Origin of the sequence: Vibrio sp. OY15 (genome assembly GCF_000742455.1) — a bacterium.
In the GTDB taxonomy this organism is placed as follows: domain Bacteria; phylum Pseudomonadota; class Gammaproteobacteria; order Enterobacterales; family Vibrionaceae; genus Vibrio; species Vibrio alginolyticus.
The window spans coordinates 287,583-402,925 of the sequence record NZ_JPIL01000006.1 but is presented as its reverse complement, the minus strand read 5'-3'; the positions used below and the strand labels follow the sequence as shown (position 1 = coordinate 402,925).

The 115,343-nt window shown below is 44.0% G+C and carries 99 protein-coding genes and 1 tRNA gene (2 of these 100 cut by a window edge); 48 read left to right on the top strand and 52 right to left on the bottom strand.

Annotation, left to right across the window (positions count from 1 at the left end; translation table 11 throughout):
• Positions 1 to 52, bottom strand: the start of a protein-coding gene (zapE, locus tag IJ23_RS09025) for a cell division protein ZapE (protein WP_005387411.1). The gene continues 1,052 nt to the left of window position 1, outside the view; 52 of the gene's 1,104 nt are visible here — the first part of the coding sequence; it begins with the start codon at positions 50 to 52; its stop codon lies off the left edge, out of view.
• 195 nt (positions 53 to 247) lie between these two features.
• Here zapE and zapG point away from each other — a divergent pair, with 195 nt between their 5' ends.
• From zapG to degS, 3 genes are all read left to right on the top strand, one after another.
• Complete coding sequence (gene zapG / locus IJ23_RS09020) at positions 248 to 691, top strand: Z-ring associated protein ZapG (protein ID WP_005379861.1); 444 nt, start codon at positions 248 to 250, stop codon at positions 689 to 691.
• Between the two features lie 200 nt (positions 692 to 891).
• Positions 892 to 2,259 carry a Do family serine endopeptidase gene (locus IJ23_RS09015; protein WP_033906086.1) on the top strand — a complete coding sequence of 456 codons (1,368 nt, stop codon included), beginning with the start codon at positions 892 to 894 and terminating at the stop codon, positions 2,257 to 2,259.
• 190 nt (positions 2,260 to 2,449) lie between these two features.
• On the top strand, positions 2,450 to 3,514 hold the full coding sequence (gene degS, locus IJ23_RS09010) for an outer membrane-stress sensor serine endopeptidase DegS (protein ID WP_017633606.1): 1,065 nt from the start codon (positions 2,450 to 2,452) through the stop codon (positions 3,512 to 3,514).
• 37 nt (positions 3,515 to 3,551) lie between these two features.
• Here degS and parC read toward each other — a convergent pair whose 3' ends face one another.
• The 6 genes from parC to nudF all read right to left on the bottom strand — a co-directional run bounded on the left by parC (position 3,552) and on the right by nudF (position 10,564).
• Positions 3,552 to 5,837: a DNA topoisomerase IV subunit A gene (gene parC, locus IJ23_RS09005; protein ID WP_017633605.1), complete on the bottom strand. Its 2,286-nt coding sequence runs from the start codon at positions 5,835 to 5,837 to the stop codon at positions 3,552 to 3,554.
• A gap of 3 nt (positions 5,838 to 5,840) precedes the next feature.
• Positions 5,841 to 7,721 (bottom strand): DNA topoisomerase IV subunit B, encoded by a 1,881-nt coding sequence (gene parE, locus IJ23_RS09000; RefSeq protein WP_005387417.1) that lies wholly within the window; start codon positions 7,719 to 7,721, stop codon positions 5,841 to 5,843.
• Between the two features lie 249 nt (positions 7,722 to 7,970).
• Positions 7,971 to 8,555 (bottom strand): esterase YqiA, encoded by a 585-nt coding sequence (gene yqiA, locus IJ23_RS08995; RefSeq protein ID WP_033906085.1) that lies wholly within the window; start codon positions 8,553 to 8,555, stop codon positions 7,971 to 7,973.
• Positions 8,556 to 8,602: 47 nt separating this feature from the next.
• Entirely contained in the window at positions 8,603 to 9,409 is an 807-nt protein-coding gene (cpdA, locus tag IJ23_RS08990; protein ID WP_005387419.1) for a 3',5'-cyclic-AMP phosphodiesterase, read from the bottom strand.
• Between the two features lie 61 nt (positions 9,410 to 9,470).
• Positions 9,471 to 9,914 (bottom strand): DUF1249 family protein, encoded by a 444-nt coding sequence (locus IJ23_RS08985; protein ID WP_005379879.1) that lies wholly within the window; start codon positions 9,912 to 9,914, stop codon positions 9,471 to 9,473.
• Positions 9,914 to 10,564 carry an ADP-ribose diphosphatase gene (gene nudF / locus IJ23_RS08980; RefSeq protein WP_005379881.1) on the bottom strand — a complete coding sequence of 217 codons (651 nt, stop codon included), beginning with the start codon at positions 10,562 to 10,564 and terminating at the stop codon, positions 9,914 to 9,916. The genes IJ23_RS08985 and nudF overlap by 1 nt, the downstream gene beginning before the upstream one ends.
• 229 nt (positions 10,565 to 10,793) lie before the next feature.
• Between nudF and tolC the strand changes: the two genes are divergently transcribed.
• Complete coding sequence (gene tolC / locus IJ23_RS08975) at positions 10,794 to 12,122, top strand: outer membrane channel protein TolC (RefSeq protein ID WP_005379884.1); 1,329 nt, start codon at positions 10,794 to 10,796, stop codon at positions 12,120 to 12,122.
• 178 nt (positions 12,123 to 12,300) lie between these two features.
• Here tolC and hldE read toward each other — a convergent pair whose 3' ends face one another.
• The 3 genes from hldE to IJ23_RS08960 all read right to left on the bottom strand — a co-directional run bounded on the left by hldE (position 12,301) and on the right by IJ23_RS08960 (position 18,012).
• Entirely contained in the window at positions 12,301 to 13,731 is a 1,431-nt protein-coding gene (hldE, locus tag IJ23_RS08970) for a bifunctional D-glycero-beta-D-manno-heptose-7-phosphate kinase/D-glycero-beta-D-manno-heptose 1-phosphate adenylyltransferase HldE (RefSeq protein WP_017633601.1), read from the bottom strand.
• A gap of 67 nt (positions 13,732 to 13,798) precedes the next feature.
• On the bottom strand, positions 13,799 to 16,642 hold the full coding sequence (gene glnE, locus IJ23_RS08965; protein ID WP_033906084.1) for a bifunctional [glutamate--ammonia ligase]-adenylyl-L-tyrosine phosphorylase/[glutamate--ammonia-ligase] adenylyltransferase: 2,844 nt from the start codon (positions 16,640 to 16,642) through the stop codon (positions 13,799 to 13,801).
• A 113-nt stretch (positions 16,643 to 16,755) separates the two neighbouring features.
• Positions 16,756 to 18,012, bottom strand: a complete 1,257-nt coding sequence (locus tag IJ23_RS08960; RefSeq protein ID WP_005379890.1) for a methyl-accepting chemotaxis protein — start codon at positions 18,010 to 18,012, stop codon at positions 16,756 to 16,758.
• Positions 18,013 to 18,117: 105 nt separating this feature from the next.
• Between IJ23_RS08960 and IJ23_RS08955 the strand changes: the two genes are divergently transcribed.
• Positions 18,118 to 18,891 (top strand): potassium channel family protein, encoded by a 774-nt coding sequence (locus IJ23_RS08955; RefSeq protein WP_025768395.1) that lies wholly within the window; start codon positions 18,118 to 18,120, stop codon positions 18,889 to 18,891.
• A gap of 41 nt (positions 18,892 to 18,932) precedes the next feature.
• On the opposite strand, the gene IJ23_RS08950 is transcribed toward IJ23_RS08955, so the two are convergent.
• The gene (locus IJ23_RS08950; RefSeq protein ID WP_005379894.1) at positions 18,933 to 20,465 is read right to left on the bottom strand and encodes a CYTH and CHAD domain-containing protein; all 1,533 of its coding nucleotides are present in this window, start codon (positions 20,463 to 20,465) and stop codon (positions 18,933 to 18,935) included.
• Between the two features lie 212 nt (positions 20,466 to 20,677).
• On the opposite strand from IJ23_RS08950, the gene IJ23_RS08945 reads away from it, so the two are divergent.
• From IJ23_RS08945 to IJ23_RS08935, 3 genes are all read left to right on the top strand, one after another.
• Positions 20,678 to 21,358, top strand: a complete 681-nt coding sequence (locus IJ23_RS08945; RefSeq protein ID WP_005379896.1) for a TIGR00153 family protein — start codon at positions 20,678 to 20,680, stop codon at positions 21,356 to 21,358.
• Positions 21,359 to 21,489: 131 nt separating this feature from the next.
• Positions 21,490 to 22,749: an inorganic phosphate transporter gene (locus IJ23_RS08940; RefSeq protein ID WP_005379898.1), complete on the top strand. Its 1,260-nt coding sequence runs from the start codon at positions 21,490 to 21,492 to the stop codon at positions 22,747 to 22,749.
• Between the two features lie 178 nt (positions 22,750 to 22,927).
• Positions 22,928 to 23,539, top strand: a complete 612-nt coding sequence (locus IJ23_RS08935) for a TIGR04211 family SH3 domain-containing protein (protein ID WP_005379900.1) — start codon at positions 22,928 to 22,930, stop codon at positions 23,537 to 23,539.
• Between the two features lie 88 nt (positions 23,540 to 23,627).
• Here IJ23_RS08935 and ggt read toward each other — a convergent pair whose 3' ends face one another.
• From ggt to IJ23_RS08920, 3 genes are all read right to left on the bottom strand, one after another.
• Positions 23,628 to 25,358, bottom strand: coding sequence for a gamma-glutamyltransferase (gene ggt / locus IJ23_RS08930; protein WP_033906083.1), 1,731 nt, complete (start codon positions 25,356 to 25,358; stop codon positions 23,628 to 23,630).
• A gap of 273 nt (positions 25,359 to 25,631) precedes the next feature.
• Entirely contained in the window at positions 25,632 to 26,318 is a 687-nt protein-coding gene (locus tag IJ23_RS08925) for a general secretion pathway protein GspB (RefSeq protein ID WP_005387437.1), read from the bottom strand.
• Entirely contained in the window at positions 26,318 to 27,934 is a 1,617-nt protein-coding gene (locus tag IJ23_RS08920) for an ExeA family protein (protein WP_033906082.1), read from the bottom strand. The genes IJ23_RS08925 and IJ23_RS08920 overlap by 1 nt, the downstream gene beginning before the upstream one ends.
• 137 nt (positions 27,935 to 28,071) lie before the next feature.
• Between IJ23_RS08920 and IJ23_RS08915 the strand changes: the two genes are divergently transcribed.
• Positions 28,072 to 29,292, top strand: a complete 1,221-nt coding sequence (locus IJ23_RS08915; protein ID WP_033906081.1) for a multifunctional CCA addition/repair protein — start codon at positions 28,072 to 28,074, stop codon at positions 29,290 to 29,292.
• Positions 29,293 to 29,344: 52 nt separating this feature from the next.
• Here IJ23_RS08915 and IJ23_RS08910 read toward each other — a convergent pair whose 3' ends face one another.
• Genes IJ23_RS08910 through folB form a run of 3 tightly spaced genes read right to left on the bottom strand, consistent with a single transcriptional unit; the run spans position 29,345 to position 31,001 of the window.
• Entirely contained in the window at positions 29,345 to 30,148 is an 804-nt protein-coding gene (locus tag IJ23_RS08910; RefSeq protein WP_033906080.1) for an undecaprenyl-diphosphate phosphatase, read from the bottom strand.
• 14 nt (positions 30,149 to 30,162) lie between these two features.
• A complete protein-coding gene (gene folK, locus IJ23_RS08905; protein WP_005387457.1) occupies positions 30,163 to 30,645 on the bottom strand; it encodes a 2-amino-4-hydroxy-6-hydroxymethyldihydropteridine diphosphokinase in 483 nt (160 codons plus the stop codon).
• A complete protein-coding gene (folB, locus tag IJ23_RS08900; protein WP_005379859.1) occupies positions 30,642 to 31,001 on the bottom strand; it encodes a bifunctional dihydroneopterin aldolase/7,8-dihydroneopterin epimerase in 360 nt (119 codons plus the stop codon). Before folB ends, folK begins: the two co-directional genes overlap by 4 nt.
• Before the next feature lie 250 nt (positions 31,002 to 31,251).
• On the opposite strand from folB, the gene plsY reads away from it, so the two are divergent.
• Positions 31,252 to 31,863, top strand: a complete 612-nt coding sequence (gene plsY / locus IJ23_RS08895) for a glycerol-3-phosphate 1-O-acyltransferase PlsY (protein WP_005379857.1) — start codon at positions 31,252 to 31,254, stop codon at positions 31,861 to 31,863.
• 34 nt (positions 31,864 to 31,897) lie between these two features.
• Here plsY and IJ23_RS08890 read toward each other — a convergent pair whose 3' ends face one another.
• Both IJ23_RS08890 and tsaD read right to left on the bottom strand, forming a co-directional pair.
• Positions 31,898 to 32,713 carry an alpha/beta fold hydrolase gene (locus IJ23_RS08890; RefSeq protein WP_005379855.1) on the bottom strand — a complete coding sequence of 272 codons (816 nt, stop codon included), beginning with the start codon at positions 32,711 to 32,713 and terminating at the stop codon, positions 31,898 to 31,900.
• 176 nt (positions 32,714 to 32,889) lie between these two features.
• On the bottom strand, positions 32,890 to 33,906 hold the full coding sequence (gene tsaD, locus IJ23_RS08885; protein ID WP_005379854.1) for a tRNA (adenosine(37)-N6)-threonylcarbamoyltransferase complex transferase subunit TsaD: 1,017 nt from the start codon (positions 33,904 to 33,906) through the stop codon (positions 32,890 to 32,892).
• Positions 33,907 to 34,136: 230 nt separating this feature from the next.
• On the opposite strand from tsaD, the gene rpsU reads away from it, so the two are divergent.
• The 8 genes from rpsU to IJ23_RS08845 all read left to right on the top strand — a co-directional run bounded on the left by rpsU (position 34,137) and on the right by IJ23_RS08845 (position 41,819).
• Positions 34,137 to 34,352: a 30S ribosomal protein S21 gene (gene rpsU, locus IJ23_RS08880; RefSeq protein WP_001145625.1), complete on the top strand. Its 216-nt coding sequence runs from the start codon at positions 34,137 to 34,139 to the stop codon at positions 34,350 to 34,352.
• A gap of 27 nt (positions 34,353 to 34,379) precedes the next feature.
• Entirely contained in the window at positions 34,380 to 34,823 is a 444-nt protein-coding gene (locus IJ23_RS08875) for a GatB/YqeY domain-containing protein (RefSeq protein WP_005379720.1), read from the top strand.
• A gap of 149 nt (positions 34,824 to 34,972) precedes the next feature.
• The gene (dnaG, locus tag IJ23_RS08870; protein WP_005379719.1) at positions 34,973 to 36,739 is read left to right on the top strand and encodes a DNA primase; all 1,767 of its coding nucleotides are present in this window, start codon (positions 34,973 to 34,975) and stop codon (positions 36,737 to 36,739) included.
• 99 nt (positions 36,740 to 36,838) lie between these two features.
• The gene (rpoD, locus tag IJ23_RS08865) at positions 36,839 to 38,701 is read left to right on the top strand and encodes an RNA polymerase sigma factor RpoD (RefSeq protein WP_005395986.1); all 1,863 of its coding nucleotides are present in this window, start codon (positions 36,839 to 36,841) and stop codon (positions 38,699 to 38,701) included.
• A 155-nt stretch (positions 38,702 to 38,856) separates the two neighbouring features.
• A tRNA-Ile gene (locus IJ23_RS08860) sits at positions 38,857 to 38,932 on the top strand.
• A 98-nt stretch (positions 38,933 to 39,030) separates the two neighbouring features.
• Positions 39,031 to 40,122, top strand: coding sequence for an integrase (locus IJ23_RS08855; RefSeq protein WP_033906079.1), 1,092 nt, complete (start codon positions 39,031 to 39,033; stop codon positions 40,120 to 40,122).
• A gap of 375 nt (positions 40,123 to 40,497) precedes the next feature.
• A complete protein-coding gene (locus IJ23_RS08850) occupies positions 40,498 to 41,232 on the top strand; it encodes an AHH domain-containing protein (RefSeq protein ID WP_050550077.1) in 735 nt (244 codons plus the stop codon).
• Positions 41,229 to 41,819, top strand: a complete 591-nt coding sequence (locus IJ23_RS08845; protein ID WP_033906078.1) for a hypothetical protein — start codon at positions 41,229 to 41,231, stop codon at positions 41,817 to 41,819. Before IJ23_RS08850 ends, IJ23_RS08845 begins: the two co-directional genes overlap by 4 nt.
• A 669-nt stretch (positions 41,820 to 42,488) precedes the next feature.
• Here IJ23_RS08845 and IJ23_RS08840 read toward each other — a convergent pair.
• Both IJ23_RS08840 and IJ23_RS23750 read right to left on the bottom strand, forming a co-directional pair.
• A complete protein-coding gene (locus IJ23_RS08840; protein ID WP_033906077.1) occupies positions 42,489 to 43,868 on the bottom strand; it encodes a DUF3427 domain-containing protein in 1,380 nt (459 codons plus the stop codon).
• Positions 43,869 to 44,160: 292 nt separating this feature from the next.
• On the bottom strand, positions 44,161 to 44,598 hold the full coding sequence (locus IJ23_RS23750; protein ID WP_050550076.1) for a hypothetical protein: 438 nt from the start codon (positions 44,596 to 44,598) through the stop codon (positions 44,161 to 44,163).
• A gap of 788 nt (positions 44,599 to 45,386) precedes the next feature.
• Here IJ23_RS23750 and IJ23_RS08830 point away from each other — a divergent pair.
• The 10 genes from IJ23_RS08830 (at position 45,387) to IJ23_RS08785 (ending at position 53,877) form a co-directional block, all read left to right on the top strand.
• On the top strand, positions 45,387 to 45,626 hold the full coding sequence (locus IJ23_RS08830) for a hypothetical protein (RefSeq protein ID WP_033906076.1): 240 nt from the start codon (positions 45,387 to 45,389) through the stop codon (positions 45,624 to 45,626).
• 1 nt (position 45,627) lies between these two features.
• The gene (locus IJ23_RS08825) at positions 45,628 to 45,972 is read left to right on the top strand and encodes a TraK family protein (protein WP_033906075.1); all 345 of its coding nucleotides are present in this window, start codon (positions 45,628 to 45,630) and stop codon (positions 45,970 to 45,972) included.
• A 323-nt stretch (positions 45,973 to 46,295) separates the two neighbouring features.
• Entirely contained in the window at positions 46,296 to 46,661 is a 366-nt protein-coding gene (gene traJ, locus IJ23_RS08820; protein WP_025525815.1) for a conjugal transfer transcriptional regulator TraJ, read from the top strand.
• 2 nt (positions 46,662 to 46,663) lie between these two features.
• Complete coding sequence (gene traI, locus IJ23_RS08815; RefSeq protein ID WP_033906074.1) at positions 46,664 to 48,427, top strand: TraI/MobA(P) family conjugative relaxase; 1,764 nt, start codon at positions 46,664 to 46,666, stop codon at positions 48,425 to 48,427.
• A gap of 31 nt (positions 48,428 to 48,458) precedes the next feature.
• The gene (gene trbJ, locus IJ23_RS08810; protein WP_033906073.1) at positions 48,459 to 49,235 is read left to right on the top strand and encodes a P-type conjugative transfer protein TrbJ; all 777 of its coding nucleotides are present in this window, start codon (positions 48,459 to 48,461) and stop codon (positions 49,233 to 49,235) included.
• A gap of 178 nt (positions 49,236 to 49,413) precedes the next feature.
• On the top strand, positions 49,414 to 50,670 hold the full coding sequence (trbL, locus tag IJ23_RS08805) for a P-type conjugative transfer protein TrbL (protein WP_033906072.1): 1,257 nt from the start codon (positions 49,414 to 49,416) through the stop codon (positions 50,668 to 50,670).
• Positions 50,671 to 50,688: 18 nt separating this feature from the next.
• A complete protein-coding gene (locus IJ23_RS08800) occupies positions 50,689 to 50,943 on the top strand; it encodes a hypothetical protein (RefSeq protein WP_031841650.1) in 255 nt (84 codons plus the stop codon).
• A 158-nt stretch (positions 50,944 to 51,101) separates the two neighbouring features.
• On the top strand, positions 51,102 to 51,821 hold the full coding sequence (locus IJ23_RS08795) for a hypothetical protein (protein WP_050550075.1): 720 nt from the start codon (positions 51,102 to 51,104) through the stop codon (positions 51,819 to 51,821).
• 848 nt (positions 51,822 to 52,669) lie between these two features.
• A complete protein-coding gene (locus IJ23_RS08790) occupies positions 52,670 to 52,861 on the top strand; it encodes a hypothetical protein (RefSeq protein ID WP_152560905.1) in 192 nt (63 codons plus the stop codon).
• A 53-nt stretch (positions 52,862 to 52,914) separates the two neighbouring features.
• Entirely contained in the window at positions 52,915 to 53,877 is a 963-nt protein-coding gene (locus tag IJ23_RS08785; protein WP_033906070.1) for a hypothetical protein, read from the top strand.
• A 319-nt stretch (positions 53,878 to 54,196) separates the two neighbouring features.
• Here the strand turns inward: IJ23_RS08785 and IJ23_RS08780 are convergent, their stop codons facing one another.
• The 7 genes from IJ23_RS08780 to IJ23_RS08755 all read right to left on the bottom strand — a co-directional run bounded on the left by IJ23_RS08780 (position 54,197) and on the right by IJ23_RS08755 (position 59,991).
• Complete coding sequence (locus IJ23_RS08780) at positions 54,197 to 54,871, bottom strand: hypothetical protein (RefSeq protein ID WP_152560904.1); 675 nt, start codon at positions 54,869 to 54,871, stop codon at positions 54,197 to 54,199.
• A 42-nt stretch (positions 54,872 to 54,913) separates the two neighbouring features.
• A complete protein-coding gene (locus IJ23_RS08775) occupies positions 54,914 to 56,014 on the bottom strand; it encodes a hypothetical protein (protein WP_152560903.1) in 1,101 nt (366 codons plus the stop codon).
• Between the two features lie 111 nt (positions 56,015 to 56,125).
• Positions 56,126 to 56,476, bottom strand: a complete 351-nt coding sequence (locus IJ23_RS08770) for a nucleotide pyrophosphohydrolase (protein ID WP_033906067.1) — start codon at positions 56,474 to 56,476, stop codon at positions 56,126 to 56,128.
• Positions 56,430 to 57,272: an HNH endonuclease gene (locus IJ23_RS23745; RefSeq protein WP_050550074.1), complete on the bottom strand. Its 843-nt coding sequence runs from the start codon at positions 57,270 to 57,272 to the stop codon at positions 56,430 to 56,432. The genes IJ23_RS08770 and IJ23_RS23745 overlap by 47 nt, the downstream gene beginning before the upstream one ends.
• An 838-nt stretch (positions 57,273 to 58,110) precedes the next feature.
• Entirely contained in the window at positions 58,111 to 58,242 is a 132-nt protein-coding gene (locus tag IJ23_RS25705) for a hypothetical protein (RefSeq protein WP_017634400.1), read from the bottom strand.
• A gap of 68 nt (positions 58,243 to 58,310) precedes the next feature.
• On the bottom strand, positions 58,311 to 59,186 hold the full coding sequence (locus IJ23_RS08760; RefSeq protein WP_033906066.1) for a phage integrase N-terminal domain-containing protein: 876 nt from the start codon (positions 59,184 to 59,186) through the stop codon (positions 58,311 to 58,313).
• Between the two features lie 481 nt (positions 59,187 to 59,667).
• Positions 59,668 to 59,991, bottom strand: coding sequence for a hypothetical protein (locus IJ23_RS08755; RefSeq protein ID WP_152560902.1), 324 nt, complete (start codon positions 59,989 to 59,991; stop codon positions 59,668 to 59,670).
• Between the two features lie 113 nt (positions 59,992 to 60,104).
• Here IJ23_RS08755 and IJ23_RS08750 point away from each other — a divergent pair, with 113 nt between their 5' ends.
• Complete coding sequence (locus IJ23_RS08750; RefSeq protein WP_029839156.1) at positions 60,105 to 60,359, top strand: hypothetical protein; 255 nt, start codon at positions 60,105 to 60,107, stop codon at positions 60,357 to 60,359.
• 60 nt (positions 60,360 to 60,419) lie between these two features.
• Here the strand turns inward: IJ23_RS08750 and IJ23_RS08745 are convergent, their stop codons facing one another.
• The 4 genes from IJ23_RS08745 to IJ23_RS08730 all read right to left on the bottom strand — a co-directional run bounded on the left by IJ23_RS08745 (position 60,420) and on the right by IJ23_RS08730 (position 63,210).
• Positions 60,420 to 61,190, bottom strand: coding sequence for a hypothetical protein (locus tag IJ23_RS08745; protein ID WP_033906065.1), 771 nt, complete (start codon positions 61,188 to 61,190; stop codon positions 60,420 to 60,422).
• Between the two features lie 178 nt (positions 61,191 to 61,368).
• On the bottom strand, positions 61,369 to 61,569 hold the full coding sequence (locus tag IJ23_RS08740; RefSeq protein ID WP_327196497.1) for a helix-turn-helix transcriptional regulator: 201 nt from the start codon (positions 61,567 to 61,569) through the stop codon (positions 61,369 to 61,371).
• A gap of 188 nt (positions 61,570 to 61,757) precedes the next feature.
• The gene (locus IJ23_RS08735; RefSeq protein ID WP_033906063.1) at positions 61,758 to 63,026 is read right to left on the bottom strand and encodes a VapE domain-containing protein; all 1,269 of its coding nucleotides are present in this window, start codon (positions 63,024 to 63,026) and stop codon (positions 61,758 to 61,760) included.
• Positions 63,010 to 63,210 carry a helix-turn-helix transcriptional regulator gene (locus IJ23_RS08730; protein WP_020840053.1) on the bottom strand — a complete coding sequence of 67 codons (201 nt, stop codon included), beginning with the start codon at positions 63,208 to 63,210 and terminating at the stop codon, positions 63,010 to 63,012. The genes IJ23_RS08735 and IJ23_RS08730 overlap by 17 nt, the downstream gene beginning before the upstream one ends.
• A 620-nt stretch (positions 63,211 to 63,830) precedes the next feature.
• Here IJ23_RS08730 and IJ23_RS08725 point away from each other — a divergent pair.
• Complete coding sequence (locus IJ23_RS08725; RefSeq protein WP_033906062.1) at positions 63,831 to 64,913, top strand: DUF262 domain-containing protein; 1,083 nt, start codon at positions 63,831 to 63,833, stop codon at positions 64,911 to 64,913.
• Positions 64,914 to 65,696, top strand: coding sequence for a HEPN domain-containing protein (locus IJ23_RS08720; RefSeq protein ID WP_033906061.1), 783 nt, complete (start codon positions 64,914 to 64,916; stop codon positions 65,694 to 65,696).
• Positions 65,697 to 66,009: 313 nt separating this feature from the next.
• On the opposite strand, the gene IJ23_RS08715 is transcribed toward IJ23_RS08720, so the two are convergent.
• The 4 genes from IJ23_RS08715 to IJ23_RS08700 all read right to left on the bottom strand — a co-directional run bounded on the left by IJ23_RS08715 (position 66,010) and on the right by IJ23_RS08700 (position 69,847).
• Positions 66,010 to 66,762 (bottom strand): hypothetical protein, encoded by a 753-nt coding sequence (locus tag IJ23_RS08715; RefSeq protein WP_152560900.1) that lies wholly within the window; start codon positions 66,760 to 66,762, stop codon positions 66,010 to 66,012.
• A complete protein-coding gene (locus IJ23_RS08710) occupies positions 66,734 to 67,276 on the bottom strand; it encodes a hypothetical protein (protein ID WP_033906059.1) in 543 nt (180 codons plus the stop codon). Before IJ23_RS08710 ends, IJ23_RS08715 begins: the two co-directional genes overlap by 29 nt.
• Entirely contained in the window at positions 67,269 to 68,099 is an 831-nt protein-coding gene (locus IJ23_RS08705) for a ParA family protein (RefSeq protein ID WP_033906058.1), read from the bottom strand. The genes IJ23_RS08710 and IJ23_RS08705 overlap by 8 nt, the downstream gene beginning before the upstream one ends.
• A gap of 455 nt (positions 68,100 to 68,554) precedes the next feature.
• Positions 68,555 to 69,847 carry a tyrosine-type recombinase/integrase gene (locus tag IJ23_RS08700; RefSeq protein WP_033906057.1) on the bottom strand — a complete coding sequence of 431 codons (1,293 nt, stop codon included), beginning with the start codon at positions 69,845 to 69,847 and terminating at the stop codon, positions 68,555 to 68,557.
• Positions 69,848 to 70,342: 495 nt separating this feature from the next.
• Between IJ23_RS08700 and IJ23_RS08695 the strand changes: the two genes are divergently transcribed.
• The gene (locus IJ23_RS08695) at positions 70,343 to 71,146 is read left to right on the top strand and encodes a MetQ/NlpA family ABC transporter substrate-binding protein (protein WP_017633488.1); all 804 of its coding nucleotides are present in this window, start codon (positions 70,343 to 70,345) and stop codon (positions 71,144 to 71,146) included.
• A gap of 95 nt (positions 71,147 to 71,241) precedes the next feature.
• On the opposite strand, the gene IJ23_RS08690 is transcribed toward IJ23_RS08695, so the two are convergent.
• Both IJ23_RS08690 and IJ23_RS08685 read right to left on the bottom strand, forming a co-directional pair.
• Entirely contained in the window at positions 71,242 to 71,517 is a 276-nt protein-coding gene (locus IJ23_RS08690) for a hypothetical protein (protein ID WP_033906056.1), read from the bottom strand.
• A 223-nt stretch (positions 71,518 to 71,740) separates the two neighbouring features.
• A complete protein-coding gene (locus tag IJ23_RS08685) occupies positions 71,741 to 72,460 on the bottom strand; it encodes an SIMPL domain-containing protein (RefSeq protein WP_005379714.1) in 720 nt (239 codons plus the stop codon).
• Between the two features lie 233 nt (positions 72,461 to 72,693).
• Between IJ23_RS08685 and IJ23_RS08680 the strand changes: the two genes are divergently transcribed.
• From IJ23_RS08680 to dhaR, 5 genes are all read left to right on the top strand, one after another.
• On the top strand, positions 72,694 to 74,457 hold the full coding sequence (locus IJ23_RS08680) for a lysophospholipid acyltransferase family protein (RefSeq protein ID WP_033906055.1): 1,764 nt from the start codon (positions 72,694 to 72,696) through the stop codon (positions 74,455 to 74,457).
• Positions 74,458 to 75,052: 595 nt separating this feature from the next.
• The gene (locus IJ23_RS08675) at positions 75,053 to 77,005 is read left to right on the top strand and encodes a PTS mannitol transporter subunit IICBA (protein ID WP_033906054.1); all 1,953 of its coding nucleotides are present in this window, start codon (positions 75,053 to 75,055) and stop codon (positions 77,003 to 77,005) included.
• Positions 77,006 to 77,116: 111 nt separating this feature from the next.
• Entirely contained in the window at positions 77,117 to 78,265 is a 1,149-nt protein-coding gene (locus IJ23_RS08670; RefSeq protein ID WP_033906053.1) for a mannitol-1-phosphate 5-dehydrogenase, read from the top strand.
• 86 nt (positions 78,266 to 78,351) lie between these two features.
• Complete coding sequence (locus IJ23_RS08665; protein ID WP_005379708.1) at positions 78,352 to 78,882, top strand: MltR family transcriptional regulator; 531 nt, start codon at positions 78,352 to 78,354, stop codon at positions 78,880 to 78,882.
• Between the two features lie 145 nt (positions 78,883 to 79,027).
• Positions 79,028 to 80,953: a dihydroxyacetone kinase operon transcriptional regulator DhaR gene (dhaR, locus tag IJ23_RS08660; protein ID WP_033906051.1), complete on the top strand. Its 1,926-nt coding sequence runs from the start codon at positions 79,028 to 79,030 to the stop codon at positions 80,951 to 80,953.
• An 80-nt stretch (positions 80,954 to 81,033) separates the two neighbouring features.
• On the opposite strand, the gene ptsP is transcribed toward dhaR, so the two are convergent.
• From ptsP to dhaK, 3 genes are read right to left on the bottom strand one after another with little or no spacing between them, the layout of a single operon-like run.
• Positions 81,034 to 83,433, bottom strand: coding sequence for a phosphoenolpyruvate--protein phosphotransferase (gene ptsP, locus IJ23_RS08655; protein ID WP_033906049.1), 2,400 nt, complete (start codon positions 83,431 to 83,433; stop codon positions 81,034 to 81,036).
• Between the two features lies 1 nt (position 83,434).
• On the bottom strand, positions 83,435 to 84,070 hold the full coding sequence (dhaL, locus tag IJ23_RS08650; protein WP_005379705.1) for a dihydroxyacetone kinase subunit DhaL: 636 nt from the start codon (positions 84,068 to 84,070) through the stop codon (positions 83,435 to 83,437).
• Between the two features lie 15 nt (positions 84,071 to 84,085).
• Positions 84,086 to 85,144 (bottom strand): dihydroxyacetone kinase subunit DhaK, encoded by a 1,059-nt coding sequence (gene dhaK, locus IJ23_RS08645; protein ID WP_033906047.1) that lies wholly within the window; start codon positions 85,142 to 85,144, stop codon positions 84,086 to 84,088.
• Between the two features lie 353 nt (positions 85,145 to 85,497).
• Between dhaK and IJ23_RS08640 the strand changes: the two genes are divergently transcribed.
• Positions 85,498 to 86,580 (top strand): glycerol dehydrogenase, encoded by a 1,083-nt coding sequence (locus IJ23_RS08640; protein WP_005379703.1) that lies wholly within the window; start codon positions 85,498 to 85,500, stop codon positions 86,578 to 86,580.
• 82 nt (positions 86,581 to 86,662) lie between these two features.
• On the opposite strand, the gene glmS is transcribed toward IJ23_RS08640, so the two are convergent.
• Positions 86,663 to 88,495, bottom strand: coding sequence for a glutamine--fructose-6-phosphate transaminase (isomerizing) (gene glmS, locus IJ23_RS08635; RefSeq protein WP_033906046.1), 1,833 nt, complete (start codon positions 88,493 to 88,495; stop codon positions 86,663 to 86,665).
• A gap of 110 nt (positions 88,496 to 88,605) precedes the next feature.
• Positions 88,606 to 89,367: a DeoR/GlpR family DNA-binding transcription regulator gene (locus IJ23_RS08630; RefSeq protein ID WP_033906045.1), complete on the bottom strand. Its 762-nt coding sequence runs from the start codon at positions 89,365 to 89,367 to the stop codon at positions 88,606 to 88,608.
• Positions 89,368 to 89,800: 433 nt separating this feature from the next.
• On the opposite strand from IJ23_RS08630, the gene pykF reads away from it, so the two are divergent.
• Positions 89,801 to 91,213 (top strand): pyruvate kinase PykF, encoded by a 1,413-nt coding sequence (gene pykF, locus IJ23_RS08625; RefSeq protein ID WP_005392243.1) that lies wholly within the window; start codon positions 89,801 to 89,803, stop codon positions 91,211 to 91,213.
• A gap of 157 nt (positions 91,214 to 91,370) precedes the next feature.
• On the top strand, positions 91,371 to 92,057 hold the full coding sequence (locus IJ23_RS08620) for a GntR family transcriptional regulator (RefSeq protein WP_081886409.1): 687 nt from the start codon (positions 91,371 to 91,373) through the stop codon (positions 92,055 to 92,057).
• A 54-nt stretch (positions 92,058 to 92,111) separates the two neighbouring features.
• Here IJ23_RS08620 and IJ23_RS08615 read toward each other — a convergent pair whose 3' ends face one another.
• The 8 genes from IJ23_RS08615 to IJ23_RS08580 all read right to left on the bottom strand — a co-directional run bounded on the left by IJ23_RS08615 (position 92,112) and on the right by IJ23_RS08580 (position 102,938).
• Positions 92,112 to 93,992 carry a sensor domain-containing diguanylate cyclase gene (locus IJ23_RS08615; protein ID WP_005379698.1) on the bottom strand — a complete coding sequence of 627 codons (1,881 nt, stop codon included), beginning with the start codon at positions 93,990 to 93,992 and terminating at the stop codon, positions 92,112 to 92,114.
• A 110-nt stretch (positions 93,993 to 94,102) separates the two neighbouring features.
• The gene (gene ilvN, locus IJ23_RS08610) at positions 94,103 to 94,597 is read right to left on the bottom strand and encodes an acetolactate synthase small subunit (RefSeq protein WP_005379697.1); all 495 of its coding nucleotides are present in this window, start codon (positions 94,595 to 94,597) and stop codon (positions 94,103 to 94,105) included.
• A 1-nt stretch (position 94,598) separates the two neighbouring features.
• A complete protein-coding gene (locus IJ23_RS08605) occupies positions 94,599 to 96,323 on the bottom strand; it encodes an acetolactate synthase 3 large subunit (RefSeq protein ID WP_033906043.1) in 1,725 nt (574 codons plus the stop codon).
• Positions 96,324 to 96,772: 449 nt separating this feature from the next.
• The gene (locus IJ23_RS08600; protein WP_033906039.1) at positions 96,773 to 98,581 is read right to left on the bottom strand and encodes an AMP-dependent synthetase/ligase; all 1,809 of its coding nucleotides are present in this window, start codon (positions 98,579 to 98,581) and stop codon (positions 96,773 to 96,775) included.
• A gap of 293 nt (positions 98,582 to 98,874) precedes the next feature.
• The gene (gene calR / locus IJ23_RS08595) at positions 98,875 to 99,834 is read right to left on the bottom strand and encodes a LysR family transcriptional regulator CalR (RefSeq protein WP_005379693.1); all 960 of its coding nucleotides are present in this window, start codon (positions 99,832 to 99,834) and stop codon (positions 98,875 to 98,877) included.
• Positions 99,835 to 100,389: 555 nt separating this feature from the next.
• Entirely contained in the window at positions 100,390 to 101,436 is a 1,047-nt protein-coding gene (locus IJ23_RS08590) for an MJ1255/VC2487 family glycosyltransferase (protein WP_005379691.1), read from the bottom strand.
• Positions 101,437 to 101,439: 3 nt separating this feature from the next.
• A complete protein-coding gene (locus IJ23_RS08585) occupies positions 101,440 to 101,988 on the bottom strand; it encodes a phosphatase PAP2 family protein (protein WP_033906038.1) in 549 nt (182 codons plus the stop codon).
• Positions 101,989 to 102,140: 152 nt separating this feature from the next.
• Complete coding sequence (locus tag IJ23_RS08580) at positions 102,141 to 102,938, bottom strand: SH3 domain-containing protein (RefSeq protein ID WP_033906036.1); 798 nt, start codon at positions 102,936 to 102,938, stop codon at positions 102,141 to 102,143.
• 519 nt (positions 102,939 to 103,457) lie between these two features.
• Between IJ23_RS08580 and leuA the strand changes: the two genes are divergently transcribed.
• The 5 genes from leuA to IJ23_RS08555 all read left to right on the top strand — a co-directional run bounded on the left by leuA (position 103,458) and on the right by IJ23_RS08555 (position 109,506).
• Positions 103,458 to 105,005, top strand: coding sequence for a 2-isopropylmalate synthase (leuA, locus tag IJ23_RS08575; RefSeq protein ID WP_005379685.1), 1,548 nt, complete (start codon positions 103,458 to 103,460; stop codon positions 105,003 to 105,005).
• An 82-nt stretch (positions 105,006 to 105,087) separates the two neighbouring features.
• On the top strand, positions 105,088 to 106,179 hold the full coding sequence (gene leuB / locus IJ23_RS08570) for a 3-isopropylmalate dehydrogenase (RefSeq protein ID WP_033906035.1): 1,092 nt from the start codon (positions 105,088 to 105,090) through the stop codon (positions 106,177 to 106,179).
• A 194-nt stretch (positions 106,180 to 106,373) separates the two neighbouring features.
• On the top strand, positions 106,374 to 107,774 hold the full coding sequence (gene leuC / locus IJ23_RS08565) for a 3-isopropylmalate dehydratase large subunit (RefSeq protein WP_033906033.1): 1,401 nt from the start codon (positions 106,374 to 106,376) through the stop codon (positions 107,772 to 107,774).
• A gap of 11 nt (positions 107,775 to 107,785) precedes the next feature.
• Entirely contained in the window at positions 107,786 to 108,388 is a 603-nt protein-coding gene (leuD, locus tag IJ23_RS08560; RefSeq protein WP_005383071.1) for a 3-isopropylmalate dehydratase small subunit, read from the top strand.
• A 335-nt stretch (positions 108,389 to 108,723) separates the two neighbouring features.
• Complete coding sequence (locus tag IJ23_RS08555) at positions 108,724 to 109,506, top strand: DUF547 domain-containing protein (RefSeq protein ID WP_033906032.1); 783 nt, start codon at positions 108,724 to 108,726, stop codon at positions 109,504 to 109,506.
• A 142-nt stretch (positions 109,507 to 109,648) separates the two neighbouring features.
• Here the strand turns inward: IJ23_RS08555 and djlA are convergent, their stop codons facing one another.
• Positions 109,649 to 110,503 carry a co-chaperone DjlA gene (djlA, locus tag IJ23_RS08550; protein ID WP_033906031.1) on the bottom strand — a complete coding sequence of 285 codons (855 nt, stop codon included), beginning with the start codon at positions 110,501 to 110,503 and terminating at the stop codon, positions 109,649 to 109,651.
• A gap of 266 nt (positions 110,504 to 110,769) precedes the next feature.
• Between djlA and lptD the strand changes: the two genes are divergently transcribed.
• The 3 genes in view from lptD to pdxA are tightly spaced (at most 59 nt apart) and all read left to right on the top strand, a layout consistent with a single transcriptional unit that may run on beyond the window.
• Positions 110,770 to 113,115, top strand: coding sequence for an LPS assembly protein LptD (gene lptD, locus IJ23_RS08545; RefSeq protein WP_033906028.1), 2,346 nt, complete (start codon positions 110,770 to 110,772; stop codon positions 113,113 to 113,115).
• 59 nt (positions 113,116 to 113,174) lie between these two features.
• Positions 113,175 to 114,458 (top strand): peptidylprolyl isomerase SurA, encoded by a 1,284-nt coding sequence (gene surA, locus IJ23_RS08540; protein ID WP_005379672.1) that lies wholly within the window; start codon positions 113,175 to 113,177, stop codon positions 114,456 to 114,458.
• A protein-coding gene (pdxA, locus tag IJ23_RS08535) for a 4-hydroxythreonine-4-phosphate dehydrogenase PdxA (RefSeq protein WP_005383085.1) crosses the window boundary here: on the top strand, positions 114,448 to 115,343 show its 5' portion. It continues 103 nt past the right edge of the window; the window shows 896 of its 999 coding nt (coding positions 1-896); its start codon is at positions 114,448 to 114,450; its stop codon lies off the right edge, out of view. The genes surA and pdxA overlap by 11 nt, the downstream gene beginning before the upstream one ends.

The window sequence follows — 115,343 nt, the reverse complement described above, 5'->3', positions numbered from 1 at the left end:
GCTGAAACCCGTGTTCTGCTATGTCTTTTTGATATTGTTGTAGTGGTGTCATCGTATTAAGTCGTATAGAGGTATAGAGAAAAGGGTTACCTCGGGGTCAACTTTGAGAATAGAGAGAAGTAGTTATCAGTCCCCGAAGACATACTGCTATTTTTCTTTATCGGCTGTTCAAGCCATAGTAACATGGACGAGCACCGCGTGTAACTAAGTAGTAAAAGACTTGTTAAAACAACTATAAGGAGCAGTTATGCCTTGGATTTATGCCATTGTGGGTTTGCTGGTCGGTACAATCGTAGGCGTAGTCATTAGTAGACTAACCACCCCTGAATACAAGAAACAAAAGTCTGTGCAGAAAGAACTTGAAGCGGCCAAGTTTGAATTAGAGCAACAACGTCAAGAGCTCGTCGATCACTTTGCACAAACCGCAGAAATGTTGGACACCCTAGGTAAAGATTACACCAAGCTATACCAACATATGGCCAAGACCTCTTCTGAGCTTTTGCCAAACTTACCAGAACAAGACAACCCGTTTGATAAGAAAACGGCAATGTCGTCTGAAACCATTGCAGAAGATCAACCAGAGTTTAACGAACAACCAAAAGACTACGCTAATGGCGCCACCGGTCTTTTGAAGGATCAAGAGAAAGAAATCATTAATGCTCCCGAAGCGGTAACCGCAAAAGCATCATAATCCTCTCTTACTTCTATCTAGGGCCGATACATTTGTATCGGCCCTTTTTTGAACTTTTTCCCCTCACCTTCGCTCTAACTTGGGTGTGCACTGCCTCCCCTTTTGATTGTCCGAACTAGACCCTATATTAGTTATTAACAAAGTGAACTAACCGTTCGGATATTTCTTTTTGGCAGACATGTTTCAAGAGGAGTTATTGGATGAAAAAACCACTGCTTGCGCTCACCGTTCTATCTCTGAGTTTGGGTTCGATTATTGCCCCAGTTCAAGCCACTGCCGCATTACCTTTGAATGTGGATGGCCAACAGTTACCTAGCTTGGCACCAATGCTTGAGAAGGTGACCCCAGCTGTTGTGAGTATTGCTGTAGAAGGTAAACAAGTACAAACCAGCCGCATTCCCGAGCAATTTCAATTTTTCTTTGGCCCAGATTTTCCTATGGAACAAAGGCGAGAGCGCCCGTTCAGAGGTTTAGGGTCTGGTGTCATTATTGATGCGAAGAAAGGCCATATTGTCACTAACTACCATGTGATCAAGGGCGCAGATGAGATTCGAGTTCGCCTCTTTGACGGGCGCGAGTATGACGCTACGCTCGTTGGCGGTGATGAAATGGCCGATGTTGCGTTACTTAAATTAGAGAAAGCGAAAAACTTAACGCAGATTAAAGTCGCGGATTCCGACAAACTGCGTGTCGGTGACTTTACGGTTGCGATTGGTAACCCATTTGGGCTCGGTCAAACAGTAACTTCGGGTATTGTTTCAGCCCTTGGCCGCAGCGGCTTAAACGTTGAAAACTTCGAAAACTTCATCCAAACCGATGCCGCAATTAACAGCGGTAACTCTGGTGGTGCATTGGTCAACCTTAATGGTGAGCTGATCGGTATTAATACTGCGATTTTAGGCCCTAACGGCGGTAATGTGGGTATTGGCTTTGCGATTCCATCAAACATGATGAAAAACCTCACTGATCAAATTCTAGAGTTTGGTGAAGTCAAACGCGGCATGTTGGGTGTGCAAGGTGGCGAAGTAACCTCTGAGCTAGCTGATGCATTGGGTTACGAGTCGAGTAAAGGGGCCTTTATTGGTCAAGTCGTACCGGACAGCGCAGCCGATAAAGCAGGGTTAAAAGCCGGTGACGTAATTGTATCGGTGAACGGCAAAGCGATTAATACTTTCTCAGAGCTCCGCGCAAAAGTGGCAACACTGGGCGCAGGTAAAGAAATCACATTAGGTGTGGTTCGAGATGGTAAGAATAAAACCTTTGATGTAACGCTTGGCGAATCTACGAATATGAAAGCTAAAGCGGAGACATTACATGAGGGACTCAAAGGTGCGGAGTTAAGCAATACAACACCAAGTGATGTAATTCAAGGTGTTAAAGTATCGAACGTTGCAGATAACTCTCCAGCAGCTCAATATCAATTACAACAAGGTGACATTATTATCGGTGTGAACCGTCAACGAGTGAAAAACCTTGCCGAGCTTCGTACAATCGTAGAGAAACACAAAGGTGTACTGGCTCTTAATATTCAACGTGGTGAACGTACTATTTATCTTGTCATTCGTTAACCACTTTCAAAGTGATAGAAAATAAGGTTTTCGATGCATAATGCTGAGTGATAAGGCTCGATCACTTTTCCTTATCGCTCAATAACTAATGAAAAGGGCAGCGCGATGACGTGCTGCCCTTTTGTTATTTTTCAATGTAATGCTATTCTTCATCTTCGATGCCATTTTGGCGCTCACGCATGGAGAGGATATGCTCAGCTTTTTATTACGTTCTGTCTTTTTAGGCTTGGCTACTGCCGCAGTGGTATTACTGGCGGTTCCATCTTTGCGCAACAACGTAATTCCTGCCGCGCTTGATCCTCAACCTGTTAATATCGCATCAGTCGAGTTGACGTTTAATCAAGCGGTCCGAAGAGCAGCGCCTGCAGTGGTAAACATCTACAGTCGTAAGTATGTTGAGAATGATCGCAGTAAACTCTCGACTCAAGGCCTGGGGTCAGGTGTCATTGTTAGTGAGAAAGGCTACATCATTACTAACTATCATGTGGTTGCTCAAGCTGATCAAATTGTTGTGGCATTACAAGACGGCAGAGCCGCAGCGGCTCAGCTCGTAGGGACAGACAAACGTACTGATATAGCCGTGCTGCGTGTCGAAGGTTCGAATTTGCCCGTAATCCCTCTGAACTCTAATTACAAACCACAAGTGGGCGACGTAGTACTAGCCATCGGTAACCCATACAACCTTGGACAAACCACAACGTTCGGCATTATTTCTGCCACAGGTCGTTCATCTATTAGCGACGGTCGTCAAGCATTCATTCAAACCGATGCCGCCATCAATGAAGGTAACTCTGGTGGAGCCCTAGTGAACACACAAGGCGAGCTCGTCGGCATTAACACCGCCTCTTTTCAGCAAGCGACAGACTTAGAAACTTACGGTATTTCTTTTGCGATCCCTGCGCCGCTAGCGAGTAAGATCATGCAGAAAATCATCGCTGATGGCCGCGTGATTCGTGGTTATATTGGAATCGACGGCCAAGACATTAATGCGGTCACTGCTCGCCTACTTGGAAATGAACACATAGGTGGTATTGTCGTACTTGGTATTGATCCAAATGGTCCAGCCAATGCGGCAGGCTTCCAAAAGCAGGACATCATTATCAGCATTGATGGCAATAAAGTGCAAGGGCGTCAGAGCGTTATGGATATCGTCACCGATTTACGTCCTGGCACCACCGTGGACGTCGGTATCATTCGCAAAGGAAAAGAGATGACCTTGAAAGTCACCATTGCCGAAGACAAGCAAGAAGCATAAAAAATCCCAGCCATTGGCTGGGATTTTTATCTGTGCGTTACTCGCTATCGCTCGGTGTTTCCGTCGTATCGGAATCATCTAGCTCAACTTCAATGCGAGTGACTCGCTGCAAACCTCTCGGTAATAACCCACCTCGGCGACCACGTTCGCCACGGAAGTTATCAAGATCAGACGGTTTAAGACCCAACTTTCGCTTACCCGCGTACAGCGTTAACGATGCACCTTTTGGTAAAGACATTAAGTGAGATAGTACTTCTTCTCGCTCTTTTGCTTTAGCAGCAGGAATGTTGATGATCTTATTCCCTTTACCTTTCGCCAGTTGTGGCAAGTCTTTGATTGGGAACAGCAGCATGCGACCTTGGTTAGTGATTGCTAAGATTTCATCAGAGTCTAAATCTTCAATCTCTTTTGGCGTCATTATCTCAGAGTTGGCAGGTAAAGTGACGAGCGCTTTACCACTGCGGTTTTTAGACAGCAAGTCCGCGCCTTTACATACAAAGCCGTAACCTGCATCTGAGCCCACCAGCCACAGCTGATCTTCTTCACTCATGATGACTTGGCGAATACTGCTACCAGCCGTAATATTCAAGCGCCCGGTAATCGGCTCACCTTGACTACGAGCAGAAGGCAGTGAGTGCGATTCCAGAGAGTAACTTCGACCGTCACTACCTAGGAATACCGCAGGCTGATTACTCTTACCTCGAGCATGCGCTAAATACTTATCACCCGACTTATAGTTTAAGCCTTCGGCATCCACGTCATGGCCTTTCGCGTGACGAATCCAACCTTTCTCAGAAAGCACAACCGTGATTGGCTCACTTGGTACGAGGTCACGTTCAGTCAGCGCTTTTGCTTCTGCACGCTCAACCATTGGAGAGCGACGGTCATCACCGTATTTCTCTGCGTCTGCTTTGATTTCTTTTTTCAGTAGTGTATTCAGACGACGCTCAGAACCGAGTAGCTGTTCTAGCTTCTCACGCTCTTTCTCTAGCTCGTCTTGCTCACCACGGATCTTCATCTCTTCTAGTTTCGCTAGATGACGAAGTTTGGTATCTAAAATTGCATCCGCTTGGATATCGGTAATACCAAAGCGTTCCATCAGCACCGCTTTTGGATCGTCTTCAGTACGGATGATCTCAATCACTTCATCTAGGTTGAGGTAAGCAACTAACAAACCTTCCAAGATGTGTAGACGAGCCATTACTTTGTCTAGACGGTGTTGTAAACGACGACGCACAGTCGTACGACGGAACTCGATCCACTCAGATAGAATTTGCACCAGACCTTTAACTTGAGGACGGTTATCCAAACCAATCATGTTCAAGTTAACGCGGTAACTGCGCTCAAGATCCGTTGATGCGAACAAGTGGTTCATCAACAAGTCACAATCGACACGGTTTGACTTAGGCACCACAACGATACGCGTTGGGTTCTCGTGATCCGATTCGTCACGAAGATCGTCAACCATTGGCAGCTTCTTCGCACGCATCTGGTTAGCGATTTGCTCAAGCAGTTTGGCACCCGATACTTGGTGAGGCAAAGAAGTGATAACAATATCAGAACCTTCTTTATGCCAAACCGCGCGCATTTTGATGCTGCCACGACCGTTGCGGTAAATCTTCTCGATATCCGCTTGCGGCGAGATAATTTCTGCTTCTGTTGGGTAATCCGGACCTTTGACATACTGCATCACGTCCGGCAGTTCTGCTTTCGGGTTGTCGATCAAATGAATAGTCGCATCTGCGATTTCACGAACGTTGTGCGGTGGGATGTCTGTTGCCATACCAACGGCAATGCCGGTTACACCGTTAAGCAGGATATGAGGCAGACGTGCTGGCAACATTTGTGGCTCTTTCATTGTGCCATCAAAGTTAGGTTGCCATTCAACCGTGCCCTGACCAAGTTCGCCAAGCAATACTTCAGCAAACTTAGACAGTTTTGCTTCGGTATAACGCATTGCCGCAAATGATTTCGGATCATCTGGCGCACCCCAGTTACCTTGACCATCCACTAATGGATAGCGGTAAGAGAATGGCTGAGCCATCAATACCATCGCTTCGTAACACGCTGAATCACCGTGCGGATGGTATTTACCTAGCACGTCACCAACGGTACGTGCAGATTTTTTGTATTTTGCTGATGCAGAGAGACCAAGTTCTGACATCGCATAAATGATGCGTCGTTGAACCGGCTTTAAGCCATCACCAATGTATGGCAAGGCGCGGTCCATGATTACGTACATCGAGTAGTTCAGATAAGCGTCTTCAGTGAACTTGCGCATTGGCAATTGTTCGACGCCATCGTAGGTAATTTCTGTAGACATCCGTTACACCTCTGCCAAGTCGCCGTTGTTTTGTAGCCAAGAACGACGGTCATCTGCACGCTTTTTACCTAGCAGCATGTCCATCATTTCCATGGTCGCCGTAGAGTCGTCAATGGTTAACTGCACTAAGCGACGCGTGTTCGGATCCATGGTGGTTTCACGCAACTGAAGTGGGTTCATCTCACCCAGACCTTTGAATCGTTGCACGTTGATTTTGGCTTTCTTCTTCGACAAGCGCTCTAAAATGCCATCTTTTTCATCATCATCGAGGGCGTAGAACACTTCTTTCCCGCAGTCGATTCGATACAGAGGCGGCATCGCCACATAGATATGACCCGCTTCCACTAGTGCGCGGAAGTGACGAGTAAATAGAGCACAAAGCAGCGTTGCGATGTGAAGACCATCCGAGTCCGCATCGGCAAGGATACAGATCTTACCGTAACGAAGACTCTCGAGGTTGTCGCTATCTGGGTCAATACCCAAAGCAACGGAGATATCGTGTACTTCTTGAGACGCAAGAACTTGATCGGCAGAGACTTCCCAAGTGTTCAAGATCTTACCACGCAGTGGCATCACAGCTTGGAATTCACGGTCACGTGCCTGTTTTGCCGAGCCACCCGCAGAGTCACCCTCCACAAAGAAGATTTCAGTGCGACTTAAGTCCTGTGCTGAACAGTCGGTCAACTTGCCTGGCAGTGCCGGACCGGACGCCACTTTCTTACGTACGACTTTTTTCGCCGCTCGCATACGACGGTGCGCGTTAGCGATACAGACTTCTGCCAATTGCTCTGCGAGCTGAGGCTTTTCGTTCAACCAAAGGCTGAACGCATCTTTGACTACGCCAGAGACAAATGCCGCGGTTTGACGAGAAGAGAGACGTTCCTTGGTCTGGCCCGCAAATTGCGGGTCTTGAATCTTAACCGACAGCACATAAGAACAGCGGTCGAAAACGTCATCACCCGTTAGCTTCACACCACGAGGTAATAGATTACGGAACTCACAGAATTCGCGCATCGCTTCCAACAAGCCTTGGCGTAAACCATTAACGTGCGTACCACCTTGAGCGGTTGGGATTAGGTTAACGTAGCTTTCGGTGATCATCTCACCGCCTTCTGGCTGCCAAATTACCGCCCAGTTTGCCGCTTCAGTATCCGCCAAGAACTCACCAGTAAATGGTTCTTCAGGAATAACTGGATAGCCTTTTACACCTTCCGCAAGATAGTCTTTAAGACCGTCTTCGTAGTACCACTTATAGTCTTTGCCATTAACTTTGTCGGTTAATGTGATTTCTAAACCCGGACACAAAACCGCTTTTGCGCGCAGGTTGTTGACTAAGCGCGTCACAGAGAAGTTAGCCGAATCGAAGTACTTCGCATCAGGCCAGAAATGTACGCTGGTACCGCGATTACGACGACCACATGTGCCAGTTACGGTCAGATCAGACACTTTCTCGCCGTGTTCAAATGCAATTTCATACACTTGACCATCACGACGAACTGTTACTTCAACGCGTTTTGACAACGCGTTTACTACAGATATACCTACCCCGTGCAAACCACCAGAGAATTGGTAGTTTTTGTTAGAGAACTTACCACCCGCATGTAGCTTACATAGAATTAGCTCTACGCCTGATACTTTCTCTTCTGGGTGGATATCAACAGGCATGCCTCGACCATCATCGATCACTTCGAGTGATTGGTCAGCATGTAGGATGACTTGTACTTTTGAGGCATGTCCGGCTAGCGCTTCATCGACACTGTTGTCGATAACTTCTTGGCCCAAATGGTTTGGGCGCGCTGTATCCGTATACATCCCTGGTCGGCGACGTACTGGCTCTAAGCCATTCAGTACTTCAATGGCACCAGCATTATATTGTTCAGTCATAATACGGAATTATTCTCAAAGTTTACTTGTTGCCTGAGTATCACCAATGGGCGTACCCATACTCAGGAAACGAAAAAGCCACCCTGTTCACATCACTAAGAGTTTGTAAACATGATGCATAACAAAGTAGCCAGGGTCCTCGACCCTTAAGATCTTTTGGCAAAACATAGTCGGAAAGCATACCGCCCATGTCAAGAAACGGTTGGATATATCAATAAAAACTATGAGCCTTTTCCAATCGCTTTCGAATTACAGTTCTAGAAACTCGATAATCTGTGCAGGATAACGCTCAAAGCCTACAAAACTGTGATCACCGCCTTGTTCTACTGTTTGCTTAGCGTCTGCAAACTTATCTACCGCTTGTCGATAGTCTAAAACCTCATCTTCTGTTTGTTGCAATAACCAAAAAGAATGTGGCGACGCGATGCTTTGTACATCAAGAGCTTTTAACTCGTCAATATGACAAGCTTCAAGTGTATAGGTTTCATTCGTATATGGGTTAGTTTGCTTACCCAAATAATCTACTAGCAACTCATAAGGCTTGACTGCGGGGTTAACCACTACCGCTTTAAACCCAAACTTGTCATTTAGCCACGTTGACATAAAACCGCCTAATGAGCTGCCCACTAGACCAATTTTATAGTCATCTTTATATTGCTCGATAATATCCAACAACATTTTCGCCGCTTGCTGAGGATAACAAGGTAACTGGGGAACAATCACCTTGATATCAGACCTATGTTGCTCGCAGTAGGCTCTCATCACATTCGCTTTCATGGAGAGTGGAGAGCTATTAAAGCCATGAATATAGAGAAGAAGTGAAGGTTTACTCATAGATATCTCGCACAAAAAAGCGAGCCCGAACAGAGAGCTCGGGCGCGTTAGTAGCCGTTAGAAGAGAAGTCTGGTTGGAACTGGCCATCAGGAAGCCGACCTACTTGGGTCGTAATATCGCCACAAGCGTGTAGTTGCAGCTCCCGCCAACCAGGCGAAGTGGTATCAAGGGCAAAATCATCCGAGTTAGGCTTAAACTGAACACAAGTTGAGGGTGTTGCCATCACTCGAATGCCCTTATGAAGCACATTCATATCTTGATGAACATGGCCACAGAGAATGCCTTTCACGTTATCAAAACGCTCGACAACCTGCCAAAACGCTTCGGCATCTTTTAAAGTATGTTGATCAAGCCACGCGCTTCCGACCAGTAACGGGTGATGATGCAACAAAACAAGTGTGTGTCTTTCTGGGTGTTCGGCTAGCTTTTCTTCGAGTAGCGTTAATTGCTGATCGCTCAAGCGCCCATGAGGAACGCCAACCACTTGCGAGTCTAAAAGAATTAACTGCCAATGCTCGCCAAGCAATACATGCTCTGCGGCTTTGATTTGTGGCGAAGGCAAAACACTGCCCATATTAGGCTTGTAATCATGATTACCAGGTAGCCAAAAGCAGTCTTTCTCTAGCGGTTCAATGCCGTTGGCAAAGCGCTGATAAGATTCTGCACTATGGTCTTGGGAAATATCGCCTGTCGCCAAGATGTAATCAAACGCCACGTTGCGGCGTAAAACATCAGCAACAACAGCATTAAAGCTATCGACTGTTTTTACGCTTAGCAAACTTCCCTCATCGGCAGCAAACAGATGAGTATCCGTAATTTGTAAAAGTTTGATGCTGTCACTAGATGATTGCAAAATGAAAACCTGATTCGTCCACTATATCGTTATTTGTTATTTTCCTTTAGTGAAGTGACGATCAATTGAAGGCAAGTGGTGTTCTACTGATACCACTTCGTAAACAAAACGTCAGCCATTCACCGAGGAATGTGTTTAATTGATGCTTTTCATCTTTCTGCATCAGTTGGTCATTGGGATAATCATACTTAGCTTTTATGCGAGAGAACTCTCCGCTTGAGCATACTTCGGCTACTCTCGCATCATGATAAAGCCTGACAGACATCGTCGGTAAAGGAAACACTGGCGTTTCATCACTCTGACATATCTCAACAACTGTGGTGTATTTTGTGATTTCATTCACGGTCAATTGGTAAACCATGTTCGCCGCTTGGTAGCAACGTACATCCCCAACTTCAGCAGAAGCAGGCAATAAGGCATTCAATTTAGCGTAGTTGGTCTCATACGTTCTCATAAGACCAGCTAAATCAACATGATATCTCTGTTTTTCAGCCAATTGTGCCATTACTCACTCTCCACCGTTTGGGATAGTCCCCATTCTGACTTTAACTCTTGATGGTGTAATTGCAGCCATTGCAACGCAATAATCGACGCACCATTTTCAAATTTTCCGTCCTTCACCCATTGATACGCCGTTTCACGACTCATGACATGAACTCGGATATCTTCATTCTCATAGTCTAAACCATGAATGCCGTGCGCTTTAGACGCATCCACTTCACCAACAAAGACGTCTAGCTTTTCCGAGCAACCACCAGCCGAAGGATAATAAGAAGTGACAGGTATAACGCGCCCCACCTGAATCCCCGCTTCTTCGACAGCCTCTCGACGAATTACGGCTTCAGCAGATTCATCGCGGTCAATCATACCGGCGACAATTTCTAGCTGCCAAGGGTGTTCATGTTCCAACGCGCCAATACGAATCTGTTCAATGATTACGACCTGGTCCGTCTTTGGATCATAAGGAAGCATCGCTGCTGCGTGACCACGCTCGAACATTTCTCGTTCGACAACTCCACTCCAACCACCAGCAAATAGCCTATGCTGAAAGCGGTATTTCACCATTTTGAAAAAACCTTCAAATAAGGTTTCTTTCGAGATGACTTTTACATCTCGCGAAGTAAAATCTTGTTGTTGTTTGTCACGCTGTTGCATTCAACACCTCTCTGAGTGAATCCTGTAGTTTACTCATTGTTATTCGCTTGCTCAAAGGACTTGGCTCAACTTTTTGTATAATAGTTACAAATTAATTTAAGTCTTTGCTAAAAATTTATTGCACAAGTGGATAATTACGTGTAAAAAAGTGCAAACTTTAGAGTAAATATCGTGCAAATTGAGTTAAACTACTGAGAATTAACCAATCTATGGACCGCGGGAATAGAAAATGAAAAAATTGCTTCCACTATTTATCAGTGCAGCGCTAGGTAGCATGAGTACGTCTGCGTTCGCAGACTCTTTGGCTGAAATCTACGACTTGGCAAAACAAAATGATCCACAATTGCTCAGTGTAGCAGCACAACGTGACCAAGCTTTCGAAGCAATCACCTCAAGCCGTAGTGCTCTATTACCACAGATCAACCTTACTGCGGGTTACAATTTAACTCGTGGTGATACTGAATACGATTCAAATCTAATTAGTGACGTATCAAACGATGGCAACGCGCTAACCGCTGGCGTTAGCTTTTCACAAGCACTTTACAACCGCGCATCTTGGATCTCTCTAGATACTGCTGAGAAAAGTGCTCGCCAAGCAGACGCAACTTACGCAGCGACGCAACAGGCACTGATTCTTCGCGTGTCACAAGCGTATTTTGAAGTTCTACGCGCACAAGATAATCTTGTTTTCGTACGTGCAGAAAAAGCCGCGGTTGGCCGTCAACTTGAGCAAACTAAACAGCGTTTTGAAGTAGGTTTGTCTGCAATCACTGACGTGCATGACGCACAAGCTCAGTACGACCAAGTGCTAGCGGACGAAGTGTTGGCAGAAAACGCGCTAACTAATAGCTACGAGTCACTGCGTGAAATTACAGGCCAAGAGCACAAAGATCTCAACATTTTGGACACTGGCCGCTTCACTGCTAGCCCATCGACCGTACCAGCTGAATCCCTCATTGATGAAGCAAAAACCAAAAACCTGACCTTGCTATCTTCACGTATTCTTCAAGACATTGCGCGTGACAATATTTCACTAGCAAGCTCTGGCCACCTACCAACGCTCTCTCTAGACGGTGGTTACAACTACGGTGATACTTCTCATAGCTCTCGTGACAACACGACAGACAACTTCAATATTGGTGTGAACCTTGCTGTACCGCTATACACAGGTGGTAACGTAACCTCTCAAACCAAACAAGCTGAATACGCGTACGTGGCAGCAAGCGAAGATCTTGAAGCACAGTACCGTAGCGTAGTCAAAGATGTTCGCGCACAAAACAACAACATTAACGCCTCTATCGGCGCATTACGTGCGTATGAGCAAGCGGTTATTTCTGCACGCTCTGCACTAGAAGCAACAGAAGCTGGCTTTGATGTAGGTACTCGTACTATCGTTGATGTACTGGACGCGACTCGTCGTCTATACGATGCGAACAAAAACCTATCGAACGCTCGTTACGACTATATTTTAAGTGTTCTTCAGCTACGCCAAGCAGTTGGTACGCTAAGCGAACAAGACATCTTAGACGTTGATGCAGGTTTGAAAGCGGCAAAATAACCGCGAATTGAATACTTCAGGTCTTAATAAATAAAAAACGCCAGTTGAGTTATCAGCTGGCGTTTTTTATTACTTGTAGTTCAGAGCTTAAAAGTGCCTCTGAACTAAAAGTATCAAAAAGGCCGCACTTAGCGACCTTTATGAGCAAATAGCATTTCAATGCTAACAAACAGCAGGCTTAGCCCTTACCGCCTTTGATTGCATTAATGATTTCACTGGTCGAGCAGCCATCTTCAAAGTTCAATACACGAACTTCACCACCCGCCGCAATGACTTCTTTACCACCAGCAATCTCTTCTGGTTTGTAGTCACCGCCTTTTACTAGCAAGCTTGGTAGAACTTCTGAGATCAAACGCTGCGGCGTATCTTCACTAAATGGTACAACCCAATCCACAGCGCCCAAACCTGCCAACACCGCCATGCGGCGATCGGTTGGGTTTACCGGACGACCAGGGCCTTTAAGGCGTTTTACTGACTCATCGGTATTTACCGCAACGATTAGGCGATCGCCCAGTTCAGCAGCATGGTTTAAGTAAGACACATGCCCAGCGTGCAGAATATCAAAGCAGCCATTTGTCATAACGACTTTCTCGCCACGAGCACGTGCTTTTTTCACCGCTTCGATCAATGCTTTTTCTGAAATCACACCGTAATCCGTGTCTTGGCTGCCATGTACCGCTTCTGCTAATTCAATCTCAGAAAGCGTTGACGTGCCTAGTTTACCAACCACAACACCTGCCGCTGCGTTCGCTAAAGCGCACGCTTCTTCAAATGATTTGCCTGCGGCAACAGACGCTGCCAATACAGAGATAACCGTGTCGCCCGCACCTGTCACGTCGTACACTTCTTTCGCTTGAGTTGGAAGGTGGAACGGTTCCTGACCACGACGAATCAAGGTCATTCCGTTTTCGCTGCGTGTCACTAAAAGCGCTTCAAATTCAAACTCTTCAACCAAAGCCAGTGCTTTCTCTACTAGCTCTTGGTCAGATTTCACTTTACCTACAACGTCTTCGAACTCTTTCATGTTTGGCGTAAGAAGTGTTGCGCCACGGTAGCGTTCAAAATCCGCACCTTTCGGGTCAATGAAAACCGGAATATTTGCTGCGCGCGCTTTTTGAATGTATGCCTGAACATGCTCTAACGAACCTTTTGCGTAGTCAGACATAATCACGGCTTTAACGTTTGGCAGTGCGGCATCCATACGTGATAGCACAGGTGCAGAATCTGTGTTTTCAAACTTGTCTTCGAAGTCGAGACGAATAAGCTGTTGTCCACGGCTCATTACGCGAAGCTTCGTAATCGTTGGGTAATCAGGCAGTGCAACGAAATCGCACTTCACATTGAGCGAGCTCAGCGTCTCCGTCAGCACTTTTGCAGGCTCATCTTCCCCAGTTAGACCAACAATGTGAGCATGGCCACCTAGTGATGCGATGTTCATCGCAACGTTCGCAGCACCACCAGGACGCTCTTCATTGTTTTCTACTTTTACAACAGGAACCGGCGCTTCAGGAGAAATGCGCCCGGTTGGGCCATACCAGTAACGATCTAGCATGACATCACCGATGATGAGCACACCAGCGCTGTTGTAATCAGGTAGAATTGGTTTCATTGTTGGTCTCCAAAAATTAAATCGAAGTGAGTTTATCACAGCCCTTATCGAGGCTAAATATATGGTCTTAACTGAACCACTGATTCCAAGCCTGTTTTACCCACTCCCTTTCGGCAACAAACTTATCTTCCACCACATCAGCGTCTAAATTGAGTAGATTTCGGCGGTGTATTTCGTTGCGCATTGTCGTGTAAGCACGTATCAACTGCATTGCTTGGTCTTCGTCCATGACATTTTGCGCAATGAGCGTTTCAAAGATGCGCACATTATCACACCAACGCGTCAATTTCGGCTTATCGTGACTATAGTTGAGCACTAGGTACTGAGCGAGAAATTCGATATCGGTAATCCCACCTACATCTTGCTTGAGCATAAAGCGGCCTGGCTTTTTCCCCCCAAGATGACCGCGCATTTTTTCTCTCATTTCGACAACGTCTTTTTTCAGTTCAGCTTGATCGCGTGCTTTGCACAACACATCATGCCGCGTATTGTGAAATGCAATCGCCAGTGGTTCATCACCATAAATCATGCGCGCGCGGACAAGTGCTTGATGCTCCCATGTCCACGCGTCTTGATGTTGATAGTCGTCGAACGCGTCCGTTGGGCTAACCAACAAACCCGATGCACCGGACGGACGCAATCGGGTATCGACCTCGTATAAAATACCGGAAGCGGTGCGAGTGGAGAAAATATGAATGATACGCTGTGCTAAACGAAGGTAGAACTGACGACCATCAATCTCTTTTTTGCCGTCAGTGTAGACATTGACTGGGCAGTCATGCATGAAGACAATATCCAAATCGGAGTTATAGCCGAGCTCCCACCCTCCGACTTTACCATAACCAATTACAGCAAAGCCTTTACCTTCACGATCTTTCACATGCGTTGGCTCGCCGTACTTTTCAGACACTTGCAACCAAGCCTGACTGATCACCGCATCCACGATAGCTTCCGCTAAATAAGTTAAATGGTCACTCACTTTCATCACTGGCAATGCGCCAGCAATATCTGCCGCTGCAATACGCAAAATACAAATTTGCTTAAACTGACGCAACGCTTCCATTTGCTGTTCCATATCATCTTCAGGAATACGCGCCAAATAATCACGCAGCTCTGTACGGTAACTGTCTAATGGAATGGGATTGTATAGCTGCGCAGGATCGATCAACTCATCAAGCAAGATAGGATAACGAGACAGCTGCTCTGAAATCATTGGGCTTGCGGTACACAAACGTACGAGCTGCACCAGAGCCGCTGGATGCTCATCCAATAATTCCAAGTAAGTTGTGCGAGTGCAGGTGTTGTGTAGCAAGTGAAGTACACGAGATAAACCAAACTGTGCATCAGGATGGGCAAAGACCGCATCAAACACTTTCGGCATCAAACGATTGAGCACTTCGCGTCCACGTGGGCCTAACGTTTTTTTGGCCAGATCGGTTTTAAAGTTGATGATGGTTTTCGCGCATGAAGCAAAGTCTTCAATCTGAATATCCTGCTGCAAGATATGCTCAAGAACGTCTTGTTTGTCGGCCATATCCCATAGCTCATGAAAATGACGAGCAACGGTAGTCCCCTCGTCTTCTTCATCATCACCAATTAGTGATTCAAAAACTTGGTGAACATTTGCCATATGCTGCTGGGTTTGCTCAATTAATTGCTCCCAACAGCTCATTTTCATCGCAGTGGCGAGCTTTAAGCGTTCGGTTTCGCAATCAGGCAGTGTCTGGGTTTGCTTATCCGCCATTGCTTGCAACAAGTTTTCTAATTGACGCAAGTACTTGTATGCGGCTTCTAGATCGCTGACTTCTTGTGGAGTAAGCAATGCCAGTTCTTCAATGCCTTGCAGTGTTTCCAATAGCCCTCGATTACGCAAAGAAGGCTCTCGACCACCTCGAATCAATTGAAAAACTTGAGCGATAAATTCAATTTCTCGGATGCCACCCGCACCTAGCTTAATGTTGTTATTCAACCCTCGGCGGCGAACCTCGCTACTGATCATCGACTTCATTCGTCGCAAAGATTGAATCGCACTGAAATCAATATAACGACGAAAAACAAAAGGGCGCAGCATTTGGCGTAGCTCTTGATACTGCGGGTACATCTCACATCCCATCACCCGAGCTTTGATCATCGCGTAACGTTCCCAATCTCGCCCCTGTTCTTGGTAATAATCTTCAAGTGCGGCATAGCTCATTACCAAGGGGCCACTTTCTCCAAATGGGCGAAGTCGCATGTCGACGCGGTAGCAAAAACCATCGAAGGTTTGTTGGTCGAGCGCTTTGATGATGCGTTGACCAAGACGAGTAAAGAACTGGGCATTGGCAATGCTTCGGCGTGCGCCTTGGGTTTCGCCATTCTCTGGGTACGTGAAAATTAGATCAATATCGGAAGAAAAGTTTAGCTCGCCACCACCCAGTTTCCCCATGCCGATAATTAACATCGGCTGCACTTCACCGTCCTCACTTGTTGGCGTGCCCCACTCCTGACAACACACTTGATATTGCCATTGATAGGTTTCAAAAATCATCGCTTCTGCCAACTCAGATAAGTGGCTTAAAGACGTCTCTAGAGACCATGCATGCGTGAAATCCTTCCACGCAATGTACACCATTTCTCGGTTGCGAAACTGACGCAACACGCGATGACCAGACATCTCATCAGGACATTGTTCCAACAGTTCAGCAAGACGTGAGCGGTAAGACTCCTGACGACTTGGCAGCGCTAACATACTTGGCAACTCACGGGCTAGGACTTCATCGCGATGAATGGCTTCGGTTATAAATTGGCTTAAGCCCGCCACATAACGAAATTGCTGCGCAACCTCATCGGGCCAAAGGGGAAAATAACCTGCGTCTTGGGCGTTTTGTACGGCAGATTCAGCGATAGAAATCAGTGGCGAAGGCAGCTGCATTTTTCTTCCTTGTTTGAAAAGCACGGTAACTCATTCTTTATACCAGACTGAAAGCAAATAAAAACGCCCACAAAAGGTTTGTGGGCGTTTTATCAAAAGTTCGGGATCGAATATTAAACTTGGAAAGATTTGATCTTCTTGTCTAGCTCACCTGCATTATTTTGCATCATTTCAGAGGTTTCTAGCAGCTCGGTAACAACAACAACTGAGGCTTCAACCAACTCACGTACATTGGTGAGGTTTTGGCTCATCTCTTCTGCAACACTGCTTTGCTGACCAGACGCCGTCGCGATCTGGAAGTTCATGTCATTGATTTGCGTCACTTGCCCAACAATACCATCGAGCTCAGATCCAGCATTAGAAACCAGCTCGTTTCCATCTGCCGCTTCTACAACGCTTTTTTCCATGAGTTCTACCGCAGATTCAGCACTGGTTTGCAGCTGTGCGATCATCTCTTGAATTTCTACCGTCGCTTGTTGTGTGCGTTGGGCAAGGTTACGAACTTCATCTGCAACCACAGCAAAACCCCGCCCAGCCTCGCCAGCTCGCGCCGCTTCAATCGCCGCATTCAGTGCAAGCAGGTTGGTTTGCTCAGAAATGCCTTGAATCGTCCCCACAACGCTACCAATGGCTTCAACACGTTCTTCAACTTGGTTAACCGCTTGTGCCGATGAAGCGATATCCGACGAAAGTTCACTCATTTTCGCCATTGTACTTTGCAAGAACTGCTGACCAGAAATTGCTTGTGCGGAAGCTTGCTCTGTTAGAGAAGATGCCGTCTGGGCATGTTCCGCAACCGTTTGGACCGTCGACGACATTTCACTCATCGCCGTAGCAAGTTGATCAATTTCGTTAAACTCTTCTTGCGCCGATTCCTTCGTTTCCGACATGCTCAGTGTCATTACTTCGGTGAGCGTTGATAATTCATCAGACGCATTAATTTGCATTTGAATCACATCGTGCAATTGTCGACGTGTCTTTTCTAATTCACGTGCCACGTCTCCGTATTCATCTTTACAATCCATACCAAATGGAACAGAGAGGTTCTTGCTCGCCATCAGTTTGATCGCGTCGCTCAGATACTGTGTTTGACGCAACATCACTCTAGCCGCCGCTAATAAGAGCACGACAAAAACCACTATCAATAAGGCGGTTTGCCAAGCAACTTGCGTTAAGTATGCTTCATAATGCTGTTGGGCAACTTGCGCGTTTTGTGTCGCCGCTAAAAGTGAGTCGTAAAAAGTGTTTGCGTCCCACAGTTGTTTTGCCACGATCAGGACAGTACTGAAGACCATCAACATGACCATTTTAGGCACCAGTCGAATGTCGGATATGACCCTTTCCCATGGCTTAAATGCCAGCTTTTCCATTGTCAGTTCTCCACCGAGTCTTATATAGTCTTTATCTATAATCTTTATATTACTTATAGTTATGTTCGCGCTTTGCGTGGTTACGCGATTTATTTTGAGCTTCGTATGAAAAACAATGATATCAAAGACAGCACACGACCGATGGGCCTGTTGTCACTAATATTGTCTTTTATGGCACTATTTGTGATCTCTGGCTTGTTGTTTTTCCCGATCGATCACGAAACCCGTCAAGTTCTTATCGGTCTGGATTTCATAATCTGTAGTATTTTTCTACTACAGCTCACCATTGATTTGATCCGGTCCACAGATCGCTGGTTATTCCTTAAACGTCATTGGATAGATTTCGTGGCGAGCATCCCATTGATAGAGCCCCTGCGCTTTGCTCGTATTTTTCATATTATGCGAGTGGTATTAGTACTGCGTTCGTCAAAGTTCATTTTGCATCAGCTCAAAGAAAACCGCCGCGAAACTACGGTCGCCTCTATACTGCTATTGATGGTTATCCTCATAACGCTCGGTTCTAGTGCAATGCTGTTTATCGAAGCGAAAAACCCAGAAGCGAATATTCGCACTGGCGCCGATGCTTTGTGGTGGGTATTTGTAACGATCTCAACGGTTGGTTACGGCGATCATTATCCTGTGACCTCCATAGGAAAGTTTTTGGCTGTCATCATCATTGTTTGCGGGGTGGGTATCTTTGGTATGATCTCGGGTCTTATCACCTCTATCCTTACTGCTCCAACGAAACAACAGACGCACAGTTCAATCAATAAAGAACGTATGCTCGAGCAGCTCCTAACCCAACAAGCGCAAATACTAGAACGACTCGATTTCATGGAAAAAGAGCTACAACAACGTAAAACAGAGACAAAAAAATAGGACCATGCGGTCCTATTTTTTTGTCGTTACCACCAGAACGATCATTCACGCCAATAAGGCTGTACTTCCACACTGATCGCTCGGGTTTGATCCATTGCATGCAAAATTGAGCGCTCTTGACGGTGCAACCAGCGTTCTAACTGCTCTTTTTCTGCGTCTTCCAGCATATCAACCAACGGGAGCAAGTGGTTCAGCATTAGCAGATCATCGATACCATGCACCAGATCCGCCCATGGTAAACGGAAGCTGTTACGCTCATCCGAGTTATACAAACTCGCGAAACCAATACCAGTATAGAGGTTACGCAATAAGCGATAACGCTGATCAACGTACTCTTGCGCCGTCAGATCGCGCTCTGCTGGGAAAGCTTCCATTAGCTCAGCCCAAGTGCGATCGAGCTGAGTAACTGAAAACGGCATGATGTTACTTGCCATTTTTTCACGTGCTTTTTCATCAAGAAATGGCTGCCAACCGCGTGCTAAGATCCAGCGGCTTAGATCCAGCAGTAACCCTGTGTAACGCGCGGAATTGAGCAACCCTAGCACTTCTTCACGGCTTGGCAACTCTTGTAACTGCTGAGTCAGCTCAGATACTAAGAACTTACGCGCATCCAACTTACGCAGCACATTGCCTTTGTCATCTAAGAGCTCTTCAAGGTGTGCATGCTCATCTAACCAACTCAGTTCTTCTTCCAACCATTTAAGCTCTTGGCGCAGAATCGCACTCGCGCGACGAGGGACAATCCCGCCAAAAATAGTCAATGTTTGACGAATGAAACGAATGGCATTACTGATTTCACGCAGTGCTTCCACGCTGTCACGCTCAGCATAAATTTGCTCGTGATAATGCCAATGAGACAAAGCGTGCTCTAAAGAGTTGATCAAGCAAAATTCAACGGTATCCGTCGGACTACTGTCCACAAGTGCCAATGATTTTACTTCATCACCCGCATAACCGCTTGCAAGTCGATAACCTTTCGCCGCTTTGCTCAAGTTACCCAAACGCATACCGCCTTGCTCGCAAAAGCTGCGTGCCAGCGTGAATAAAGCTTCGGTTTGGCCAGACTTAAGTTCCAGTTCAACTTCGCAAATCGGCTCTTGCTTCTCTTCTTCGTCTTCACCTTTGGCTACAACTAAGCCTTGGTCAAAGGCAACTTCAATCTGACTGCCATCGGGCATGCCAATCAGCCATTGTTCACGTGTGAAGTTGGTCGAGAATAATGGCATAAGCTCGGATTGCAGCGTTTCTGCATCTTTACCTGGAGGCCAAATATCTAGAGGATGAAGCGACAGATTAGGCTCGTCGCTAGTGTGCTCAGCATTGTATTCTGGTCTTTGATGTAAGCCTGCGACGACGCGTCCTGCTGTCTTTACGGTTTGGACGAATACATCATCAAAACGGCGAATTCTTAAACCAATGTCGTGCTTTCTGAGCCATTTATCGGCAGTATCAAAATAGGTGTTACCCAAGTCACGACAACTATGCTGAAGTACTTTTGTCTCAGAAATTTTTTCTTTTAAAGTTTCTGAAAATTCAGGAGAAACAAAAAACTTCAGTTCTATTTCGGTTTCCATAGCTATACCTTTCAAAGCAGATAGAAACAGGATATTGCGTAATTTCTCACACGGCAAGAGAGAAATATCGCCGGATTGATGATCTAAAACAGTTTTAATGAGCGATTTAATGCGTTACCATGCGCGCCTTTATAGCCATCGTTCAACATTTCGCCAAGCACTCAGAAATGGTGTATGTTTTTTTAAGGTTATAGTTATTAGGTTGAATGACCATGCCAGTAAATACAATTATGGGGTTATTTGCAAAGTCCCCAATTAAGCCTTTGCAACGCCACGTTGTGTGTGTCAACGAATGTTGTTCACACTTGGTGAAATTCTTTGAAGTATCTTCAAAGGGTGATTGGGAAAAAGCAGCAGAAATCCGTGCACAAATTTCTCACCTAGAGAAAGAAGCGGATGTGCTGAAACGTGAAATCCGTCTAAAACTGCCTCGCGGTTTGTTCATGCCAGTCGACCGTACTGACATGCTTGAGCTTTTGACTCAACAGGACAAACTTGCAAACCTGGCAAAAGACATTGCTGGCCGTGTATATGGTCGTCAACTTGTCATCCCTGAGGCTCTCCAACCAAACTTCCTCGCTTACGTTCAACGTTGTCTTGATGCTGCCGATCAGGCGCAAAAGGTAATCAATGAACTTGATGAATTGCTAGAAACCGGCTTCAAAGGCCGTGAAGTGACGCTCGTCGCTGAAATGATTCATCAATTAGACGTTATCGAAGATGATACCGATGCCATGCAGATTGAACTTCGCCAACAGTTGATGGTGATTGAAGCTGACATGAACCCTATCGATGTCATGTTCCTGTACAAGATTCTTGAATGGGTAGGTGGTATTGCCGACCAAGCGCAGCGCGTAGGTGCTCGTTTGGAAGTCATGCTATCTCGATCTTAAAACATAAAGTTAACGACATAACGAAGAGCATAATTAACACGTGTCATAGGGACGATGACTATTTTCATCGTCTTATGGTTTGGCGCGCGTAAAATTTTGTTCCGCTTGTTATAAAACAACTAGGTATTACGATGGATATCCTTGCGAACTACGGCACTGTCCTGATTATTGTTGCAGCGATTTTTGGTTTCATGATGGCGATTGGTATTGGCGCGAACGACGTTGCTAATGCGATGGGTACATCTGTAGGTTCAAAAGCGCTAACTGTAAAACAAGCTATCATCATTGCGATGATCTTCGAATTTGCAGGTGCTTACCTTGCAGGCGGTGAAGTAACCGACACTATCCGTAAAGGTGTAATCGAAACTTCTTTATTTGCTAGTCAACCAGATGTTCTTGTCTACGGCATGATGTCTGCGCTTTTAGCAGCAGGTACATGGCTGCTTCTTGCTTCTTACATGGGCTGGCCAGTATCAACGACTCACTCAATCATCGGTGCAATCATTGGTTTTGCATGCGTATCAGTAGGTACTGAAGCGGTTGACTGGGGCAGCGTTCAAGGCATTGTTGGTAGCTGGATTATTACGCCAGTGATTTCAGGTTTCTTTGCTTACGTTATCTTTGTCAGCGCACAACGCCTGATTTTTGATACAGAGAACCCTCTGTTTAACGCGAAACGTTTTGTACCTGTTTACATGTTCATCACAACAATGGTGATTGCACTTGTAACCATCAAAAAAGGTCTAAAACACGTTGGTCTTCACCTGACCAATGGTGAAGCCTGGATGTGGGCAGCAGCAGTTTCAGCACTTGTGATGATTGGCGGCTACGTATACATCCAGAAAAAATTCGCTAATCGCGAAGAGGACCGCAGCTTTTCTGGCGTGGAAGGTATCTTCAGCGTTCTGATGGTTATCACCGCTTGTGCGATGGCATTTGCACACGGTTCAAACGACGTTGCAAACGCCATTGGTCCACTGTCTGCTGTCGTATCGACTGTTGAACACATGGGCGAAATCAGCACGAAAAGCACCATCGCTTGGTGGATTCTACCTCTTGGTGGTATTGGTATCGTGGTCGGTCTTGCGACACTGGGTCACAAAGTAATGGCAACCGTTGGTACAGGCATCACCGAGCTAACGCCTAGCCGCGGTTTTGCAGCACAGCTAGCAACCGCATGTACGGTAGTTCTAGCGTCTGGTACAGGCCTGCCAATTTCAACCACTCAAACATTGGTTGGTGCGGTTCTCGGTGTTGGCTTTGCTCGTGGTATCGCAGCACTGAACCTAGGCGTAGTTCGTAACATCGTGGCATCATGGATCGTTACACTACCAGCGGGTGCGTTATTGGCCGTAGTGTTCTTCTACGGACTTCAAGCGATGTTCGCTTAAGACACTCGTCAATAGAATGTAAGCGCTTTGTCATTATTGACTCAAACGCACAGAAAGGGAGGCTTTGCCTCCCTTCTTTGTTGCACCGAGGTTTGAAACTGCATACTATTCGTCTATTTCCGGCTCCAATCATTCGGTGCCAACGCTGTCTCCAAGAAAAATCGTTAAGGGATTTACTGTGAAAAAACTAATCATCACGGTTTTGTTTACTTTGCTAGCAGCGCCAGCGGCCCTAGCAGCAGACCGTTATATTTCTGATGACCTCTTCACTTTTATGCACTCAGGTCCAAATAACACCTACCGTATTATCGGTAGTGTTAACGCCGGTTCTAAAGTACAACTGATTAAAACCAACCGAGATACCGGCTACACGCAAGTTCGTGATGACCGTGGTCGCACTGGTTGGGTACAAAGCAAGTTTGTGACAAACCAAGAGAGCATGGCAATTCGCCTTCCTCGCATTGAGAAAGAGCTAGCCGAAGTAAAAGAGCAGCTTGCTAATGCTCGTCAAACTTCTGATGCAGAGAAAGCCGGTCTTGTTACCTCTCTCGAAACACGTAACCAACAAATTTCAGATCTAGAAAATAAATACTCTGAGATCAGCGATCAGCTTACTTCTGTTGAAACAGAAAACCGCGAGCTACGCGCAAAACTGGATACACAAAAAGATGACATGCTGCTTAAGTACTTCACTTATGGCGGCGGTGTTGCAGGTTTAGGTTTACTATTTGGTTTGATTCTTCCGCATGTCATGCCTCGTAGAAAGCGCTCTCCTGCGGGTTGGGCATAAACCCTTACGCTTTTATCTTTAAAAAGAACGCAAAAGCCAGTCGATATTGACTGGCTTTTTAGTTTGCTTCGTTTGACAGAAGTGAGTACTACTCCCCCATTGAACTAGAGGCTCGACGACGATCCGTTGCGCCATAAAGCTTGCCATCTTTTAGCTCAATTGCATTCAAACCGCTTACCACTGGAATAACGTGCACTGGGTAGCCAAGCTCCATAAACTCAGGCACCAACATTTCTGCGAACGTTTTCTTTTCCACCAGCAAACCAGTCGGGTCATAAGACTTGGTGCGGTCTATCTTAGTGCCATACTGGATGTTTGGTAAGTCAATAGCCTCTTGCGCTGATAAATTCCAATCCAGCACCCCAACCACGGTTTTGAGTACATACCCCGGGATTTGTGAACTACCTGGTGACCCAACCACCAAACGCAAGTTATCATCACTGTCCATCACCATTAATGGCGTAATAGCCGAACGTGGACGCTTGCCCGCTTCAATTGAGTTTTGCGTAGGCTTGCCGTTAACCGTTGGCTGAGGTGAGAAGTTAGCCATCTGCGCGTTCAAGATAACGCCATCGACCATCACACCCGAGCCCATACCCGTTCCTACCGTACTGGTCATCGCAATTGCATTTCCATCTCTATCTACGATAGAAATATGCCCTGTATCTTTGCTCTCGAAGCCTTGATATTGCGCATACTGAGTTTGCGTTATCTGTCCTGCTTTTGGATCCTCTTCTGAAGTGCCATTATCGGGGATTAAATCACGTCTCTGATCTAGATAGGCTTTAGACAACAACTGTTCAACTGGCGCTTCCACATAATCCGGATCTCCGGCATACGCAATACGATCGGCTTTTGCAATTCGCATCGCTTCAGTCATGAGACGCCAAGGTTCCACATCCGTTTTCGCCATATGGGCAATGTCATAGGGTGCAAGCAGTTCAAGACTCTGAGCGACCATCACACCACCCGAAGCTGGGTAACCAAAAGAGACGATTTTATTCCCACGGTAGTCGCTCTCAATGATGTCACGCTGCTTCACTTGGTAATGTTTAAAATCTTCTAAAGACAACTTCTCGTGTTGGTCATCAATACGACTATTAACCGTCTCTACGATGTGCTGACCAAGCTCACCACCATAAAGGTAACTATCGCCTTGTTGCGCGATCTTCCTCAGCGTCTCAGCCATCTTAGGGTTCTTCATCAAGGTTCCCGTCGGCTTAATATCATCCCCTTGCCAATACAAGGCTTTCACTTCCGGATCTTGCTCAAGTCGGCTTTGCTCTCTTACTACGATGTCGTAGGTGTAGCTGTTCATCGCGTACCCATTGCTCGCCAATGTAATCGCCGGCTTAATCAGCTCTGCCCATGGCAACTTGCCGTATTGTTCATGAGTGGTGTAAAGCAACCGCAACGTGCCCGGAACCGCAACAGAACGAGGGCCTAATATTTCGTTGCGACTGAGTACTTCCCCATTCTCAACAAACATTTCAGGGTTCGCGCTAGAGGGCGCTTCATCTCGACCATCAAGGGCCAGAAATTTTTTCTCGTCATGTTGATAAAACAGCGCGAAAGTCCCGCCGCCAATTCCGGTCATATCTGGCTCAACGACAGACATCACCATCTGCATCGCGACCATAGCATCAACAGCGTTACCGCCTTCTTTCAATATTGAGTAACCGGTACTGCTCACGTAAGGATTCGTCGCACTGACCATGAAATCTTGCCCGCGACTATCTGGTGTAACTGGGAATGGGTCTGGCTTTGCTGCATAGCTTGTCGATGCAACAATACTTAAAGAAAAAATCAGAATACGCATGTGTCTCTGTTTAGACTCCTATTATGTGATGGGGTCTAACGTGGACCAAGTCATTACTCCGAAGTTCGTGAAGATGGTGTCTTTTTACACAACGCTGACTGGAATCGCGCTATCAATAGATGAATGATATTGGTGCTATTTAAACGACTGAGAAAAGCTATATTTTGCTTGTTTGAGTATCTAAAAATCATCACCAGAATAGATGCAAAAGATGCTCTGAAAAATAAAAAGCCAGCGATATGATTTCGCTGGCTTGATGTGTTTCTACAAGAGTTACCCTTTCCACTCATACAACGCTGGTATACGAATTTGCTCACCTTGGAACTCAACAATCACCGCTTGCGGTTGTATTTCTCTTAGAGTGACCTGATCATCAACGACATCCCCTTGATGATACTCAACATTGTTAATTTTCACCCAACGGCGATTTTCATCACTAGCGTACATATGGGTTTGCAAATTAAGCGCAGGTAGACGCCCTTGCCACTGGTGAGCGTTGCGCTCTAAATCGTTCACGCGTGCCGTTTGTGATGACGAATTGTCATCATCTCGGGATAAGGCATTTTCGACCTTCCTAGCTAAATCAGGAGATAATGAGGATAAATCCAGATCATCCAAAGACAACCCGAGGTCCTCTTCAGCAGCAGAAGTCGTTTGGGTTGATGCTGAGTTGCGTGTTTCATCTCTGCTTGGTGTATGGCTCGTGTATTCATCGGGGGTGGTAAATGTACCAAAATCACGCGATAGCTCTGCACTTGGCCACTCTCTTGGCAATTGGGCCAACTGGGTGTTCTCTGGATAGTCCAATACTTTGAAAGGTGATACCACTTCGACCTTTTCTATCGGGGACGTTGTATCTACTTCAACACTCGGTGCAAAGAGATCTAAGTACCAAGCGACTCCGATAGCAGAAGCAGTGATTGGCAGCAAGAACAGACCTATATGTTTCACAGCTGACATTATGCGTCCTCCTTCTCGATTCTCGCCAGTTGAGGCGCATCTGGCTGAACATTTTGCTGAAGTCGGTCTAGCGTTCGCTTACCTGCAATACCATCGACACCAATTCCTTGCCAACGTTGAAATAATTCGACTCGCTCTTTCATCGCACCATCAAAAATAGACGTTTCAAGCAGTGGCTCACTCACCGCTTCTGCTAATAATCGGTCTAATACTTCAATCGCAGGGCCTTCCATGTCTAAACGTAATGTTTCATTCAGCGGAGCATGCCACAGTTCGATAATATTGCCCTGCCACAACGGCTTTAGCCACGAAACTGGCAGACGAAGACGCTGCTTACCATTGAGCACTTCAGCTTGGTCATTACCGACGGCATATAGAATGACATACCCAACATCACCTTGATAATTCAACTCCAAGATCACAGGGCGATTTTGTTGCATCAACAGCGGCCAAGTCGCCATTTTACGCTCACAACGCATAGTCGACTGCGGTTCTGACAAACAAAGATTATCGCGAACCGATGCTTGATATCCCCACAAACGATACAAATCATTTACAGCGAGGTTCGACTGTTTTTGTGTTAACAATAAATCACGCTGCTCATCAGTTAACTGTTGGCTGACGACGGTTGGTGTTGGCTCTACTCTTGGCTCCGTCACTTGTGTCAACACTGACGTCGCTTGAGCTGGCATATAATTCACGACCGCCCACCCCGTACTTAATGCAGCAATAAGGCCTACCGTGACAGAGCCCCAAGCAGGCCAACGGAAAGTCCGGCGCTCTTTTTTATCTTGCTGATAAATATCTGCCTGAAACTGCATCACCTCTTCACAGGCCTGCTGAACGGTTTGCTTATCCACCACCACATTACCCTGGTGATAACTAATGTTGAGGGATTTGTCACAGATAAGGTTGATGAGCCGCGGTATACCGTGACTGTATTTGGCTATAAGTTTACAAGAAGCACGATTAAACAGTTGCTGGTCGCCACCTGCTGTATGTAGTCGAAATGCGATGTAATCTTCTGTCTCTTTTTCATCCAACGGCAACAGGTGATAACGCCCGGTAATACGCTGGGCAAGTTGGCGTAGTTGTGTTGTTTGTAATAACCGCTGCAATTCAGGCTGCCCGACCAACAACACTTTGAGCAATTTTCTGGTATCGGTTTCCAAGTTGGTCAACAAGCGCAACTGCTCTAGAACGTCGGCAGCAAGGTGTTGAGCCTCATCAATGACCAGCAATGTCTGCCAGCCTGAACGATAATTACGCAGCAAATATTGATGGATAACCTGGTTTAGCTGTTTGAGGTTTGCATCTGGCGGATAGGTGATTTTGAACTCATCGCAAATGGCTTCGAGCAAGTCTCTACTCGAAAACGTGGGATTGAGAATAAGACCCGCTTTGGTGTTATCACCCAAATTCGCCAGCATCGCTTTTGCGACGGTCGTTTTGCCTGTACCTACTTCGCCAGTAAGCATAGCAAAGCCACCGCCATCGCCTAGCCCAGCTTGGAGATGTGTGATTGCCTCTTTGTGACGTTGGCTTAAATACAAATAACGTGAGTTTGGAACAATCGAAAATGGTTGTTCGACAAACCCAAAAAAGTCCTTATACATTAGGCTCTCCAGCTAAAAAACCACCTGGGAATAGTCAGACATGGTATAAACGCTCTTCTTCTATTCTTAGGAGTAAAGAAAAGTACCATTGCTTGCTACAATGTCCAACGGCATATCCATAAATTAAGAGGTAATTCGTGCAAGTTTATTTAGTAGGTGGCGCAGTTCGAGATAAATTGCTCGGAATTGATAGTTATGACAACGACTGGGTGGTCGTAGGCTCGACGCCCGAGATGATGCTGTCCCAAGGATACACCGCCGTTGGTAAAGACTTTCCTGTATTTCTGCATCCCAAAAGTAAAGAAGAATATGCCCTTGCACGAACAGAGAGAAAGTCAGGTTCTGGTTACACTGGTTTTGAATGTTTCTTCGATCAAAACGTCACCTTAGAAGAAGATTTGATACGTCGTGATTTAACCATTAACGCGATGGCAATGGAGAGTGATGGCACGATCCATGACCCATATGGTGGCCAGCAAGATCTCAACGATAAACTGCTACGCCATGTATCAGACGCCTTTATTGAAGACCCTCTACGCGTTTTACGTGTCGCTCGCTTCGCAGCGAAGCTTGCTGATCTAAACTTTACGGTTGCCGACGAAACCATGCGGTTAATGCGTCACATGGCAGAGTCCGGAGAGCTGAGCACACTGACTCCCGAGCGTGTTTGGCAAGAATGGCATAAATCTCTCTCTACTCCTCGCCCTGATATTTTCTTATCGGTTCTACGAGACTGTGGTGCATTAACCGTGGTGTTACCTGAAATTGATGCACTATTTGGCGTACCTCAACCTGAGAAGTGGCATCCAGAAATCGATACTGGCATCCATACTTTGATGGTGGCAGAGCAAGCCGCAAAATTGAGTAACTCACTCCCCGTCAGGTTTGCCGCCCAAGTGCATGACTTGGGTAAGGGCGTGACGCCAGAGAGCGAATGGCCAAGCCACAAAATGCATTGCCATACAGGATTAAAACTGATCAAAAAGCTGTGCGAACGTGTCCGGGTACCAAATGAGTTTCGTGATTTAGCCTTGATGGTGTGCGAACAGCACTCCAATATTCATCGCGCGGCTGAACTTAAACCACAAACCATAATTAAAATACTCAATAAGCTCGATGTGTGGCGTAAGTCCGAACGTCTGCAAGATATCTTGCTTTGCTGCCAAGCGGATCACGCTGGTCGTAAAGGACTGGAAACGCAACCATATCCACAGGCGGATATTTTTAGGCAAGCCTACCAAGCAGCAGCGGCAGTTGACGTTCAAATCATAATCAAAGAGGGCTTTAAAGGCCCTGCGATTCGTGACGAGCAAGAAAAACGACGTATTGAAGCAGTGAAAGCAGCACTTAAGAAGTAACGAACAAACAAAAACGCCCGCGGATTTCGCGGGCGTTTTTCGTTAACATCAATTATGAACTTAATAGAAAAGCGAACAAACCGATGCCCAAAATCAGACGGTAAATCACAAACGGTGTCATGCCCATGCGTGAAATCATCTTCAAGAAGAAGTGGATACAGATGTACGCACTGATAAACGATGTGATAATGCCAGTCATTAAGAAACCAACATGGACAGGTTCACCACTGGTCACTAACTTCATGCCTAAGTAGCTACCAGCTAATGTAATGATTGGGATCGACATTAAAAATGAAAAGCGCGCAGCCGCTTCTCGAGTAAAGCCAAGGTAAAGCGCTGCTGTGATGGTCGCCCCTGAACGTGAAGTTCCAGGAATCATCGCTAAGGCTTGAGCAATACCGATAAATACAGCTTTCTTCCAACCCGTTTGGTATTCATCGGCAACGAGTTTAGCGTTTTTGTCTACCCACCATAGCAACAGGCCAAATACGATCGTAGTAGTCGCGATAACGTAAGCGCTACGTAGATACACTTCAATGATGTCTTTCATCAATAAGCCGAACACACAAGCTGGAATCGTCGCAATCACGATCATCCAAGCCAATTTAGCTTCTTTACTGCGATCTCCTTTAAAGATCGAAGCAAATAACGCTTGAAACAAAGTGATTACTTCATGACGAAAATAGATCACGACAGCCATTAATGTACCGACGTGAACAGCAACATCAAAGGCTAGACCTTGGTCTTCCCATCCTAAAATAGCGGAAGGCAGGATCAAATGGGCAGAGCTTGAAATAGGCAAAAACTCTGTCAGCCCCTGAATCAGAGCCAAAATAAAGGCTTCAAAATAACTCATGTAAACAACTCAAATTAAAAATGAAAGGAAACGGGTTTGAGCGAATCGACTGGCTGCATAGCATGCCAAATGTCTGCGACTGTGCGTCCATCGCCTGGGATCACTAATTGCGGTTCGAGATCATACAGCGGCTTTGTGACAAAAGGATATTTGTAGATATCACTGCGAGGTAGCTCAGGTTTTTTCTTGGAGACGCGCTCACCGAACAACACTATATCGAGATCCAGTGTTCGATCCTGATACTTTTGCGCGTTTTCTTCGCGTCCCCACTTAAATTCAATCTCGCGTAGTTGATGGCTCAACTCTTCTAATGACAACTCGGTACGCATTGCAACGACAAAGTTGTAGAAATTCTTGCTGCTAAAACCAATAGGTTCGCATTCATATATCGGTGATACGAGGAGATTTTCTCCAAGCCGTTGCAGCTCCTGATACGCAGCAAGCACATGTTGCTCTCTTTCTACGTTCGTCCCAACACCGATATAGGTGGTGATCATGCTCGGCCTCGCTCAATCACCACACCAACAGCACGTGCTTGCGGCACGGCGCCAGGCTTCGCTAGGCGGATTTTCACCCAAGGCACTGAGAAACGCAGCATGATAAGCTCTGCTACTTCTTCAGCCACGCGCTCGACCAGTAAGAAACGACCATTTTCAATGTGGTTAAGTACCGCCTCACTCACCTGCGAATAATCCAGTGCATCTTGCACATCATCACTTTTGCCCGCAGGTTTATTATCGTGTGCCATTTCAATATCTAGAACCAACTTTTGTTTGATTTGTTGCTCCCAGTCGTACACGCCAATTGTGGTGATTACTTCTAACTGTTCAATAAAAACTTTATCCAGAGCCATCTTATGTCCTTCTATTACAGAGGTCGGATACCCGTGAGGGGTAATTTGATCGTAGTATTCTATACCTAAGTAACATTTACTTTGGTCATCACAATGTTACTTAGGTATAAACTGCGAAAGCATCTTTATATACAAGAAATCACATAATGCAAGCTCTATCACAGTGAGGATTTCTGCATTATGTAAATTCGGGGTATGATAGCAACTACGCGGGAACCGAGCATTAAATTCCAATCCATCAAGGACTTCTATGGACGCACTGGCACTGATAATGACAATGGCCGCCTATTTATTAGGTTCGGTTTCCAGTGCGGTTTTGATCTGTCGACTCTTAAAACTGCCAGACCCACGCAGTGTGGGATCTAACAATCCTGGAGCAACGAACGTATTGCGTATTGGCGGACGAGGAGCCGCTGTTTCAGTCTTGTTGTGCGATATGCTCAAAGGCACTATCCCCGTGTGGGGCGGATACTTTCTTGGTATCGACCCTATCATTCTTGGCGTCATCGCCATTGCTGCCTGTCTTGGCCACATGTACCCCATCTTTTTCCACTTTAAAGGCGGAAAAGGTGTCGCAACCGCGCTTGGCGCTATCGCTCCGATTGGTTTGGACTTAACAGGATTGGTGATGTTAACTTGGCTGTCAGTAGCCGCGCTATTCCGCTATTCATCCTTAGCGGCTCTCGTCACGGTTTTGGTCACTCCGTTTTATACTTGGATGTTTAAACCGCAATACACGTTACCTGTTGCTATGCTGTGTTGCTTAATCGTATTTAAGCATCATCAAAATATTCGTCGGCTTTTGTCTGGCGACGAGCCAAAAATCGGCGAGAAGAAACTGACACAAAAAAACTCGGCTTAATGCCGAGTTTTTCGTTTAAAGAGGGATGCATTGGTTACGCATGAACTCGATTCAGGAAGTTCAACAACATTTGGTTGACGAACTCCGGCTGTTCTAAACAACTGATGTGTCCCGCTTGCGGAATTTCTACCAACTCACTGCCCGTGATACAGTCTTTCATTAAATACGATTCGAAAACCGGGCGAGGCTTATCTTCACAGCCCACCGCAATTAACGTCGGCAGAGCGAATTTTTCCGAATCTTCAATCACATCACGGCGACCAAACACCATGCGCCCCATGCGAGCTACTTCCACCGCACGCTCACCGTTCAGCTCTTCTAAACTGCGTTTGAATGAAGCGACAAGTTTAGGGTTATCCTGATTGACGTTGTTGGCAAAGAACAGCGGCACAACGGCTTCAATAATTGGCGCAGGCACTGCTTGGACTTGGCTGATGGTATCAAGCATTGCAAAATACTTTTTATACGTAACTTCTGGCTCCCAGCCAATGAAGGTATCCATCAATACCAGTGACTTAACACGTTGCGGCGCTTGAGCCGTTAGCTCAGCTCCCCACATGCCGCCAACAGATAAGCCCACTATCGAGAATTCTTCGATATCTAAATGATCCATCAATGCCAACATATGTTGTGCATAGTCGGCCAATGACTGTGTCGATGCAGGTGCAGCGTCCGATTCACCATGTGCCCAAAGATCTGGCACAATACAACGGAATGACTGGCTTAAAACCTCAACTTGTGGCGCCCACATTTGGCTATCCCAAAGGTAACTATGACCAAATAGAAGCACAGGGCCCTCACCTTTATCTAGATAAGCAAGTTGCTGACCTTCAATTTCAAACTTATTCATTGTTATATCCATTTCTTATTCTTCCACGTCATCCTAGCACTGAAACAATCGCGAACTGATCGCATCAGTCAGAATGTAAAACGAGGCGGTTCATTGAATAATTAAAAATAAAGGCCTCTGAGGAGCAGAGACCTTTATTACAAAGAACCGGTTTCAAACCTACCGCATAAATTTGACTAAGCGACAGGTGTTAGTTGATCAATTGGCCAACGTGGACGAGCCTCTACTGACATATCAGCCACTTCGCCATTCTTCAAGCGCTGCATGCCTGCGTAAGCGATCATCGCACCGTTATCTGTACAGAACTCAGTACGTGGGTAGTAAACTTCGCCGCCAACTTTCTTCGCTAACTTCTCTAACTCAGCTCGCAAACGACGGTTAGCACTCACACCACCAGCAATAACAATGCGTTTCATGCCTGTTTGCTCAAGCGCGCGCTTACATTTAATAGCCAACGTAGCACACACAGCCTCTTCAAATGCCAATGCGATGTCCGCGCGGGTTTGCTCGTCATCACCGTTTGCAGCAATCGTGTTAGCCGTAAAGGTTTTTAGACCAGAGAAACTCATGTCCAAACCTGGCACATTCGTCATTGGGCGCGGGAACTTAAAGCGGCCCGGTGTACCTTTTTCCGCCAGTTTAGATAATAGTGGACCGCCTGGGTAATCCAAACCCATTAGCTTCGCTGTTTTATCAAACGCTTCTCCCGCCGCATCATCAATCGACTCACCTAGAATTTTGTACTCACCGATGCCTCTCACTTCCACCATCATAGAGTGGCCGCCCGATACTAATACCGCCACAAACGGGAACGGTGGAGGGTTATCTTCCAACATTGGGGCCAATAGGTGACCTTCCATATGATGAACAGGTACCGCTGGCACTCCCCAAGCATAAGCAATACTGCGACCGATAGTCGCACCCACTAATAGCGCCCCAACAAGACCAGGCCCCGCGGTATACGCGACACCATCGATGTCTTTTGAAGTTAAGTTCGCTTCTTTTAGTGCCTCTTTAATAAGAGGAATGGTTTTCTTTACGTGGTCACGTGAAGCCAACTCAGGCACCACACCGCCGTAATCTGCGTGCAGTTTTACTTGGCTGTATAGCTTGTGTGACAAGAGACCGTTTTCATCGTCATAAATTGCGATGCCAGTCTCGTCACAAGAGGTTTCAATACCAATAATGCGCATGGTTTTCTCAGTATGCTTTCTGTATAGAGGAAATTTGGGCGTCATATTACCTCGCCTTGGTGCTGCAAACAAATTTTGTACAGACAATAATCGACAAAAGGCTTTACAAAGTAGTTGTGATCGGATTAAAATTCCGCACCATTTTTGATCAAGCTGGTAAGAGACCTAACAATTGTGATTTGGTCTGTTGAATACCAGCGTTAACGAATAACCCCTGAGGTGAAAGGCATATGCCAGTAGTTAAAGTACGTGAAAACGAACCGTTCGACGTTGCTCTACGTCGTTTTAAGCGCTCTTGCGAAAAAGCAGGTATCCTTTCTGAAGTGCGTCGTCGTGAGCACTACGAAAAACCAACTACAGTTCGCAAACGCGCTAAAGCAGCGGCTCAAAAGCGTCACGCTAAGAAGCTAGCTCGCGAAAACGCTCGTCGCGTTCGCCTGTACTAATAACTGAGCTCCAAAAGGAATTTAGTTATGGCTCTGATTGATCAACTCAAAGAAGAGCAAAAATTAGCGATGAAAGCCAAGGACAAATTGCGCCTTGGTACTATTCGTTTAGCCCTATCAGCAATCAAGCAACGTGAAGTTGACGAACAGATTACTCTGAACGATGACGACATTCTTGCAGTATTGACCAAGATGGTTAAACAACGTCGCGACTCTGTAGCGCAGTTTGAAGCAGCGGGTCGTCAAGATCTTGCTGATGCGGAACAAGCAGAAATTACCGTTCTTGAGGACTTTATGCCTCAACCACTGACAGACGAAGAAGTAGCGGCTCTCATCGAGAACGCGATTGCTGAATCTGGCGCAGCTGGCATGCAAGACATGGGCAAAGTAATGGGCGTTCTGAAACCGCAAATTCAAGGGCGTGCAGATATGGGTAAAGTAAGCGGTTTAGTTCGCGCTAAATTGGCTTAAGGTACCCCACCCAATTGCAGCAAGCCGTGCTATCCTTTGGAGCGCACGGCTTGTTTGTATCTGGATGGATGGAATGAAATCAATGAGCAATACGCTCATTCTTTTAAGGCATTCACTCCACTCATCATCTTCTTTTTTTGTTAGGTTTTATGGCTGGACACATCCCTCGCAGTTTTATCGATGACCTTCTAGCTCGACTTGATATTGTCGATATCATCGACGCACGTGTGAAACTTAAGAAAAAAGGCAAAAACTACGGCGCATGCTGCCCGTTCCACAACGAAAAGACACCCTCATTCAGTGTCAGTCAAGAAAAGCAGTTCTACCATTGTTTTGGTTGTGGCGCGCATGGAAATGCCATCGATTTTTTGATGGAATTCGACCGACTAGAATTCGTCGAAGCCATTGAAGAACTCGCTTCATACTTGGGTTTAGATGTTCCTCGCGAACAACGTAGCGGCGGTAATGGTTCGTTTCAATCAGGCCCACAAGCAAGCAGCAGTGAAAAACGTAACCTATACGACTTAATGGGCAGCATTGCTCAATTTTATCGTAACCAACTCAAACAGCCAGCAAGTAAGGTGGCGATTGAGTATCTAAAAGATCGCGGCCTGTCTGGTGAAATCGTCCAGAAGTTTGGCATCGGCTATGTGGCTGATGAATGGGATTTAGTTCGTAAGAACTTTGGCCAGAATAAAGAAAACCAAGACATGCTCGTCACTGGCGGCATGTTGATTGAAAACGATAAAGGCAACCGCTACGACCGATTCCGTGGTCGAGTGATGTTTCCTATTCGAGACAGACGCGGTCGAGTAATAGGCTTTGGTGGTCGAGTATTAGGTGATGGGACACCAAAATATCTCAACTCACCCGAAACCCCGATATTTCATAAAGGTAAAGAGTTGTATGGCCTTTATGAAGTACTACAAGCGTACCGTGAGCCACCACAAATTTTAGTGGTTGAAGGCTATATGGATGTTGTCGCGCTTGCTCAATATGGCGTAGATTATTCCGTTGCCTCATTGGGAACCTCGACAACGGGCGATCACTTGCAAGTGTTATTCAGGCAAACAAGCACCGTCGTGTGTTGTTATGACGGTGACCGCGCAGGCCGTGAAGCCGCGTGGCGTGCCATGGAAAATGCATTGCCTTACCTAACGGATGGTCGCCAGTTAAAATTCATGTTTTTGCCGGATGGAGAAGATCCCGACTCTTATATCCGACAAAACGGAAAACAAGCATTTGAGCAGCAAGTGTCTAATGCGATGCCCTTGTCTGAATTCATGTTCAGCTCATTGACTCAGCAGGTCGATATGAGCACGAAAGAAGGCATGGCAAAACTGAGTACTCTTGCGGTTCCTCTCATTGATAAAGTCCCTGGCGGCACTTTAAGACTATACTTGAGAGAATTGCTTGGCCGCCGTTTGGGTTTGGTTGATGAACGCCAACTACAGCAGCTAATTTCAAAACAAGGTAAAGAGGATAAAAGGCCTCAACCTCATAAAGAAATCAAGCGAACGCCGATGCGAGAAGTGATCGCGTTACTGATTCAAAACCCACAATACGTAAGTATGGTGCCAGATCTAACTAGCGTTAGAGATTTGCCCATTCCTGGTCTAAGTTTATTTGTTGATGTACTTGATAAATGCCAAGCGCATCCCCATATCAACACAGGCCAATTATTAGAGCATTGGCGAAACAGCCAAAATGAGACCCTTCTGTCTCGTCTCGCGAGTTGGGACATTCCACTCGATGAGGACAACCAAGAAGAAATCTTTTTAGACTCACTGGATAAAATTATTGCCCAGTGCGTAGAAAAACAAATTGAAAACCTGCAGGCCAAAGCAAGAAGTGTCGGTTTATCAGCCGAAGAGAAAAGGGAGCTGCTAGCACTTATGCTAGATTTAAAAGCGTAACCCTGTTTAATTAGTCAGCAACGATTTAATTTGTTATAGTAAGTGGTTTGCATTTCGCATACTGATTCCTTCACCAGATTACGAAGTTGGATACCGTCTATGGATCACAATCCGCAGTCACAGCTAAAGTCACTTGTTATTAAAGGCAAGGAACAAGGCTATCTGACCTACGCCGAAGTAAATGACCACCTACCTGCTGAAATCGTAGATTCAGAACAGGTAGAAGACATCATTCAGATGATCAACGACATGGGCATTAAGGTAGTAGAAACTGCTCCTGATGCTGATGATTTAGCACTGAACGATGACACAAATATTACCGATGAAGATGCAGCCGAAGCTGCAGCCGCTGCACTTTCTAGCGTAGAGAGTGAGATTGGTCGTACAACAGACCCAGTACGTATGTACATGCGTGAGATGGGTACTGTCGAACTTCTAACTCGCGAAGGCGAAATCGACATCGCAAAACGTATTGAAGAAGGTATTAACCAAGTTCAATCGTCTGTTGCTGAATACCCAGGCACAATTCCGTACATTCTTGAGCAATTTGACAAAGTTCAAGCTGAAGAACTACGTCTTACAGACCTAATTTCAGGTTTTGTAGATCCAGATGCTGACGACACCGCTGCACCAACGGCAACACACATCGGTTCTGAACTGACTGAATCTCAGTTAGAAGAAGAAGACGATGAAGACGTTGATGACGACGAAGATAGCGATGACGATTCAGATGATTCTGAAGAAGATGTAGGTATCGATCCTGAATTAGCGCTAGAGAAATTCAACCAACTACGCAGCACCTATCAAAATCTTCAATTAGCAATCAACGAGTACGGCTATAACAGCCCGAAAGCAACCGTTGCTAATGAAATGATGCTAGACGTATTCCGCGAGTTTCGTCTAACGCCTAAACAGTTTGATCACCTAGTGAATGAACTGCGTACTGCTATGGATCGCGTTCGTACACAAGAGCGTCTGATCATGAAGTCAGTGGTTGAATACGGCAAAATGCCGAAGAAATCATTCATCGCGCTGTTCACTGGTAATGAATCAAGTGAAGCTTGGCTGGATGAAGTTCTTGCTTCAGACAAGCCATACGCTGAAAAGATCAAACGTAACGAAGAAGAAATCCGTCGTTCAATCGCTAAGCTAAAAATGATTGAAGAAGAGACTTCTCTAAACGTACAGAACATTAAAGACATCAGCCGTCGTATGTCTATCGGTGAAGCAAAAGCTCGCCGTGCGAAGAAAGAGATGGTTGAAGCGAACTTGCGTCTTGTAATTTCTATCGCGAAGAAATACACCAACCGTGGCCTACAGTTCTTGGATCTGATCCAGGAAGGTAACATCGGTCTGATGAAAGCGGTAGATAAGTTCGAATATCGTCGTGGTTACAAGTTCTCGACTTACGCAACGTGGTGGATCCGTCAGGCAATCACTCGTTCAATCGCGGACCAAGCACGTACGATTCGTATCCCGGTACACATGATCGAAACGATCAACAAGCTAAACCGTATTTCTCGTCAAATGTTGCAAGAGATGGGTCGCGAGCCACTACCGGAAGAACTGGCAGAGCGCATGCAAATGCCAGAAGACAAGATTCGTAAAGTTCTAAAAATCGCTAAAGAGCCTATCTCAATGGAGACACCAATCGGTGACGACGAAGATTCGCATCTAGGTGATTTTATCGAAGATACAACGCTAGAACTTCCGCTAGATTCTGCAACAGCAACTAGCCTTAAAGTGGCAACAAAAGACGTGCTTGCAGGTCTAACGCCACGTGAAGCGAAAGTACTTCGTATGCGCTTTGGTATCGACATGAACACTGACCATACTCTAGAAGAAGTTGGTAAGCAGTTCGACGTTACTCGTGAGCGTATCCGTCAGATCGAAGCAAAAGCACTACGTAAACTTCGTCACCCAAGCCGCTCAGAGACTCTGCGCAGCTTCCTAGACGAATAATCGCAGCGCATACAAGCTTTTAGAAATCAAAAAAGGTGACTTTAGGTCACCTTTTTTATTATCTACTGTTCTAAGTGGATAAAAACTAAGCGCAATTGCCCTAGTTGGTATCTAGACACCTTGCAACGCTTCCCCTATAATCGTTGTCCTATTAAGGCCCCTTAGCTCAGTGGTTAGAGCAGTCGACTCATAATCGATTGGTCCGCAGTTCAAGTCTGCGAGGGGCCACCATTCAAATCAAGCACTTATCGCTTATCCTCTTTTGAATGTTGCCTTTCTATACGTCCCGAGGTACAAAATCAGTACAGTGAGTATTCGGGAGTACTTTTATGGCAACCTTAGTTAAAACCCCTTCAGGCACATGGAAAGCTGTTATTAGAAAAACAGGCTGGCCAACTACATCTAAAACTTTTCGCCTCAAACGCGATGCAGAAGATTGGGCTAGGCGTACTGAAGATGAAATTGTTCGTGGCGTGTATATCAAACGCTCTTATTCAGAACGGATGACGATAGAAGATGCTCTGCAACGTTATTTAGCTGAAGTATCTCCCACGAAGCGCCCAGCCACTGCTGCATGTGATGCAAGACATTCCAAACCAATCATCAAAGCTTTAGGCCAATATTCCCTAGCCGCCCTCACTCCAGATATCATTGCCAAATACCGTGATGACCGTTTAGCTGGCTTAGACCGATGCGACGCCAAAGGGAATCCTGCGCCGAAACCTCGTTCTCCAAACACAGTTCGTATAGACCTAGCGCTGCTCAGCCACCTATACAACATCGCGATTAAAGAATGGGGTATAGGCTTAGCAATTAATCCAGTACAAAATATCCGCAAGCCCTCCCCTCCTTCTGGGCGAGAACGACGCTTAACTCCAGAAGAAGAATTGAAGCTCCTAGAAGCCGTTGAGGCACATTCGAATCCGATGTTAACCTGGATTGTCCGTATAGCCTTAGAAACGGGTATGCGCTCATCAGAGATAACCTCTTTGCGCCGCTCTCAAGTTGATTTGAAAAAACGTGTAGTTTTCCTGGTTGAAACCAAAAACACCATGCCGAGAACCGTTCCGCTTTCTCTCCCGGCGTTAGAATCTTTTAAACAAGCAATTAACAATCCGGTACGGCCAATTGATACTGACCTGATTTTTTTTGGCGAGCCAGGTAAAGACGGCAAAAGACGTCCATACAATTTCAACAAGGTATGGATGAAGATTAAGACCAAGATTGGCCTGAAGGATTTCAAATTCCACGACCTGCGCCACGAGAGCGTCAGCCGTTTAGTAGAAGGCGGATTAAGTGATCAGCAAGTCGCGGCCATCAGCGGCCATAAATCGATGCAGATGCTACGCCGGTACACGCACCTCAGAGCCGAAGACCTGGTTGAAGAGCTGGACGCGATTGCAAAAGAGAAAAAAGCATAGGTAGAAGCGACCCTCAAATGTCAATACTATATCTATTAGATGAGTAATGCCGGCTTGTTCTCCTCTGATAAGCCCGACTTATTGAATCTTGGGGGACTAGAAAGATAAACATACCAGTGCTGACATATGAGGGGCAGCTATACTTGAACTGTGTGAAGCTTTCTCAGGTAAGTGGTAACTGAACTAATAGTAAGTTTTATATAACTCTCCCCTCTATATTTACCGCATACATTGATGTTTCCCCACAGTCACACCTCCCGACCTTTACCATTTATCTCTTTATTTTTTAAGCTGAGTCATAATTCTCGACAATCACATTGCAACCAGTTTCCTATTGATGTTATTACATCAAAAACTCAACACATAGGTATGGAAATGCAAACTGGATTATCTATCGCTGGACATCGTTCAAATCGTCCTGCAAACCCATCAGCGGCAGAATTAGCCTTAGATCGTTACGATATGTTAGTTAAAGACTTCTACGCCAAATATAAGACAAATAAAGCTCGTACCGCACCCAAAGCGCAAGTAAAACGAATGCTTGAAGCTGAACAAAGAGATCTAAAGTTTTTGAAGATGAAGCGTACACAATTGATTGCTCATGCCAAAGTCACAGAGATGGAAGCTGAGCTTCGAGATTATGTAAAGGAAAACCAGAGCAAAAAGTTGAAAGAGCTTGAGGAAGAAAAACATCACCCAACTCAAAAACTTGCAAGAAACCTAACCGCAGCAGGGGAGCCAAAACCTACTACCAATCACGAAGCCCACCACATTATTCCAGGTAAAGGTCGGTTCAAACAAACAGCAATTCAGGCAGCTCGACTTGAGCTGCACATGCACCAAATAGGTATAAATGATCCAAGAAATGGGGTCTGGATGATGAACTTCAAAAAGAACAACGACTTGAATTGGGTTGACCCAAAGTCACCGGCACACCGTTCAATACATCGATTTAACTATGAGAACTGGATCGCAAGAATATTTGTGACTGGTGGTATGACAAAACAGATGGTAATAGCTCGGTTAAATAGGATTAAAATGAGCTTGAAGGATGGAGAATACCCTTCAAAGATTACTCAGAAAAAAGATGTAAGTTGGAATGGCTCATGACCGTTTATAGAATCACAGAAGATCCTACTAAGTTTAAAACTCTTTCATTATTGCCTAGTGACCTAGCTGAACAATTAGGTGACTTTGAGCTTGTAAGAGACATACTGCATCAACCTTCGCACAATTCATCACTCCAACCGATATGGGGTAAGGTTAATTCGGAGTTTGCAGATGTTCTCAAGAAAGATTCAGAAACCCCAGATATAAGTATTTGGTGTAATACATTCCTCATATTTTCACCCAAAGCATTCAATTACTTACATAACAAGTTGTCGACATGTGGAGAGTTTTTGCCAATCAATGTAGGTAGTGAAACTTGGTATTTCTATGCAGCACTGACATTCGCAAGAGAAAACAAACAGTTAACGATTCCCAAAGTTGAATACGGTGAATTGATAGGATTGGAAACACTAGTCTTCGACGAAGAAGATACTCAAGATAAATATATCTTCAAGTCAGTAGAGGAAGGCCCCGTAAACCTATTCTGTACAGATATACTTCGAGAGTTAGTGACCGAACATAAGCTGACAGGTATTGGTTTCTCAGAGGATCTAACAGGTTTAGATTTCATTGATGAGGCCGTGTAATTTAGCTTATAGGATTACTTGATTTTGCTCATTGGTTCAATCATTGGTAGCTAACCAAGATGCTAATTAAAGAATCAGTTGTAATGCTATAACCGCCCCAGTTTCATTCCAGGCGTTAGAATCCTTCAGGTAGGCAAACGGCATCCTTATAATATCAAGAAGGTATGGATGAAGATTAAAGCCAAAATTGGGCTACAGGACTTTAAGTTCCACGACCTGCGCCACGAGAGCGTTAGCCGTTTGGTGAAGGCCGGCTAAGTGATCAGCAAGTCGCCGCCAGCGGCCATAAATCAATGCAGATGCTACGCCGCTACACGCACCTCAGAGCCGAAGACCTGGTTGAAGAACTGGACGCGATTGCGAAAGGGAAAAAGGCTTAGCCAACGCTGCCCCTCAAGTGTCAATGAAATGAGGATTAGCCCAGTGTGACATTGCTGTGCTCAATGGATAAGATTGGTTTATTGACACTTGAGGGGCCAGTACCTACGTGTAAGTGCAAGATAGTTAGCCACCAATCTCCACAACAATTCATATGGCTTAAATCATTTTTGGACAGAACCTTGTTGGTAATTTCGCTAAATTAGTAGCCTATGAATTAAATTTGGTATTAAAATCGCTCGGCTCACTCTCTAGCTCTGAAGGTACAATGCATCCTTCTTCATTTACTGGTTACTTGGGAAGTGCTTTATAACTCTCTGGAATTAGGTCGAAGTGTTTATCCACTGGTCCCTGCAAAGCATAGAAGCTCGCCTTACTTGAACTACCTTTAAGAGCATAGACGCGATATATCCAGTACTGTTCACCCTTTTCTCTAGAAACCTCCACTTCATTTCTCGATATGAAAAAGGCAGTCCCCTTTGACTGTTTAGTAGTCTTAACTTCGATGTACTTCTTAACGCCATAGTCATCAAAAGACAAAACATCATAACCATCACCATCAGAGCTTATGGCAACATGTTCGACCCTCTTTGCTAAGTCTATTAATCCAAGGTCAGTTAATCTCTGAATTTCATGTTCGACAACTAACTTTTCACCTGCTAAGCCTAGATTTCTGTTTCGTTCATCTCGCTCTGCCCAATTAGTCTTTTTAGTACCCCTGGTTTTACCACGCTTAGCAATAGCCTTAACTGAACTTGTAGGTACACTAGTTTCATTGAGAATGGTTCTTGAAATATCAATAGGTTTATCTTCAGGGTCAATGCCAGGTGACCATTCGTACAAATCGGACAACGTATCACTAGCAGGATTTTGATGCTCCGACACCTCAAAAATCACCTCAACAGGATTGTCTTTACTATCAATAGGGTAACTATGTTTTACATACCCTAACTGGCCTACATACGTGAATGGCTGTGATTTGCTTTTAATCTTTTCGTGAACACGAGCGAAAAGTACAACTGGCTCCCCATCAATAATCATCATCATATGAGGTGTGTCTGGTGTATTTTTGTTTTGAGACTCCCATTGAAACATACTACCGCCAAGGAAAAACTTATCGTCGTACTTATGCTCAAGCTCTTTGCGTTCTTTCTCCAGAGTAACAAACAACACAACACAATTGCTAAATCTGGTTGGCCCTGGAATATCACGAGCATGATTAGGAACCCAAACACCTGCACGCTCAAATGCTTCTAACTTAGTGTGCAATTCTCCAACCGTAAAACTAGAGTAATCAAATACTTCGTTTTCACGTTTAGGGTTAGTCCCCTCTTTATCAACAGTTTCAAAGCCAAGGTCTCGGAGTATCCGAAAGCAACTACTCTTTTCACCACCCGAAAAGTGTTCTGGGAGAATATCTACGCCATAATAATCTGACAGTGCTATGCCGAGTATGGCCTTTGGCGGGTACCTTTTGGTATCAATGATCACATCGAAATTAGTAGAATCTTTAAAAGAGCTTGTCTTTCCGTTCACAGTGTCGAACTTTGTGGCAGCTTGTTGAATGTGCTGTTCTGAAAGAGGTTCAGCAATTTTCCTCAGTCCTTGAATTCGCTTAGATTTATCTGATATTAAAATTCGAGTTCCAAGTTTCGTTATCAGGTCACCCAAAATAGTTCCCCCCTTTTCTAGATGTACATTGAGTTCATTATGTCATCCTTTTTAAATCCATAGCATTGATTTTATTAAACTACCCACCCAAGAAGAGTCGAACGAAATCTATCTGTCTATTTCCATAAAAATCGAAACTATTTTCTAGTGCCCTCTGATATAGAAAGACCATGTGTTAGAAATTGCAAGAATTTAAAGCCCCTACAGTGAAGGGGCTGGACAAAACCATCTTAGCTCAAATGACTTAGTGGCATCAGTTCAGATAAGAAAAAGTATCGTAACACCTTAAACGTTATATAATTTTCCATAGGAACATTTCGAAGTAACACATTACAAAAAACAAGAAAGTCAGGACGTACACATAGGTCTCTTTGAGAGCTAGCATTACATTGAGTTTCCTTTCTTTTTTAAGAGCGAAAACTTGGTGGAAAAACTCCCTCTCACTTTCATTTGCTAAGCAGTTAATTTTATTTTCGACAAGTTCTGCTGCGGATTTAAATGTGAAATGGGCACCTTCTTCTTTCCATTCTTTAAACAACTTTGACGAAAATATCGTAAAGGTAATAAACATTGCGACTTGCTGAAGGTACACAGGTTCAACACTCCAGATACCTAGCGTAGCAAGAAAAAGCCAAATACCCTGCTTATTCAAATTTCGGCGATAATCATCGATATAGTCACAAAATGACTCGATATACTGGTCTACGCTTTCAATTCGACAAATTTCCATTAAATGCCTCAATTATATAACGCTTTCTATACGGTACCGCCTGCGCAAACCGCATAATCCTACGTATGCAAAAAACGACAATCTTTATTTCCTTACGATAATGTCGCTAATTTTAACCTCTAATAATAGGTTATTATTATGGTTAAAGGGTAAAGAAACCACATAACCATATGATAAAAAATAACTTCCTTGTAATCACCGCCCCCCAAGTGTCAATAAATCGCCCCTCAAATGTCAATAAGGTTCTCGCTAGACACCTCTCATAAATGTCACAAACACCATAATGAGTTAGAACATTTAGCAATAAAAAAATTAGGTTAATAACTTTATGTACTTACAACAACAACCTTTCTTTCTCTACTAACAGTATCAATCAACTCACCTACTTCACCCCAGACTTAATATACACAACCTGTCACCACCCCATAAATCTACAAAAGTGACGATTTTAATTTCCAATAAAAACAAACCACTAAATAAACATAACCATTAATAAGAGGTTTATTTTCGATATACCGAAATCAATACCTCAGCCCGGTGCGTTTTAGCGGCTAAAAATTCACTAAAAACATTTAAAAAATACAAAATCCAACACCAAAGGTATAGCTATACTTTGTCGAAATTACGCGAAGTTAAAGTAATTTAAGAGAATTTAAGCGCAATTGACGACAAATCGATCTTATGGTTATCTAAATTATGTCACCAAGAATCGTGTAAGACTTCGTTGTTAAAAAGAGCACTGGATAGCAGTAATTCCAGACATGAAAAATGCCACTAAGGAGATCAAAATGACGACTGAAGAATGGTTATACAGTAAATATGGAAATTCACCGCTGCTTTCGTTTTCTCAAGTTGCGGAGATCCTACATCGCAGCCCTGAAGGATTTAGAATTACTCTTAGGACTAACTGTGAACTAGCAAATCAACTCAAGCCAAACCGAGTCAAAATAGGTAGACGTGTTTACTTTAAAGTTTCCGATATAGCTAATTTGATTGACCAAGCATCTTCCCAATACATGGAGGCTTGATATGTCTGATTACGTGAAAGAACTACAGGCTTGGGTTATTCAAAGACAACAAAACAACCGTCCTCCAAATAAGCAAGAAGTACTTGCAACTTTTCTTGGCGTTAAAACCGATGTAGAGGAAGCAATTAACGCTGGTTACAACTTAAAAACTATTTGGACTTACCTAACAGAAAGAAATCTCATCGCATTTCGCTACGAGACTTTCCTGCGTTATGTGAAGGAATACATCACACAAACCTCAGTGGCTACTCCCCCCGAAAAAGAGAAATCAGAAAAGCAGAAAACCTCTCGTGACATAAACGGTTTTTCTTTTAATTCCCAGCCAAATAAAGAGGACTTGATATGAATATATTCAAACACTGTGCATACGCAGCTATATCGCAGTTAAAGCATAACTAGAGCACAACTGCCATGCCACTTTGTCTGTTTTTGGCCTTTTTCGCGCCATTTTGCGTCTATTCCTACGCAATTGCGTGATAACAGTGCGTTAGCGCCTCCCTTTATTGATAACTGATGTGGGCGATATTGCGGGCAGGATGTGTGAAGGAGTCCCACTATGCAAGCATAGCGATGACTCTTCACTTTCCTTATTCGCACCTGCGGCGCTCAACGGCAATCCTGCCCTACGGGAGCAATTCAGTGATAGATGATTAGATAGGAGAACACGTAATGCAGCATGAAGAAAAAGTCACTAGGAAGAACACTAGTCCTCTTAAAGTCTACTGCCTACCTGATGAACGTGAAGCTATTGAGGTTAATGCCAAACAAGCAGGCCTCAGTGTTTCAACCTATCTACGCCGAATTGGGCAAGGACGCCAAGTGAAAAGCGTCGTTGATGCAGAACAAGTACGAGAACTAGTTAGGGTTAATGGTGATCTTGGCAGACTTGGTGGACTACTAAAACTTTGGCTGACTAATGACGCTAAGGCCGCTCAAATCGGCACACCGACCATTAGAGCAGTATTAAACCGCATTGATACAACCAAAGCTCAGATGAGCGAGCTCATGGAATCTATTCTTCGTCAAAGGTCCTAACCATGATAGTTAAACACATCCCAATGCGTTCATCGAATAAGTCCGATTTTTCAGGATTAGTCCGTTACCTCACTGATACCCAGAGTAAAGAACACCGGTTAGGTCAGGTGCGGCTAACTAACTGCGATGCAGATTCAGTTAGAGACGCTATCTGCGAGGTATTGGCCACGCAACAAACAAACACCAGAGCGAAAAGTGACAAGACTTACCACCTGATTATTAGCTTTCGCGCTGGAGAACAAGTTAATTCTGATGTTCTTTCTACAATCGAAGAGCGTATATGTGAAAGTCTAGGTTTTGGTGAACACCAACGTATCAGTGCCGTTCACAATGATACTGACAACCTGCATGTTCATGTGGCGATCAATAAGATTCATCCATCACGCCATACCATACATGAGCCGTACTATTCACATCGTACGCTTGCAGAACAATGTGAACGATTAGAAAAGGCATTTGGACTACAACAAGACAATCACACCCCCAAACAAAACCGCAGTGCAGCACGCGCCGTTGATATGGAGCGTCATTCCGGTGTTGAAAGCCTAATTGGATGGATTAAGCGTGAGTGTATAAACGAAATAAAAGCCGCTCAAACATGGTCTGAGCTACACGCGACTCTATGCCAAAACGGATTAACACTTTCAGAAAAAGGCAATGGTTTGGTGATTTCATCTGACACTGGAGTCACGATAAAGGCTAGTACGTTGGATCGCAATTTATCCAAACCAAAGTTGAAGTCCCGCTTCGGCGCATTTCAGCCACACCAAACTATTAATAATAAGTCCAGCTCAAAACGCAGTTACCAAAAAAAACCTGTTCAGACTCGAATAGATACAACGGAGCTTTACACCAGGTATCAGAAAGAGCAAAAGAGCCTTGCAACTAATAGAGCCACCGCATTAGAGACACTTCGTCAAAAGAAAAATCAGCAAGTTCTAAATGCCAAGAAGCAAGGCAAAGTACGTCGCATGGCAATAAAACTCACCAATAGCGGTAAGTTTACTAAGCGCTTACTGTATGCCCAAGCCAGCCAAGCACTTCAAAAGAACATCGCTTTAGCTCAACAGCAATACCAAAACGATCGCCAAACAATCTACAAAACTTATAGCAAAAGAACTTGGGCTGATTGGTTAAAACATCAAGCTCATCAGGGTGACCAGAACGCTTTGGCCGCATTGCGAGCAAGAGAAGCAGCACAAACGCTAGACGGCAACACTATACAAGGCAATGGACAAGAACAAACAAACTTCACAAGCGTTATTGATTCTATTACCAAAACTGGAACCATTTTGTTTCGCTCCAAAAACGGAGCAATACGAGATGATGGTCAACGCCTTCAGGTATCGGGCCAAGCGGATAAGAAATCCATAGTCCAAGCACTAAAAATCACAATGGCACGATATGGCAACAAAATCAGCGTTAACGGCTCCCCTACATTTAAGGCTTACGTGATTCGTGCAGCGGTTGATACCCGCCTACCTATCACCTTTAGCGATAAAGCATTAGAGCAAAGGCGGCTCTCATTACTCTCTTCCAATCAAGATGTAACGAGGAACAACCAACGTCGTGATATCTCACCTATTGGCAAGGCTCCCCCAATAATTAGGCGGAATAAGCTCAGTACTCTCTCTCAGCTTGATGTTCTGCGCTTTGAGAAGCCACAAGTTCAAGAACATTCAGCATACGAACAGCGTAAAGCTCGGTTGATAGCTGAAATGGCAAAGAAACAAGAAAAACAATCTAGAAAAAGTAGAAGTCGATAAACACTTCACACCGTCAGTTAAGGAAATCGCAATGAAACTTAGAAGGAAAATTTTAGCGGCTAAAATTCACGCCCTAACTATTGGGATGCTTTGGAGTTATGTTGGTCCCACTTGGTCGGGGATTCCAGTCGCAGATGGCCTAAATCTGCCTCACAACATACTTTCCGCAATGGAGTCGGTAACTCAAACCGCACAGCAAATCCAACAATACCAAACGCAACTTCAGCAGTATGAAAACCAACTAAAAAACACAGTGGCACCAGCTTCGTACATCTGGGACCAAGCTCAAGCGACGATAAATGAACTTAACCAGGCGACCAATACACTCGCCTACTATCAGAACCAACTCGGTAGCCTAGATAACTACCTTGGTAAGTTTCAAGACGTTTCTTATTACCGTAACTCTCCGTGTTTTTCAGCTCAAGGATGCAGTGATACAGAGTGGACTGCCATGAAGGAAAGCCACCGTATTTCCTCCGAGTCTCAAGTATCAGCGAGTAAAGCTGCAATCAAAGGGATTAGTCAGCAATTTAAAGCCTTACAAAACGACGCTAAGCAATTAGAAAAGCTACAGCGACAAGCTCAAGGAGCCGAGGGGCAACTAGAAGCAATTCAATATGCGAACCAATTTGCTAGCCAACAAAGCAGTCAACTCTTACAGATACGTAGTCTGATGACCGCTCAATACAATGCTGTCGCGACACAAATACAAGCCGAAACCGATCAGAAAGCCCGACACCAAGCTGCACATGAAGAACTTTTTAATTTTGACTCACCTACAGATCGTTCGAAAAACAGGAAGTTTTAACCATGAGAATATTCATATCGATGACTTTGTATCTCAGCGGCTTATTGCTTTTAAGCGCCTGCGAACAGCCCACAGACGTCGAGAAAACTGATTGTGAGTCACCCGACTTAACACAGTCGGAAGGTTGCTTATGGGACATGGGTACGCCAACAGAACGTAGCCAAAATAAAGGTTTCTAATGATGATATTTCGACTATTCACTCTCTCGTGGCTAGCCATAATTTCAACACCCGCTAATGCCACAATCGAAACTAACGGTGTGCTAGATGAAGTTGCAGTTCACTTTCTGACCGTGAGCAGCTCTTGGGCAAGCGTGATAACTAATCATGCAAGCTGGCTGTTTTGGTTGCTTGGGACAATCTCACTTGTATGGACAGGAGGGAATCTATTACTAAAACAGGCAGATATAAGAGAGTTTTTTGCCGAGTTCACCCGCTTCATTATCACCTTCGGTTTCTTCTTATGGTTGCTTAGAAACGGTCCTAAGTTTGCCGCTTCTATCATAGATTCACTCAGAATAATTGGCGCTCAAGCGGCAGGATTACCTCGAGAACTGACCCCATCAGAGCCAATCAGCATCGCTTTCGACATTATTACAAAATCAAGCGAAGCCTATAGCTATACAAGCCCCTTTGATAACTTAGCAATTTTCATTATTACCTTATTAATTTTGGTTTGTATGACGGTGGTAGCAGCCAATGTCTTACTGTCTTTAGTTTCCGCTTGGGTTCTTACTTATGCTGGAATTTTTGTACTGGGTTTTGGCGGCTCAAAATGGACCTCTGATATTGCTATTAACTACTTCCGCAATGTGCTCGGCCTAGCTTTAAAGCTCATGACCATGACGCTAATGATCGGTGTCGCTATGTCAATTATGGATAGCTTTTATACCGAACTATCAGCAAACACCTCAATGAAAGAGCTACTGGTTATTTTCGTAGTATCCGTAGTTCTAATGCTACTCATTCACTCCGTACCCAATATAGTCGCGAACTTAATACCAGGCTCAGGTGTAGCTACTAGCTCAGGAAATGTAAGTGCTAGCGCGATGGCTGGAGCCGCAATGGCTACTGGTGGTATGGCTGCTGGTGCAGTTATGGGAACGGCAGGAGGAGCCTCTGCTCTGCAAGCTGCATTCAAGGCGGCTTCCAATTCTGAAATGGCCGAGACGATGACGGGCTCTATTGGTGGCGACTCTTCTACAACATCCGAAGAATTTGGAGCAGGTGGCTCCCCCTTCGCCCAGGCATCAGGAATGCAAACGGACTCAAGCAGCGTTATCGCATCCACAGCTAAAGCAGGACGAATTGCAGCAGGAACTGGAGCAAATCTAGTAAAAGGGATTGGAGATATTGCACGCAACCGTATCAGTCAAACTGTGGGAGGCCGCCTGGCTGAAACAATCAGAACTCAAAGTAAACAAGAAGACATTTAATCAGATAGGAGAATCACAATGGATTTGCATTTCCCACCTCAAAACTGGACAGACTTTGGGGCCTTTTGGGCGTTTATGGCCCTGGTCATGCTCGTACTTTACTTCTTTGTTCAATGGGCTCATACGACCAAATATAGCAAGCAACTTTATCGCCTGGCTGACTTTCTAGAAGCAATTCAGAACAAAGTCGCATACAGAGCGTATCGAGGAACACTATCGATATATGAAAGCCTTAATCACCTTAGAGGCTGGCCATTCAACTCACGTAAGTAAAAAACACATAGGCCGGTGCTCTCAACACCGGCCCACATTTTCACATTAATACTTCGTAGAGAAATTAACATGACAGTTACCCATTATAGTGCACACTTTAAACATATAAAACGCTCATTTTTTCACCCTACCACATGTGTCTTGTGAGGACTGATATCATGTCACACAAGAACACAAAGACGACAGCAAACAAAGGCTACTCTCCTGAAGTACGTATTGTTCTGCGAGGAATAAATAAAAGTAAGGTGCCTGAGGCGACTCGCCGCTTCATTGATACGCTGAAGCACTTTAGAGATAAACCCTATATGCTCGAGTCACTACGCTCCTTGAATAGCCCCTACAGAGATATGCAGCGGCGTGCAAGAGTCAAAGCGTTTCGGGTCTTAACAGTGCTAATCAGTTATATGGATTGGGCAACATTCCGTATTGGAGTCCCAAACCCTGATTCTAATGATCCAGTCAAGCACAGAGCCATGATCAAGCGATATAAAAAAATGTATAACGAAGCAATACCAAAATCTACTTGGTATAACTATATAAATCAGCTAATTAAAGCTGGATATCTAAGTAGCACGCCTATGGATATGAAGGATAGAGAAGGAAAAATACGTGGTGCTGCCGGACTAAAATGTATCACAATGAAATTGATGACAGAGCTTAATTTCAAACCAGGCTGGATTGATGAACAGAGAAATTATGCTTTGCAAAAGCTAAAGAAAAGGGGTCTTAGTAACGTATGGCCAAAGTACTCCAGCAAGCTCGCAAACGAGAAACGAGAAAAAATAATTTCTGACGAGTGCATACAAACAGAATCGGCACTTGGTGAGTTTGAGACAAGGCCTAACTATCTAGACTTCAGCCCCTCTCCACTTTATTGAGAGCAATTATTTTTCATGCCAATTAACTTTGGTCAACTCGTCACGTCTGAAACAAATTATCCAAGCTAATAAACCACAATATTCACACAAAAAAGTCAATCTTCCCCCTGAGATGCCCTCGTAATACATATCAAACAGCTTAAATCCGTTTTAAGTGAACACTATCATCAATGTAGCGATAGCTTTTGTAGAAAAGTTAGAGTCGCTTGGAAGTGCCGTTTTTGCTAGCGGTATTTTCATTAACCTAAAGGTTAAGTACTTCACTAGTTTATTCATAGCTCGTACCTCACTATGAATAAACATTTCACAAAAGTATGGAGTTTACGCTGCGCTATGCCCAAAGGGGCAAGCCCCTCTGGACTCCCTCATTGGTCACTTGGTCACATGCTGTCAGCATAGGTTACTTATTGAGCATTAGTGCATATGGTGAGATGATTGTTTGAACGCCAGGAAGGGAATGAATTAAACCACTGAGATCAACGTAGCTTGATCAATGGAGGTAACATGAAAAGAAAAGTACCCAATACAGAGCCGCCAAGGCGCCTCACAGACTCTGAACTTGAAGAATTGAGGAAAGATATGCAAGAGTCTTCAAAATTGGCCAGAACGTTGCTGAAGAAACGTAGACGACTTTCAGGTAGTACAAATGCCAAAATTGGGGACTAATTGATCCATAAAAGCTTGTACATCGTAAAAAGCTTTAAAATCCAAAGTGTGATCTTGAGCCTCAAAAAACATCGACTTATTCAGTTCTATGTATAATGATTATGTAAAGTATCTTTAGAAGTTTGGCTTAAATTTTCTTACATGGATTGTTGAAAATGCGTTTGGACGATGGAGGAGAGTACATGTCAAAAACTGAAAAAGACATCCTTATGGAAAAGTATGAACAGTTCCAAGCAGAAAGGCGAAGCAAACATGGCATTGAATATACTTTGGTTGATAGGGATGTTTTCCGTCTGAATACCAAATCAATGAAAAAAAACAAGATTGTTCGTTCTCAGATAAGGGCATCAAAGAAGGTACAATTAGAAGCATAACTTAACGCCACACTTTTAAGTGTGGCGTTCTTATAATGGCTTGATGGTACAATATGGTTAAACCTACGATTCTATTTCTTCTAATACTTGGAATTTCGGGCTACCTCTTTTTAGATGGCTTATCAAGTCATCACTTCAAACTAAAAAGAACGAATGGATACCATACATTTTTCAAATCCACTGCATATGGCTTAATTATATTTATAGCAGCATCAATTGTACATGTTGTAATTCAATGGTTAGGCTCAGTGTTAAATATAGGATTTGACTTGGGTAATTGGATGCTATCTAACTCAATTATAGAAAAACCAAATAGTTCTGAAACAGCCTTTCTTAACATTAGTTTAATATCTTTATTATTTGGATTCTTCGCCCCAAAGATCCACAACTTATTTCTAAGCTACAATATATATGGAGTAATTTTAAATAAATTAATACTACATAATAGAATAAGAAATCTATGTGTTAAACATAGAGAGATTATGAATAAACTTAAAATTCATAAAGAGAATGAACTTAGATATGAATTTTTGTCTGATGTTGAAAGCCCAGAGTTTTCTAGATTAATAAAGAAAGCAAGTGAATTATCGCTACCAATACTATTTACAATGTCTGATAGAAAAGTATATGTAGGTTATCCGTGGGAAATTACTGGCGGTGCTTTAATTAATGATCTTCTTGTAGTTCCATTGGTAAGTGGGTACAGGTGCAAAGAAACTAACAGATTATATATTATTACCCGCTACATTGATGTAGTACAAAAAATAAAGGAGCAAGAAGAATTAGAATTCAAAGAGTTTTTAAAAAAAGATGGGAAATACACAGACAAAGATATCGATTTAATGTTTGAACAGTATCCTCTAAGTCGTATTGAAGCACAAGTAGAGGATATAGAAGAGTTTTTACCATATACTGTATCTCTACCTTATCGTGAAATCGTTCACGCTCACATTCATAATTTGGATCAGTTTGAGCTATTCAAAAACGATGAAATCAACGAACGTGAAAATAATTGATGATTTATTATTAATAATAACATCCCCATAAATATTATGAACTGTATAATTTTTATATGTTCATTTTAAAAAGCACAGATTTTACGTTTAAAAAACCTAAAATGAATATGACCATGGGACGAAATCGTACGCTAAACCCTTTTAACCCACTGAACAAGGTTAAAGAACTTGGCATGCCTTAAATTTGGTATATTATTTATAGATTAAATTTCTTATAGCTGCTTTACCCTCAACTCGGATTAGAAAACAAAGCCGTCTCTTGTATACGAGTATTCGATACATAGTTATCAAAAAGGCGGAATTTAGCCGCTTTTTAATATTACTTAGCAAATACGTGCTGTGCTTTTATGTAGTTTTCGAAAACTGGCTTCTTCTCTGGCTCAATATTTATGTACTTTGAAGAAAACCATTCTCCAGTGCGTCCTGACTTACTCTTAACTTCCTGAGCAAGTTTCTTATCCGTTTTAGCATTGAAAGTAATGTAGTACATCCCCTTTTCAGGAAGCTCAACATAAAATGATAACTCTTTCTTTGCTCCTACCAACAGGTATAAGCTCTTGTAATGCTCTTTTTTCTTCTTTTTTGGATCGAAAGGTGCGTATATTTTGGGACGGAATAGTTTCTCAAAATACAGCTGGTCACCTTTCTTCATGCTAACTTTAAAGACCGAAAGTGGCGTGTCTTCGTCACTCCAATCTATAAGAACATCTCTTGTACCTGTATTTTGAACATTAACATTGACTATTAAACCAAAGTTTCCATCAGCTAGCTCAAATGAAGATGGATTTATCTGAATATTACTTGCGTTAGTTCCTTTGATTCTGTCTTGCAGCTCCTTAAGCTCTGCAGCGGCTTTATCCCTTTGATGAAGAATATCAAATGTATAAAGCGTCCATACACCACCAAGTAGCAATGCAATACTAAGCAATAAATAATGGATTTTCTCAGAGTTTCTTAAAAACCATTGAAATAAACGCACAATAAAATTACGCATATTTGATATGCTCACCCAAACCATAATTTAATTTTCACAAAATTAAAGCATCGAACCATCTACTGGATCTGAGTCAGCAGAATTATCTTCAAGAGTTATTCCCATCTCTGGTTCATCAGCTCGACCTGACCGCTCTTTTTTAGGAAGATAAACTTTAAGGTCATCTTTAACGGATGCGATTCCACTATCCCTGGTTATCTGATTCGCCAACTCTAAAACTTGCTCTTTAGAAATCCCTTGTGGAAGTTCCAATGCAGCCGCATCGGAGTGGTCAAACGCTAATGCTAGTAAGGAAGCAAACATTATACGTTTCAAGTCTGAGCCTGACAGCTGAATAAACTGATATCCAGGGGACATAAACAAATGCTGAGCTTTTAAGCCATATTGTACATTATCTGACTTGAGATACTCATTGAACTTATCTAAGCAAAACTCTATATCATTTTTGCTTGCATATTCAACGAAGCTAGATAGCACATCTAGACGGTCGAGAGTATGCGATAAAACCGTTAGTTGGTGATTTGACAGATCTTCTTTTGAAGCGATTCTTAACGAGCAGCGTACCTCACCTTCAGCAAAATAAATTGGATACAGCCAATGGTTCAATGTCCTGACTTGGTGAGCATCTCTAAACTCTGTAATTGTATTAGGTATCCTAAGTGTTCTATCAAGGTTCATTGGGACCAAATCACGGTTTCTTGGCTTCCCCCAACTAACATCAATTCTTAAGTTGTAGTCACAGACTTTTTTGTCTTCGCTTCGGCCTTGAAGCTCGCTATCAGCGTAATATGGTTTAGAAGTTACAACCCCTACAATTACTTTATTGGACTCTTTCAGTGAGACTACTGTGTCCCCTTCTTTAACCTCGTATAGAAATCGTCGCAATTGTCCTTTAAGCCTAGCAACTTCACCTCTTTTCTTGTTGCTTGAGCTCTCTTGAAGCTTAGCTGCGGCTGCTCCAATCATATGCTCTTTGTCAGCATCACTTAAAACATGCCCGTCCTCAAAATCAAACTTAACATTATTAGCATGCCCAATCGCCACAACTCCGTTAAGCCTAAATTGCTGGTAGTATTCTCCGCTATTAGTACCAGCTCGGATTAGCCAGTAACGACGTTCTAAAGGGATTTCAATGATACTCAAAAGTTGCTCCATAAATAAGAATCAATTTGCACAGATAGTACCATTAAACAACTCACAAGCAATAAAACTCACCCTAATATAACTCGTATATGAAAGACATATCGAAAGCAGCTATTCAAGCTTTGTGTACTTAGTGGCTACACCATAGCTTTTATTCACAGGATACTTCTGTTCATTAATAGTGAGTTTTTTCTCGCAAGACTCTAGAAGGTTGATATCTAATTTTGTAGAAAAACGTAGTAGATATAAAAAAATGTCAGCTACTTCATTAGATACTTCTTCTTTTTGCTCAACGCTTAAATTTTGACTTTGCTTCTCAGTTAACCACTGAAAGTGCTCGACAAGTTCACCGACTTCTCCAGAAAGAGCCATGACCAAATTCTTGGGAGAATGAAACTTCTCCCAATCCCGTTCATCAGCAAACACTTGAAGTTTCTTTTGTAGCTGTTCTAGTTCGTTCATTTATGATCTCCTTAAGCTTTTCTACTTTAATCCACGGTTTGCTCCTATGTACCATTCTGTGGCAATTGGAACACAAAAGAGCAAGATCTTTGAGCTTTGTTTTCTGTCCATTAGATTCCGAAAGTGGATTTTTGTGGTGACACTCAATGTAATCAGCGCCTCTTTCACCATAAATAACTTCAAAATCGAACTCACATACCTCACAGACCAAGCGGCCAGTAGCTCTTTTTACTTGCTGCTTCTTTTCTCTTACGACCTCTGGATCTCGCTCTCTAATTACGTGTCGACGATATACTGGAGCGCCTTCAAAACGCTCTAAGTCAACTACATCGTTAGGTGCATAAATTTGATCGTCCTTTAAACCAACATCAAAGGCATGACCTTTGGTGACAGCGGATTCTCGAACTGCTTTTATAAAGTCAAAGGAGAAATACTCTATACCAAATGGAAGCTTGTCATGGTGCTCTAATATCTCAAATTCATACCGGTTGGGATAAAGATCATCTGGCCAAACCTTAGCGGTATCTTGATAAAAGTCTTTTGTGATTCTTACCTTCACCAACATTGCAATAGAGCCATAATAGTATTTTGCATCGACTCTTGGGAATCCTGGGACTGCTTTACCTTTTTCATCCTTCATTTGAGTTAAGTAGTGAACAAAATAAAGCGTATCACCTCGCTTAATTTTGTTAGTATTCACAGTAGAGAATATCGTTTTGTGTCCCCAAACCTTATTCCTCAACCCAATCTCAAAGTTCTTAGCGGCGCTCTTACCTAAGTAGACAACCCAAATCATTATTTTTCCTTAACTTAACTAGTCCTTAGACAACAACTTCTTCCCCACTCAATAACTAAGTGGGAATTTCTTACTTTCATGAAACACTGTAATAATCGATGGTAAGCAGCACATAATAATGACATCTCGCTGAGTCTGGTGCTCTGCTGACCTTAGATACCTTGTAGGGATTTTTCGTAATAAGCCTAAAATGCAGATTGAACTGCCCCAAACCAGTAGGCGTAGCTTAATCTAATGATTAATAAACTAAACACATAGTGATTTATTACAAAAATTAGGGCAAGTAACGAGGTAAACTAATGTGCCCCAAAGTAAATCTAAATCACTTTGGGGAATTTTCGAGTAAGAAATGGCAACGTACCAAACGCTTCCATTTTAGTATGAGACGGTATTACTCTCCTACGATAGACTAAAGAGCTCACAAGCATAATCAGTACAATAGCGGTACAGTCACTAGTTTTGACTAATTTACGTAAACTACGCTAAACTACTGTTTAGTAATTACTTTAACCTATTTTAAATTACGCTAAACTTACCTCGGTTTACCTAGACTTCCTGTATTAGTGGCTAACTCATAATCGATTGGTCCGCAGTTCAAGTCTGCGAGGGGCCACCACATTCTAGAAGGCGTAGCAGGTTAGTACCTGCTACGTTTTTTTTGTACCTAGTGATTTTGGGTGTAGTTGTGGGTGTAGTCAGGAAGTTGCTTAGCTCACAATTTTGGACGCTTTGCTGAGCTTGCCAACATTTTTCCATCACGAGCAGAACAGAAAATTCGATAAGATAATAAAAAGCGCCCCCTTATGTGAAAGGGGGCGCTTTTTATTATCTGCCTATTTTACTCAATTCCGTGTTTACGATCATACCAAATAGCTAACAAAGGCAAACCGATTGTACCAACGGTAACTAGAGCTAAAAATAAAAGTTGAGCTAAAGTCATACCCGTTACATCCAAAAGTTGTACTAACATATTGAAACCCGCCCTAGTGTTCTTGTGGTTATATTTTAACCTAAAAAATACAAAACTTGATAATGTGCTTACCGGCCAAGATAGATAACTGTAATCTCTTCTCGCTCATGCCCTAACTCTCTACTAATAATAAGGCGAGCTTCTTTATCTGCACTTTTTTGTTCTCTACTCAGTTCTCTGCTAGTTAAACCACCCGCTTTAGGTGCATTCATTCCTGTCAGTTCTATGTATCGCTGTTGAGCATATTGATGGCGTAGACCATGGTTCTTGCATAACCCAACCTTCCTACAAGTATTTTCGTAGTGCTTTAGCTGTTGAATGTACTTTTTGCCTGCGGGAATCAGAGAGCCTCTTGGGGCAATAGCTATAGCTCGTTCTAATACCTGCTTTTGATATTCGTTTCTGATTGGTACCTCTCGCGCCTTGCCACCTTTAGTCCAAGAACCCATTAAATGAATTCTATCTGCTTTAATCGCTATACTGGGGTTAAACTTCAAAGCTTCTTCCCGCCTCAGACCGAATGCAGATTGTAGCTCTAACGCTATTTTTATATATGGGTCTGAGATTGCGTTAAACTTTACTTCATCAAGCTCTTTCGCCTTGTTGGTACTATTGTCACTGAAAACTCTCTTTCCTATCCCCAACTCTTCATTGGACTTGGGTAACAAATGCTCACGTCCAGTCTTTTCGAATACCCAACGAATATGTGCCATTCGGTTTTTTATAGTTCCAACGCTTAAGCCTTGACTTTGCCAATGCTCAACCAAAAATTTTACGTGCTTTAACTTAAGTGTATGTGGAGTTAAGTGCCTGTACCCTCCTCTCTTTAATTGTTTTTCGATTTGGATGAGGATGTTTTTACGTGCAGCTTGAGATGCATAACTCCCATCAATGTTGCGCTTCATTAACAAAACTAGGCCGTGTCGTAAGTTTGGTTTGCTCATGACTCTTACTCCTAAACAAATAAGAGCCATATAGCTCATATGGCTCTATCTACTTGAAAAATGATGGAGAAAACGTAATCAAACCACGTGAACCTGATGGTTAGTGATAAGCCCAATTCAAACTTATGGTTAGTAAGATGAATGCCTCAGAGGCGATTAGGGCAAGAGTGATGGTTTGTGTATCGATAGTTACGAATGTCGTACATGATCTACTTGAAGAAGCGTGAGCATCTACGAGAAGAGCATTATGACGTCACAATGCTGGTTACGTTTCTTTCTCCTATTGAACATTTATGATTTATGAAGAGTCTTTATAACGACGGCTACTTTTTTATTTACGTGATGAGGCTACCAAGCCGTCACTTGGCTGTCACCAAGTGACCCCGCTTAAAAGAAATAACGAGAATATAGAAAAAATAAGGTGATGCGCTCGCGGTATACCTCCTGTCACTACCTATTTCACAGCTAGTGACAGGAGGGCTCAACGTGCGTTCTTTATGCTGTTGAGCAGTGGTTCTTTGATACCATCAATACATAGGACAGCTTCTTGCAAAGACGATTCAAGGCGTGGATCAAAGTAACCATACTGAACGAATATCTGACGTTTGATGTCATCTGGAGATTTCAAGTAATTGATTATATTTTCATCTGTAAGCTTAAATGGTGGCTCTTGGATTAACATGGCCGTAATTGCTTTAGCCATGACGGCGCGATGCTGTAAATCCAAACTTGTAATAGCATCTCTAAACATACCTTCTATATCTTCCATGTAGCGCTTCCAAATAAATTCGTCCATCTGCACCATACATACACCTTTACGTTGTTTTGTTCGCACTGCGAACATTTCACTCCTCTGCTAATCTTAAGTAGAAAGCGTAACCTATTACGTGACAAATGCATAAATCTGGCAGATTGAATATGGAATATAAAAAAAGCCCTACGCTCATCTCAATCTTTGGAAGCATTTTCATTTCATTGCTTAAAGTTATTGTTTGTGTTTTGGAAGCTTCAAGTAAAAGCTCAAACATCGATCGCGAACATATTAGCTATGATGATGGTATTTCAGACAACACCTACTTTGATGACATCGGGTGTGAATTCGAGCGGGATTTAGAGGGTAAGTTGAGGAATAGGATTACAGAAAAACGCCATAGAGATAATTCAGATTGGTAGCTGGTAAAAAGTGACTCAACGTTTACTGTACATTAAGTCACTTCATTCTAATTATAGGCTTCAGTCAAATGTATTTGTTTGATGATAAGAGAAAGACCATAACCAATCGCCAGCTCCCGCTTCATCTAAAGGCACTGGCTCTTGGTTTAAGCCAAAGATCATCAATTTACTGCTTCTTCCATCTACACTATGAACCAGTTTAAGGTCAACAAGCTCAACTTTCCCATTAAATCTGCAAACGTAGTAAGAGCCTTCATTTGTAGGTTGGCTCATAAACCAAGGTGAGCGCTCTGGCCCTACTGCACTAAAACAATGGATATTCCTAGCAAAGTTAAATACCGCCTCAACGAGCTCCGGTTTACTAAATTCAGACGTAATCTCTACATCATGGGCAAGTTGAAATGGGGATATACTCCAACCATAACGATTAAAGCTATCAACAAAAAAATCGATTAAGTTATCAGCATTATCTCTTAAGGCATCCATGTAATCATCTAGATAGAATTCAGGCCCACCAAACAATGAAAGATCCACATATCTAAATACTTTAACCCCCATAACTGACTTAGCCCAATCTAAAGCGGTGCTAAGGTTCAAAAACTGCTTTGTATCCTTACCGTAATCAACTATTACACAATCAATGTCTTCTATCACAGAACATAGTGCATTATCATGATTTAACGGAGTCATGGGAGATAAGTACTCCTCATAATAACCAAACAACACGTTTCTCATGTCAACATGACAAGACATAGAGATACTTGTTTGGTTGCAATATTTAACTGATGCAGAATCAAACTGCTTGCTCCCATTACGCTTAGTACTATTCATATTTCCTTCCTTCTTGATGAATGAGAAGCGAACAGCCCCTCAATGTCAGAAAGAATGTTAAAGCCGATAAAGTTAAATATTTTTTTTAAGCTAACGATTACTGCATTTATCCCAACAAGTGGAATTAACGTTCGCAGTGCGAATAAAAAGCGAGGCCTATAGCCTCGCGTACATAAATTTAATCTTTAAAAGCCTGTTCTTGCTCTACTAGCCAATCAACAAATTCTCGCTCACGCCAGCCTAAACAACGCCCATTTATCTGTATTGGCTTAGGAAAACACTTGTCTTTCGCCCACCAACGCCAAATAGTCCTTGGACTGCGGCCCAGTGAATCTGAAACTTCTTTAAGGGACATAATTCGATCTCTTGCCATGAGCATCCTCCTTTTCTCATTTGATGACTGAACCAGTATCTTTGATAAAAAGAGGCGTAACGGTTTTAAGAGGTCGATTGATTGAATTGATCAGATGTTCGCAGTGCGAACGACATAAACTTGGTTTTTCTCAATTTACTTCACTTACTCCACTTTAAGTGAGGTAAGTGAAGTAAAGTTATGAACATACAATCTCAGAAATGTGGACGATAGCTGCTTGGAAACAAATACAGCCTGTAGCCATCTTTGTAACGAGTTTCAATTTTCCCCTCATCAGCTAATCGCTGTAGAGCTCTGCCGACATGAGCAACATAGTTACATGGTATGCCTAAGATCTGGCTAATGTGGCCTGGTGCAAGCCATTCAGTCTGGCTTCGATTATCATCAGCCTCCATTGATATTCGCTCATGAAGCATTTTATACCAACGCCCTTTATCCAAATATTTATCTGATACCGTATCAACCAGAGCCTGCTCGTCCATTGACAGTACCCAAGGCTCACCAGCTTCATACATGTGCTTGACCTCCAGCCAAAACTGCCGCAATGACTCGGGCTCTTCTTGGCGAAGGCTGCCAGTTCCGTTGTATTGCCACCCGAGAATCCGATTCACAGTAGTCATATCAATGGGTTCATTTAGTTCAATCACACCAAACCGAGTATTACCCGTTCTGTCCTTCAAGAAGTCTTGGCCGTTTACCGTCGCTATCAAAAGCGTTTGCCTCGGTTTTTTGAGGTCGGTACGCGCATAGGGCAACCTGATTGTGTCTGCTTCTTGGGATATAAAGGCTTTCAGCTGACCTTGACTGTGCTTTGTTGAGGACTCCAGTTCACCAAGTTCAACAATCCATGACTTAATAATAGGTAACACGCTATCTTTACAGCGGGGATCTAATGCCCGACCTCCAAGAAATGCCCCTTGTACGATGTCACCTATTCTTGATAAGAAAGCGGTTTTTCTAAAAGACTGCTTACTCTGAAGCACTGGAACTAACTTACTGCTAAACCGAGGCTCGTACAGCGCCGCAATACAACCAACAAGCCACCTCCGCATAATTAGCTCCGTAACTTCAGGCCTGTTAGAACGGATGCACCCAATAACTTTTTTCACTCGTTCGACGCCATCCCATTTAGAGTCAGACAGATGCAAAACAATAGGGTGATATGAACGCTCCTTTGCCAAGACATGTAGATGATCACCAATTGCTGCTTTTGGTACATCGAATCTTGCACAGTCGCTTATCAGCTTACTCATTAACACCTCGTATTCCATAACCTTACCGTTATGTAGCACTTCTATCTCAGTGTTCATCGCATTTAAGTAAGGGACATATCCTTTGTAATCTAACAGTACCCTTAGGTTGTCATCCGTATTGAGAATAAGCTTCTTAAACCCCTCTTTTTTCTTGTCTGGAAAATCGAGTTGAGGCTCGCTCGGCTGACTTTTATTACTTGCTGCTGTCACTTTTCCCCCCTTGACTCTCCATCCAGTTATCTAGCTCAGACTCTCGCCACCCAAGGCAGCGCCCATTAATCAGAATAGGTTTAGGAAATGTTTTCTCTTTTGCCCACCATCGCCAAATAGTTTTGGGAGTTCGTCCTAAGGCTTCTGAGACCTCTTTCAAGGACATGATTCGGTTATGTGTCATCAACTTTCTCCTTATCTCATCAAATGACAGGAGTTAGTATCTTGGAAAAAAAAGGAGGGAACGGTTTTAGGAGGCCGATTGCTTTAATTGTTCTTGTCAAAAAACTGCAACCAGAGAAAACTGTTCGCAGTGCGAACAGAAGATGAAACTCGGAGTCAAAAGGTTTGCTAATAAAAGTTTTCCGTGATCTACTCAAACTCCCCTCTGGACATAAATTAATTTAGGGTTTCAGTAGTGCTTTAGCTTTCGGATAACTCTTAGCATTGCAAAACACAATCAGGCTCCCTTTACAGCAGTACTTTAGATAGAATGAAGCCTTGTTGCGTAATAGTAAATTCGCGAAGAATCGGAACCAAAATTCAGAACAAAACTCTTCGGTGATTCCAGCTACCTACCAAGTGATAAGACTTTAATGGGCTTGTTACCGTTTGAGGAATAACAGATGAAGTGGATTATGCTTTTACGCAACAAAGCCAATTTCGAGTTAAAAAAACTTACAGGTCTATTGGTTCGCGGGTTATCTGATGTATTGGAGAAGTAACGCCGTATTATATTATTGCAACGTACTGATTTTACGATCAAAGTATCATATAATATATCCAAAATTAGAGGATCAGGACATGACAGCTTTGAAAAATAATTTAGATGAATTGCAGTCTAAAGCTAAAGAACGTACTGTGAAAACACAAACGATAGAGTACGATCTAGAAACTATAGTAAAGAAAATTGACCGAAATATCATAAAGCTAAACCCTGATTATCAACGTAAGCACCGCTGGACAAACGAGGCTTCTTCAAAGCTAATTGAAAGTCTTATTCTCAACATTCCTGTACCATTCGTCTACATTTCACAAGATGTCGATGTAGATGAAGAAACCGACGATGATGTATCAAGATACTCTGTAATCGATGGTCAACAACGGTTAACTGCTATCTTTAATTTTTTCAATAATGATTACCCATTAACTGACTTAGAAGTGTTAAGCCCTTTAAATGGGTGCTTTTATAAAGACCTACCGCCATTTTTGATTCGTCGCTTAGAAGAGCGCACCATACGGTGTTTACGCATTGACTCGACAATCGATCAGCAAGTGAAATACGATATTTTTGAACGGCTAAACTCTGGGTCCGTAAAGCTAGAACCGCAAGAACTTAGAAACGCAACATGTCGCGGTCCTTTCAAGTTACTAATAAAGAAACTATCAAAAGATCCTATTTTTCTCTTAAATGCTAATTTATCACCATCTAGTAAGAGAGTTGTAAAAATGGAAGACGAAGAACTTGTTCTTCGCTACTTTGCAGTTACATATAAAGATGGCTATAAAGAATATAAAGGCGGATTTAAGCGTTTTCTGACTGATAAAATGGTTGAATTCAACAAGCTTTCTAAAGGTGAACTTAGAGAGTTTGAACTGGAATTTAAAGGCGTAATGGAACTATTACGTAAACAAGTAAATGAACTTCCTTTTGCTAAATACCGATATTCAAATGGGAAATTATCAAGAATGTCAAAATATAATGTATCTGTATTTGACGCGATGATCTGTTTAGGTAAGAAAGCATATACTTCAAAGAGTATAATCCCGAAAGACGCCACTATTAACCTATTCAAAAACAAAGATTTTTTCACTGCTTGCGAAGGTAGTGTTAACGATGTTAGTAAAATAACAAAGCGTATAGAAATAGCCATGGATTTAATATAAATGTCCACATTTATAAATAGTTACCTTTCACAATTAGATGAGCAATGGAAAGAGGTTATTCTGCTCATTGATCAAGCTGAATTATTTATTGATAGTAATGTGGATTTTTATAATGCATTATGCCGCTCAGCTTCAATTCTAATTGTTTCTCATCTAGAGGGTTTTTTAAAAGATCTAATTAAAAACCTTGTACGTGATTTAAATAGTAACAAAAAATATTCTGAGCTTCCTATTGCCGTCCAAAGAAGCTACTGTAAAAAGTACCTAGGATTTGATAAAAACAAATTCAATAACTACCATCAGCTAATAGATGAAATGGTAGTTGAATTTTCAGAGTACGATAATTTTACCATTAGTCATGAACCATTTTTATTTGATAAAAACAGAAATCCAAAACCAGAGTCAATAAAAATAGTCCTAGAAAGGTTTGGAATAAAGGATATTTTCAAACTTTTTCATGAATCAAAATTCGACAAATGCTTTGAATCAAGAAGAAAAACTAGCCACCTATTAAAACGAATGAAGAGGTTAGTTAGTTTGAGTACCAACCAATACCCATATAGAGCTAGTCTGAGCCTATTTGATCTAGAGGCATCAAACTATGGCGGAACTAGAACACTTTGGCAGACATATTTGGATGATATTAACACTATTCGCCACTCTATTGTTCACGGAAACTCATTCGATAATCAGGTAACAACAAATCAGTTAAAAGAACGTCAAGAGCAAGCTTACCTGCTTCAGTTACTAATTGTATATTGTCTCTGTGCAAAGGTAGTTTAGAAATACAATAACTTATTAGTGCAAACACGCGCATATTTGATAATAAGTTAACCTAAGCCCTATTCCAATTAGTGCTCATTTCCTTTTTAATGGGTTACAACCGATTAATAATTTTATAGCCACAAATGATTTAGCGAGTATAGGGTCAAAAAAGCATTAGAAAAATACCCACGCAATCGACGAAACTCTAATGGAGCATAAGTTTGCTAGCAGTGATCGTTCTGGTACATCTCTGGCTAAAAACAATTTAGGCATACCACTCCAAGTTGTTCCTACCAAATTAGAAAAAGTACCTTGAAACATTAAACACTTGTTATCTGGCTTGTGGCGCTAAAATCAAAGGTTTCGATGTACGCGGAATAGAGATTAAGATATTCTCTCTATTTTTATGATGCATTTTATGATACAACGCATTGAACACTATACATAGAATTATGAGAATGTTCTTGACCACACTGGTAAAAATCCCCCCGGTACTATTAGATTTTTGTTCATAAAACTTTGGGTAATCAACCAATGAAGATATTTTTTCCATATTTTCAGACTGTGAGGTATGAGTGTCTTTACATAGCTCCTTATAGCTTTCGTGCAAATTACCAAAACTACTTTTTACTTTTTCACTTGAAGTAAAGATACTTGTTACTTTTGCGCGCCCCATTAACGAGTACACGCTTTTCTCAACCAGTAACGATTCATCATCAATAGAACCTAGTGCCCTTACAAAATTCTCAATTGAAGAGCGTAACATAACTCTAGATGCTTTGTATGACCCGTTAATCCAATTAAATTTAGATGAGCCAACATCTGAAACAACTTCTGAGATACGATTAACTATATCTTTATTGTTAGAGTAATTTTCTTCAAAAAACTCACTCTGATGCATAAACTCTGTATGCCAATGTAAAAGAGAAAAATATGCTTTGTGCATACTTTTCGCTGTAGTTTTATATGATGAGTTATCAAGGTTACCGTCAATTTTGTAGTTTGAGATGTATTTTATAAGCTCATCGAAGTCCGACTTACATTCTCTCGTCATATCATTTAGCCAATTTTCTAATAGTCTCATTCCATGAGAAACCTGTCGTTTGCTTTGCTTTCACCACTTGGTTCATTTTTTCTTTGTTTCCTGCAATTGATGAAAGACCTGCTACTAACTCGTTTAACTGGCTATCATCAAGCTGAGTACACTCACAAACTATTCTGCCAATAATTTCATAGCGAGATCTATTAGCTCTAGAGCTGAGCCCTTCGATTTTAAGAGCTTCTGTGGCAAAGCTAATGATATCGTCATTCCTAGGAAACATGACATTATCTAAGAAAAAACTTGGAAGTATACCCACTAGATAGTGGACATTAGGGTTAGGTGAAATGTATTTTTCTGTGCCACCGATTTGACTAGACCCAACTATTGAAGAGCTAGAAGCTTTTTGCGCATCTCTTAAAATACTTGGAATTTCACTGAGTTTTAACTTATTTTTTGATTCAAGCAACCAAGATAATTCTTCAACAAAATCAATAGCATGGCGCAGCTTGGTCGCATCTGACAATGACTTGTTTTGACTTTTCTTAATATCAGTCATGTTCTGTCCTATTCAAAAACTCGCTCACAATTGCTGCTAGTCGCTGTTTAGAACTAGCATCGTCCGAATCAAGGATATGTTCTTGATCTAATTGCTTATTAGCAATGGCTGTTCGCTTAGGCATGTTATATCTATATAAATATTTACTCCAGAAAGCGTCCTTCTGCAAATTAGCAACAGCTTTCTTGTAGACTACCGTATTTTCTTCTGCAAGCGTCAATACTAATCCGGCACAATCTAATTGCAATGCAAAGTTCTCTTTCTTCTCGTTGATGATGCTTTTTAACAAATCGATACCAGTTAAAGATATTGGATCTGCTTTCACAGGAATTAAATAGTATTGCGAAGCAATTAAAGCGCTTGTCATCCAAACAGAAGGAGTAGGAGGTGTATCAATTACAACGTAGTCATATTGGTCACTAATTGTAGCCAGAAAAGCTTTGAGTCTGTTCTCGCGACCTTCTCCGGGAGCCATTTCTAAGCGATATAACTCCAAACTGCCTGGTAGCAAATCAAAATGACTTGTTGCTACTACTTCAATTTCATCAAGAGCCTTTGCTTGGGTAACTTGGGAAGCACCGACAGTGCTAGCAGTTGCTCGATGGTTTCGGTCAAAGATGTTAACAATGGTATCCTTAGAACTAGTCACATGCTCTACATACTCTTCAGGTGACATCAAGCATTGCGTTGCGTTAAACTGAGGGTCTACATCTATTAACAAAACTCTTTTATCATTTCGTCTCGCTAGACAATCTGCGAGATTCACAGCGACAGTGGTTTTTGCCACACCACCTTTCATATTAATCAAGCTAACTACTTTCAAAATAAACTCCTATTAATCATAGGGTTGATATATTGATGCATAATCTATTGCAATGCAACCTTAGCCATACAGCGATCATTATCCGATAAATTGTCGTCTTTTTCTCTTACACAACGCGCTCTTAGTTATATTTTTTAACTAATAATCAAACCTTAGAGATAAAACAGGATGTTAGGCTGCAAAACTCGCCTAGCAACGGGACGCTAAGTTTTCAACTCAATCGAATAAATATGAGTAGAGCTAACTCAGGTTGATTAGATATAAATGAGTAAAAAACCTAACAAGCAATGGGGCACTTCTGAGTTACGAAGTGCCAACTGTGAAAGTTCTGGACAGAATCGAGTCAGAACCAATTGAGTATGAAATCGTACGACGTCACTTACTACTCAACGATACATCAATTAAAAGAAACAAAATAATGCAGCATTCACAGTGCGAACGCTAATCTCACTTTATCAAAGACTAACCACGTTTGAACCCGTTTCTTCAACCCTAGATAACTTACTTTCCCACAAACCCAAAGCATGACGCTTCTCAGCCAAATATTCGTATCTATCGTAATGTTTTGAGCTCACATCATTCAGTGCATGGTTCTGTAGCCTATCTCTCAATGCTTTACTTACACCCAGCTCTCCCATCAAGGTTTTACACGTACGGCGCAAATCTCTGGGGATGAAATGCTCAAAGTGTGGGTGATCATCTCGATAACGAGCAATGGTTTGACTCAATGAATCTAAGCGGACGTGGTCATTTTCGTCTTTATAATGAGGGAAGATAAAAGGACTGGTTGACTCTCTTTCACTTAATCTCTTTAAGATCGACATAGCTGTGTTAGTTAGAGGGACCAAATGGCTACGCTTGTTTTTCGAAAGGTCAGGAGTGATAAGTAACGTTCGTTCATCCCAATTGATTGCCGTCCATTTTGATGCTGCAATCTCATAAGGTCTTTGTCCACCAGTATGAATACAAAGAAGAATAAGGCATCGCATCATTTCTGAGGCTCGAACCCCTTCTATATCAAATTCAATATCATGCATAAATTGATGTAATTCCGTGAACGTTAGATAGCGCTCCCCTACTCGCTCTGCATCTTTTTGTTTTGGTATAGAAGATACTGGGTTAAAGACGAGACCAAACTTAGCGTCTCTCAAGTAATTCGCAGGATCATTGTCATGTGAAAGGCCATAATTAAATGCGGCATGAAGGTAACTTCTGACTCGGTTGCTCTGTGTAGCGGCACCGCGTTGTATCATGTGAGCTAATATCGTAACGATATCAGCTGTCGTCACATCACAAGCTTTTGTTTCTCTGGAGATAAATGGATAAACCTCTTTCTCCAGTGACCGATAAACGTTTTGATAAGTTCGCTTCCCCTCTTTTTTCATTTGGTTTACATAGCTTTGAAACAACAACTCTAAGCTTCCCTTGCTCTCATCTTCTCTTCGAGCTGCTTCACGCTTTTTCTCTGCGTTGGTTAGTTCAAATTTAGGATCAAGTCCCTGCTTTAACATTAAGCCCAGTTTATGCGCCTCTTTTCTCGCATCAACAAGACTGAGCGCAGGAAATCGCCCTAACTGAATAAATAGACGCTTACCCTCGCGGTAGTAACGAAAGACAAACCCTTTATTTCCACTAGCAAACACCTTCACTCCAAGACGTCCAACGCCTTTAGTTCGGTCATCATCCCAAACGTAATAAGCATTACTTTTAGGCTTTAAACCCACAATTTCTTTTTGCGTAATTGCCATAACAGATCCTTTGTTGCGCAACAACACCCAACGCTAAACTGGGTGTAGTTGTGGGTGTAGTTAGGAGGTCTCTTAATGACAGTTTGTGAGATATCACAAGATAAGGCAAGTTAAATAATTCATTATTTATCAATCACTTTAAGATAATTTGAGATAACATGGAATTTGATGAAACAAATATTATCACGACTCATAATCGATTGGTCCGCAGTTCAAGTCTGCGAGGGGCCACCATATTTCGAAAGGCGTAGCAGGTTAATACCTACTACGCCTTTTTTGTATCTTATATCTTTGGGTACAGTTTCGGTTGCGGTAACTCGTCACTAACCTCGTAATAGCTTTTCTTCTTCCCCTCTTCTTTAACTATTATCTGGCTTTCTATACGAGCAATAGAAACAAAATGTCTGCTCGTGATTTAAACCATTGACCCTCAGACAACTTCTGATAGTATGGACATATAAACGTATGGACGTCTAAAGCAAAAATGGAGCTACAATGAAAAGTATTGGTCACTTAAAGAAACTAGCTTTGATTCTCACGGCAGTAGTCGGCTTAAGCGCTTGTGGAGAAAAAGATGACTCTGTCATTAAAGTGGGCGCGACAGTTGGACCACATGCACAAGTAGTCGAGGCGGTAGCGAAGGAGGCAGCGAAGCAAGGTTTGAATGTCGAAGTCATTGAGTTTTCTGACTACGTGACACCTAATGCCGCTCTTAGCGATGGTAGCATCGATATTAATAGCTATCAGCACCAGCCATTTTTAGACAACTTCAACAGTAGCCATAACGCCCAATTAGTATCAATTGGTCAGTCCATTCTTATGCGTATGGGGCTTTATTCCAATAAGTATCGCTCACTGCAAGAGCTTCCAAACAATGCACGTATAGCGCTTCCAAATGACCCTACCAACGGTGGTCGTGGTCTGTTGCTACTCGCCGATGCAGGTTTAATTGAGCTGAAACAGGGTGTTGGCCATAAAGCCGCCCTAACTGATATCACAAAAAACGCAAAATCATTTGAATTTGTCGAGGTAGATGCCGCTCAGCTACCAAGAACATTAGATGATGTGGACGCGGCTGCGATTACAATGAACTACGTAATGTCTTCTGGTTTAGATCCGAAGAAACAAAGTATCTATCTTGAAGCAAAAGACGCCCCATTAGCAGTCATGGTCATCGCCACTCGTGACGCAGACAAAAATAATGAAGCGTATAAAAAGTTCGTTTCTATTTATCAATCTCAAGCGATTCGTGATTATCTCGATCGCACTTTCAAAGGCACAATCGAAGCAGCTTTTTAATCAATAAAGCAGCGACTACTTTGCCCCACGAATCAGATAGAAAAGAGGCTAATGTTTTCTCATAGCCTCTTCTTTTCATTACTCACTAAATCGACTCATTGTCGACTTTCAGCCTCTAACTTCATTGCCAAATAAGCTTGATCAGCAGAAACCAATGCAGGGCGGTTAATCAACTTCCAGAGGAAGTATGGTGGGATTAAAAATACGATGAAGTAGAGAGATTCATGGAAAAAAACATCGGCTATCGTTTGCTGATGCTCCCAAAGTGCCGTCAGTGCGAAGAGCTCTAACATCACGCCTAATACGCCAAAGACGACAGAGACAACAATCGCTAAACCCAGTAGTTCTCTAACAAAGTGCTTGTATGCCATGATACTAATTCCTTCTAGCAATAAGTCATACTAACTTACGCTCATAAGAAACAAGTGAGCTTGATTATTATCAAACTCACCTCATCACTGTTAAGAACTTAGTTTTATAAAAAAGTACTTGTATATAGCGTCAGCGAAGACTGATTTCCCTATCACAGAGCATAGATACCTCTACAAATAGAAGGTGATGGAACGACCAACTATTGACTATATGAGCGCAACTTTAATCAGATAAGTAATATTGAACCGTCGATACCACTCGTACTTTCTTAATGTAAGGCGTGTTGCTGTCTCGGTCATAAATCGAGAACTGCCCTTGAGTTGCACGTTTGATCTTACCCAGTGAACTCTGTGAGTCTTTCGCAAATTTCTCAGCCACTTCACGCGCATTCTTAGTCGCTTCTTCGATCATGTCTGGCTTCACATCATTCAGCTTAGTAAAGCTGTACTCAACACGATTTGCATAAGGATCTTGGTTAAGCAAAACGCCTTGTTTTCCTAGCTCACCTATTTCATTGATTGCCGCTCGAACAACATCAACACTCTGGCTGTAAACCGTAACGGTTCGCGAGGCCAAATAACGATACTCAATGTCTTGCTCGCTCCCATATTGCTGTGCTTTTCTGTCAATGACCGCTGGGGAAGAAAGGGAAACGCTGGTTTCAGGAAGCCCTTTGGCACTTAGAAAGTCCAAAATCAAACGGGTTTGCTGGTCAATTTCATCAAACATGGCCCCCATATCATTACTCGCTAGAGTAAATTGAATCGGCCAAATCACCGTATCAGCAGGATACTCACGCTCCGACAAACCTTTTACTGTCACGACTCTTTCATAGGCTCGGTATTTCACCGCCGTCTGCTGCATAAAATAGCCAAGGATGCCAAGACCAAGTATCAAACTTAGCCCAATCCAAAGTGCTGCTTTATTGGAAACTCGTTCCATTACTTCCCCCTGATAAATATCAACTTAGCTTAATCTTTGTTCTAAATAAGATAGCCTATCTCTTGTTTTAAGAGGGAGACATAACGCGAGTTTTGATTCATAGCACAGTGATATACCGTTTTCTTTAGTCAATAAAGCTTCATTAGTTTGTCACCAAAGGCTCATGCTTTTGCCTCTGAACTGTCATCTGTAATTTCTACTATCCAATCAGCAACTTGTACGCTGAGGTAAATATGGATAGTTCAACCCCTTTTCGTCTCCCTCGTAAAACGCCGTTTGGCATTGGTGAAAACGTTGCTGAATGGGCAACCGGTTTAAACCAACTTGATAAGTTCTACGCCCAACGCCCCGTTAATGCCGATACCAAAACTTTTCTCCGCTTCACGCTGGATATCTTAGGTATCGACTATCGCATTGCTCATGGTTCACTCGATTCAGTTCCTAAACAAGGTGCTACCGTCATTGTGGCGAACCATCCGCTTGGTTGTGTGGAAGGCGTCATCTTGGCCGAACTCTTGTTGATGGTACGAGACGATATCCAAATTCTAGCCAACCAATACCTGAAAACCGTGCCGGAGTTAGATCAGCTCTTCATTGGTGTCGATGTGTTTGAAGGCAAAGACGCCGTCAAATCGAATATGAAGGCCCTCAGAGCGGCTAATAAACACCTAGCAAGTGGCGGCTTATTGCTTGTCTTTCCTGCCGGTGAGGTTTCCCAGTTAGTCGATGCCAAACAGCAACGCTTGGAAGATAAAGCGTGGAGTCGAAGCGTAAGTAGCCTAATCCGCAAAAACAAAGCAACGACAGTTCCAGTATTCATCAGTGGTCAGAACTCGAAACGCTTCTATATGGCAGGGAAAATCCATCCACTTTTGCGCACCCTACTGCTTGGGCGAGAACTGCTGAACAAACAGGCGCAAACCATTGATTTATCTTTTGGCCAATCAATCAAATTCAAAGAGATCAACACGCTTAACGATGATCAAGTAGTGAACTATTTGCGGCTCAACACTTATTTGCTCAATCGTGAAACCCATTCAGTGAAGCCTTCTTCTTCATCAGAAATGCTCTCTCCAATAGCGGCAGGGTTACCCGTAGGCGAATTGCTTGAAGAGCTGAACAACTTACCAAAAGAGTCCAAGCTGCTAACAAGTGGTGAGTTCGATGTTTACTGCACGGAGTCGCAGAGTATCCCTTCCCTACTGCATGAAATTGGTCGCCTACGTGAGCTCAATTTCCGACAGGTTGGCGAAGGGACAGGACTAGCAATAGACATTGACCATTTCGATCATGATTACCTGCATCTGTTTGTGTGGGATAGAGAGAACCAATGCTTGGTGGGCGCGTATCGTTTAGGTCTGGTTGATCAACTGATTGAAAAGCGCGGCGTAGCAGGTCTGTATTCACGAACGTTGTTTAACTATGACCAACGCTTTATCGACCAAATGGGTAAATCCATTGAGATGGGGCGCTCTGTGATTGCACAGCAATATCAAAAGAGCATGAGCGCGCTACTGCTGCTGTGGAAAGGCATCGCAACGTTCGTTCATCAAAACCCAGATTACACTCACCTATTTGGTCCGGTAAGCATTAGCAACGATTATAGCGATACTGCACGTCAATTACTGGCTCAATCAATGACACTGCACCACTACGACAACAATTGCGCAGAGTACGTCACACCTTCTAACCCACTTCCTGAGCACCACCGTGACTGGAACACCAGCATGCTCACTGCTCTGGGTGATTTACAGCTATTGTCACGTGTCATTGCCAGAATCGATGAAGGGAAAGGAGTGCCCGTTTTGCTACGTCAGTACTTAAGCCTCAATGGCAAGCTGGTATGCTTCAACGTCGACCCTGCATTCAATAACGCTCTAGATGGATTGATTATGGTGGATTTGCGCGATGTTCAAGAAAAGACGTTGGCAAGGTATATGGGACGCGAGCAAGCTCATGACTACCTCGTCTATCATACTAATAGCAACGATGATTAAGAACAGTGATTAAGTAGAGAGTTGGGAATCACAAGAAGAACCGTGTGGCGACTCACTTTATTTACCCTTTCACCAACTAATTAGGCGTGCTCCGTGAAGTGCGCCGAAAAGACTCTTACAGATACAATCTATCGAAAGATCTAGATAGCATTTATCTCACCAATTCCGTCACAAACTTTCACAAAAAACAAAAACAGATCCAAGTCACACTTTAAATCCACCACAACTCAACACAAAACGTGACATTGATCATCACAAGCATTTAATTCGAATTTCAAAAAAAATCAAAAGTGATCAAAGTCACAAAGTATTTTGATTTTAAATTTGTCAGAAGATCGGATTGATCACTAAGATTTTTATTGACAGGTTTGAAAGTTGCTTTTTGTTATTAAGTTACAAGTTAATAAGTTGAACTTGGTCACTTAAAAACCGTTTCTCAGCCTAAGAAATGCGGGCGTAGATCACGAAAAACCCGTTGTCAGTTCCAATTGGAAAATGTGTGGTAAATTGATTGGGTACTAAGCAATCAAACAAACGGTTTTGGCGAACCGTTTACTACAACAAGATTCATCAGAACATCGAACGGGGAATTGTTATGATATCACCAGATGCCAAGATCAAGATACAAAATTTTGGTCGTTTTCTGTCAAACATGGTAATGCCAAACATCGGCGCGTTTATCGCGTGGGGCTTTATCACTGCTCTATTTATCCCAACTGGATGGCTACCAAACGAAACGTTAGCCTCTATGGTTGGCCCAATGATTACCTACTTGCTGCCACTACTTATCGGTTACACCGGTGGTAAATTAGTTGGCGGCGATCGTGGTGCGGTAGTCGGTGCAATCACAACAATGGGTGTGATTGTCGGCACAGACATCCCAATGTTTATGGGGGCAATGATGGTCGGCCCAATGGGCGGCTGGGCTATCAAGAAATTCGATAACTACATCGATGGTAAAGTAAAAAGTGGCTTCGAGATGTTGGTTAACAACTTCTCTGCGGGCATCATCGGCATGCTATGTGCGATCCTTGCCTTCATCTTTATCGGTCCATTCGTAAAAATTCTTTCTGGTGGCTTGGCGGCTGGCGTTAACTTCCTAGTTTCTGCTCACCTACTACCACTGACTTCAATCTTCGTTGAACCTGCGAAGATCCTGTTCCTAAATAACGCGATCAACCACGGTATCTTCTCTCCACTGGGTATCCAACAAGCGTCTGAGACAGGTCAATCGATCTTCTTCCTAATCGAAGCAAACCCTGGTCCTGGTCTAGGTATCCTGCTAGCTTACATGGTGTTTGGTAAAGGTACGGCTCGTCAAACTGCAGGTGGTGCATCAATCATCCACTTCTTCGGCGGTATCCACGAGATTTACTTCCCATACATCCTAATGAACCCTCGCCTAATCCTTGCGGCTATCGCAGGTGGTATGACTGGCGTATTCGTTCTAACTATCTTTAACGCAGGTATCGTTTCTCCAGCATCACCAGGTTCAATCTTTGCAATCTTGTTGATGACTCAGAAAGGCTCAATCGTTGGTGTTCTAGCGTCTATCGCAGCAGCAACAGGCGTGTCATTCGCCGTAGCAGCACTGCTAATGAAGACTCAAACGTCAACAGAAGAAGACGGTGATGAAGCAGCACTAGAAAAAGCAACATCACAAATGAAAGACATGAAATCTGCATCTAAAAACGATGCGGTGGTAAACAACCAAAGCAAAGGTGACGTAGACCTAGCGACAGTACAAAGCATCATTGTCGCTTGTGATGCGGGCATGGGCTCGAGTGCAATGGGCGCGAGCATGCTACGCAAAAAGGTTCAAGACGCAGGTCTGAACATCCACGTAACCAACCTTGCCATTAACAGCTTACCAGAGAGTGCAGATATCGTGATTACTCATAAAGACTTAACGGATCGTGCACGTAAGCATGCTCCAAACGCACACCACATTTCATTGACTAACTTCCTAGACAGCGAGATGTACAACCAGCTAGTCACCAAACTACTAGCAGCACAAAACCAATCCGCAGCCAATGACGACCAAATGGTAAAAGTGTCGCTCGTGGCAGCAAACGACGACAACTTCGAGCCACAGCAAACGTCGGTGTTCCAAATCCAGCGTGAAAACATTCACCTAGGTTTGAAAGCTGCCAACAAAGAAGAAGCGATTCGCTTCGCGGGCAACAAGTTGGTCGAACTTGGCTACGCAGAACCAGAATACGTAGACGCGATGTTTGAGCGTGAAGCATTGGTTCCAACTTACCTAGGCGAATCTATCGCAGTGCCTCACGGCACGGTAGAAGCGAAAGACCGCGTGAAGAAAACTGGCATTGTAATCTGCCAATACCCATCGGGTATCCAATTTACTGAAGACGACGATGATGTTGCGAAACTGGTTATCGGCATTGCCGCTAAGAACGATGAGCACATCCAGGTGATTACCACCATTACGAACGCGCTCGATGAGCCGGAGGCAATTGAGAAGCTAACCAGCACCAACGATGTGGAAGAGATTCTAAACATCCTTGGCGGTCAACAAGCGGCTTAATTACCCCTTTAATTTGCTCCTGAGGCAAATGAGGTCAGCTGTCACCCCCTATGCGGTTGGCCTCCCCCTAGTTTCGTAAGTCAACATTTTAGACATTGGTAGGTAAGAATTATGAAAAACGCAGTTCATTTTGGCGCAGGTAACATTGGTCGTGGCTTCATCGGTAAACTATTAGCAGATGCAGAAGTCGAGGTCACATTTGCAGACGTTGATGCTCCACTGGTTGATCAACTTAGCCACAAACAAGAATACAAAGTAAAAGTGGTCGGTACGGAATGCCAGATTGACACCGTAACCCACGTCACCGCTGTTAACTCCACCAGCGAAGATGTCATCGATCGCATTGTAAAAACTGACTTGGTAACCACTGCCGTAGGTCCCAACGTACTGGACATCATTGCAAAAACCATCGCTACCGGCATTGCAAAGCGCTTTGCGGCAGGCAACGATAAGCCATTGAACATCATCGCGTGCGAAAACATGGTTCGTGGCACGACTCACCTAAAAGGTGAAGTGTACAAACATTTGGATGAATCATTGCACGCAAAAGCAGACGAGTTGGTTGGCTTTGTCGATTCAGCGGTAGACCGCATCGTGCCACCAGCAGAAGCAGCGAACGATGACCCACTAGAAGTGACGGTAGAAAGCTTTAGCGAATGGATTGTGGATGAACAGCAATTCAAGGGCGAAATCCCTGATATCGCAGGCATGGAAAAAACCAACAACCTAATGGCATTCGTAGAACGCAAGCTATTCACTCTCAATACAGGCCACTGCATTACCGCTTATCTAGGTTGCTTGAAAGGCCATCACACCATTCGTGAAGCAATTGAAGACCCAAGCATTCACGCTGAAGTAAAACAGGCGATGCAAGAGAGTGGTGAAGTGCTGATCAAACGTTACGGCTTCGACCGTGACATGCACAACGCCTACATCGAGAAGATTTTAGGACGCTTTGCCAACCCATACTTAGTGGATGAGGTGGATCGCGTAGGTCGTCAACCAATTCGAAAATTGGGTGCAAACGATAGATTAGTGAAGCCTTTACTCGGTACAATTGAGTATGGCACTGAAAATCAAACACTTTTGAAAGGCATTGCCGCTGCGTTGAAGTACACTAACGACACTGACCCACAAGCCGTAGAGCTACAAAACTCATTAAAAGAAGTGGGTGTGAAGAAGACGCTAGCGACATACACAGGTCTTGCAGAAGACAGCGAGGAAGTGGCTCAAATCGAGACACTTTACAACCAACTTTGATTTACCTAGGGGAGCTCGGCTCCCCTTCTATGTCCTTCTCTGCTTGAAGAGTTGGGATAGCTAATAATTAGAAATGTATTCAGTATATGGCAGATAACATCAACGAAACCGAGATCATTGAGCGATTAAACAGCGCACCATCGGTACGAGGCTTTTTCATTGCAGCAGTCGACGTTTTTAACGATTCGATCGACGGGTTGGTGCAAAGAATCTTTCGTAAAGATAACTTCGCTGTTCAATCGGTTGTCGGTCCGCTGCTACAAGACTCTGGACCGCTGGGCGATCTGTCTGTTCGTTTGAAGTTATTGTTTGGCTTGGGAGTGCTCCCCGATGACATCTACCACGACATCGAAGACATCATCAAACTCAAAAACCAACTCAATAGTGACGCTTCAGATTACGAATTCACTGACCCGAATATTCTAGAACCAATTAAGAAACTGCACTTGGTGAAGAAAATGGGCATGGTACAACTGGAAGTCAGCGAACCAGATGACGACATCGACCTTGAGTTTTATCAGCTACAACTGCAACGTCAACAACAAATCATTAAGTCAGGGCTCTCACTTGCCATTGTCGAGATTTGCAATGAGCTCGGCAAAGACAGCCCTTTTTAATCGAAAAACTGGCACGGAAGCCTCCTCAACTCGCCCCTCTTTTTGCGCATTCTTCTATACAACGTGCGTGAAAGCCATCACAGTCCATATTCCGATGTCTCTGTAACATCAGACCAATCTATCGCTAGTATTGAAACGGTATCGCATGCTTTCAATCGAAGACACTAAAACTAAGTGGGAGTTTTTCCAGAAACACCACTGGGTATCTCCAGAATTTTCCCGCACTCCCGTCCTCGAGTCGTGGGAGCGTTGCATAAAGCAATGCAGCCCTTACACCTGGTCAAAACCACATATTGCCTCTGGATTTACCTTCTCATCTCTAATGAAGCGCAACGAACATCTCATCGAATGCGCCACGACCGTACTTGAAGACACTTACGACATGCTAGGGGACGAAGACCTGGTATTGATGGTAACCGATGGCAACGGCTGTATTCTCTCCACCGTCGGGCACGACTCTATGCGACAAGAGATGCAAACGCTCGGCATAAAACAAGGCTGTTTTCTCTCCGAAGGAAAGATAGGCACAAATGCAGTCAATCTCTGTATCAATACTCATATCCCGTGTGAAGTTTTCGCAGCAGAACATTTCAATCGCCACTTACATCCTTATGCCTCTGTAGCGGCGCCTGTTTTCGACCAGTTTGGCAAGTTACGCGGCACAACATGCCTTCTCAAAAAAGCAGAGAGCTATAAGAAAGAAGACTTAGTCATCATCGCGTCGAGCGCGAAAGAAGTCAGCTTGCAAATCCACATTCAGTCGGAACAAGAAAACATGAACCGCCTCACTTGTGCGCATAACGCAACGTTAGAGTGCATGGATGACGGCCTTCTGGCCTGGGATGAAGAAAGCCGTATAACCATGGTAAATCACCAGTCCGAGCGTTTGCTAAACATTGAAGCCAGTCAGGTCTTGGATAAAGAAGTCTTTTCTGTTTTGCGCTTCCCACCGAATGTCCTTACTAGTATTGAGTCAGGTGCGAGCATAAACCGTAAACTCACAACGGTAGAGGTTCGTGGCGAGTTTGTTGAAGCGATCATCACCTTGCGTCCACTCAACGACGGCACACACTTATTGTTCTTGCACCCTATCGATAAAATTCGCGAACTTGCTCAACAACAAATAGGTGGCAGTGCGCGCTATACGTTCAGCACTTTGCCTGTCATTTCACGAAAAATGAAGCATGTCATTACCGTGGCAAAACGGGCCATAAAGTCCAAATCACCAATTCTAATTACAGGTGAAGAAGGCGTAGGAAAAGCCACTCTCGCCATGGCGATTCATAACGAAAGCACCTACAAAGAAGGGCCATTCATTACGCTCAACTGTCGCTCCATCAATACAGAGCAACTGGTCAAAGAAACCCTGGGATACGACGAGGGGCAAGGCATGCCTTCAAAGTTTGAGCTCGCCCATGGCGGTACGCTCTTTTTAGAAAAGGTGGAATATCTGTCGCCCGATTTACAAGCCGTGCTACTTAAGTTGTTAAAAACTGGGCTCGTCAGCCGCAGCGACAGTTTGCGATTGATCCCCGTAGACTTTCAACTTATTACGAGCACCGCTTCAGAGATCAGCGAGTATGTCACTCAGCGCTCATTTGGTCGGCAACTTTATTATGAAATCTCCTCGAACGAGCTGCATATTCCGCCACTACGAAAGCGTAAAGAAGACATTGAATTTCTCGTCCAGCAGCTTATCAGCCATTATGAACGCCGCCACAATGTGACGATCTCGATAGAGCCAGTCGCACTGGAAGCGTTGATGAATTTTCGTTGGTCAGGCAACAACTCTGAATTAAGAAACCGAACTGAGCGAATTTTGCTGAACCGCAGTTCCAACTTAATCAAGCTGAACGATATTCCTGAAGACATTAAACTGAATTCTCGCCATACCGCAGAAAATACGCCAGTAATCACGTTAGAAGAAGCCGAGAGAAGAGCTATCGTTCAGGCTTGGAATCAGTGTGATGGCAAAATGCATGATATGGCGAAAGCATTGCAAATTGGCCGCACGACCTTATGGAGAAAAATTAATAAGTTTGGGCTGCAGGAGCAAATGAAGCTGTATTAAGTCGTGAATTGGCGTTCCTATAACAAAAGTAAAACCGGCGTAAGCACGCCGGTACAGATGTACTAACGATAAGGTATCGATTAAACATCGACAGACAACTGACGAATCTGCGCTTTTAGTCCCGGTAGCAGACTCGCACTGGCGCTGAATTTTCGCAACCCCACGCGAAGCAATGTTTCTGTGGCATTTGGATCGCCAGCCATCTCACCACACATACTAACCGGTATACCCGCGCGATCGCCTGCTGCACACGTGAGCTCAATGGCTTTTAGTACCGATGGTTCAAAGTAGTTCACCAATTCAGCAACAGCGGCGTTACCTCGATCGGCGGCCATAACATATTGAGTCAAATCATTGGTGCCGATAGAGAAAAAGTCGACTTCTTGGGCTAACGCATCAGCATTTAATACCGCGGCTGGCACCTCAATCATAATACCAACGGGCAAATGAGTCGCATCCAAGCCGAGTTGGTTTGCTTGATGCGCCAACAGCGCTTTTACTTTTCTCACTTCTTCAACCTGAGCCACCATCGGTATCATCAATTGAATATTCGGTTGCTCGTGAAAGGCTCTCAGAATGGCTCGAAGTTGAGCGGTAAACAATGACTCATGTTGAAGACACAACCGCACCCCTCTCAAACCTAAAAATGGATTATCTTCTGCTGGCATAGGATAAGCGGCTAAAGGCTTGTCACCGCCAACATCTAGACTACGAATCGTAAGTGGCTTATCACCAAGTGCGGCGGCAATATCACGATACACTTGGTATTGCGCTTCCTCAGTTGGCAACTCATCACTGTTTTGAAATAGAAACTCAGTCCGAAATAGACCAACGCCCTCAGCTCCTGATGTTAGTGCATCATCAATATCTTTCGGTCCACCAATATTGGCGAATACTGGAATATGGACACCATCACAGGTGACTGCGGCTTGCTGAGCACTCGATAATGCACTTTGTCGGGTGCTTTGCCACTCAATTTGTTGCGCTTCTAATTCCTGTTGTATGGCATCTGAAGGAGAGAACCATAAATGCCCTCGAAAGCCATCAATAGTCACCACTTGCCCAGCACGCACAGCATCAAGACAACCCTGAGCTTTAACGATGGCAGGAATCCCCATCGCACGAGCAAGAATCGCACTGTGAGAGGTTTTCCCTCCTTCACTCAAACAGATACCAAGCACTTTCGATTTATCAAGCCCGGCCACATCAGAAGGCATAAGGTCACGGGCCAACAAAATACTCGGTTCCTTAATGTCGATGGCATTAGGCGTTACGCCTGTCATTTCGACCATAACTTGGCGTGCTATATCATGCACATCTGCTTCGCGTTCCCGCATGTACTGACTTTCTGCCTGGCGAAACTCTTTGGCCAACGTTTGCAGTGATTCTACCCAAGCTTGCTCGGCTATCATGCCCGTTTGAATTCGCGACTCGACCGATGCCCATAATTCTGGGTCACTGAGCATCATGCTATGAGCAGCAAATATTTCCCCTTTCGGCTGCTTCGCTTGCTCCTGCAAATGTTGAACAACTACGCCTATCGCACGCTTAACCCGTTCAATTTCATCTTGTTCACTTTGGAAATCACGTTCAGGCACAGCTGGCATTTCATGAGTAAAAAGGACAGCAGGAGCAGTAGCGATACCGTCATTGACTCGAATACCAACAACAGCACCTTCAATCTGATTTGAGGCCATGCCATCGAGCAGAGTATCTGAACTTTCTTCAGGTTCGATAATGCCTTGCTCAACCGCCTCTTTTTCTCCGAAGTGCTCACTAGCTAAGGCTTCAAATGCCTTGATTGCTTCACTGGATTGAGGTCCAAGTGCGCATAAGGTGATCGTCTCTTGACTACGAACGCCAAGTTTCGCAATGCTGTTTAAGCTTTTCGCGTTCACACGGCGCTCGCCTTTTTTCAACCATAATTGGCAGTCAAAAGGCGCGAGTGCACCAACAATGGCCGCAGCGGGACGAGCATGTAGTCCATGCGGATTTTGCACCACCCAATCAAATGTCCGTTCTTGCTCAAAGTTTTCTGATACTGGCGCTATCTCAGCGGATGTTAGTGGCTGATCACCAAGGTGCTCTCGTTTTACGCTTAACGCATTCTGTGCCTCTTCGACTACCGTCGATAAAGGTAGTCCGGCAGCAGCAGCCACCGACGCCGCCATGGTTCCTTCAACAATAGGTGCCGAGATAAGGGTGACATTTTCCCTCACATGATCATCAATCAGGTCCAGAGCCATTTCCGTGCTAAGCAACGCGCTGCCAAGATCCATCAACACAACGACCCCTTGTTGATCTTGTACCTGCTCAATCGCTTCCATCACGGCAATGGCATCGGTTCCGATCGGGTTCTCTGGATCATCAATCCCAGCAGCAATCGCAAGCTTGGCTTTGCCTTGCGTCATTTGGGTGGCAAGTTCTGCCACCCCTTCGGCAAGTCGACGACTATGAGATACAACTACAATTCCCACCATCTTAATTACCTGCTATTGCCTGCTGTAGTGCTTTAATCATTAACAAAGAAGAGGTTGCACCGGGATCTTGGTGACCAATACTGCGTTCACCTAAATAGCTTGCTCGCCCTTTTTTCGCCAACATTTCAATCGTGGCAACCGCGTTCGTTTCTGCTAGCTCAACCATTTCATTAAGTAAGTGATCGGCGCTCATGCCATTTTCTAACGACGCCTTCACGCTAACTAAAACGGGTAACCAAACATCACACATGGTTTTATCACCCAGCTCTGCTTTACCACGAGACACCACGCCATCCACACCGCTTTTTAGTGCATCGACCAACTCTTCAAACGTTAGTTGCTCTCGGGTTCCGACAGCGGCAGCCGTGCGAATAAACAGCGTGCCATACAGCGGGCCACTTGCCCCACCGACACTAGAAAGCAAGGTCATGCCCGTATTCTTGAGAATGCTGCCGATATTTTGGTCCGCAAATTGCGGCAGTTTTTCAGCAACTTTTTTAAAGCCACGGTTCATATTGAGACCGTGGTCGGCGTCACCAATATCACGATCAAGGTCGGTCAGAAAATCTTGATTCTCTTGATACGTTTTTGCACATAACTCTAGCCAGTGAACGATATGTTGTTTTTCAATTTGCATGTTTGCTCTCCCCTGTTACCACTTGATCGCGGCCGTATCGACAGGAGCATCAAACAGCTCCAACATCTCTTTGTCTGCCTTCAGAAACGTAATCGAAACGCCTTCCATATCGAGTGACGTACAGAAGTTACCGACCATATTCCGCACGATACGGAACCCTGCTTGCTCACAGTTATGAGCCAGACGGCGGTACACTCCGTAAAGCTCTGAAGTTGGCGTACCACCCATACCATTCACCATCACGATGTAGTCGTGTTCAGCGGCGAAAGGCTCAATGCTGGATTCCACTTCATCCCATTCACCTTCGTCACGATTCCAAATACGCAATGTGCGCTGATAAGGTGTGTTTTCAGCAACTTCAGCAAACATTTCATCCACTAACGTATCGACATCGGTGTATTTCACTCGCTTGATACCTGGTTCACCATGGATACCAACACCAAACTCCACTTCATCATCTTCCAGAACAAAAGATGGTTTACCTGCTGCGGGTACAACACAAGCATTAAGCGCCACGCCAAATGAACGACAGTGATTATTCACGCGACGAGCCAGCGCTTCACATTGCTCCAACGAATAACCTTTGCTCGCGGCAGCCCCAACTAACTTTTCAACCAATACCGTTCCAGCAACGCCACGGCGACCAGCGGTGTATAGGCTGTCTTTGACTGCAACATCGTCATCCACCAACACCGACCCAACTTTGATACCATCGGTATGAAGCAACTCCACGGCCGTTTCAAAGTTCAACACGTCTCCGGTGTAGTTTTTAATGATAAATAGCACGCCTTCACCAGTATTCACTTGGTTGCCACATTCGTACATTTGATCTGGCGTTGGTGAAGTAAACACCTCACCAGGACAGGCGCCTGTCAGCATGCCTTTACCAATAAAACCAGCGTGCAAAGGTTCATGACCACAGCCACCACCAGAAACCAGTGCCACTTGCCCCGGCGTTTCCTCGTGCCACATGTAACGAGGCTCGTAGTTCGCTTTTAGCTCAGGGCGGGACAATGCCAGGCCTTCCATTTGCTGCAATACAACATCATCGACTTGGTTAATTAACTTTTTCATCGTTCTATCTCATTCCATTTATATTTTTATGTAGGGTATGAATTCATCTTAAACAGAGAAAAAACGTGCTCAACAAAAATCAATCTGTTTCATATTGAAACAACGACTTCGGTATTTTCGTTTCAATATGAAACGAAAAACGACAAATTTTCCTGAATAGTGATCGGCGCCATAAAGCATGCTGATGCTTATTACTTCTGACAGTCGGTTTGACACAGAGGTCATAAAAGCATGGAACAAAACCAGAGATATCCTTCACCACCTACCACACCAAACCTAATATAAACCTTATCCCTACAATGGATATTCATTGCAGTCCAAAACACACATAAAAAAGGTTAAAGGTTTGAATTATGGACAAAATTATTATCAGCCCAAGCAAATACGTCCAAGGTGAACAAGTACTTACATCTATCGCTCACTATGTGAAAACATTGGGTGAACGTCCGTTAGTAATTGCCGATGAGTTCGTGACTAACCTGGTTGGTGATGACGTCAAACAAAGCTTTGCTGACGAAAAGCTTCCACTCACTATGAACATTTTTGGTGGCGAATGTTCGCGCGTTGAGATTGAACGCATCACGGACATTTGTGCCACTCAGAAACACGATGTCATTGTCGGTATTGGTGGTGGTAAAACGTTAGATACAGCAAAGGCTGTTGCGTTTTACACAAAAATTCCTGTCGTGGTGGTTCCTACGATTGCCTCGACAGATGCACCAACCTCAGCGCTTGCGGTGATATACACACCTGAAGGTGAATTTGCAGAATATTTGATGATCCCTAAAAACCCAGACATGGTCATCATGGATACGTCAGTCATCGCCAAAGCCCCTGTTCGCTTACTTGTATCGGGGATGGGCGACGCGCTTTCCACCTACTTTGAAGCTCGTGCCAACATGACTTCTGGTAAGGCAACAATGGCTGGTGGGTTAGCGACGCGTTCAGCACAAGCGCTTGCGAAACTTTGCTATGAAACCTTGCTTGAAGATGGTGTAAAAGCAAAAGCTGCGGTAGAAAATGGTGTGAGCACCAAAGCGGTAGAAAACATTATTGAAGCCAATACATACCTAAGCGGTATCGGTTTTGAAAGCAGTGGTCTAGCGGGTGCTCACGCTATTCATAACGGCCTAACTAAGCTTGAAGAGTGTCATCATCTCTATCATGGTGAGAAAGTCGCGTTCGGCACACTAGTTCAGCTGGTACTAGAAAACGCAGCGATGGAAGAGATTAATACGGTTCTTGCATTCTGCCGCTCTGTAGGTCTACCAACCAACTTATTTGATATGGGCGTTAAAGAGCTTAACCACGCTAAGTTGCGCGAGGTCGCCGAAGCCTCAACGGCCGAGGGAGAAACCATCCACAATATGCCATTCCCAGTGACGGCAGAAAATGTCTACTCTGCAATTCTAACCGCTCACCAGTTGGGTCAATAACTCACCCCCTTAAAGTGGGCTTAAATAAAAAAGCGGCACATACTCTCGCATGTGCCGCTTGGATTTTTGCTGTTAAGCGTAATTACTCAACCGTTACCGCTTTCGCCAGGTTACGTGGTTGGTCTACGTCCGTACCTTTGATCAGTGCTACGTAGTAAGACAGCAATTGCATTGGGATGGTGTAGTAGATCGCCGCCGTGATTTCACTAACGTGAGGCATCGTGATGATCTTCATTGTTTCATCGCCTTCGAAGCCTGCGTCTGCATCTGCGAATACATACAGAAGACCGCCACGCGCACGTACTTCCTCAACGTTTGATTTTAGCTTTTCAAGTAGGTCGTTGCTTGGTGCAACCACAACAACAGGCATGTCAGCATCAATCAGCGCAAGAGGACCGTGTTTTAGTTCACCCGCCGCGTACGCTTCTGCGTGGATGTAAGAGATCTCTTTCAGTTTTAGAGACGCTTCCATCGCGATTGGGTAGAACTCGCCACGGCCTAGGAACAATGTGTGGTGCTTGTCTGCAAAATCCGTTGCTAGTGCTTCAATTTCTTTCTCGAAAGAAAGTGCCGCGTTGATTTGCTTAGGAAGTGCATGCAGCGCTTCAACAATCTCTTTTTCTTTCTCTTTGCTGATGCGGCCTTGCTCTTTACCTAGTGCTGTTACCAGCATAAGTAGTGCAGAAAGCTGAGTCGTGAACGCTTTGGTTGAAGCCACGCCGATTTCGACGCCAGCGCGAGTCATGAATGCAAAATCTGATTCACGAACCAGAGAAGAGCCTGCTACGTTACAAATGGTCATCGCCGCCATATAACCTTTCTCTTTCGCAAGACGAAGTGCTGCTAACGTATCTGCAGTTTCACCAGACTGAGACAACGTAATAAGAAGGCTGTTTGGACGAGTCACAAACTTGCGGTAACGGAACTCAGACGCGATTTCTACATCACAGCTAACGCCAGCAATGTCTTCAAACCAGTAACGCGCTGTCATACCTGCGTTGTAAGACGTACCACACGCGACGATTTGTACGTGTTCTACTTTGCTTAGAATGTCTGCCGCGTGCACACCGATCGCGTCTGTCACAACAGAGTCTGCCGTGATACGACCTTCCATTGTGTTGATCAACGCTTTAGGTTGCTCATAGATTTCTTTTTGCATGAAGTGACGGTATTGGCCTTTATCACCTGCATCATGCTCTGCGTTAGATTCAACAATTTCACGCTCAACTGGCTCACCCGTTGCATCAAACACAGTGACTTCACGGCGAGTAATTTCTGCTACGTCCCCTTCTTCTAGGTACATGAAACGGCGCGTAACGTTAAGTAATGCAAGTTGGTCAGACGCTAGGAAGTTTTCACCTACACCAAAACCGATCACGATCGGGCTGCCTGAACGCGCTACTACGATGCGTGAAGGATCTTTGCGATCCAACGCTACCGTGCCGTATGCGCCTTCAAGTTGTTTTGCTGTTTTTTGTACCGCTTCTAATAGCGTTTCTGAAGTACGAAGTTCCCACTCAACCATGTGTGCGATAACTTCTGTATCCGTTTGCGATTCAAACACGTAGCCACGAGATTGAAGCAGCTCACGCAGCTCTTCATGGTTTTCGATGATGCCGTTATGGACAACTGCGATATCACCAGACATGTGTGGGTGAGCATTGATTTCAGAAGGTTCACCGTGCGTCGCCCAACGAGTGTGCGCAATGCCAGTTCCGCCGATCACTTTTGCTTCTTCTACTGCATCAGCCAATTCTTGTACTTTACCCAAGCGACGAACGCGCGTTAGGTTTGATTCGCCATCAACAACCGCAACGCCAGCAGAGTCGTAACCGCGGTACTCTAAGCGGCGTAGACCTTCAACCAAAATTTCTGCAACATCTCGTTGTGCTACTGCACCTACGATTCCACACATGTGTTTATCTCCGTTTGTAGTTTTGTTCTTCCCTAGCCATGATTTCAAATAGAGGCAGCAAGCAAAGGCCTTTATCCAGAGGGAAGTGAAATATGAAACTGATTACATCATTAGGCGCAAATGACTTTCACGCCATGTTGTTCAATCTGTACTTTATGCTCTGCTTGGATATCTGCATCGGTCACCAACACATCAACTTGATGCCAAGCGAGCTCTAAGTTTGGGATCTTACGGCCGATTTTTTCGGACTCTATCATTACGATCACTTCACGTGACGCTTCTGCCATTACCTTACTTAAGCCAACCAACTCATTAAATGTCGTGGTTCCACGCTCGAGATCGATGCCATCCGCACCGATGAATAGTTGGTCAAAGTCGTAAGCTCGTAATACAGATTCGGCTACTTTGCCTTGAAAGGACTCTGAGTGCGTATCCCAAGTACCGCCAGTCATCAGCAGTGTCGGTTCGCTCTCTAATTCATTTAGGGCGTTAGCAACATGCAACGAGTTGGTCATGACCACTAAGCCACGTTTGTCATTCAACTGTTGAATCAGCGCGGCAGTCGTGCTGCCACTGTCGATCACGATGCGATTATGCTCGCGAATCAATGATGCTGCTGCTTTTGCTAAGCTTAACTTTCGAGTCGAAACATTAGCGCCCAATTCTTCGTGAATGACTTCCTTTGGGATAGCAATCGCACCGCCATAGCGGCGTAGAAGTTGGCCGTTTTTCTCTAAAGAAGCTAAATCCTTTCTAATCGTGACCTCTGAGGTTTCGAATTTCTGAGCAAGTTCATCAACGCTGACTTCTCCTAGTTCAGAAACCAAGTTAGAAATGGCGTGTCTTCTTAATTGAGTATTTCGTTTCGACATTTAAGTTTTGACTTTAAGTTTCGATGTGAAACTTATTATAGTCAAACCGAAACTTTCAAGTCCATTTATTTCGATCCAAAAAATTAATATTTCTCGATAAAACCTTGTCCTAAGACAATTCTTAAACAGTGATATTGGATTCATTCAGTGGTAGAATTCGCCACCGAAAAGAAAAAAAATTACAGAATTGAAGGCTATTTTTTTGCAACTTTCTGCATATAAAGTGGGATTAGTCACAAAAAGGTAACCAAAATCGCCGATCTTTTAGTCATAAAATGACTAAACTTGGTGAAAGACTTTCAGAATCTGAAGTTCTAATAATGAGACGAAAAATCGGTGGATGACAGGTACTAAATGTCATCAAAAACGTCCTGACTTCAGAGTAAATAACCGACTTTCAAATTGTAACTATACTTACCGGAGAGTATCTTCCATGAAAAAGACCAAAATCGTATGTACGATTGGCCCTAAAACAGAATCTGTAGAGAAGCTAACTGAACTAGTTAACGCAGGCATGAACGTAATGCGCCTTAACTTCTCTCACGGTGACTACGAAGAACACGGCACTCGTATCGCGAACTTCCGTAAAGTAATGGAAGCTACTGGCAAACCACTAGCAATTCTTCTAGATACTAAAGGTCCAGAAATCCGCACTATCAAGCTAGAAGGCGGTAACGATGTTGATCTAGTAGCAGGTCAAGAATTCACTTTCACAACTGACACTTCAGTTGTAGGTAACAAAGATAAAGTTGCAGTAACTTACGCTGGTTTCGCAGCCGACCTAAACGTAGGTAACACTATCCTAGTAGACGACGGTCTAATCGAGATGGAAGTTATCTCTAAGACTGAAACTGAAGTTAAATGTAAAGTTCTTAACAACGGTGCACTAGGCGAAAACAAAGGTGTTAACCTTCCTGGCGTTTCTGTAAACCTACCTGCACTATCTGAAAAAGATAAGAACGACCTTAAGTTTGGTTGTGAGCAAGGCGTTGACTTCGTAGCAGCTTCTTTCATCCGTAAAGCGTCTGACGTTCAAGAAATCCGTGAAGTACTTGCTGCAAACGGCGGCGAGAACATCCACATCATCTCTAAGATCGAAAACCAAGAAGGTGTTGATAACTTCGACGAGATCCTAGAGCTTTCTGACGGCATCATGGTTGCACGTGGTGACCTAGGTGTTGAAATCCCAGCTGAAGAAGTAATCTTCGCTCAGAAAATGATGATCGAGAAGTGTAACCGTGCACGTAAGATGGTTATCACAGCAACTCAAATGCTTGATTCTATGATCAACAACCCACGTCCTACTCGTGCGGAAGCAGGCGACGTTGCTAACGCGGTAATGGACGGTACTGACGCAGTAATGCTTTCTGGTGAAACGGCGAAAGGTAAATACCCTGTTGAAGCGGTAACTATCATGGCTCAAATCGCGAACCGTACTGACTCAGCGCTAAAAGCTGAACTAGGTTCTCGTCTAGACAGCCCACGCCTACGCATCACTGAAGCAGTATGTAAAGGTGCAGTAGACACAGCTGAGAAACTAGCTGCTCCACTTATCGTTGTTGCAACTGAAGGCGGTAAGTCTGCACGTTCAGTACGTAAGTACTTCCCAACTGCAAACATTCTAGCGCTAACAACTAACAAGAAAACTGCTGCACAGCTAGTTCTAACTAAAGGTGTTACTCCTGTAGTTGTTGATTCAATCGAAAGCACTGACGCATTCTACGTAGCGGGTAAAGAACTTGCTCTAGAATCAGGTCTAGGTAACAAAGGCGATATCGTTGTTATGGTTTCTGGCGCTCTAGTTGCTTCAGGTACTACGAACACAGCTTCTGTACACGTGCTATAAGACTGAACTTTTAACACTTCAGTTTCTTGAGAAGGAGGGCTTATGCCCTCCTTTTTTATATGGCTTTCTTGCTCTCATAATAGGCTAATTGTATTATTTACCTCTATCAGAATTTCGTACTGTTTAATTTTATCGTCACGATTAAAGTTTCTATGAGGTGTATGTGTCTAGTCCCACTCTTACCGACAAAGTATTAAGAATGATCCGTCAGGATATTCTCGATGGCGAGCTTAAACCAGGTCAAAAACTCGTGGTTGCCGAACTCAAAGAGAAGTACAACGTAGGAGCGTCACCCATTCGAGAAGCATTGGTGCAATTATCTTGGAGCAAATACGTCAAACTCGAGCCGCAAAAAGGCTGCTGGGTTGCACCTATATGTAAAGATGAGTTACATGACTTGTACGAAAGCCTGCAAATGGTCTCCGCATGCTTACTCAGTAAGGCAATTACGATTGGCGATGAAAAATGGGAACTGGATGTACTAACTGCTTATCACAAGTTATCCCGAGTAAAACCTGGCGAAAGCTTTTGCTGGAGGGAATGGGAAGAGCGCCAAAATCAGTTTCTTACTGCGCTGTTTGAAGGTGCTGGCTCTGTCAATATGTTTGGGTTTTTCCGCGATCTACTCACGCAAATTAAACGCTACCAATACTTCGCGATGCAGATTTTAGGCACAGGGAACCCTGGGCACTGTAATCTCGATGAGCAAGAAATACTGATGAAGGCATCGCTAGACAAAAAGAGTCAGGATGCTTTAGGTTATCTAGAGCGTTATTTGAGACAGTCAATACAGTGTATCGAAGCCGCCATCGACAACCAATGTCGCATACTGGCTAGCGAATAACGCTGAGACTAAAAAGCGGGGGTCTATCCCCGTTTTTTCGTTTTTGTAAAAGCACTAAGCAATATCATCATAACTATGACATAGCGATACGCAGTTACGCCCTGCACTTTTTGACTCATACAAAGCAATATCAGCACATTTATACGTTCTTGTACGATCAGAGGTTAAATCACTATACCCAGCACTGACAGTAATGCCTCTATCACTACGCATTTGAACCGCGACACGTAGCCTGTTCAATACAATTTCAGCCTCTTCTAGAGTTGTATGCGGCATAATCACTGCAAATTCCTCACCACCGACACGAGATACAAAGTCTGTGCTGCGGACTTCTTCTAGGAGGGTTTCTGCGACACTACAAATCACCTTGTCTCCTTCGTCGTGGCCAAGCTCGTCATTAATACGTTTAAAGTGGTCAATATCAAACAACGCCAAACAAGCAGGAGGGCTATCAGGATAGCGTTCAATAATCCCCGCATATTGCGCCAATTGCTCTTCAAATTTTCGGCGGTTCCACAACCCCGTCAAGCCATCTTTTTCGCTTAGGTTTCGTAATTTTTCTTCTAACTCTTTTTGCCCAGAGATATCCACCAGCGACGTAATGTAATAACTCACTTTACCTGATTTGGTTAAATTCGCCTGAATACGCATTATTGCAGTAAAGACTTGATTAAACTTAGTTCGACAACGAATCTCCCCTTCCCATACGTGTTCACTCTTCAGTGTTTTCCAGATACTCAGGTTTGCTTCGAGATCTTCAGGTAAGAGAATTAAATGATGTGCACTCCAACCTTGGGCATGCTTGGTTGAGTAACCCATCATGTTTTCAAACTCTTGATTAACCATGATGATTCTATGTGAAGCATCCGAGATCATCACCGCAGTCATACCATCAAGAGCAGCTCGAGCCAACTTCGATTCCATACTATGACGCCGATAATGCAGAGCAAGGGCTGCCGTCGGCAAAGTGAAGCCGAGCACCAAACTTAGAACAAAAAACGCTTCTTGGATTAAGTCATCAATATCCCTCTGAGCTCGGGATAATAACTGCTCATTGGTAAGATCAATAACCAGATGAAGAGGTTCGCTAGAAACAAACTGGATGGTGCGATACGCGACCAAATTCGAACCATTGTAAGCATAGCCCGAATCTTTTGAATTTAAACTACGCCAAATGTTTGGGTACATCCGGCCAAAATTAAATTGAGAGCGAGCGGGAATTATATGGCCATACAAACGAGCTGATTTAGGGCTATCAATGTAAAATCCGTCACTCTTAATCAGCTCAATATGGAAATCAAGCACTGACGAATAGTTGAGTCGAGAGGATAAATAGTCAATATCAACATTAAGCACAAGATACCCTTCGCGCTTTCCGTTAAGCGAAATAGGCATCAAAATACGCAGTGACGGGCTATAGGGATAGACTAACTCGCCATACTCTCGTTCTAAACCTATCCCCCACGAAGCGATTTCGCCATCGTCTAAGTTCTTAGCGAATTGAAAGTAATCTCGCTCTGACTTATTTTGCAATTTGATCGCGGGCAACGCAGCGCCTGTTTCAATCTCATAATTAATCCTCACTTTTTCTCGACCAGAAACATCAAGAAAGCGAATTTGCTTATACAACTTTTGATTGATTGCGACCGAGATCCACATGTCTTCTAAGATGGAACGGTTCACCCGGTTAGGTTGGCGCAGATATTCATACAGACTTTGGCTGTGACCAAGTAGGTCACTGATCGTTTCGATTTGATCCTGAATATTGCTGTATTCACGGCCAGTATAGGCCAATTGATGTAACGCTTCTTGAGCGGTGTTCTCAACATTGTTTTCTAACAACGTCAGATATTTCTGATAGTAGTAAGCGGCAGTGAGTGCACTAAAAAATAGTGCTGTCGCCAATAAGGTGCCGACTCGCTTAGGTACTTTCACACGTCTAATGCCTATCATGCTTACTAAAACGACAATTATATCATTAATTGTTATTTTCTAAACAAAAAAGCCACTTAGATTAAGTGGCTTTTCTATATGCAATCAGAGAGTTAAGGTTTGAGGGCTCGCTCTCCTCGCGCAATGCCAACGACACCACTACGAGCAACTTCGACAACTTCGGTCACTTCGGATATCGCTTGAATGAAGGCATCTAGCTTTTCACTCGTACCCGCAAGTTGTACGGTGTATTGGGAAGCCGTGACATCCACGATCTGGCCACGGAAGATGTCTGCCGTCCGCTTCACTTCTGCTCGCGCAAAACCACTGGCTTTCACTTTCACCATCATCAGTTCACGCTCAATGTGCTCATACTCGGTGACTTCTTGTACTTTCAGCACATCGATCAGTTTGTGTAACTGCTTCTGAATTTGTTCCAACTGCATCTCATCAGATGTCGTGGTAATGTTCATTCGCGACAGGGTTTCATCATCAGTCGGTGATACCGTCAAAGATTCAATGTTGTAACCACGTTGAGAGAACAAACCAACAACACGAGACAACGCACCCGGTTGGTTTTCCAATAGCAATGAAATAATGTGTCTCATATTAAGTTCTCTCCGTTTTGCTTAGCCACATTTTATCCATACCCTCACCTTTGATTTGCATCGGGTATACGTGTTCGGTTTCGTCTACGTTGATGTCCACAAACACCAGACGATCTTTCATATCCAACGCTTTTTGTAGCCCTTCTTCGAGCTGATCAGGCGTTTCGATACGAATACCGACGTGACCATAAGCTTTTGCAATCGCTGCAAAGTCAGGAACAGAACTCATGTAAGAATTAGAGTGACGACCTTGATAAATAATGTCTTGCCACTGTTTTACCATGCCTAAGAATCGGTTGTTCAGGTTGATGATCTTCACTGGAATGTCGTATTGCATGGCTGTAGACAATTCTTGAATGTTCATCTGAATACTGCCGTCACCAGTCACAACCACGACCTCTTCTTGTGGCATGGCAAACTTCACGCCCATACCAGCCGGAAGACCAAATCCCATGGTGCCAAGACCACCAGAGTTTATCCAACGGCGCGGCTTATTGAATGGGTAGTACAGCGCCGCAAACATCTGATGCTGGCCCACATCAGACGCCACATATGCGTCGCCATTAGTTAGCTTGTGCAGCGTTTCAATTACTTGCTGTGGCTTGATTCGTTCTGGAGACGTTTCATAAGACAAGCAGTTGCGGTCACGCCATACTTGAATGTCATCCCACCATGCAGTGATAGCATCTTGATCATTTCCACTACCTTGCTCTGCAAGCAGCCCGAGCATGGTTGTCAGCACTTTTTCCGCAGAGCCTACGATCGGCAAATCCACTTTCACGTTTTTCGAGATCGATGACGGATCGATATCAATATGCATCACTTTTGCGTTTGGGCAGTACTTTTCAAGGTTGTTGGTTGTACGGTCATCAAAACGCACACCGATACCAAAAATAAGATCCGCTTCATGCATTGCCATATTAGCTTCGTAAGTGCCGTGCATACCCAACATGCCCAGTGAGTTTTTATGTGTGCCCGGGAATGCCCCCAAGCCCATCAAAGTACTCACAACGGGTAGGTTCAGTTTGTCGGAAAGCTCTAAAATATGTTCATGGGCGCCAGAAATCACCGCACCACCACCGATATAAAGCACTGGTTTTTTCGCTTCTAATAGCGATTTAAGCGCTTTTTTAATCTGGCCTTTATGGCCCGAAGTTGTCGGCTTGTAAGAGCGCATTGAAAGCGTTTCTGGATATTGATAAGGCAGTTTGATTTGCGGGTTCATTACATCTTTTGGCAAATCAATCACAACTGGACCAGGTCGACCTGTAGTCGCGATATAAAACGCTTTTTTGATTGTTTCAGGAATATCTTCCGCTTTTTTTACTAAAAAGCTGTGTTTGACCACTGGGCGGGAGACACCGACGATGTCACACTCTTGGAAAGCATCATTACCAATTAGGCTATTTGGTACGTTACCCGAGATAACGATCATTGGGATAGAGTCCATATACGCTGTTGCAATACCCGTAATGGTATTGGTCGCGCCCGGCCCCGAGCACACAAGTACGACACCCGGTTTACCGGTAGCTCGAGCGTAACCATCTGCCATATGAGTGGCGGCTTGCTCATGCCTTACAAGTACGTGTTTGATTTGATCGGTTTTGGCATGCAGTGCATCGTAGATATCCAAAACAGAGCCACCTGGGTAGCCAAAGATCTGCTCTACGTGCTCTTCTATCAGAGATTGAACCACCATCTCTGCGCCTGACAACATTGCTGTCATAATTGCTCTCCTTAGCCAGTTTCCTCACCGTAAGGTCAACGGATTGGTCTGGTTTTACATAGTCTAGGTCTTATTCGTAGCCTAATCGAAATACTTCCACGTTTTCGGCTATGTCTTGCGTTCGTCATAACATCCCGCAAGGTTACCCAACAAATGTAACGTTTTATTATCAAAGGGTCTAATGAGAGATTGGTCTACTTTTTAAACAAGATACTAGTAATTAGAATGTTAGTAGGAATAGCAGCCACACATCTCCTATTTCACAGTACAACCTAAAAAATTAACGCTCAAAAAAAGAACATTATTTCATAAGGTTTTAGCTATAGGGTGCGAAATAGCGTTATTTGACGAGCAAAGCAGAAAAAATCAATGCAAACAAAAATCCCCAGCAATGCGCGATCACATCACTGGGGATTTTTTCATCAATATAAAATCTAAGTCAGCTTAAGTTACTTTTTATCCGACTTTTCCTTATACATTTCTTCAATTTCATCTTGGTATTTGTCATTGATGACTTTACGACGAAGTTTTTGAGTTGGCGTTAACTCACCATCATCCATAGAGAAAGCTCTTGGTAACAGTTTAAACTTCTTCACTTGTTCAAACTTTGCCAACTCTTTTTGAAGATCGTTCACCCGCTTCTCAAGCATTTCGACCACCTGGTGGTGCTTAATCAACTCAACGCGATCGTGATATTTGATATTCAGCTCTTTCGCGTACTCTTCTAGCGAGTCATAACAAGGCACGATAAGCGCAGAAACAAACTTACGAGTATCCGCAATGACTGCGATTTGCTCGATGAAGTGGTCTTTACCAATCGCACCTTCAATCATTTGTGGAGCGATGTATTTACCACCTGAAGTTTTCATCAACTCTTTGATACGATCGGTGATGAACAAGTTGCCATTTTCATCAATGTAACCAGCGTCGCCCGTTTTTAGGAAACCGTGCTCATCAAAGGTCTTTTCCGTCTCTTCTGGCATTTTGTAATAGCCACGCATCACCATTGGACCACGAACCAGAATCTCGTTATTTTCGCCAATCTTAACCTGTGCGCCAGGCATCGACATACCAATAGAGTCGGGGTTAAAACATTTATCATCCCAACACGATACTGTCGCCGTGGTTTCAGTCATGCCGTAGCCCAACTTAACGTTGATACCAATCGCATGGAAGAATCGACCGATGGTTTCATCCAGCTTTGCACCACCACAAGGCATAAAGTTGATTTGCCCGCCAAGTAGCGCACGCAGTTTGCTCAGAACCAACTTATCCGCCAAAGCGTATGACTTACGCAGCAAGAGCGATGGCTGACGTTTTTCTTGATGACAAGCGGCCATTTTTGCGCCCATGTTGACTGCCCAAGTAAACATGATCTTACGATGAATCGGCGCGCGAGACACTTTCTCATGAATCGCAGAGAAGATCTTCTCATAGAAACGCGGTACGGCACACATCACGGTAGGTCGCACCTGGCTCAGTGCATCACGTACTTGCATGGTGTCTTGCAAATAGCAGTTGGTCGCCCCTTTGTACAATACATAAAAGGTCCAAGCGCGCTCAAATACGTGTGACAACGGAAGGAAACATAATGACACGTCACTTTGAGAAAGGCTCAAGCGCTGATCGTGCCCTTCCAATTGCGCCGCAATGTTTGCGTAGTCCAACATAACGCCTTTTGGCTGTCCTGTTGTACCCGAGGTGTAGATGAGCGTGAGTAGATCATCTTCTTTTGCCTGATCTAAACGCGCGTCCAATTCAACTTGATATGTAGTGTCGCCTTTGGCAACAAATGCTTGCCAAGAGATAACGAAATCATGATCGCCAAGTTCTATATCATCAGACATCGCAACAATGAGCTCTAACTGTTCGCACTGGTCGAAAATGCTCACTGCTGCATCAAATTGAGGCTGTTCACCAACAAACAGAACTTTGACGTCTGCATTGTTAATGATGTACGCCGACTGAGCGGCAGTATTGGTTGGGTAAATAGGTACTGTCACGCTGCGTAATTGCAGTGCTGCGATATCAGCGATCGTCCATTGCGGCATGTTGTTCGAGAAAATGCCGATCTTATCTTGGACTCCTAATCCCTGAGCCAAAAGTGCAAGTGATAAAGCATCAACTTGCTGACCAAATTGCGTCCACGTAATACCTTGCCACTCCTCACCCACTTTATGCTTGAGTGCAACGCGTGTACCACCGTTCGCAATTTGTTCACGAATACGTTTAACGATATGAAAATCTAACTTGGCCATTCTTTTACTTACCTTTTGGCTTACAGGCGTAAGCTAATTGAGCGAACAAGTGTACTCACGGCTTGCTAAAACGCAACTGACCAGTATCAAACTTATCACTAATAAGAGACAACTATCACTTATACGTCGCGAACGTACCTCAAATTGCTGAATGATTACTCTATTTAACTTACTGTTTCGATTGTTGATTACGAAAACAAAAAGCCCCGAGAGACAAAAATCGCTCGGGGACCAATGAATTGTAAAAATTGATGATTACCAATATGGTCTAATCGAGAAGACCAAACGTCATCTTATTTTGCGGCAACGACTTCACCACAAGTGATCATCAGTTGATCGCGTAGCCAAATGTGGCCTTTATCTTTTTCACTTGATTCATGCCAGCTTAAGAAGCCGCTGATTTCTTTGTTCGCAAATGGGAAATCAAGAATTTGCAGTTGATCGCTGTTTACCGCATTTTCCGCCATCCAACGTGGTGCAATAGTCACAAGCTCAGATTGACCCACCACGTATAGTAGGTTGCTTAAACTAGAACCTTCATACGCCGCTTGGCAATCCAGTTCACGGTACGCTTGCTCTGAGAAACTACGTTGGCCATGCACTTTCGATAACTTCGCATGCTTTTCGTTAAGCAGTTGCTCAGCCGTCACACCACCTTGAATGCGTGGGTGTGTTTTTGATGCGATAACCACTAATTCATCTTTGAAGATTTCAGTACTTGAGAAACCTTGCTCATCAAAACGAGCGTAGTCGATCACGAAATCAATTTCTTGGTAGCGCATACGCTCAGACAACAAACGGTCAAATTCTGCATCTAGGTGAAGCTGAACGTTTGGTGCTTGTTGATTCACTTTTGCCATGATCTTCGGAGCAAAACGCATGTCACAAGGGCTGCAAATCGCAAGCTTGAATAAGCGAGTCGAAGATTCTGGCTGGAATACAGAGCTAGGAAGTTCATTGCGAATCAGCTGTAGTGCTTGGCGAATAGGGCCAAACAGTTGACGTGCTCGTTGCGTAGGCTGAATACCACGGCCTTGGCGCATGAATAGCTCGTCGTTAAACATCACTTTTAAGCGTGCCACGGCGTTACTTACCGCCGGTTGAGACATGCCTAGGTTATGTGCTGCACGAGTAATATTTTGCTCTTGCATTACAGCATCAAATACAGTCAGTAGGTTTAAATCTACACCACGCAAAGTGCTTTCCATACGGTAGCTAGCAATTGCGCTCATCGCGTCTTTCTTCTCTAACATTGAGTGCGCCTCTTTTGTAATCGTCAACTTTGTTCATTAAATTCATAACGAATAGAATCCCATCTCGCACAAAAGACGGCGGCTGGATTCGAATCATTTTACGAATAGATAACCTAACTTTTTATTATATTTATCGTCCGGATACTTCCGGCTCGAACTGTACTATCAACTAATCGATTGCGGTTTCGCAACTAGATTGATATTTAATCAGTAAATTTTAGCCAATTAGGTATTTATTTGTTAAATAACAAAGGCTTGATAAAAACATAAAAAACTATAAAACACGTAAAAATGCATTCTTTGAGGACGTATTTAGCAAATTGATAGGACAGGCGGTCAACACAAGTATGCATTTAGCTCAGTTATTAGTTGAAATAAGAACAACAGATGACAGCTATATCTCTGATTGAATTTTGCACTTATCAGTCAAATTATCAGCAAATACACACTGAATAGAAATGAGAGAGGAAGAATAAAAATGCAGCCTTCCAAACAGAAAGGCTGCAACAAAATCGTGTCAAAAATGGAAGGAACAATGTACTTAGAACAACGTACTTAAATGTTCGACACGTAACTTGGAAAATCAACCTGCTCCCACAGCTGTCTGGATAACTCTGCTTTTGAATCCCATGCACCTTGCAGTACCCAATGAACAATAGCCTGAGCAACATCTGGGTATTTCACACTTTCGGCTTGTTGCTCCTTTAGCCACTGGCGTACTGCGGAAATGTCTAAGCTCTCCATCGACATCGCAAGCCCTAAATCTTCTAAGGTCGCAACATTGCTCTGCTGCTCGAATTGACCCGCGAGTGGCTTTAGTAACAATTTTTTCCCCAAAGACAAGGCTTCTGAAGGAAGCTCAAACCCACCATTAGCAATGACACCACTACAGCGATGCAAATGATGCTGGAAGTTGCTGTGGCATAAAGGGCGCAGTTCTATGTTTTCCACCTGCTCACATTCGATCACATCCGGGTGATAACAGATAAACGCTTGCTGATTAAAGTGGAACAATAAATCCGAGATATCTTCAATCGATTCGAACGGTAGATACACCAACACGAAGTCGTCGTTTTCTGCTTGGCTATCGACGGTATGCACTATTGGTGGTAACAAAGGTTGATCAAAATGATGCCAATGCAAACCAAGGTGGTGTTGAGAAGGCGCAAAGTATTCAATGACGGATTTATCTAACCAACTTGCTCCCTTTAGTGGCACCGGATAACGGAAAGCATTTTGGTGGCTGATACCAATAGAAGGCTTATTTTGTTGTCTCGCTGCCCACGCAGTCACAGGTTCGAAATCATTAATGATAAGATCGTAGGACGATAGATCGAGTTGCTTAACTTCTTTGAAAAACTGCACCAAATTGTTATTCAATGCTGTTTTCGCGTAGTTTACAGAGCCTTTTTCGGTAATAAAGGTGAAGCCTCGGCGAGTCTGGTAATCGCCAAATGCTTCCATTGAAAAATATTTTTCCGGCGCTCGCCCAGAAAACAAAAAGTCGACCTCAACATCGTGCTCTTTAAACGCATGACTCATCGCCCTTGCGCGTGCAATATGTCCGTTTCCTGTCCCTTGAACACCGTACAAGATTTTCATCAATTAGCCTCCTAACATCGCAATCGCTAATCCACCACAAAGACTGCCAAGCAGTGCACCAATGATGACATCGGTAAAAAAGTGCACACCCAATAAGATTCGCGCGGTTCCAATTAAACTTGCCCAAAAGAATGCAGCAACGCCTAGGCTCGGATAGAAATGGTCAATCAGCGTCGCCATGACAAACGCAGCGGCAGTGTGTCCTGAAGGAAGACTGTAGCGATCAGAGGGGGTAATAAAAGCAGGAAGGAGTGCATTAAGCTCTTCAGGGCGACGACGCTTAAAACTATTTTTCAGCGTCCAATAAATTGGTAGCTCGATAGCAAAAGCAAGTAAACCCGCCAGTAAAAACCAGACTCCTTGCTCCTTATCTAAATACCAAGCTAATAAACCCAACACCAAGTAAAGATGCCCGTCACCACTGTGGGAGACTCCTTTGCTGATATTGGCGACTTGTTGATTAAAACGGTGCTTAAGACAAACACTAGAGAGCGCTAAATCAAACTTAGCAATGGTTGCAATTGGCTGTGTAATTGTCTCTATGGTTCGCATGTGACCTTTCCTTACTTTGACAACGCCTTTGTGTGAAAAGTAGGAGGTTTAGGTGACAACAGCATGACGGGAGTTTGGACAATTAATGACAAAGGCCAAATTAAAGTGTGCCCAACAATTTATCTATTGGGCATAACCATAAAAATAGAACATTAAGAAGGGTTTGATAGTTGCGGTTGAGGGGTGTCTATATACCAGACTTTTCTCTTCTTGCGGCAGGCGCGCAAAGAGCCCGTCGTCATGTCGCCATCTTTTGTAAGCTCATAGCTCAGTGAGCGGCAAGTATAGTTTCCCGACAGTTCATGCTCTATACTCGTTTGCTCCGTTTTACTCGAGTTAGGCTCTAGTAAAGGGTTAGGCTGTGTAGATAAAATGTCACGATTTATCACATTGCTGCGCGCATAATCCTTATGGACATAACCTTTTATCACTCCTTTCTGTTCAACGAGAAACCAAGGTTGATCAACCACTTTTGCTAGCACATTAAAGACTTCCCCTTTCGATAATACGCCAAGCTTTTCCCCTTCAAGACTCGGTTTGGAGCGTAGGTTTAATGTGGTCTTAGAGCGGTAAGAGACATCCATAAACTCTACTGGGTTTGAGGTATCGACACCTTCAGTGGTTGGTCGGAAAACTTCCGCTTGCTGTTTCTCACTAGGCTGGACACGGATCTTCCACCAAGAATACGTTTCCGGATCTTTACCTTTAAACTTATTTCGGCTGTCAGACTCAAGGGCAACAAGCATCTGATTCAAGAACGATTCGCGTCCTTCATTACTCAAAAATCGATCCATTTGATCATTGATGACCACGACGCTCTGTGAGTGATCATTCATAACAACGGGGGAAGCCACTTCCACATAGGTCTGCGATTGAAACAGCTGACAACCCGACAAGCTGACCAGAGTAAATACTATGGCTGAACGTCCAAATTGTTTTGTTAACCTCATTCTTTCCCTAACCCTTATATTTCTTTTACCTAGTGCAACTGCACTACTATAAATGGTCATTCAAAACTTTTGCCAAACAATTCGGACCTTTGTGTGACAAGTCGCAATCCCGATGCTTGTTTTGGTAATGAAACGTCGCAAACTTGATGAGAACTTACTTCTTCTAGCACGTTTCTATCGCATCATGTCGTTTCACTTAGTGCATCATTTTTTTCAAGCAAACGAAAAGACTCATCCGATATGAATAAAAAATCGACTTTAGGGTTGACGCGCTTCATGGAGTGCGGTACTAATTTGTTAACTTAATTATGTGGAAAGCTTAACAACTATGTCAGCTCATTTTTCTATCCTGCTTAGCCTCCTCCTGATCGTGACCAGTTCGCGCGGGTAGGCTGTGGAAGAAAAATAACCACACCAATTTCTAAGAACCCGCATGAGAATGCGGGTTTTTTTATATCTAAATACTGGAAGTAAACGATTCACTTGCGCGAAAGTGCAGAAATCAGGAAGGAAGCAAACATGAACGATCAGGTCATTATATTCGACACCACATTGCGTGATGGCGAGCAAGCGTTGTCAGCAAGCTTGACGGTTAAAGAAAAACTGCAGATTGCCTATGCGCTGGAAAGACTCGGCGTTGATGTTATCGAAGCTGGCTTCCCAATCTCTTCACCAGGTGATTTCGAGTCTGTACAAACCATCGCAAAAAACATAAAAAACAGTCGAGTTTGTGCCCTTTCGCGTGCCGTTGCGAAAGACATTGATGCTGCCGCTGAAGCCTTAAAAGTGGCCGACCAATTCCGTATCCACACGTTTTTAGCCACTTCCACCATTCACGTAGAAGACAAACTACGCCGCAGCTACGACGATGTACTAGAAATGGCAGTCAACGCCGTTAAACATGCACGTAACTACACTGATGATGTCGAGTTTTCTTGTGAAGATGCTGGTCGTACTCCAATCGACAACCTATGTCGCATGGTAGAAGCCGCCATCAATGCAGGTGCGAGTACAATCAACATTCCAGATACCGTTGGCTACACCGTACCAAGTGAGTTTGGTGGGATTATTGAAACTCTATTTAACCGCGTTCCGAACATTGATAAAGCGATCATCTCCGTTCACTGTCACGACGATTTGGGGATGTCAGTTGCCAACTCTATTGCCGCCGTTCAAGCTGGCGCACGTCAGATAGAAGGCACGATCAATGGCATTGGAGAGCGAGCGGGTAACTGTTCACTTGAAGAGATCGCAATGATCATCAAGACTCGTCAAGAGTTTTTGGGCGTTCACACTGGCATTAAGCATGATGAAATTCACCGCACCAGTAAGTTGGTTAGCCAGCTATGCAATATGCCTATTCAAAGCAACAAAGCAATTGTGGGTGCAAATGCGTTTAGCCACTCTTCAGGCATCCACCAAGATGGCATGTTGAAGAATAAGAATACCTACGAAATCATGACCCCTGAGTCTATTGGCCTAAAAAACCAAGCTCTGAACCTAACCAGCCGCAGCGGTCGCGCTGCCGTGAAGAGCCATATGGATACCATGGGTTACAACGAAGACGAGTACAACCTAGACGCGCTGTATGCGGATTTCTTGAAACTTGCTGATCGCAAAGGCCAAGTGTTCGATTACGACCTAGAAGCCCTAATGCACTTCTCGAACTTGCGTGAAGAAGATGACTTCTACAAATTGAGCTACCTAAGCGTGCAGTCTGGCAGCGTAATGGCTACCACCAGCATCAAAATGCAATGCGGTGATGAAGAAATGTGTGAAGCAGCGGTCGGTAATGGCCCAGTTGATGCGCTATACCAATGTATCTACCGCGTGACAGGCTACGACATCGTTCTGGATAAATTCGACCTAACCGCGAAAGGTGAAGGTGAAGATGGTTTGGGTCAAGCAGACATCATTGCCAACTACAAAGGTCGCAAATACCACGGTACGGGTGTTTCCACCGACATCGTTGAGGCTTCCGGCCAAGCATTATTGCACGTTATTAACAGCATTCATCGTGCAGATAAAATCGAAGAAATGAAGCAGAAAAAGATTGCGACTGTGTAATAACAACCGGGCTACACGGCTCAGGAAAGAACACGCTCGTTGAAATAATTAAGCTCAAAATTAGAAAACTTAAAGGATTAACATGACAGACAAATCGTACAAAATTGCCGTCCTACCCGGTGACGGCATTGGCCCGGAAGTAATGGCGCAGGCACATAAAGTATTGGATGCAATCGAAAAGAAACATGGTATTGCGTTTGAGCGTGACGAGCATGATGTCGGTGGTATCGCGATCGACAATCACGGTTGTCCACTTCCGGAGAGCACAATAAAAGCATGTGAAGAGTCTGATGCAGTCTTATTCGGCTCGGTTGGCGGCCCTAAGTGGGAGCACTTACCACCAAATGACCAACCTGAACGCGGTGCCCTACTGCCACTACGCAAACACTTCCAACTGTTCTGTAACTTACGTCCAGCGCAAATTCACTCAGGTCTTGAAGCTTTCTCACCGCTACGTGCAGACATCTCGGGTCGCGGCTTTGACATCGTGGTAGTCCGTGAACTGACGGGTGGTATCTACTTCGGCCAACCGAAAGGTCGTGAAGGTGAAGGCGCAACAGAAAAAGCATTTGATACTGAGGTGTACCACCGCTTTGAGATCGAACGTATTGCAAAAATCGCTTTTGAGTCTGCTCGTCTACGTCGCAAGAAAGTGTGCTCTATCGACAAAGCGAACGTTCTACAAAGCTCTATCTTATGGCGTGAAGTAGTCGAAGAAATCGCAAAAGACTACCCAGATGTCGAGTTGTCACATATGTACATTGATAACGCGACTATGCAGCTTATCAAAGACCCTGCTCAGTTCGACGTAATGCTATGTTCAAACATCTTCGGCGACATCATTTCTGATGAGTGCGCGATGATCACTGGCTCTATGGGTATGTTGCCTTCAGCGAGCCTAAACGAAAGCAAATTCGGTCTGTACGAGCCAGCAGGCGGCAGTGCACCAGATATCGCAGGTAAGAACATCGCTAACCCAGTGGCACAAATCCTATCTGCTGCACTGATGTTGCGTTACAGCCTAGGTGAAGAAACGGCGGCACAAGACATCGAAACGGCAGTTTCAAAAGCGCTATCAGCGGGGGAACTAACGGGTGACCTTGCTGGTGACAACCCAGCACTTTCGACGTCTGAGATGGGCGATAAGATCGCTGAGTACGTCTTAAACTCTTAATACAAAACAGATTCATAATAAATACTAAATCCTCGGTCCACCAATGGCTTTCCTCTAAGTCATTGGTGCAATAGCAAGGCAGCAAGCCCATTTATATTAAGGCGTTTAGTTCGCTAAATAAGCTAAATAACTGGATAAACGGGTGTCGCTAACGCAGTTATTGCGGCAACGGCGATGAGGAAAGGAAGCAAACAATGGGCAAAACATTATACGAAAAAGTCTACGACGCACACGTTGCCGTCGCAGCAGAAGGGGAAAACCCAATCTTGTACATCGACCGTCACTTGGTACATGAAGTGACGTCTCCGCAAGCATTTGACGGCTTGCGTGAAAAAGGTCGTAAGGTGCGTCAGGTCAGCAAAACTTTTGCCACCATGGACCACAACGTTTCAACAACCACCAAAGACATCAACGCATCCGGTGAGATGGCTCGTATCCAGATGGAAACGCTATCGAAAAACTGTGAAGAGTTTGGTGTTACGCTTTACGACATTAACCATAAATATCAAGGTATTGTGCACGTTATGGGCCCAGAGCTTGGTATTACCCTACCGGGCATGACCATTGTTTGTGGTGACTCGCACACTGCTACACACGGTGCGTTCGGCTCGCTAGCTTTTGGTATTGGAACATCTGAAGTTGAGCACGTATTAGCAACTCAAACGCTAAAACAAGCGCGCGCTAAAACGATGAAGATCGAAGTAAAAGGCAAAGTGGATCCGGGCATCACGGCGAAAGATATCGTGCTAGCCATCATCGGTGAAACGACAGCAGCGGGTGGTACAGGTTACGTGGTTGAATTCTGTGGTGAAGCGATCACAAACCTTTCAATGGAAGGCCGCATGACCGTATGTAACATGGCGATTGAGCTAGGAGCGAAAGCCGGTTTGATTGCGCCAGATGAAACCACGTTCGAATACATCAAAGGCCGTAAATTCTCACCTCAAGGTGCCGACTTTGATGCAGCAGTAGAATACTGGAAGACATTAAAAACGGACGATGATGCTCAGTTTGATGCAGTCGTGACACTAAACGCAGCGGATATCAGACCACAAGTCACTTGGGGTACTAACCCAGGCCAAGTGATCGCGGTAGATCAACCTATCCCAGCACCAGAAAGCTTTGCCGACCCAGTAGAAAAGGCATCGGCAGAAAAAGCATTGGCTTACATGGGCCTAGAGGCAGGCAAGTCATTGTCTGATTACAACGTCGATAAAGTCTTCGTTGGTTCTTGTACTAACTCACGTATCGAAGACATGCGCGCAGCCGCTGAAGTGGCGAAAGGTCGCAAAGTCGCGCCTCACGTTCAAGCGCTAATCGTTCCTGGCTCTGAGCAAGTAAAAGCGCAAGCAGAAGCGGAAGGCTTGGACGTTATCTTTAAAGAAGCGGGCTTTGAGTGGCGCCTACCAGGTTGCTCGATGTGTCTAGCAATGAACAATGACCGTTTGGGTCCACATGAACGTTGTGCGTCTACTTCAAACCGTAACTTTGAAGGCCGCCAAGGTCGTGATGGCCGTACCCACCTAGTGAGCCCTGCGATGGCAGCGGCAGCAGCAATTGCTGGTCACTTTGTAGATATTCGTGAACTAGACTAAGGAGCAAACCAATGTCAGGCTTTAAACAACACACAGGCTTAGTTGTTCCTCTAGATGCAGCGAACGTTGATACTGATGCCATCATTCCAAAGCAGTTCCTACAAAAGGTCTCTCGCCTAGGCTTCGGTAAGCACCTATTCCATGACTGGCGCTTCCTAGACGATGCTGGCGAACAACCGAACCCAGAGTTCGTGATGAACGCACCTCGCTACCAAGGCGCGTCTATCTTGCTGGCTCGTGAGAACTTCGGCTGTGGCTCATCTCGTGAGCACGCACCGTGGGCGCTAGCGGATTACGGCATCAAAGCGATGATCGCACCAAGCTTTGCCGATATCTTTTACGGCAACTCGATCAACAACCAAATGGTGCCAGTTCGTTTGACTGAACAAGAAGTGGATGAAATCTTCCAGTTTGTTGAGGCAAATGAAGGTGCAGAAGTCGAGGTCGACCTAGAAGCGAATGTCGTTCGTGCCAACGGCAAAGAATATGGTTTTGAAATCGATTCGTTCCGTCGTCACTGCTTACTAAACGGTTTGGACAACATTGGCCTAACCCTTCAGCACGAAGATAAGATTGCCGAGTACGAGGCAAATATCCCGAGCTTCTTGCGTTAAGACGCGTTAGTACATACACAAATCAAGGGCTGGCAATTGTCGGCCCTTTTAATTATTTAGACAACTGATTTTATATCGCTTTGCTTACGGAATACCGAACGCCTCTGTTGAAATTCGTCATCCTGAACAGCGACGAAGGAGTGTGATTCAGGATCGACTGCCAGAGCGCACTGTGCAGATTCATACTGTCTTTACTCAAGAGTTTGTGGGTATTAGATTCCTGATATCGCTTATGCTCCTCGGAATGACGGCGAATAAAGGCCACTGATTACTGAAAGAAAACAAGCACTAAACTGGTCTACACTATCAACAATATCTCATTCAAAGGTATCTCTATGAAGCGTCTGTTATTGCTGTTGTGTGCTCTGGTTTCTTTATCAACATTTGCCGCACCTAAATCCGACTTATGGCCGTATTGGAAACAATCGAATCAGGCTAATCAAAGTCAAATCTCTCATCAAGATTGGCAGCAATTGCTCGATGCTTATTTGGTTGAACAAGGTGAGAATACCTTGTTTCGTTATAGCCAAGTCTCCTCTGTCGATAAAACTAAGCTGAAACAATACATCCAGCGTTTGGCAAAACTAGACCCTCTACAATACAACCAAGCAGAGCAATATGCCTATTGGGTAAACCTTTACAACGCCATCACGGTAGATCTTATTTTGGATAACTATCCAGTCGAATCAATCACCAAGCTAGGTGGTTTATTTAGCTTTGGTCCTTGGGGAGACGATGTGGTCGTGGTCAATGGGAAGGATCTAACTTTAAACGATATTGAACATCGAATTTTGCGTCCAATTTGGAATGACCCAAGAACGCATTACGCGGTTAACTGTGCCAGCCTAGGATGCCCTAATCTGCAATCTCAAGCATTCACTGCTGACAACACGCAAGCTCTACTGGATAGTGCCGCCAAAACATTTATCAACAGCAGCAAAGGCGTATCTATCCAAGGTAACACGGCGCAGCTGTCTTCTATTTATGATTGGTTTGCAGCGGACTTTGGTGGAGAGAAACAAGTTTTCAACCACATCGCAACGTATGCTCCGCAATACAAAAACTTCTCTGGCAAAGTGAAATACGAATACGATTGGGACTTGAATCAAGCCAACTAAACTGGGGGGATGTGAGGTCAATTAGCATTAGGGACATAATAGGCCAAAAGCTAAAGACACCGGCAACTCAAAGACTAAGACATGAAAAAAAGGGCACTGAGTGCCCTTTTTTACATCCAAATGTTTGATAGAAAACGTCCGACTACTTAAAGCCTTTAACCTTCTTAATAAGATCGTAAGCGTTTTGAATCTCTTGAGATTTCTCTTTCGCGACGTTCATCATCTCTGGTGGTAAACCTTTAGCCATCAATTTGTCCGGGTGATGCTCGTTCATCAGTTTACGATAAGCACGCTTAACGGTTTTACTGTCTGCATCTGAAGACACATCCAGAATTTTGTACGCGTCGGCCAACTGATCCGCTTGTGAAGCTTGTTGCCAGCTACCACCTGAAGATTGGCGTTGATGCTGACCATGAAAACCGCCCTGGCTTTGGAAACGAAATGCGGCTTCTTGCATTTGCAAACGACGCTCTAATTGCTCAGAAGAGAAACCCAAACCACGTGCAATCTTGTGTAGTACATTTCGTTCACTCGGGTGGATCGAGCCATCTGCAAAGGCCGCCGAGATTTGCAGCTCTAAGAAAAATTGCAACAAGTCAAAGCGACCAGCTGTCGAAATTTTCACACGAACAAGAACATCTTCTAACGGAAAGTCGCTGTCTTTACCTTCACGAAACGCGTCTTGCGCTGCGCGACGCTGTTCGCCATGCAAATTCATGCGGTCCATCATGGCTGAAGCCAGTTGGATTTCCTCTTTGGTGACTTGGCCTTTCGCTTTTGCCACATGTCCCATTACCGCAAACGCCGCTTTAAAAAACTCTTCTTGGCGCTGAGCTTGACTTGGCCCTTTTCCAAAGCCGCCAGTAGAGAACCCGGCTTGACTCAAGCGACGTGCTTTATCGAATTGATGGCCAATAAATAAGCCAAAGAGTAAACCTAGCGGCCCGCCAAGTAACAAGCCAAAAAAGGCACCCAGAATTTTGCCAAAAATATGCATTATGTGTTCTCTATCAATGAATTTTTATCGACGACGGCGGTCTTATAGTGCCGGATGCAACGATTTCCTTTATGATAATGGAATTAGTTTTATTTCGGCTAGGCCATTTCGCCTGCTTATCTTTGCAGCTATTTTGTCGTCATTATGCCACAGTGAATCAATACGCTGGGATAAATGCGACTATAGTTGATTCATTTGGCTATTACGCTAGGGTACAACAAGCCCTATAGCCATCGAGTAGTAGTGACACAGGAAAGTTCAATTCAATGCAACATTTCTCCCGCACATTTTTAGCGGCCTCTATCAGCACCGCCTTGTTTGTACCCACCACTCAAGCTGAAGCGAATATCCATGATAGTGTGCAGGAAATGCCCGCCACAGATCAATGTTTGGTCGATACAAGTGGCGAGGAGGACGCTCTTAATACCCCAGTAGTGGTAGAGGCTGACACCCTGCAAGCCATCAATGGTGACAAAGCTCAGTACTCAGGTAATGTACAAGTCACCCAAGGCCAGAAGAAAATTACCGCAGATAGCGTAACGCTGCACCAACAAGACAACGTCGTGGTTGCCGAAGGCAACGTGACTTTCAATGACGGCCAAGTCAAAGCTCGATCTGATCGTGTTACTAACGACATTAATCAAGATACGTTTTCACTTGAGAACACCGATTATCAGTTCCTTTGCCAACAAGGCCGAGGCACTGCAGCCTATATCGCCCGCACAGGTCAGTCGGTTTATGAACTCGAAGACGGCTCTATCACATCGTGCCCTCAAGGCGATAATTCATGGCGATTGGTTGCGTCAGGCATCGATGTTGACCAAGATGAAGAGACAGCGACGCTGCACCATCCTCGATTTGAAGTGTTAGATGTGCCTGTTTTCTATGTGCCGTATCTAACCATGCCAATTGGAGATACGCGCAAAACGGGTTTCCTCTTCCCTTCTTTATCGTACGGTTCTAGTGATGGTATGGAAGTCGAGGTGCCATTCTATTGGAACATCGCGCCTCAATATGACATGACACTCACCACGCTCTATATGCAGCAACGTGGTACAAAACTCGATACTGACTTCCGCTACCTAACAGATGGTTGGGGAAATGGAGAAATCAAAGGCGAATACCTCAATAGTGATCGCAAATATCAGGACGAGTCTCGTTGGGGCTACCAAGTTAAACACGACGGTATCATCAATAAACAGTGGATAGTCAAAGTCGATTACTCAAAAGTGAGTGATATTGATTACTTCCTCGATCTCGACTCCAACATTGGTAACCGTGAAGATGGTCAACTGGTTCAAGAAGGACAAGTACAATATCGTTCTGACTTCTGGGATGCCTCGTTAACCGTTCGTGACTTCCAAATCTTATTGAAAGAAGAGAACCGCCCTTATCGCCTGCTTCCTCAGTTAGACTTGAACTACTACACGCCGTTGTGGGGAGATTACCTTAACTTTGACGTGAAGAGCCAAGTCAGCCGCTTCGATACGAGCGATGCTGCGCGACCAAATGCGACCCGTGTTCACATTGAACCAGGGCTTACATTACCGCTCTCAAACTCATGGGCAACGTGGACAACAGAAGCGCGCGTGCTCTCTACGTATTACTCTCAAGACTTAACGGGTTTGACAGATGTAAACTTGCAAAACCAGTTGGATGATGAAGTTTCTCGTGTTATTCCTGAGTTCCGTACGCATGCGCAACTTTACTTAGAACGAGATACAAGCTGGATCAAGGGCTACACCCAAACACTGGAGCCTCAGCTGCAGTACTTGTACGTACCTGAAGAAGATCAAACCAACATCTACAATTACGATACCACCTTGCTACAAACCGACTACTACGGGCTATTCCGCAGTCGTAAGTACAGTGGCATTGATAAAATCGCCTCTGCGAACCAGTTAAGCTACGGTGCGAGTACTCGCTTCTTTGATGATGACTATAAAGAGCGTCTTAACGTTTCATTTGGTCAGATTTACTACTTCGATAAAAAGACCAAACTGAGCAACAGCCCAAATCTTCCGGATGAGACCACCAACTATTCATCATGGGCGATTGAAGCCGATTTCAACTACAACGATTACTTGTTCTATCACGGTGGAATTCAATACGATATCGATTTGAGCTCCATGCAGTTGGCGAACAGTACCTTAGAGTACCAATTTAACGGTGGCTTTATTCAGGGTAACTATCGTTACGTCACGCGTGAATACATCGAAGATACGATCATTCTCGAAAACCTAGACACAATTACTCGTAAAGGCATTTCACAAGCAGGTATTGTAGCGGCCTACGAGTTCAACCCGAACTGGTCTGCAAGTGGTCAATACTACTACGACCTCAATGAAAATGCGGACCTAGAATGGCTAGCGAGCCTGCGTTACCAGTCTGACTGTTGGTACATTGGTGTGACTTACGCCAACCAATTGCTTGGTTGGAAAAACCAAACTATCGGCAGCACTGGGGCATCACCTGAATACGAAAATAACTTTAGCGTTAACTTCGGTATTCAAGGCTTTGCGACCAATCAGCGTGAAGACACTGCAGTCAAAGAACTGGATGGTTCTGACAACGCGATTAAGTACGGCCGCCCATTCTATCTGAACAATTAATCAAAATAGGCGTCTTAAATGAATAAGACGCCTATTCAAAAATACTGACGGAATTTTAAATGAAAATTTGGAAATCAATCTTATTCACGACCCTACTCTCTTGCGGAGCGGTTGCAGCACCAGTAGAGATCGATAAGGTTGCGGTCATCGTGAACGACGGTGTAGTTCTACAAAGCGACATCGAAACAGCGATGAAAACGCTGCAAGCCAACGCACGTCAAAGTGGAAAGAGCTTACCTTCTACCAGCGTGTTAAAAGAACAAGTCGTTGAAAAACTTATCATTGATACGTTGCAAGGCCAAGAAGCAGACCGTATTGGTGTGCGTATTGACGACAACCGTTTAAACCAAGCGATTGCAGAGATCGCACGTAATAATGAGCAATCGGTAGAACAACTCGCTGCTTCTGTAGAAAGTGAAGGTTTAAGTTACCCAGAATTCCGCGAACAAATTCGTAAGGAAATCGCCGCATCAGAAGCCCGCAATGCACTGGTTCGTCGCCGTATTAATATCCTTCCAGCAGAGGTCGATAGCCTTGCGGAACAACTATCACAAGAAACCAATGCGACTGTTCAATACAAAATTGGACACATTCAACTGCGCTTCTCTGACGATAAAGAAAAATCTGCTGTAGAAGCAGAAGCTAAAGCGCTCGCGAAAAAGCTAAACGAAGGTGCAGACTTTACGGAGATGGCCTACACCTACTCAAAAGGTCCTAAAGCTTTACAAGGTGGTGACTGGGGCTGGATGCGTAAAGAAGAGATGCCGACCATCTTTGCTGATCAGATCAAGATGCAAAACAAAGGCAGCATTATTGGTCCTTTCCGTAGTGGCGTTGGTTTCCACATCCTAAAAATAGAGGATGTCAAAGGCCTAGAAACGGTTGCGGTAACGGAAGTAAATGCGCGTCATATTTTGATTAAACCAACCGTGATTCTGAGCGACGAAGGGGCGAAGAAGCAACTGAATGAATTTGTACGCCGCATCAAAGCCGGTGAAGCAACGTTCGCTCAATTGGCAACACAATACAGTCAAGATCCTGGCTCGGCAGCACAAGACGGTGAACTAGGTTATCAAACACCAGATCTTTACGTGCCAGAATTCAAGCACCAAGTAGAAACTCTGCCAGTTGGCTCAATCAGCGAACCGTTCAAAACCGTTCACGGCTGGCATATCGTTGAAGTGTTGGATCGTCGCCAAGTTGACCGTACTGACTCAGCGATGAAGAACAAAGCTTACCGTATTCTATTTAACCGTAAATTTAATGAAGAAGCGGGCGCATGGATGCAAGAGCTACGCGCAAGTGCGTTTGTTGAAATCGTGGATGACAACAATGACAACTAATACAATTCGTAGAATTGTCGTAACCGCAGGGGAACCTGCGGGTATCGGCCCAGACTTAGTGCTTGCCCTATCGAAAGAAGATTGGGCGCACCAAATTGTCGTCTGTGCCGATAAGAATATGCTGACGGAGCGAGCCAAGCAGCTTGGAATCGAAGTCCAACTGTCTGATTACAATCCAGAAGAAGCACCTAAAGCACAAAAAGCGGGCACGCTTATCGTTGACCATATCCAAATATCGGAACCTGCGGTCGCAGGCGAGCTCAATGAAGCGAATGGCCACTATGTACTAAAAACGCTAGAAAGAGCGGCTTTAGGCTGTATGAATGATGAATTTGATGCTATTGTCACCGGCCCTGTTCATAAGGGGGTGATCAATCGCGCAGGTGTTGCATTCAGTGGTCATACTGAATTTTTCGCCGAGAAGTCACAAACGCCGCTAGTCGTAATGATGCTAGCAACGGAAGGACTACGCGTGGCGCTGGTTACAACACATATTCCTTTAGCTTATGTGTCCAAAGCTGTCACCGAAGAGCGATTAGAAAAAATCATCGATATTCTTCATAAAGACCTTGTAGAAAAGTTTGCTATCGCACAACCAAACATCTACGTTTGCGGGCTTAACCCTCATGCTGGCGAAGATGGCTGCTTAGGTCGTGAAGAGATCGAGACCATCACTCCGACACTGGAAAAAATTCGACAAGAAAAAGGTATCAACCTGATCGGCCCTCTGCCGGCTGATACCATTTTCAATGAAAAATATTTAAATGATGCTGATGCTGTTTTAGGCATGTACCATGATCAAGTATTGCCAGTATTAAAGTACAAAGGCTTTGGTCGTTCAGTAAACATTACTCTTGGTCTACCTTTTATTAGAACATCGGTGGA

Bases quoted from the DNA above. Each gene is read 5' to 3' on its own strand.
- nudF (WP_005379881.1), bottom strand. From the start codon at position 10,564: ATGCAACAGCGTGACAAACAACAACAAGATTTTACTTCGCGAGATGTA.
- IJ23_RS08800 (WP_031841650.1), top strand. From the start codon at position 50,689: ATGGATTTGCATTTCCCACCTCAAAACTGGACAGACTTTGGGGCCTTT.
- djlA (WP_033906031.1), bottom strand. From the start codon at position 110,503: ATGCATATTTTTGGCAAAATTCTGGGTGCCTTTTTTGGCTTGTTACTT.
- trbL (WP_033906072.1), top strand. From the start codon at position 49,414: ATGATGATATTTCGACTATTCACTCTCTCGTGGCTAGCCATAATTTCA.
- rpsU (WP_001145625.1), top strand. From the start codon at position 34,137: ATGCCAGTAGTTAAAGTACGTGAAAACGAACCGTTCGACGTTGCTCTA.
- IJ23_RS08825 (WP_033906075.1), top strand. From the start codon at position 45,628: ATGTCTGATTACGTGAAAGAACTACAGGCTTGGGTTATTCAAAGACAA.
- glmS (WP_033906046.1), bottom strand. From the start codon at position 88,495: ATGTGTGGAATCGTAGGTGCAGTAGCACAACGAGATGTTGCAGAAATT.
- IJ23_RS09015 (WP_033906086.1), top strand. From the start codon at position 892: ATGAAAAAACCACTGCTTGCGCTCACCGTTCTATCTCTGAGTTTGGGT.
- IJ23_RS08725 (WP_033906062.1), top strand. From the start codon at position 63,831: ATGACAGCTTTGAAAAATAATTTAGATGAATTGCAGTCTAAAGCTAAA.
- IJ23_RS08795 (WP_050550075.1), top strand. From the start codon at position 51,102: ATGTCACACAAGAACACAAAGACGACAGCAAACAAAGGCTACTCTCCT.
- dnaG (WP_005379719.1), top strand. From the start codon at position 34,973: ATGGCTGGACACATCCCTCGCAGTTTTATCGATGACCTTCTAGCTCGA.
- leuB (WP_033906035.1), top strand. From the start codon at position 105,088: ATGACAGACAAATCGTACAAAATTGCCGTCCTACCCGGTGACGGCATT.
- IJ23_RS23750 (WP_050550076.1), bottom strand. From the start codon at position 44,598: ATGGAAATTTGTCGAATTGAAAGCGTAGACCAGTATATCGAGTCATTT.
- IJ23_RS08665 (WP_005379708.1), top strand. From the start codon at position 78,352: ATGGCAGATAACATCAACGAAACCGAGATCATTGAGCGATTAAACAGC.
- IJ23_RS08955 (WP_025768395.1), top strand. From the start codon at position 18,118: ATGAAAAACAATGATATCAAAGACAGCACACGACCGATGGGCCTGTTG.
- parC (WP_017633605.1), bottom strand. From the start codon at position 5,837: ATGTCTACAGAAATTACCTACGATGGCGTCGAACAATTGCCAATGCGC.
- IJ23_RS08925 (WP_005387437.1), bottom strand. From the start codon at position 26,318: ATGTCAGCTGTGAAACATATAGGTCTGTTCTTGCTGCCAATCACTGCT.
- IJ23_RS08960 (WP_005379890.1), bottom strand. From the start codon at position 18,012: ATGGAAAAGCTGGCATTTAAGCCATGGGAAAGGGTCATATCCGACATT.
- IJ23_RS08585 (WP_033906038.1), bottom strand. From the start codon at position 101,988: ATGCGAACCATAGAGACAATTACACAGCCAATTGCAACCATTGCTAAG.
- IJ23_RS08555 (WP_033906032.1), top strand. From the start codon at position 108,724: ATGAAGCGTCTGTTATTGCTGTTGTGTGCTCTGGTTTCTTTATCAACA.
- folB (WP_005379859.1), bottom strand. From the start codon at position 31,001: ATGGCTCTGGATAAAGTTTTTATTGAACAGTTAGAAGTAATCACCACA.
- pykF (WP_005392243.1), top strand. From the start codon at position 89,801: ATGAAAAAGACCAAAATCGTATGTACGATTGGCCCTAAAACAGAATCT.
- IJ23_RS08770 (WP_033906067.1), bottom strand. From the start codon at position 56,476: ATGAACGAACTAGAACAGCTACAAAAGAAACTTCAAGTGTTTGCTGAT.
- IJ23_RS08590 (WP_005379691.1), bottom strand. From the start codon at position 101,436: ATGAAAATCTTGTACGGTGTTCAAGGGACAGGAAACGGACATATTGCA.
- IJ23_RS08920 (WP_033906082.1), bottom strand. From the start codon at position 27,934: ATGTATAAGGACTTTTTTGGGTTTGTCGAACAACCATTTTCGATTGTT.
- IJ23_RS08670 (WP_033906053.1), top strand. From the start codon at position 77,117: ATGAAAAACGCAGTTCATTTTGGCGCAGGTAACATTGGTCGTGGCTTC.
- IJ23_RS08760 (WP_033906066.1), bottom strand. From the start codon at position 59,186: ATGAGCAAACCAAACTTACGACACGGCCTAGTTTTGTTAATGAAGCGC.
- folK (WP_005387457.1), bottom strand. From the start codon at position 30,645: ATGATCACCACCTATATCGGTGTTGGGACGAACGTAGAAAGAGAGCAA.
- leuA (WP_005379685.1), top strand. From the start codon at position 103,458: ATGAACGATCAGGTCATTATATTCGACACCACATTGCGTGATGGCGAG.
- plsY (WP_005379857.1), top strand. From the start codon at position 31,252: ATGGACGCACTGGCACTGATAATGACAATGGCCGCCTATTTATTAGGT.
- leuD (WP_005383071.1), top strand. From the start codon at position 107,786: ATGTCAGGCTTTAAACAACACACAGGCTTAGTTGTTCCTCTAGATGCA.
- traJ (WP_025525815.1), top strand. From the start codon at position 46,296: ATGCAGCATGAAGAAAAAGTCACTAGGAAGAACACTAGTCCTCTTAAA.
- yqiA (WP_033906085.1), bottom strand. From the start codon at position 8,555: ATGAGTAAACCTTCACTTCTTCTCTATATTCATGGCTTTAATAGCTCT.
- IJ23_RS08790 (WP_152560905.1), top strand. From the start codon at position 52,670: ATGTCAAAAACTGAAAAAGACATCCTTATGGAAAAGTATGAACAGTTC.
- tsaD (WP_005379854.1), bottom strand. From the start codon at position 33,906: ATGCGCATTATTGGTATTGAAACCTCTTGTGACGAGACTGGCATCGCA.
- IJ23_RS08695 (WP_017633488.1), top strand. From the start codon at position 70,343: ATGAAAAGTATTGGTCACTTAAAGAAACTAGCTTTGATTCTCACGGCA.
- lptD (WP_033906028.1), top strand. From the start codon at position 110,770: ATGCAACATTTCTCCCGCACATTTTTAGCGGCCTCTATCAGCACCGCC.
- IJ23_RS08700 (WP_033906057.1), bottom strand. From the start codon at position 69,847: ATGGCAATTACGCAAAAAGAAATTGTGGGTTTAAAGCCTAAAAGTAAT.
- surA (WP_005379672.1), top strand. From the start codon at position 113,175: ATGAAAATTTGGAAATCAATCTTATTCACGACCCTACTCTCTTGCGGA.
- IJ23_RS08850 (WP_050550077.1), top strand. From the start codon at position 40,498: ATGCAAACTGGATTATCTATCGCTGGACATCGTTCAAATCGTCCTGCA.
- IJ23_RS08580 (WP_033906036.1), bottom strand. From the start codon at position 102,938: ATGAGGTTAACAAAACAATTTGGACGTTCAGCCATAGTATTTACTCTG.
- IJ23_RS08950 (WP_005379894.1), bottom strand. From the start codon at position 20,465: ATGGAAACCGAAATAGAACTGAAGTTTTTTGTTTCTCCTGAATTTTCA.
- IJ23_RS08985 (WP_005379879.1), bottom strand. From the start codon at position 9,914: ATGGCACAATTGGCTGAAAAACAGAGATATCATGTTGATTTAGCTGGT.
- IJ23_RS08875 (WP_005379720.1), top strand. From the start codon at position 34,380: ATGGCTCTGATTGATCAACTCAAAGAAGAGCAAAAATTAGCGATGAAA.
- IJ23_RS08605 (WP_033906043.1), bottom strand. From the start codon at position 96,323: ATGACAGCAATGTTGTCAGGCGCAGAGATGGTGGTTCAATCTCTGATA.
- IJ23_RS08675 (WP_033906054.1), top strand. From the start codon at position 75,053: ATGATATCACCAGATGCCAAGATCAAGATACAAAATTTTGGTCGTTTT.
- IJ23_RS08755 (WP_152560902.1), bottom strand. From the start codon at position 59,991: ATGGTGCAGATGGACGAATTTATTTGGAAGCGCTACATGGAAGATATA.
- trbJ (WP_033906073.1), top strand. From the start codon at position 48,459: ATGAAACTTAGAAGGAAAATTTTAGCGGCTAAAATTCACGCCCTAACT.
- IJ23_RS23745 (WP_050550074.1), bottom strand. From the start codon at position 57,272: ATGATTTGGGTTGTCTACTTAGGTAAGAGCGCCGCTAAGAACTTTGAG.
- IJ23_RS08745 (WP_033906065.1), bottom strand. From the start codon at position 61,190: ATGAATAGTACTAAGCGTAATGGGAGCAAGCAGTTTGATTCTGCATCA.
- IJ23_RS08945 (WP_005379896.1), top strand. From the start codon at position 20,678: ATGCCAGTAAATACAATTATGGGGTTATTTGCAAAGTCCCCAATTAAG.
- IJ23_RS08855 (WP_033906079.1), top strand. From the start codon at position 39,031: ATGGCAACCTTAGTTAAAACCCCTTCAGGCACATGGAAAGCTGTTATT.
- IJ23_RS08600 (WP_033906039.1), bottom strand. From the start codon at position 98,581: ATGGCCAAGTTAGATTTTCATATCGTTAAACGTATTCGTGAACAAATT.
- dhaL (WP_005379705.1), bottom strand. From the start codon at position 84,070: ATGCAAATTGAAAAACAACATATCGTTCACTGGCTAGAGTTATGTGCA.
- IJ23_RS08785 (WP_033906070.1), top strand. From the start codon at position 52,915: ATGGTTAAACCTACGATTCTATTTCTTCTAATACTTGGAATTTCGGGC.
- IJ23_RS08750 (WP_029839156.1), top strand. From the start codon at position 60,105: ATGGAATATAAAAAAAGCCCTACGCTCATCTCAATCTTTGGAAGCATT.
- IJ23_RS08710 (WP_033906059.1), bottom strand. From the start codon at position 67,276: ATGACTGATATTAAGAAAAGTCAAAACAAGTCATTGTCAGATGCGACC.
- IJ23_RS08730 (WP_020840053.1), bottom strand. From the start codon at position 63,210: ATGACACATAACCGAATCATGTCCTTGAAAGAGGTCTCAGAAGCCTTA.
- IJ23_RS08685 (WP_005379714.1), bottom strand. From the start codon at position 72,460: ATGGAACGAGTTTCCAATAAAGCAGCACTTTGGATTGGGCTAAGTTTG.
- hldE (WP_017633601.1), bottom strand. From the start codon at position 13,731: ATGAAACCAATTCTACCTGATTACAACAGCGCTGGTGTGCTCATCATC.
- IJ23_RS08830 (WP_033906076.1), top strand. From the start codon at position 45,387: ATGACGACTGAAGAATGGTTATACAGTAAATATGGAAATTCACCGCTG.
- IJ23_RS08910 (WP_033906080.1), bottom strand. From the start codon at position 30,148: ATGAGTTATTTTGAAGCCTTTATTTTGGCTCTGATTCAGGGGCTGACA.
- zapG (WP_005379861.1), top strand. From the start codon at position 248: ATGCCTTGGATTTATGCCATTGTGGGTTTGCTGGTCGGTACAATCGTA.
- parE (WP_005387417.1), bottom strand. From the start codon at position 7,721: ATGACTGAACAATATAATGCTGGTGCCATTGAAGTACTGAATGGCTTA.
- IJ23_RS08780 (WP_152560904.1), bottom strand. From the start codon at position 54,871: ATGCGTAATTTTATTGTGCGTTTATTTCAATGGTTTTTAAGAAACTCT.
- IJ23_RS08890 (WP_005379855.1), bottom strand. From the start codon at position 32,713: ATGAATAAGTTTGAAATTGAAGGTCAGCAACTTGCTTATCTAGATAAA.
- degS (WP_017633606.1), top strand. From the start codon at position 2,450: ATGCTCAGCTTTTTATTACGTTCTGTCTTTTTAGGCTTGGCTACTGCC.
- calR (WP_005379693.1), bottom strand. From the start codon at position 99,834: ATGTTAGAGAAGAAAGACGCGATGAGCGCAATTGCTAGCTACCGTATG.
- IJ23_RS08640 (WP_005379703.1), top strand. From the start codon at position 85,498: ATGGACAAAATTATTATCAGCCCAAGCAAATACGTCCAAGGTGAACAA.
- rpoD (WP_005395986.1), top strand. From the start codon at position 36,839: ATGGATCACAATCCGCAGTCACAGCTAAAGTCACTTGTTATTAAAGGC.
- IJ23_RS08690 (WP_033906056.1), bottom strand. From the start codon at position 71,517: ATGGCATACAAGCACTTTGTTAGAGAACTACTGGGTTTAGCGATTGTT.
- ggt (WP_033906083.1), bottom strand. From the start codon at position 25,358: ATGCGTATTCTGATTTTTTCTTTAAGTATTGTTGCATCGACAAGCTAT.
- dhaK (WP_033906047.1), bottom strand. From the start codon at position 85,144: ATGAAAAAGTTAATTAACCAAGTCGATGATGTTGTATTGCAGCAAATG.
- traI (WP_033906074.1), top strand. From the start codon at position 46,664: ATGATAGTTAAACACATCCCAATGCGTTCATCGAATAAGTCCGATTTT.
- dhaR (WP_033906051.1), top strand. From the start codon at position 79,028: ATGCTTTCAATCGAAGACACTAAAACTAAGTGGGAGTTTTTCCAGAAA.
- IJ23_RS08720 (WP_033906061.1), top strand. From the start codon at position 64,914: ATGTCCACATTTATAAATAGTTACCTTTCACAATTAGATGAGCAATGG.
- tolC (WP_005379884.1), top strand. From the start codon at position 10,794: ATGAAAAAATTGCTTCCACTATTTATCAGTGCAGCGCTAGGTAGCATG.
- IJ23_RS25705 (WP_017634400.1), bottom strand. From the start codon at position 58,242: ATGTTAGTACAACTTTTGGATGTAACGGGTATGACTTTAGCTCAACTT.
- IJ23_RS08940 (WP_005379898.1), top strand. From the start codon at position 21,490: ATGGATATCCTTGCGAACTACGGCACTGTCCTGATTATTGTTGCAGCG.
- IJ23_RS08740 (WP_327196497.1), bottom strand. From the start codon at position 61,569: ATGCTCATGGCAAGAGATCGAATTATGTCCCTTAAAGAAGTTTCAGAT.
- ptsP (WP_033906049.1), bottom strand. From the start codon at position 83,433: ATGGTGGGAATTGTAGTTGTATCTCATAGTCGTCGACTTGCCGAAGGG.
- IJ23_RS08680 (WP_033906055.1), top strand. From the start codon at position 72,694: ATGGATAGTTCAACCCCTTTTCGTCTCCCTCGTAAAACGCCGTTTGGC.
- leuC (WP_033906033.1), top strand. From the start codon at position 106,374: ATGGGCAAAACATTATACGAAAAAGTCTACGACGCACACGTTGCCGTC.
- IJ23_RS08715 (WP_152560900.1), bottom strand. From the start codon at position 66,762: ATGAGACTATTAGAAAATTGGCTAAATGATATGACGAGAGAATGTAAG.
- glnE (WP_033906084.1), bottom strand. From the start codon at position 16,642: ATGCAGCTGCCTTCGCCACTGATTTCTATCGCTGAATCTGCCGTACAA.
- IJ23_RS08845 (WP_033906078.1), top strand. From the start codon at position 41,229: ATGACCGTTTATAGAATCACAGAAGATCCTACTAAGTTTAAAACTCTT.
- ilvN (WP_005379697.1), bottom strand. From the start codon at position 94,597: ATGAGACACATTATTTCATTGCTATTGGAAAACCAACCGGGTGCGTTG.
- IJ23_RS08630 (WP_033906045.1), bottom strand. From the start codon at position 89,367: ATGTCGAAACGAAATACTCAATTAAGAAGACACGCCATTTCTAACTTG.